The 111,752-nt window shown below is 63.6% G+C and carries 121 protein-coding genes, 1 tRNA gene and 1 riboswitch (1 of these 123 running past the window's edge); of the genes, 113 read left to right on the top strand and 9 right to left on the bottom strand.

Translation table 11 applies throughout. From position 1 onward, the window contains the following. The 38 genes from rpoB to dsbD form a co-directional block, all read left to right on the top strand. Positions 1-947 carry the 3' end of a DNA-directed RNA polymerase subunit beta gene (gene rpoB / locus DIE08_RS24815; RefSeq protein ID WP_059599774.1) on the top strand. The gene continues 3,160 nt to the left of window position 1, outside the view, so the window shows 947 of its 4,107 coding nt (coding positions 3,161-4,107); its start codon lies off the left edge, out of view; its stop codon occupies positions 945-947. A gap of 21 nt (positions 948-968) precedes the next feature. After that, positions 969-5,210 carry a DNA-directed RNA polymerase subunit beta' gene (rpoC, locus tag DIE08_RS24810; RefSeq protein ID WP_059599775.1) on the top strand — a complete coding sequence of 1,414 codons (4,242 nt, stop codon included), beginning with the start codon at positions 969-971 and terminating at the stop codon, positions 5,208-5,210. 243 nt (positions 5,211-5,453) lie between these two features. After that, entirely contained in the window at positions 5,454-7,301 is a 1,848-nt protein-coding gene (gene recQ, locus DIE08_RS24805; protein WP_059599776.1) for a DNA helicase RecQ, read from the top strand. A 227-nt stretch (positions 7,302-7,528) separates the two neighbouring features. Beyond that, positions 7,529-7,909, top strand: coding sequence for a 30S ribosomal protein S12 (gene rpsL / locus DIE08_RS24795; protein ID WP_006400662.1), 381 nt, complete (start codon positions 7,529-7,531; stop codon positions 7,907-7,909). 172 nt (positions 7,910-8,081) lie between these two features. Continuing rightward, on the top strand, positions 8,082-8,552 hold the full coding sequence (rpsG, locus tag DIE08_RS24790; protein WP_006477195.1) for a 30S ribosomal protein S7: 471 nt from the start codon (positions 8,082-8,084) through the stop codon (positions 8,550-8,552). Positions 8,553-8,675: 123 nt separating this feature from the next. Continuing rightward, positions 8,676-10,778 carry an elongation factor G gene (fusA, locus tag DIE08_RS24785; protein WP_059535572.1) on the top strand — a complete coding sequence of 701 codons (2,103 nt, stop codon included), beginning with the start codon at positions 8,676-8,678 and terminating at the stop codon, positions 10,776-10,778. 42 nt (positions 10,779-10,820) lie between these two features. After that, positions 10,821-12,011: an elongation factor Tu gene (tuf, locus tag DIE08_RS24780; RefSeq protein WP_006482910.1), complete on the top strand. Its 1,191-nt coding sequence runs from the start codon at positions 10,821-10,823 to the stop codon at positions 12,009-12,011. A 286-nt stretch (positions 12,012-12,297) separates the two neighbouring features. Beyond that, positions 12,298-12,609, top strand: coding sequence for a 30S ribosomal protein S10 (gene rpsJ / locus DIE08_RS24775; protein ID WP_004199280.1), 312 nt, complete (start codon positions 12,298-12,300; stop codon positions 12,607-12,609). A 178-nt stretch (positions 12,610-12,787) separates the two neighbouring features. Continuing rightward, a complete protein-coding gene (rplC, locus tag DIE08_RS24770) occupies positions 12,788-13,438 on the top strand; it encodes a 50S ribosomal protein L3 (protein ID WP_006752926.1) in 651 nt (216 codons plus the stop codon). After that, positions 13,438-14,058 carry a 50S ribosomal protein L4 gene (gene rplD, locus DIE08_RS24765; RefSeq protein WP_006477192.1) on the top strand — a complete coding sequence of 207 codons (621 nt, stop codon included), beginning with the start codon at positions 13,438-13,440 and terminating at the stop codon, positions 14,056-14,058. Before rplC ends, rplD begins: the two co-directional genes overlap by 1 nt. After that, the gene (rplW, locus tag DIE08_RS24760; protein WP_004199275.1) at positions 14,055-14,369 is read left to right on the top strand and encodes a 50S ribosomal protein L23; all 315 of its coding nucleotides are present in this window, start codon (positions 14,055-14,057) and stop codon (positions 14,367-14,369) included. Before rplD ends, rplW begins: the two co-directional genes overlap by 4 nt. A gap of 2 nt (positions 14,370-14,371) precedes the next feature. Beyond that, positions 14,372-15,199, top strand: a complete 828-nt coding sequence (rplB, locus tag DIE08_RS24755; RefSeq protein WP_034209733.1) for a 50S ribosomal protein L2 — start codon at positions 14,372-14,374, stop codon at positions 15,197-15,199. Between the two features lie 10 nt (positions 15,200-15,209). Next, complete coding sequence (gene rpsS, locus DIE08_RS24750; RefSeq protein WP_004199273.1) at positions 15,210-15,485, top strand: 30S ribosomal protein S19; 276 nt, start codon at positions 15,210-15,212, stop codon at positions 15,483-15,485. Between the two features lie 12 nt (positions 15,486-15,497). Further along, on the top strand, positions 15,498-15,827 hold the full coding sequence (gene rplV / locus DIE08_RS24745; RefSeq protein WP_004199272.1) for a 50S ribosomal protein L22: 330 nt from the start codon (positions 15,498-15,500) through the stop codon (positions 15,825-15,827). Between the two features lie 11 nt (positions 15,828-15,838). Further along, positions 15,839-16,639, top strand: coding sequence for a 30S ribosomal protein S3 (rpsC, locus tag DIE08_RS24740; protein ID WP_006482899.1), 801 nt, complete (start codon positions 15,839-15,841; stop codon positions 16,637-16,639). A gap of 2 nt (positions 16,640-16,641) precedes the next feature. After that, the gene (rplP, locus tag DIE08_RS24735; RefSeq protein ID WP_059468475.1) at positions 16,642-17,058 is read left to right on the top strand and encodes a 50S ribosomal protein L16; all 417 of its coding nucleotides are present in this window, start codon (positions 16,642-16,644) and stop codon (positions 17,056-17,058) included. Positions 17,059-17,067: 9 nt separating this feature from the next. Continuing rightward, on the top strand, positions 17,068-17,262 hold the full coding sequence (gene rpmC, locus DIE08_RS24730; protein ID WP_006400652.1) for a 50S ribosomal protein L29: 195 nt from the start codon (positions 17,068-17,070) through the stop codon (positions 17,260-17,262). Then, the gene (rpsQ, locus tag DIE08_RS24725; RefSeq protein ID WP_006752928.1) at positions 17,259-17,531 is read left to right on the top strand and encodes a 30S ribosomal protein S17; all 273 of its coding nucleotides are present in this window, start codon (positions 17,259-17,261) and stop codon (positions 17,529-17,531) included. The genes rpmC and rpsQ overlap by 4 nt, the downstream gene beginning before the upstream one ends. Positions 17,532-17,840: 309 nt before the next feature. Then, positions 17,841-18,209 carry a 50S ribosomal protein L14 gene (gene rplN, locus DIE08_RS24720; protein ID WP_006752929.1) on the top strand — a complete coding sequence of 123 codons (369 nt, stop codon included), beginning with the start codon at positions 17,841-17,843 and terminating at the stop codon, positions 18,207-18,209. Between the two features lie 9 nt (positions 18,210-18,218). Beyond that, positions 18,219-18,527, top strand: a complete 309-nt coding sequence (gene rplX / locus DIE08_RS24715; RefSeq protein ID WP_006477187.1) for a 50S ribosomal protein L24 — start codon at positions 18,219-18,221, stop codon at positions 18,525-18,527. A gap of 16 nt (positions 18,528-18,543) precedes the next feature. After that, the gene (gene rplE / locus DIE08_RS24710; RefSeq protein ID WP_006482882.1) at positions 18,544-19,083 is read left to right on the top strand and encodes a 50S ribosomal protein L5; all 540 of its coding nucleotides are present in this window, start codon (positions 18,544-18,546) and stop codon (positions 19,081-19,083) included. Between the two features lie 7 nt (positions 19,084-19,090). Further along, on the top strand, positions 19,091-19,396 hold the full coding sequence (rpsN, locus tag DIE08_RS24705; protein WP_006482884.1) for a 30S ribosomal protein S14: 306 nt from the start codon (positions 19,091-19,093) through the stop codon (positions 19,394-19,396). 14 nt (positions 19,397-19,410) lie between these two features. Then, a complete protein-coding gene (gene rpsH / locus DIE08_RS24700) occupies positions 19,411-19,806 on the top strand; it encodes a 30S ribosomal protein S8 (protein ID WP_006477185.1) in 396 nt (131 codons plus the stop codon). Positions 19,807-19,824: 18 nt separating this feature from the next. Further along, entirely contained in the window at positions 19,825-20,355 is a 531-nt protein-coding gene (gene rplF, locus DIE08_RS24695; RefSeq protein ID WP_006758786.1) for a 50S ribosomal protein L6, read from the top strand. Between the two features lie 12 nt (positions 20,356-20,367). Beyond that, positions 20,368-20,733 carry a 50S ribosomal protein L18 gene (gene rplR / locus DIE08_RS24690; protein WP_006477183.1) on the top strand — a complete coding sequence of 122 codons (366 nt, stop codon included), beginning with the start codon at positions 20,368-20,370 and terminating at the stop codon, positions 20,731-20,733. A 14-nt stretch (positions 20,734-20,747) separates the two neighbouring features. After that, positions 20,748-21,266 (top strand): 30S ribosomal protein S5, encoded by a 519-nt coding sequence (rpsE, locus tag DIE08_RS24685; protein ID WP_006752931.1) that lies wholly within the window; start codon positions 20,748-20,750, stop codon positions 21,264-21,266. Between the two features lie 15 nt (positions 21,267-21,281). Further along, the gene (gene rpmD, locus DIE08_RS24680) at positions 21,282-21,464 is read left to right on the top strand and encodes a 50S ribosomal protein L30 (RefSeq protein ID WP_006400644.1); all 183 of its coding nucleotides are present in this window, start codon (positions 21,282-21,284) and stop codon (positions 21,462-21,464) included. Positions 21,465-21,490: 26 nt separating this feature from the next. Then, the gene (rplO, locus tag DIE08_RS24675) at positions 21,491-21,925 is read left to right on the top strand and encodes a 50S ribosomal protein L15 (RefSeq protein ID WP_006477180.1); all 435 of its coding nucleotides are present in this window, start codon (positions 21,491-21,493) and stop codon (positions 21,923-21,925) included. Between the two features lie 42 nt (positions 21,926-21,967). Further along, on the top strand, positions 21,968-23,317 hold the full coding sequence (gene secY, locus DIE08_RS24670; RefSeq protein ID WP_006400642.1) for a preprotein translocase subunit SecY: 1,350 nt from the start codon (positions 21,968-21,970) through the stop codon (positions 23,315-23,317). A 9-nt stretch (positions 23,318-23,326) separates the two neighbouring features. Next, entirely contained in the window at positions 23,327-23,545 is a 219-nt protein-coding gene (gene infA, locus DIE08_RS24665; protein WP_004521905.1) for a translation initiation factor IF-1, read from the top strand. Between the two features lie 20 nt (positions 23,546-23,565). Further along, positions 23,566-23,682 carry a 50S ribosomal protein L36 gene (gene rpmJ / locus DIE08_RS24660; RefSeq protein ID WP_004199844.1) on the top strand — a complete coding sequence of 39 codons (117 nt, stop codon included), beginning with the start codon at positions 23,566-23,568 and terminating at the stop codon, positions 23,680-23,682. Positions 23,683-23,720: 38 nt separating this feature from the next. Beyond that, positions 23,721-24,086 carry a 30S ribosomal protein S13 gene (gene rpsM / locus DIE08_RS24655; protein ID WP_039323572.1) on the top strand — a complete coding sequence of 122 codons (366 nt, stop codon included), beginning with the start codon at positions 23,721-23,723 and terminating at the stop codon, positions 24,084-24,086. A 28-nt stretch (positions 24,087-24,114) separates the two neighbouring features. Then, positions 24,115-24,516, top strand: a complete 402-nt coding sequence (rpsK, locus tag DIE08_RS24650; protein ID WP_004197937.1) for a 30S ribosomal protein S11 — start codon at positions 24,115-24,117, stop codon at positions 24,514-24,516. Between the two features lie 155 nt (positions 24,517-24,671). Then, positions 24,672-25,295 carry a 30S ribosomal protein S4 gene (rpsD, locus tag DIE08_RS24645; RefSeq protein WP_012362893.1) on the top strand — a complete coding sequence of 208 codons (624 nt, stop codon included), beginning with the start codon at positions 24,672-24,674 and terminating at the stop codon, positions 25,293-25,295. Between the two features lie 124 nt (positions 25,296-25,419). Further along, positions 25,420-26,397, top strand: coding sequence for a DNA-directed RNA polymerase subunit alpha (locus DIE08_RS24640; RefSeq protein WP_006477176.1), 978 nt, complete (start codon positions 25,420-25,422; stop codon positions 26,395-26,397). A gap of 136 nt (positions 26,398-26,533) precedes the next feature. Further along, entirely contained in the window at positions 26,534-26,929 is a 396-nt protein-coding gene (gene rplQ, locus DIE08_RS24635; protein WP_006477175.1) for a 50S ribosomal protein L17, read from the top strand. 208 nt (positions 26,930-27,137) lie between these two features. Continuing rightward, entirely contained in the window at positions 27,138-27,461 is a 324-nt protein-coding gene (gene cutA, locus DIE08_RS24630; protein ID WP_124904049.1) for a divalent-cation tolerance protein CutA, read from the top strand. Next, entirely contained in the window at positions 27,454-29,289 is a 1,836-nt protein-coding gene (gene dsbD, locus DIE08_RS24625; protein WP_124904047.1) for a protein-disulfide reductase DsbD, read from the top strand. Before cutA ends, dsbD begins: the two co-directional genes overlap by 8 nt. Before the next feature lie 116 nt (positions 29,290-29,405). On the opposite strand, the gene hemB is transcribed toward dsbD, so the two are convergent. Then, the gene (gene hemB / locus DIE08_RS24620) at positions 29,406-30,404 is read right to left on the bottom strand and encodes a porphobilinogen synthase (RefSeq protein WP_059599779.1); all 999 of its coding nucleotides are present in this window, start codon (positions 30,402-30,404) and stop codon (positions 29,406-29,408) included. 253 nt (positions 30,405-30,657) lie between these two features. Continuing rightward, the gene (yihA, locus tag DIE08_RS24615; RefSeq protein ID WP_059599780.1) at positions 30,658-31,317 is read right to left on the bottom strand and encodes a ribosome biogenesis GTP-binding protein YihA/YsxC; all 660 of its coding nucleotides are present in this window, start codon (positions 31,315-31,317) and stop codon (positions 30,658-30,660) included. 218 nt (positions 31,318-31,535) lie between these two features. Between yihA and DIE08_RS24610 the strand changes: the two genes are divergently transcribed. The 5 genes from DIE08_RS24610 to msrQ all read left to right on the top strand — a co-directional run bounded on the left by DIE08_RS24610 (position 31,536) and on the right by msrQ (position 37,666). After that, positions 31,536-32,189, top strand: coding sequence for a cytochrome c (locus tag DIE08_RS24610; RefSeq protein WP_059468469.1), 654 nt, complete (start codon positions 31,536-31,538; stop codon positions 32,187-32,189). 201 nt (positions 32,190-32,390) lie between these two features. After that, positions 32,391-34,607 (top strand): cytochrome c biogenesis protein ResB, encoded by a 2,217-nt coding sequence (locus DIE08_RS24600; protein ID WP_124904045.1) that lies wholly within the window; start codon positions 32,391-32,393, stop codon positions 34,605-34,607. 4 nt (positions 34,608-34,611) lie between these two features. After that, positions 34,612-35,802, top strand: coding sequence for a c-type cytochrome biogenesis protein CcsB (gene ccsB, locus DIE08_RS24595; protein WP_124628074.1), 1,191 nt, complete (start codon positions 34,612-34,614; stop codon positions 35,800-35,802). 158 nt (positions 35,803-35,960) lie between these two features. After that, positions 35,961-36,956, top strand: a complete 996-nt coding sequence (gene msrP / locus DIE08_RS24590; RefSeq protein ID WP_124904043.1) for a protein-methionine-sulfoxide reductase catalytic subunit MsrP — start codon at positions 35,961-35,963, stop codon at positions 36,954-36,956. A gap of 20 nt (positions 36,957-36,976) precedes the next feature. Continuing rightward, positions 36,977-37,666, top strand: coding sequence for a protein-methionine-sulfoxide reductase heme-binding subunit MsrQ (msrQ, locus tag DIE08_RS24585; RefSeq protein WP_124904053.1), 690 nt, complete (start codon positions 36,977-36,979; stop codon positions 37,664-37,666). Positions 37,667-37,750: 84 nt separating this feature from the next. Here the strand turns inward: msrQ and lptM are convergent, their stop codons facing one another. Next, on the bottom strand, positions 37,751-38,032 hold the full coding sequence (gene lptM / locus DIE08_RS24580) for an LPS translocon maturation chaperone LptM (protein ID WP_124628070.1): 282 nt from the start codon (positions 38,030-38,032) through the stop codon (positions 37,751-37,753). A 36-nt stretch (positions 38,033-38,068) separates the two neighbouring features. Between lptM and cyaY the strand changes: the two genes are divergently transcribed. Next, a complete protein-coding gene (gene cyaY / locus DIE08_RS24575) occupies positions 38,069-38,395 on the top strand; it encodes an iron donor protein CyaY (protein ID WP_059599785.1) in 327 nt (108 codons plus the stop codon). Between the two features lie 82 nt (positions 38,396-38,477). Here the strand turns inward: cyaY and DIE08_RS24570 are convergent, their stop codons facing one another. Beyond that, positions 38,478-40,865 (bottom strand): penicillin-binding protein 1A, encoded by a 2,388-nt coding sequence (locus tag DIE08_RS24570; RefSeq protein ID WP_108064679.1) that lies wholly within the window; start codon positions 40,863-40,865, stop codon positions 38,478-38,480. Between the two features lie 228 nt (positions 40,866-41,093). Here DIE08_RS24570 and DIE08_RS24565 point away from each other — a divergent pair, with 228 nt between their 5' ends. The 12 genes from DIE08_RS24565 (at position 41,094) to ugpQ (ending at position 53,239) form a co-directional block, all read left to right on the top strand. Next, the gene (locus tag DIE08_RS24565; protein WP_124904041.1) at positions 41,094-42,017 is read left to right on the top strand and encodes a competence protein ComA; all 924 of its coding nucleotides are present in this window, start codon (positions 41,094-41,096) and stop codon (positions 42,015-42,017) included. Beyond that, on the top strand, positions 42,014-42,649 hold the full coding sequence (locus DIE08_RS24560; RefSeq protein ID WP_185715890.1) for a fimbrial protein: 636 nt from the start codon (positions 42,014-42,016) through the stop codon (positions 42,647-42,649). Before DIE08_RS24565 ends, DIE08_RS24560 begins: the two co-directional genes overlap by 4 nt. Further along, entirely contained in the window at positions 42,646-43,515 is an 870-nt protein-coding gene (locus DIE08_RS24555) for a pilus assembly protein (RefSeq protein WP_124904039.1), read from the top strand. The genes DIE08_RS24560 and DIE08_RS24555 overlap by 4 nt, the downstream gene beginning before the upstream one ends. After that, the gene (locus DIE08_RS24550) at positions 43,512-45,155 is read left to right on the top strand and encodes a type IV pilus secretin PilQ (RefSeq protein WP_124904037.1); all 1,644 of its coding nucleotides are present in this window, start codon (positions 43,512-43,514) and stop codon (positions 45,153-45,155) included. Before DIE08_RS24555 ends, DIE08_RS24550 begins: the two co-directional genes overlap by 4 nt. A 40-nt stretch (positions 45,156-45,195) precedes the next feature. Then, a complete protein-coding gene (locus DIE08_RS24545) occupies positions 45,196-45,750 on the top strand; it encodes a shikimate kinase (protein WP_082728862.1) in 555 nt (184 codons plus the stop codon). Further along, a complete protein-coding gene (gene aroB / locus DIE08_RS24540) occupies positions 45,747-46,826 on the top strand; it encodes a 3-dehydroquinate synthase (RefSeq protein WP_124904035.1) in 1,080 nt (359 codons plus the stop codon). Before DIE08_RS24545 ends, aroB begins: the two co-directional genes overlap by 4 nt. A gap of 41 nt (positions 46,827-46,867) precedes the next feature. Continuing rightward, positions 46,868-48,076 carry a deoxyguanosinetriphosphate triphosphohydrolase gene (locus DIE08_RS24535; protein WP_059599792.1) on the top strand — a complete coding sequence of 403 codons (1,209 nt, stop codon included), beginning with the start codon at positions 46,868-46,870 and terminating at the stop codon, positions 48,074-48,076. Positions 48,077-48,166: 90 nt separating this feature from the next. Continuing rightward, a complete protein-coding gene (gene ugpB / locus DIE08_RS24530) occupies positions 48,167-49,501 on the top strand; it encodes a sn-glycerol-3-phosphate ABC transporter substrate-binding protein UgpB (protein WP_124904033.1) in 1,335 nt (444 codons plus the stop codon). 100 nt (positions 49,502-49,601) lie between these two features. Further along, positions 49,602-50,486, top strand: coding sequence for a sn-glycerol-3-phosphate ABC transporter permease UgpA (gene ugpA / locus DIE08_RS24525; protein WP_124628056.1), 885 nt, complete (start codon positions 49,602-49,604; stop codon positions 50,484-50,486). Continuing rightward, positions 50,483-51,328 carry a sn-glycerol-3-phosphate ABC transporter permease UgpE gene (gene ugpE, locus DIE08_RS24520; RefSeq protein ID WP_059599794.1) on the top strand — a complete coding sequence of 282 codons (846 nt, stop codon included), beginning with the start codon at positions 50,483-50,485 and terminating at the stop codon, positions 51,326-51,328. Before ugpA ends, ugpE begins: the two co-directional genes overlap by 4 nt. Before the next feature lie 32 nt (positions 51,329-51,360). Next, complete coding sequence (locus DIE08_RS24515) at positions 51,361-52,446, top strand: sn-glycerol-3-phosphate import ATP-binding protein UgpC (RefSeq protein WP_124904031.1); 1,086 nt, start codon at positions 51,361-51,363, stop codon at positions 52,444-52,446. Between the two features lie 28 nt (positions 52,447-52,474). Further along, entirely contained in the window at positions 52,475-53,239 is a 765-nt protein-coding gene (ugpQ, locus tag DIE08_RS24510; protein ID WP_124904029.1) for a glycerophosphodiester phosphodiesterase, read from the top strand. A 164-nt stretch (positions 53,240-53,403) separates the two neighbouring features. Here the strand turns inward: ugpQ and DIE08_RS24505 are convergent, their stop codons facing one another. Next, positions 53,404-54,135, bottom strand: a complete 732-nt coding sequence (locus DIE08_RS24505) for an OmpW family protein (protein ID WP_124628047.1) — start codon at positions 54,133-54,135, stop codon at positions 53,404-53,406. Between the two features lie 192 nt (positions 54,136-54,327). On the opposite strand from DIE08_RS24505, the gene DIE08_RS24500 reads away from it, so the two are divergent. The 6 genes from DIE08_RS24500 to thpR all read left to right on the top strand — a co-directional run bounded on the left by DIE08_RS24500 (position 54,328) and on the right by thpR (position 64,990). Continuing rightward, positions 54,328-55,041, top strand: coding sequence for a transposase (locus DIE08_RS24500; RefSeq protein ID WP_027783329.1), 714 nt, complete (start codon positions 54,328-54,330; stop codon positions 55,039-55,041). Between the two features lie 288 nt (positions 55,042-55,329). Beyond that, positions 55,330-60,033 carry a glutamate synthase-related protein gene (locus tag DIE08_RS24490; protein ID WP_124904027.1) on the top strand — a complete coding sequence of 1,568 codons (4,704 nt, stop codon included), beginning with the start codon at positions 55,330-55,332 and terminating at the stop codon, positions 60,031-60,033. Between the two features lie 85 nt (positions 60,034-60,118). Next, the gene (locus DIE08_RS24485; RefSeq protein WP_124628042.1) at positions 60,119-61,585 is read left to right on the top strand and encodes a glutamate synthase subunit beta; all 1,467 of its coding nucleotides are present in this window, start codon (positions 60,119-60,121) and stop codon (positions 61,583-61,585) included. A 282-nt stretch (positions 61,586-61,867) separates the two neighbouring features. After that, positions 61,868-62,362, top strand: a complete 495-nt coding sequence (locus tag DIE08_RS24480; RefSeq protein ID WP_124904025.1) for an RICIN domain-containing protein — start codon at positions 61,868-61,870, stop codon at positions 62,360-62,362. A gap of 592 nt (positions 62,363-62,954) precedes the next feature. Then, positions 62,955-64,445 carry a sodium:alanine symporter family protein gene (locus DIE08_RS24475; RefSeq protein WP_124904023.1) on the top strand — a complete coding sequence of 497 codons (1,491 nt, stop codon included), beginning with the start codon at positions 62,955-62,957 and terminating at the stop codon, positions 64,443-64,445. Then, the gene (gene thpR, locus DIE08_RS24470; RefSeq protein WP_124904021.1) at positions 64,442-64,990 is read left to right on the top strand and encodes an RNA 2',3'-cyclic phosphodiesterase; all 549 of its coding nucleotides are present in this window, start codon (positions 64,442-64,444) and stop codon (positions 64,988-64,990) included. The genes DIE08_RS24475 and thpR overlap by 4 nt, the downstream gene beginning before the upstream one ends. Before the next feature lie 70 nt (positions 64,991-65,060). Here thpR and DIE08_RS24465 read toward each other — a convergent pair whose 3' ends face one another. Continuing rightward, entirely contained in the window at positions 65,061-66,830 is a 1,770-nt protein-coding gene (locus DIE08_RS24465) for an ABC transporter ATP-binding protein/permease (protein ID WP_124904019.1), read from the bottom strand. A 268-nt stretch (positions 66,831-67,098) separates the two neighbouring features. Beyond that, positions 67,099-67,222, top strand: a riboswitch (TPP riboswitch). Between the two features lie 234 nt (positions 67,223-67,456). Between DIE08_RS24465 and DIE08_RS24460 the strand changes: the two genes are divergently transcribed. The 29 genes from DIE08_RS24460 (at position 67,457) to tatC (ending at position 88,969) form a co-directional block, all read left to right on the top strand. After that, positions 67,457-68,593 (top strand): FAD-dependent oxidoreductase, encoded by a 1,137-nt coding sequence (locus DIE08_RS24460; RefSeq protein WP_124904017.1) that lies wholly within the window; start codon positions 67,457-67,459, stop codon positions 68,591-68,593. A 32-nt stretch (positions 68,594-68,625) separates the two neighbouring features. Further along, positions 68,626-68,823: a sulfur carrier protein ThiS gene (gene thiS / locus DIE08_RS24455; protein ID WP_014898319.1), complete on the top strand. Its 198-nt coding sequence runs from the start codon at positions 68,626-68,628 to the stop codon at positions 68,821-68,823. A gap of 39 nt (positions 68,824-68,862) precedes the next feature. Beyond that, complete coding sequence (locus tag DIE08_RS24450; protein WP_059599805.1) at positions 68,863-69,678, top strand: thiazole synthase; 816 nt, start codon at positions 68,863-68,865, stop codon at positions 69,676-69,678. Then, a complete protein-coding gene (gene thiE / locus DIE08_RS24445; protein ID WP_124904015.1) occupies positions 69,675-70,799 on the top strand; it encodes a thiamine phosphate synthase in 1,125 nt (374 codons plus the stop codon). The genes DIE08_RS24450 and thiE overlap by 4 nt, the downstream gene beginning before the upstream one ends. Positions 70,800-70,883: 84 nt before the next feature. Then, complete coding sequence (locus DIE08_RS24440) at positions 70,884-71,705, top strand: ABC transporter ATP-binding protein (RefSeq protein ID WP_059535623.1); 822 nt, start codon at positions 70,884-70,886, stop codon at positions 71,703-71,705. Next, positions 71,702-72,469: a lipid asymmetry maintenance ABC transporter permease subunit MlaE gene (gene mlaE / locus DIE08_RS24435; protein WP_059599807.1), complete on the top strand. Its 768-nt coding sequence runs from the start codon at positions 71,702-71,704 to the stop codon at positions 72,467-72,469. Before DIE08_RS24440 ends, mlaE begins: the two co-directional genes overlap by 4 nt. A 24-nt stretch (positions 72,470-72,493) precedes the next feature. Next, a complete protein-coding gene (mlaD, locus tag DIE08_RS24430; RefSeq protein WP_059599808.1) occupies positions 72,494-73,054 on the top strand; it encodes an outer membrane lipid asymmetry maintenance protein MlaD in 561 nt (186 codons plus the stop codon). A gap of 31 nt (positions 73,055-73,085) precedes the next feature. After that, positions 73,086-74,051, top strand: coding sequence for a VacJ family lipoprotein (locus DIE08_RS24425; RefSeq protein ID WP_124628087.1), 966 nt, complete (start codon positions 73,086-73,088; stop codon positions 74,049-74,051). Positions 74,052-74,161: 110 nt separating this feature from the next. Then, positions 74,162-74,791: a phospholipid-binding protein MlaC gene (locus tag DIE08_RS24420; RefSeq protein ID WP_124628028.1), complete on the top strand. Its 630-nt coding sequence runs from the start codon at positions 74,162-74,164 to the stop codon at positions 74,789-74,791. Beyond that, positions 74,788-75,063, top strand: a complete 276-nt coding sequence (locus tag DIE08_RS24415) for a lipid asymmetry maintenance protein MlaB (protein ID WP_124904013.1) — start codon at positions 74,788-74,790, stop codon at positions 75,061-75,063. The genes DIE08_RS24420 and DIE08_RS24415 overlap by 4 nt, the downstream gene beginning before the upstream one ends. A 192-nt stretch (positions 75,064-75,255) precedes the next feature. Continuing rightward, entirely contained in the window at positions 75,256-76,182 is a 927-nt protein-coding gene (locus tag DIE08_RS24410; RefSeq protein WP_059599810.1) for an ABC transporter ATP-binding protein, read from the top strand. Then, positions 76,179-77,018: an ABC transporter permease gene (locus DIE08_RS24405; RefSeq protein ID WP_226118283.1), complete on the top strand. Its 840-nt coding sequence runs from the start codon at positions 76,179-76,181 to the stop codon at positions 77,016-77,018. The genes DIE08_RS24410 and DIE08_RS24405 overlap by 4 nt, the downstream gene beginning before the upstream one ends. 50 nt (positions 77,019-77,068) lie before the next feature. Further along, complete coding sequence (locus DIE08_RS24400; protein ID WP_124904011.1) at positions 77,069-77,308, top strand: BolA family protein; 240 nt, start codon at positions 77,069-77,071, stop codon at positions 77,306-77,308. Between the two features lie 13 nt (positions 77,309-77,321). After that, positions 77,322-78,671: a UDP-N-acetylglucosamine 1-carboxyvinyltransferase gene (murA, locus tag DIE08_RS24395; RefSeq protein ID WP_124904009.1), complete on the top strand. Its 1,350-nt coding sequence runs from the start codon at positions 77,322-77,324 to the stop codon at positions 78,669-78,671. Then, positions 78,668-79,321, top strand: coding sequence for an ATP phosphoribosyltransferase (hisG, locus tag DIE08_RS24390; RefSeq protein WP_059599813.1), 654 nt, complete (start codon positions 78,668-78,670; stop codon positions 79,319-79,321). The genes murA and hisG overlap by 4 nt, the downstream gene beginning before the upstream one ends. A gap of 24 nt (positions 79,322-79,345) precedes the next feature. Further along, on the top strand, positions 79,346-80,662 hold the full coding sequence (hisD, locus tag DIE08_RS24385) for a histidinol dehydrogenase (protein WP_059599814.1): 1,317 nt from the start codon (positions 79,346-79,348) through the stop codon (positions 80,660-80,662). 119 nt (positions 80,663-80,781) lie between these two features. Next, positions 80,782-81,855, top strand: a complete 1,074-nt coding sequence (gene hisC, locus DIE08_RS24380) for a histidinol-phosphate transaminase (protein ID WP_059686481.1) — start codon at positions 80,782-80,784, stop codon at positions 81,853-81,855. Between the two features lie 65 nt (positions 81,856-81,920). Further along, on the top strand, positions 81,921-82,508 hold the full coding sequence (hisB, locus tag DIE08_RS24375) for an imidazoleglycerol-phosphate dehydratase HisB (RefSeq protein WP_124904007.1): 588 nt from the start codon (positions 81,921-81,923) through the stop codon (positions 82,506-82,508). Between the two features lie 62 nt (positions 82,509-82,570). Further along, complete coding sequence (locus DIE08_RS24370) at positions 82,571-83,191, top strand: YchE family NAAT transporter (protein WP_124904005.1); 621 nt, start codon at positions 82,571-82,573, stop codon at positions 83,189-83,191. Continuing rightward, positions 83,188-83,829: an imidazole glycerol phosphate synthase subunit HisH gene (gene hisH / locus DIE08_RS24365; RefSeq protein ID WP_059599818.1), complete on the top strand. Its 642-nt coding sequence runs from the start codon at positions 83,188-83,190 to the stop codon at positions 83,827-83,829. The genes DIE08_RS24370 and hisH overlap by 4 nt, the downstream gene beginning before the upstream one ends. A 163-nt stretch (positions 83,830-83,992) precedes the next feature. Beyond that, entirely contained in the window at positions 83,993-84,748 is a 756-nt protein-coding gene (gene hisA / locus DIE08_RS24360; RefSeq protein WP_039366646.1) for a 1-(5-phosphoribosyl)-5-[(5-phosphoribosylamino)methylideneamino]imidazole-4-carboxamide isomerase, read from the top strand. 105 nt (positions 84,749-84,853) lie between these two features. Further along, positions 84,854-85,627, top strand: a complete 774-nt coding sequence (hisF, locus tag DIE08_RS24355) for an imidazole glycerol phosphate synthase subunit HisF (protein WP_059599819.1) — start codon at positions 84,854-84,856, stop codon at positions 85,625-85,627. Further along, positions 85,627-86,043 carry a phosphoribosyl-AMP cyclohydrolase gene (hisI, locus tag DIE08_RS24350; RefSeq protein WP_044845954.1) on the top strand — a complete coding sequence of 139 codons (417 nt, stop codon included), beginning with the start codon at positions 85,627-85,629 and terminating at the stop codon, positions 86,041-86,043. The genes hisF and hisI overlap by 1 nt, the downstream gene beginning before the upstream one ends. Further along, positions 86,040-86,405, top strand: a complete 366-nt coding sequence (locus DIE08_RS24345) for a phosphoribosyl-ATP diphosphatase (protein ID WP_044845953.1) — start codon at positions 86,040-86,042, stop codon at positions 86,403-86,405. The genes hisI and DIE08_RS24345 overlap by 4 nt, the downstream gene beginning before the upstream one ends. 71 nt (positions 86,406-86,476) lie before the next feature. Then, entirely contained in the window at positions 86,477-86,869 is a 393-nt protein-coding gene (locus tag DIE08_RS24340; RefSeq protein ID WP_059599820.1) for a hypothetical protein, read from the top strand. 29 nt (positions 86,870-86,898) lie between these two features. Then, positions 86,899-87,264 carry a histidine triad nucleotide-binding protein gene (locus DIE08_RS24335; protein ID WP_044845951.1) on the top strand — a complete coding sequence of 122 codons (366 nt, stop codon included), beginning with the start codon at positions 86,899-86,901 and terminating at the stop codon, positions 87,262-87,264. A gap of 93 nt (positions 87,265-87,357) precedes the next feature. Continuing rightward, positions 87,358-87,588, top strand: a complete 231-nt coding sequence (tatA, locus tag DIE08_RS24330) for a Sec-independent protein translocase subunit TatA (protein WP_034183658.1) — start codon at positions 87,358-87,360, stop codon at positions 87,586-87,588. Positions 87,589-87,614: 26 nt separating this feature from the next. Then, positions 87,615-88,145: a Sec-independent protein translocase protein TatB gene (gene tatB / locus DIE08_RS24325; protein ID WP_059599822.1), complete on the top strand. Its 531-nt coding sequence runs from the start codon at positions 87,615-87,617 to the stop codon at positions 88,143-88,145. A gap of 41 nt (positions 88,146-88,186) precedes the next feature. Continuing rightward, positions 88,187-88,969, top strand: a complete 783-nt coding sequence (tatC, locus tag DIE08_RS24320) for a twin-arginine translocase subunit TatC (protein WP_124628022.1) — start codon at positions 88,187-88,189, stop codon at positions 88,967-88,969. 228 nt (positions 88,970-89,197) lie between these two features. Here tatC and DIE08_RS24315 read toward each other — a convergent pair whose 3' ends face one another. Then, positions 89,198-90,403: a Do family serine endopeptidase gene (locus tag DIE08_RS24315; protein WP_059535654.1), complete on the bottom strand. Its 1,206-nt coding sequence runs from the start codon at positions 90,401-90,403 to the stop codon at positions 89,198-89,200. A gap of 21 nt (positions 90,404-90,424) precedes the next feature. Here DIE08_RS24315 and DIE08_RS24310 point away from each other — a divergent pair, with 21 nt between their 5' ends. From DIE08_RS24310 to DIE08_RS24240, 15 genes are all read left to right on the top strand, one after another. Next, positions 90,425-91,171: a Nif3-like dinuclear metal center hexameric protein gene (locus DIE08_RS24310; protein WP_059599825.1), complete on the top strand. Its 747-nt coding sequence runs from the start codon at positions 90,425-90,427 to the stop codon at positions 91,169-91,171. A 218-nt stretch (positions 91,172-91,389) separates the two neighbouring features. Then, entirely contained in the window at positions 91,390-92,010 is a 621-nt protein-coding gene (petA, locus tag DIE08_RS24305; RefSeq protein ID WP_059599826.1) for a ubiquinol-cytochrome c reductase iron-sulfur subunit, read from the top strand. Further along, positions 92,007-93,389, top strand: a complete 1,383-nt coding sequence (locus tag DIE08_RS24300; RefSeq protein ID WP_108064681.1) for a cytochrome bc complex cytochrome b subunit — start codon at positions 92,007-92,009, stop codon at positions 93,387-93,389. Before petA ends, DIE08_RS24300 begins: the two co-directional genes overlap by 4 nt. A gap of 21 nt (positions 93,390-93,410) precedes the next feature. Next, a complete protein-coding gene (locus tag DIE08_RS24295) occupies positions 93,411-94,169 on the top strand; it encodes a cytochrome c1 (RefSeq protein ID WP_124628020.1) in 759 nt (252 codons plus the stop codon). A gap of 94 nt (positions 94,170-94,263) precedes the next feature. Beyond that, a complete protein-coding gene (locus DIE08_RS24290; RefSeq protein WP_006400565.1) occupies positions 94,264-94,875 on the top strand; it encodes a glutathione S-transferase N-terminal domain-containing protein in 612 nt (203 codons plus the stop codon). Between the two features lie 71 nt (positions 94,876-94,946). Then, complete coding sequence (locus DIE08_RS24285) at positions 94,947-95,465, top strand: ClpXP protease specificity-enhancing factor (protein ID WP_124628018.1); 519 nt, start codon at positions 94,947-94,949, stop codon at positions 95,463-95,465. A 19-nt stretch (positions 95,466-95,484) separates the two neighbouring features. Then, positions 95,485-95,560, top strand: a tRNA-Thr gene (locus DIE08_RS24280). Next, positions 95,530-96,684: a hypothetical protein gene (locus DIE08_RS24275; protein WP_124904003.1), complete on the top strand. Its 1,155-nt coding sequence runs from the start codon at positions 95,530-95,532 to the stop codon at positions 96,682-96,684. The genes DIE08_RS24280 and DIE08_RS24275 overlap by 31 nt, the downstream gene beginning before the upstream one ends. A 7-nt stretch (positions 96,685-96,691) precedes the next feature. Then, positions 96,692-97,735 (top strand): site-specific integrase, encoded by a 1,044-nt coding sequence (locus DIE08_RS24270; RefSeq protein ID WP_124904001.1) that lies wholly within the window; start codon positions 96,692-96,694, stop codon positions 97,733-97,735. Positions 97,736-98,254: 519 nt separating this feature from the next. Continuing rightward, positions 98,255-98,986: a DNA-binding protein gene (locus DIE08_RS24260; RefSeq protein WP_122944245.1), complete on the top strand. Its 732-nt coding sequence runs from the start codon at positions 98,255-98,257 to the stop codon at positions 98,984-98,986. 5 nt (positions 98,987-98,991) lie between these two features. Then, positions 98,992-99,153, top strand: a complete 162-nt coding sequence (locus tag DIE08_RS35730) for a hypothetical protein (RefSeq protein ID WP_154302346.1) — start codon at positions 98,992-98,994, stop codon at positions 99,151-99,153. A 139-nt stretch (positions 99,154-99,292) separates the two neighbouring features. After that, positions 99,293-99,532 (top strand): EexN family lipoprotein, encoded by a 240-nt coding sequence (locus DIE08_RS24255; protein ID WP_124903999.1) that lies wholly within the window; start codon positions 99,293-99,295, stop codon positions 99,530-99,532. A 10-nt stretch (positions 99,533-99,542) separates the two neighbouring features. Further along, the gene (locus DIE08_RS24250; protein ID WP_124903997.1) at positions 99,543-100,688 is read left to right on the top strand and encodes a type IV secretion system protein; all 1,146 of its coding nucleotides are present in this window, start codon (positions 99,543-99,545) and stop codon (positions 100,686-100,688) included. Then, positions 100,685-101,140, top strand: a complete 456-nt coding sequence (locus DIE08_RS24245) for a hypothetical protein (RefSeq protein WP_124903995.1) — start codon at positions 100,685-100,687, stop codon at positions 101,138-101,140. The genes DIE08_RS24250 and DIE08_RS24245 overlap by 4 nt, the downstream gene beginning before the upstream one ends. A 118-nt stretch (positions 101,141-101,258) precedes the next feature. Next, entirely contained in the window at positions 101,259-101,438 is a 180-nt protein-coding gene (locus tag DIE08_RS24240) for a hypothetical protein (RefSeq protein ID WP_124903993.1), read from the top strand. 44 nt (positions 101,439-101,482) lie between these two features. On the opposite strand, the gene DIE08_RS24235 is transcribed toward DIE08_RS24240, so the two are convergent. Beyond that, entirely contained in the window at positions 101,483-102,184 is a 702-nt protein-coding gene (locus tag DIE08_RS24235; protein ID WP_122944249.1) for a hypothetical protein, read from the bottom strand. A 208-nt stretch (positions 102,185-102,392) separates the two neighbouring features. Between DIE08_RS24235 and DIE08_RS24230 the strand changes: the two genes are divergently transcribed. The 6 genes from DIE08_RS24230 to DIE08_RS24205 all read left to right on the top strand — a co-directional run bounded on the left by DIE08_RS24230 (position 102,393) and on the right by DIE08_RS24205 (position 110,176). Further along, entirely contained in the window at positions 102,393-102,923 is a 531-nt protein-coding gene (locus tag DIE08_RS24230) for a PAAR domain-containing protein (protein ID WP_124715511.1), read from the top strand. Next, a complete protein-coding gene (locus tag DIE08_RS24225) occupies positions 102,920-103,651 on the top strand; it encodes a VRR-NUC domain-containing protein (RefSeq protein ID WP_124715512.1) in 732 nt (243 codons plus the stop codon). The genes DIE08_RS24230 and DIE08_RS24225 overlap by 4 nt, the downstream gene beginning before the upstream one ends. An 11-nt stretch (positions 103,652-103,662) precedes the next feature. Beyond that, positions 103,663-104,781, top strand: a complete 1,119-nt coding sequence (locus DIE08_RS24220; RefSeq protein ID WP_185715889.1) for a DUF3396 domain-containing protein — start codon at positions 103,663-103,665, stop codon at positions 104,779-104,781. Positions 104,782-106,299: 1,518 nt separating this feature from the next. Then, positions 106,300-106,548, top strand: coding sequence for a hypothetical protein (locus tag DIE08_RS24215; RefSeq protein ID WP_124903989.1), 249 nt, complete (start codon positions 106,300-106,302; stop codon positions 106,546-106,548). A 289-nt stretch (positions 106,549-106,837) separates the two neighbouring features. Then, complete coding sequence (locus DIE08_RS24210; protein ID WP_200091111.1) at positions 106,838-107,818, top strand: AAA family ATPase; 981 nt, start codon at positions 106,838-106,840, stop codon at positions 107,816-107,818. A 144-nt stretch (positions 107,819-107,962) separates the two neighbouring features. Further along, the gene (locus DIE08_RS24205) at positions 107,963-110,176 is read left to right on the top strand and encodes a S8 family peptidase (RefSeq protein ID WP_221622508.1); all 2,214 of its coding nucleotides are present in this window, start codon (positions 107,963-107,965) and stop codon (positions 110,174-110,176) included. A 225-nt stretch (positions 110,177-110,401) separates the two neighbouring features. Here the strand turns inward: DIE08_RS24205 and DIE08_RS24200 are convergent, their stop codons facing one another. Beyond that, complete coding sequence (locus DIE08_RS24200; protein ID WP_260436559.1) at positions 110,402-111,490, bottom strand: helix-turn-helix domain-containing protein; 1,089 nt, start codon at positions 111,488-111,490, stop codon at positions 110,402-110,404. 71 nt (positions 111,491-111,561) lie between these two features. On the opposite strand from DIE08_RS24200, the gene DIE08_RS24195 reads away from it, so the two are divergent. Further along, positions 111,562-111,752 (top strand): transposase (locus DIE08_RS24195; RefSeq protein WP_148096083.1); only part of this gene is annotated, 191 nt, incomplete at its 3' end.

Raw genomic sequence — 111,752 nt, 5'->3', positions numbered from 1 at the left:
AGCTCACGCAAGGCGACGAACTGCCGCCGGGCGTGCTGAAGATGGTCAAGGTGTACCTCGCGGTGAAGCGCCGCCTGCAGCCTGGCGACAAGATGGCAGGCCGCCACGGTAACAAGGGTGTCGTGTCGAAGATCGTCCCGATCGAAGACATGCCGTACATGGCCGACGGCCGTCCGGCAGACGTCGTGCTGAACCCGCTCGGCGTGCCGTCGCGGATGAACGTGGGTCAGGTTCTGGAAGTGCACCTCGGCTGGGCCGCGAAGGGCCTCGGCTGGCGTATCGGCGAAATGCTGCAGCGTCAGGCGAAGATCGAGGAACTGCGCGTGTTCCTGACGAAGATCTACAACGAGTCGGGCCGCCAGGAAGATCTGGAAAGCTTCACCGACGACGAGATCCTCGAACTCGCGAAGAACCTGCGCGAAGGTGTGCCGTTCGCAACGCCGGTGTTCGACGGTGCGACCGAGGAAGAAATGGGCAAGATGCTCGACCTCGCGTTCCCGGACGACATCGCGGAACAGCTCGGCATGAACCCGTCGAAGAACCAGGTCCGCCTGTACGACGGCCGCACGGGTGAAATGTTCGAACGTCGCGTGACGCTCGGCTACATGCACTACCTGAAGCTGCACCACTTGGTCGACGACAAGATGCACGCGCGTTCGACGGGCCCGTACTCGCTCGTCACGCAGCAGCCGCTGGGCGGTAAGGCGCAGTTCGGTGGCCAGCGTTTCGGTGAAATGGAAGTGTGGGCACTCGAAGCGTACGGCGCGTCCTACGTGCTGCAGGAAATGCTGACGGTGAAGTCGGACGACGTGACCGGCCGGACGAAGGTGTACGAAAACCTCGTCAAGGGCGATCACGTGATCGATGCAGGCATGCCGGAATCCTTCAACGTGCTCGTGAAGGAAATCCGCTCGCTCGGTATCGATATCGATCTCGACCGCAATTAATCGGACTACGGAGAGAAAGCAATGAAAGCTCTGCTCGATCTATTCAAGCAAGTCCAACAGGAAGAAGTTTTCGACGCGATCAAGATCGGTCTGGCCTCGCCCGACAAGATCCGTTCGTGGTCGTTCGGTGAAGTGAAGAAGCCGGAGACCATCAACTACCGTACGTTCAAGCCGGAACGCGATGGTCTCTTCTGCGCGAAGATCTTCGGGCCGATCAAGGACTACGAGTGCCTGTGCGGCAAGTACAAGCGTCTGAAGCACCGCGGCGTGATCTGCGAGAAGTGCGGCGTCGAAGTGACGCTGGCGAAGGTGCGTCGCGAACGCATGGGCCACATCGAACTGGCCTCGCCGGTCGCGCACATCTGGTTCCTGAAGTCGCTGCCGTCGCGTCTGGGCATGGTGCTCGACATGACGCTGCGCGACATCGAACGCGTGCTGTACTTCGAAGCGTATGTGGTGATCGAACCGGGCATGACGCCGCTGAAGGCGCGGCAGATCATGACCGAAGAGGATTACTACAACAAGGTCGAGGAATACGGCGACGAATTCCGTGCCGAGATGGGCGCGGAAGGCGTGCGTGAACTGCTGCGCGCGATCAATATCGACGAGCAGGTCGAGACGCTGCGCACCGAGCTGAAGAACACCGGCTCGGAAGCGAAGATCAAGAAGTACGCGAAGCGCCTGAAGGTCCTCGAGGCATTCCAGCGCTCGGGCATCAAGCCCGAGTGGATGATCCTCGAAGTGCTGCCGGTGCTGCCGCCGGAACTGCGTCCGCTCGTGCCGCTGGACGGCGGCCGTTTCGCGACGTCGGACCTGAACGACCTGTATCGCCGCGTGATCAACCGTAACAACCGGTTGAAGCGTCTGCTCGAGCTGAAGGCCCCTGAAATCATCGTCCGCAACGAAAAGCGGATGCTGCAGGAAGCCGTCGACTCGCTGCTCGACAACGGTCGTCGCGGCAAGGCGATGACGGGCGCGAACAAGCGTCCGCTGAAGTCGCTCGCCGACATGATCAAGGGCAAGGGCGGTCGTTTCCGTCAGAACCTGCTGGGCAAGCGCGTCGACTACTCGGGCCGTTCGGTCATCGTGGTCGGCCCGACGCTGAAGCTGCACCAGTGCGGTCTGCCGAAGCTGATGGCGCTCGAGCTGTTCAAGCCGTTCATCTTCAACAAGCTGGAAGTGATGGGCGTCGCGACGACCATCAAGGCGGCGAAGAAGGAAGTCGAGAACCAGACGCCGGTGGTGTGGGACATCCTCGAAGAGGTGATCCGCGAGCACCCGGTGATGCTGAACCGTGCGCCGACGCTGCACCGTCTCGGTATCCAGGCGTTCGAGCCCGTGCTGATCGAAGGCAAGGCGATCCAGCTGCACCCGCTCGTCTGCGCGGCGTTCAACGCCGACTTCGACGGTGACCAGATGGCCGTTCACGTGCCGCTGTCGCTCGAAGCGCAGATGGAAGCGCGCACGCTGATGCTGGCGTCGAACAACGTGCTGTTCCCGGCCAACGGCGATCCGTCGATCGTGCCGTCGCAGGATATCGTGCTGGGTCTGTACTACGCGACCCGCGAAGCGATCAACGGCAAGGGCGAAGGCCTGTCGTTCACCGGCGTGTCGGAAGTGATCCGCGCGTACGAGAACAAGGAAGTCGAGCTGGCATCGCGCGTCAACGTGCGGATCACCGAAATGGTCCACAACGAAGACAAGTCGGAAGGCGCACCGGCATTCGTGCCGAAGATCACGCTGTACGCGACGACCGTCGGTCGCGCGATCCTGTCGGAGATCCTGCCGCACGGCCTGCCGTTCTCGGTGCTGAACAAGCCGCTGAAGAAGAAGGAAATCTCGCGCCTGATCAACACGGCGTTCCGCAAGTGCGGTCTGCGCGCGACGGTGGTGTTCGCCGATCAGCTGATGCAGTCGGGTTTCCGTCTCGCGACGCGCGCCGGCATTTCGATCTGCGTGGACGACATGCTCGTGCCGCCGCAGAAGGAAACGATCGTCGGCGACGCCGCGAAGAAGGTGAAGGAGTACGACCGCCAGTACATGTCGGGTCTCGTCACCGCCCAGGAACGCTACAACAACGTGGTCGACATCTGGTCGGCGACGTCGGAAGCGGTCGGCAAGGCGATGATGGAGCAGCTGTCGACGGAGCCGGTGATCGACCGCGACGGCAACGAGACGCGCCAGGAGTCGTTCAACTCGATCTACATGATGGCCGACTCGGGCGCCCGGGGTTCGGCGGTGCAGATTCGTCAGCTGGCCGGTATGCGTGGCCTGATGGCGAAGCCGGACGGCTCGATTATCGAGACGCCGATTACCGCGAACTTCCGCGAAGGCCTGAACGTGTTGCAGTACTTCATCTCGACCCACGGTGCACGTAAGGGTCTGGCTGATACGGCACTGAAGACGGCAAACTCGGGTTACCTGACCCGTCGTCTCGTCGACGTCACGCAGGATCTGGTGGTGGTCGAGGACGATTGCGGCACGTCGAACGGCGTGGCGATGAAGGCGCTGGTCGAAGGCGGTGAAGTCGTCGAGGCACTGCGCGACCGTATCCTCGGCCGCGTCGCGGTCGCGGACGTCGTGAACCCGGAAACGCAGGAAACGCTGTACGAATCGGGCACGCTGCTCGACGAAACGGCGGTCGAGGAAATCGAACGCCTCGGCATCGACGAAGTGCGCGTGCGCACGCCGCTGACCTGCGAAACGCGTTACGGTCTGTGCGCAGCCTGCTACGGCCGTGACCTCGGCCGCGGCTCGCTCGTGAACGTCGGCGAAGCAGTCGGCGTGATCGCGGCACAGTCGATCGGTGAACCGGGCACGCAGCTGACGATGCGTACGTTCCACATCGGTGGTGCGGCATCGCGTGCGGCAGTGGCGTCGTCGGTCGAAGCGAAGAGCAACGGTATCGTGCGTTTCACGGCGACGATGCGTTACGTCACCAACGCGAAGGGCGAACAGATCGTCATCTCGCGTTCGGGCGAGGCGCTGATCACCGACGATATCGGCCGCGAGCGCGAACGTCACAAGATCCCGTACGGCGCGACGCTGCTGCAGCTCGACGGTGCGGCGATCAAGGCCGGCACGCAGCTGGCGACGTGGGATCCGATGACGCGTCCGATCATCACCGAGTACGGTGGTACGGTGAAGTTCGAGAACGTCGAGGAAGGCGTAACCGTCGCGAAGCAGATCGACGACGTGACCGGCCTGTCGACGCTGGTCGTGATCGACGTGAAGCGTCGCGGTTCGCAAGCTTCGAAGAGCGTGCGTCCGCAGGTGAAGCTGCTCGACGCGAACGGCGAAGAAGTGAAGATCCCGGGCACGGAACACGCAGTGCAGATCGGCTTCCAGGTCGGTGCACTGATCACCGTGAAGGACGGCCAGCAAGTGCAGGTGGGTGAAGTGCTTGCACGTATCCCGACCGAAGCGCAGAAGACGCGTGACATTACCGGCGGTCTGCCGCGGGTGGCGGAACTGTTCGAAGCGCGTTCGCCGAAGGATGCCGGCATTCTCGCGGAAGTCACCGGCACGACGTCGTTCGGCAAGGACACGAAGGGCAAGCAGCGTCTCGTCATCACGGACCTCGAAGGCAATCAGCACGAGTTCCTGATCGCGAAGGAAAAGCAGGTGCTGGTCCACGATGCTCAGGTCGTCAACAAGGGCGAAATGATCGTGGACGGCCCGGCCGATCCGCACGACATCCTGCGTCTGCAGGGTATCGAGGCGCTGTCGCGCTACATCGTCGACGAAGTGCAGGACGTGTATCGTCTGCAGGGCGTGAAGATCAACGACAAGCACATCGAGGTGATCGTTCGCCAGATGCTGCGTCGTGTGCAGATCACCGACAACGGTGATACGCGCTTCATCCCGGGCGAACAGGTCGAGCGTTCCGACATGCTGGACGAGAACGATCGCATGATCGCCGAGGGCAAGCGTCCGGCGTCGTACGACAACGTGCTCCTCGGTATCACGAAGGCGTCGCTGTCGACCGACTCGTTCATCTCCGCGGCATCGTTCCAGGAAACGACCCGCGTGCTGACCGAAGCGGCGATCATGGGCAAGCGCGACGATCTGCGCGGCCTGAAGGAAAACGTGATCGTCGGCCGTCTGATCCCGGCCGGTACGGGTCTCGCGTTCCACAAGGCACGCAAGGCGAAGGAGATGTCCGATCGCGAGCGTTTCGATCAGATCGCAGCGGAAGAGGCATTCGACTTCGGCACGCCGAGCGCGCCTGCGGAAGAGCCGCAACACCCGGCAGCCGAATAAGCGCGGGGCGGCGCGAGCCGCCTCACGTTGCGTATTCGCTGTCATCGAAACCGCCCGGTTCGCCGGGCGGTTTTTTTTATACGTCGTTCACGTGCATGACGGGCTTGCCGCACGCTTGCGCAGGCCCGTCATGCGCGTGCACGAACCCTGCCGATCGGCCAACGTTGCACGATTCGCCGCGCGTCGCGCGAGCGGGTTGTTAAAATCGCGGTCATCGTTCCGCCGTCCTCGTTCTCATCATTCATGTCCCGCGCCCTCGAAATCCTCGACGAAGTCTTTGGTTATTCCGCATTTCGCGGCCAGCAGGGCGAGATCGTCGAACACGTCGCCGGCGGCGGCGATTGCCTCGTGCTGATGCCGACTGGCGGCGGCAAATCGCTGTGCTACCAGATTCCGGCGCTGCTGCGCCGCGAGGCCGGGCAGGGCGCCGGCATCGTCGTGTCGCCGCTGATCGCGCTGATGCAGGACCAGGTCGCGGCGTTGAGCGAAGTCGGCGTGCGCGCGGCCTACCTGAACTCGACGCTGTCGGGCGCCGAGGCCGCGGCCACGGAGCGTGCGCTGCGCGAAGGCGAAATCGACCTGTTGTACGTCGCGCCGGAGCGCCTGATGACGGGGCGCTTCCTCGACCTGCTCGAGCGCGCGAAGATCGGCTTGTTCGCGATCGACGAAGCGCACTGCGTGTCGCAATGGGGGCACGATTTCCGTCCGGAATACATTCAGTTGTCGGTGCTGCACGAGCGGTTCCCGTCGGTGCCGCGTATCGCGCTGACCGCGACGGCCGATGCGATCACGCGCGACGAGATCATCCATCGTCTCGCGCTCGACGACGCCCGCGTGTTCGTGTCGAGCTTCGACCGCCCGAACATCCGCTACCGGATCGTCGAAAAGGACAACGCGCGTTCGCAGTTGCTCGATTTCATCCGCGCCGAACACACGAATGCCGACGGCACGACCGACGCCGGTGTCGTCTACTGCCTGTCGCGCCGCAAGGTCGAGGAAACGGCCGAATGGCTCAAGGCGCAGGGCGTGCGCGCGCTACCGTATCACGCGGGGATGGAGTTCGAGGTGCGGCAGAAGCACCAGGAAATGTTCCAGCGGGAGGAAGGCATCGTGATGTGCGCGACCATCGCGTTCGGCATGGGCATCGACAAGCCGGACGTGCGCTTCGTCGCCCACCTCGATTTGCCGAAGAGTGTCGAAGGCTACTACCAGGAAACCGGCCGTGCGGGCCGCGACGGGATGCCGGCAAACGCGTGGATGGCGTATGGGCTCGGCGACGTCGTCCAGCAGCGCAAGATGATCGACGAGTCCGATGCGGACGACGCGCACAAGCGCGTACAGACGTCGAAGCTCGATGCGCTGCTCGGACTGTGCGAGACGATCTCGTGCCGGCGCGTGCGGCTTCTGAACTACTTCGGCGAGGCGAGCCACCCGTGCGGCAACTGCGACACGTGCCTCGAACCGCCCGATTCGTGGGACGCGACGCGCGAGGCGCAGATGGCGCTGTCGTGCGTATTCCGCGCGCAGCGCGCGAGCGGCTTCAATTTCGGCTCGAGCCATCTGATCGAGATTCTGCGTGGCGGCCGCACCGAGAAGGTGCTGCAGCGCGGCCACGACCAGCTCAGTACGTTCGGGATCGGCGCGTCGCTGTCCGAGCCCGAGTGGCGCGCGATTTTCCGGCAGCTCGTGGCGTATGGCTATCTGGCGGTCGACCATGGCGGCTTCGGCGCGCTGATGCTGACCGAGGCCGCGAAGCCGGTGCTGAAGAACGAGGAGAAGGTCACGCTGCGCCGCTACGTGAAGCCGCAGCGCACGCGCCAGTCGTCGAGCCGCAGCGGCACGCGGGTCGACCCGACGGCCGGCATGGGCACGCGCGAGCGCGCACGCTGGGATGCGCTGCGCGCGTGGCGCGCGGAAACCGCGAAGTCCGACGGCGTGCCGGCCTACGTGATCTTCCACGACGCGACGCTGGCCGAAATTGCGCGCAATGCGCCGGAGACGATCGACGACCTGCGCCATATCCCCGGCATGGGTGTGCGCAAGCTGGAACGCTTCGGCGACGAAATCATCGACGTCGTCGAATCGGCATGACACAGGTGTTCCGACCCTTCCGGTAAACCGCCCGCGCGGTTGGCAAATCACGCAAGCCGTTGACTTCGTTGGCATTTCCGGCATATGATGCTGGGTTCCGGTATTCGGTGGGTCGAGCCGCGTTCGAAAGTTCGTGTCCGTATCGCCAGTTCGGAAATCAACTGTGCGTCGATTCTCGCTTTGCCCGAAATCGATGTGCAGATTTTGTTCAATTTCAGGAATAAACAATGCCAACCATCAACCAACTGGTTCGCAAAGGCCGTCAGTCGGAAACGACGAAGAGCAAGAGCCCGGCCCTGCAGGACTGCCCCCAGCGTCGCGGCGTGTGCACCCGTGTGTACACGACGACGCCGAAGAAGCCTAACTCGGCACTCCGTAAGGTCGCCAAGGTTCGTCTGACGAACGGCTTCGAAGTGATTTCGTACATCGGCGGTGAAGGCCACAACCTGCAGGAACACTCGGTTGTGCTGATCCGCGGCGGCCGTGTGAAGGACTTGCCGGGTGTGCGTTACCACATGGTTCGCGGCTCGCTGGATACCCAGGGCGTCAAGGACCGTAAGCAAGCGCGCTCGAAGTACGGCGCGAAGCGTGCAAAGGCTGCCAAGTAAGCAGTTTTTGATCAGGGATCGCCGCAGGGCGGTCAAGGCGGGAGTGCCGGATTGCCGGTGCTGTCGAGTAAGTGGTCACCCGGCCAAGCTGGTTAGTCGTGAAGATGTGATCGGGTTTGTTGGTGGCCGTGGGGCTGAATGCAGCTCCAACTGAACAGGTAAAGGAAGAATCATGCCGCGTCGTCGCGAAGTCCCCAAGCGGGAAGTGTTGCCGGATCCGAAGTTCGGCAACGTTGATGTAGCCAAGTTCATGAACATGCTGATGCTGTCCGGCAAGAAGTCGGTCGCAGAGCGCATCGTTTATGGCGCATTCGAACAAATCCAGACCAAGGGTGGCAAGGACCCGCTGGAAGTGTTCACCGTTGCGCTCAACAACGTGAAGCCGGTGGTCGAAGTGAAGAGCCGTCGCGTTGGTGGTGCCAACTATCAAGTTCCGGTCGAAGTGCGCCCGTCGCGTCGTATGGCATTGGCGATGCGCTGGCTGCGTGAGGCTGCGAAGAAGCGCAGCGAGAAGTCGATGGCCCTGCGCCTGGCAGGTGAACTCTCCGAAGCGGCCGAAGGCCGTGGCGGCGCGATGAAGAAGCGCGATGAAGTTCACCGCATGGCAGAAGCCAACCGCGCGTTCTCGCATTTCCGTTTCTAAGCGCCTGGCTGGGCTGTTAGCGGAAATAAATTCCGGGCGGGTGCGCTTTTCAGGCGCCTCGCCCGTTTGTGTTGAAGCATGATGCAGCAGGGCTGCATCGTGTCATCCCAGTAGAGGATCAAAGTGGCTCGCAAGACTCCTATCGAGCGCTACCGCAATATCGGTATTAGCGCTCACATCGACGCCGGCAAGACGACGACGACCGAGCGCATTCTGTTTTACACCGGTGTGAACCACAAGATCGGTGAAGTTCACGACGGCGCAGCCACGATGGACTGGATGGAGCAGGAACAGGAGCGTGGCATCACGATCACGTCCGCTGCTACCACGGCCTTCTGGAAGGGCATGGGCGGCAACTATCCGGAACACCGCATCAACATCATCGACACCCCGGGGCACGTCGACTTCACGATCGAAGTGGAGCGCTCGATGCGCGTGCTCGACGGCGCGTGCATGGTGTACTGCGCAGTGGGCGGCGTGCAGCCGCAGTCGGAAACGGTGTGGCGCCAGGCTAACAAGTACAAGGTGCCCCGTCTCGCGTTCGTCAACAAGATGGACCGTACCGGCGCGAACTTCTTCAAGGTCTACGACCAGCTCCGCCTGCGCCTGAAGGCGAATCCGGTTCCGGTCGTGGTGCCGATCGGCTCGGAAGAAAACTTCAAGGGCGTGGTCGACCTGATCAAGATGAAGGCGATCATTTGGGACGAAGCGTCGCAAGGCACGAAGTTCGACTACGTCGACATCCCGGCCGAGCTCGCCGAGACCTGCAAGGAATGGCGCGAAAAGATGGTCGAAGTGGCTGCTGAAGCCAGCGAAGACCTGATGAACAAGTACCTGGAAGAAGGCGATCTGCCGGAAGCCGACATCGTCAAGGCTCTGCGCGACCGTACGATCGCGTGCGAAATCCAGCCGATGCTGTGTGGTACCGCGTTCAAGAACAAGGGCGTGCAGCGTATGCTCGACGCCGTGATCGACTTCCTGCCGTCGCCGGTCGACATCCCGCCGGTCAAGGGCGAGCTCGAAAACGGCGAAGAAGCGGAGCGCAAGGCGTCGGACGACGAGAAGTTCTCGTCGCTCGCGTTCAAGATCATGACCGACCCGTTCGTCGGCCAGCTGATCTTCTTCCGTGTGTACTCGGGCGTCGTCAACTCGGGCGACACGCTGCTGAACTCGACCAAGGGCAAGAAGGAACGCCTCGGCCGTATTCTGCAGATGCACGCGAACCAGCGTGAAGAAATCAAGGAAGTCCGCGCAGGCGACATCGCTGCTGCGGTCGGCCTGAAGGAAGCGACCACGGGCGACACGCTGTGCGACCCGGCGAACCCGATCGTTCTCGAGCGCATGGTGTTCCCGGAGCCGGTGATTTCGCAGGCTGTCGAGCCGAAGACCAAGGCTGACCAGGAAAAGATGGGCCTCGCGCTGAACCGTCTGGCGCAGGAAGACCCGTCGTTCCGCGTGCAGACCGACGAAGAGTCGGGCCAGACCATCATTTCGGGCATGGGCGAGCTCCACCTCGAAATTCTGGTTGACCGGATGAAGCGTGAATTCGGCGTGGAAGCGACCGTCGGCAAGCCGCAGGTTGCATACCGCGAAACGATCCGTTCGACGGCGAAGGACGTCGACGGCAAGTTCGTCAAACAGTCGGGTGGTCGCGGCCAGTACGGTCACGCGGTCATCACGCTCGAGCCGAACGAACAAGGCAAGGGCTACGAGTTCTTCGACGAGATCAAGGGTGGTGTGATTCCGCGTGAATACATCCCGGCGGTCGACAAGGGTATCCAGGACACGCTGAAGTCGGGCGTGCTGGCTGGCTTCCCGGTCGTCGACGTGAAGGTTCACCTGACGTTCGGTTCGTACCACGACGTTGACTCGAACGAAAACGCGTTCCGCATGGCCGGTTCGATGGCGTTCAAGGAAGCGATGCGCAAGGCGAACCCGGTCGTCCTCGAGCCGATGATGGCTGTCGAAGTCGAGACGCCGGAAGACTACATGGGCAACGTGATGGGCGACCTGTCGGGCCGTCGCGGCATCGTCCAGGGCATGGAAGACATGGTTGGCGGCGGCAAGATCGTTCGCGCCGAAGTGCCGCTGTCGGAAATGTTCGGTTACTCGACGTCGCTGCGTTCGCTGACGCAAGGTCGTGCAACGTACACGATGGAGTTCAAGCACTACGCTGAAGCTCCGCGCAACGTTGCTGAAGCGATCATCAGCGCGAAGTCGAAGTAAATCTGTAGCTACCAACCGATTATTTTTTGAAAGAAGAGAATCATGGCAAAAGAAAAGTTTGAGCGGACCAAGCCGCACGTCAACGTTGGTACGATTGGTCACGTTGACCACGGCAAGACGACGCTGACGGCAGCGATCACGACGGTTCTGACGAAGAAGTTCGGCGGCGAAGCGAAGGCGTACGACCAGATCGACGCGGCACCGGAAGAAAAGGCGCGCGGCATCACGATCAACACGGCACACGTCGAGTACGAAACGGCAAACCGCCACTACGCACACGTCGACTGCCCGGGCCACGCTGACTATGTGAAGAACATGATCACGGGTGCGGCGCAGATGGACGGCGCGATCCTGGTTTGCTCGGCAGCAGACGGCCCGATGCCGCAAACGCGTGAGCACATCCTGCTGGCGCGTCAGGTTGGCGTTCCGTACATCATCGTGTTCCTGAACAAGTGCGACATGGTGGACGACGCTGAACTGCTCGAGCTGGTCGAGATGGAAGTTCGCGAACTCCTGTCGAAGTACGACTTCCCGGGCGACGACACGCCGATCGTGAAGGGTTCGGCGAAGCTGGCGCTGGAAGGCGACACGGGCGAGCTGGGCGAAGTGGCGATCATGAGCCTGGCAGACGCACTGGACACGTACATCCCGACGCCGGAGCGTGCAGTTGACGGCGCGTTCCTGATGCCGGTGGAAGACGTGTTCTCGATCTCGGGCCGTGGTACGGTGGTGACGGGTCGTGTCGAGCGCGGCATCGTGAAGGTCGGCGAGGAAATCGAAATCGTCGGTATCAAGCCGACGGTGAAGACGACCTGCACGGGCGTTGAAATGTTCCGCAAGCTGCTGGACCAAGGTCAGGCAGGCGACAACGTGGGTATCCTGCTGCGCGGCACGAAGCGTGAAGACGTGGAGCGTGGCCAGGTTCTGGCGAAGCCGGGTTCGATCACGCCGCACACGCACTTCACGGCTGAAGTGTACGTGCTGAGCAAGGACGAAGGCGGCCGTCACACGCCGTTCTTCAACAACTACCGTCCGCAGTTCTACTTCCGTACGACGGACGTGACGGGCTCGATCGAGCTGCCGAAGGACAAGGAAATGGTGATGCCGGGCGACAACGTGTCGATCACGGTGAAGCTGATCGCTCCGATCGCGATGGAAGAAGGTCTGCGCTTCGCAATCCGCGAAGGTGGCCGTACCGTCGGCGCCGGCGTCGTCGCCAAGATCATCGAGTAACATCGACGATCCGCGGATCCCTCCGGGGTCCGCGATTCCACGGTAGGCAGTCGTACCGTCGAAACCGGGTGTCCAGTTTGATCTGGCACCCGGTTTTGTCTTTGTGGCGTGCGCGTTGCGGTATTGACAAACGCACACCACCACTCCGATTTTTCGTGTAGAATCGCGGGCTTAGCAGTGGAAGTGCCGTTCGGAAGCTGGCGCCTCGCTCCCCGCAGGCAACAGGTTTCGCGTTCTTTTAGTGTCCGGCGATGCAACATCGCCTCGCTCTTTTCAAGGAATCGTCATGCAGCAACAGAAAATCCGCATTCGCCTGAAGGCCTTCGACTATCGTCTGATCGATCAATCGGCTGCCGAAATCGTCGATACCGCGAAGCGGACTGGCGCAATCGTCCGTGGCCCGGTGCCGCTGCCGACGCGCATTCAGCGTTTTGACATCCTGCGCTCGCCGCACGTCAACAAGACGTCGCGCGATCAGCTCGAAATCCGTACCCACCAGCGCCTGATGGACATCGTCGATCCGACCGACAAGACGGTTGACGCGCTGATGAAGCTCGATCTGCCGGCTGGCGTCGACGTGGAAATCAAGCTGCAGTAAGGCTTTCGGCGCCATCCAGATTGCTGGGTGGTGCTAAGTCTTTGTATTGCTTGCGGAAATCGAGAAGTCGGGCTATACTGCTTGGCTTTTCGCGTATTCGCGTAAAAAAGTTGGGCCTTGCGTGCCCGGCATTTTGTAAATCAGCCCCGACCAATCGCAGTCGGGAATGGAGAAAATGATGAGCCTTGGACTCGTAGGTCGCAAGGTTGGCATGACCCGTATCTTCACGGCTGAAGGGGATTCGATTCCCGTCACCGTGCTGGACGTGTCGGACAACCGCGTGACGCAGATCAAGACTGTTGAAACCGACGGCTACACGGCCGTGCAGGTTGCATTCGGCTCCCGCCGCGCATCGCGCGTGACGAAGCCGCTGGCAGGTCATCTCGCCAAAGCCGGTGTCGAAGCCGGTGAAATCCTCAAGGAATTCCGCATTGACGCGGCCAAGGCAGCAGAGCTGTCGAATGGCGCCGTGGTCGGTGCTGATCTTTTCGAAGTGGGCCAGAAGGTCGACGTGCAAGGCGTGTCGATCGGTAAGGGCTACGCTGGTACGATCAAGCGTTACAACTTCTCCTCCGGCCGTGCCACCCACGGTAACTCGCGCTCGCACAACGTGCCGGGCTCGATCGGTATGGCGCAGGATCCGGGTCGCGTTTTCCCGGGTAAGCGCATGACGGGTCACCTCGGTGACGTTACGGTGACGGTGCAGAACCTCGAAATCGCTCGTATCGACGCAGAGCGCAAGCTGCTGCTCGTCAAGGGCGCGATTCCGGGCGCGAAGGGCGGCAAGGTTTTCGTGACGCCGGCCGTCAAGACCAAGGGGGCGAAATAATGGAACTCAAGCTCCTGAACGAAAATGGTCAGGAAGGTGCAGTGGTCAACGCGTCGGACGTCGTGTTCGGTCGTGACTACAACGAAGCGCTGATCCACCAGGTCGTCGTCGCGTACCAGGCGAATGCTCGCCAAGGTAACCGCGCACAGAAGGACCGTGAGCAAGTCAAGCACACCACCAAGAAGCCGTGGCGTCAGAAGGGTACGGGCCGCGCTCGTGCCGGTATGTCGTCGAGCCCGCTGTGGCGTGGCGGTGGTCGCATCTTCCCGAACTCGCCGGAAGAAAACTTCTCGCACAAGGTCAACAAGAAGATGCATCGCGCAGGTCTCTGCTCGATCTTCTCGCAGCTGGCCCGTGAAGGTCGTCTGTCGGTCGTCGAGGACATCATCCTCGAAGCGCCGAAGACCAAGCTGCTGGCTGACAAATTCAAGACCATGGGTCTCGACTCCGTGCTGATCATTACGGACACGGTCGACGAGAACCTGTACCTGGCTTCGCGCAACCTGCCGCACGTGGCGATTGTCGAGCCGCGCTACGCAGACCCGCTGTCGCTGATCTACTTCAAGAAAGTGCTGGTCACGAAGGCTGCGGTCGCCCAGATCGAGGAGTTGCTGTCATGAGCGAGATTCGCAAGAACGATCATCGTTTGATGCAGGTCCTGCTCGCACCGGTGATCTCGGAAAAGGCGACGCTGGTTGCCGACAAGAACGAGCAAGTCGTGTTCGAAGTCGCACCGGATGCCACGAAGCAGGAAGTGAAGGCGGCTGTCGAGCTGCTGTTCAAGGTTGAAGTTGATTCGGTCAACGTGCTGGTTCAGAAGGGCAAGCAAAAGCGCTTCGGCCGTTCGATGGGCCGTCGCAAGGACGTGAAGAAGGCGTACGTTTGCCTGAAGCCCGGCCAGGAAATCAACTTTGAAGCGGAGGCCAAGTAATCATGGCAATCGTGAAAGTTAAACCGACTTCGCCGGGTCGCCGCGCGATGGTCAAGGTGGTCAACAAGAATCTGCACCAGGGCAAGCCGTACGCGGCACTGCTCGACTCGCAGAGCTCGACCGCCGGCCGTAACAACAACGGCCGCATCACCACGCGTCATAAGGGTGGTGGTCACAAGCAGCATTACCGTATCGTCGATTTCCGTCGCACGAAGGACGGCATCCCGGCAAAGGTCGAGCGTCTCGAATACGACCCGAACCGTAGCGCGAACATCGCGCTGGTGCTCTACGCAGACGGCGAGCGTCGCTACATCATCGCCCCGAAGGGCCTGACCGTCGGCCAACAGCTGATGTCGGGTTCGGAAGCGCCGATCCGTGCAGGTAACACGCTGCCGATCCGCAACATTCCGGTCGGTACGACGATCCACTGCATCGAGATGCTGCCGGGCAAGGGCGCGCAAATGGCGCGTTCGGCTGGCACGTCGGCCATGCTGCTGGCACGTGAAGGCGTCTACGCGCAGGTTCGTCTGCGTTCGGGCGAAATCCGCCGCGTGCACATCGAGTGCCGTGCAACGATCGGTGAAGTCGGCAACGAAGAGCATAGCCTGCGCCAAATCGGCAAGGCTGGCGCGAACCGCTGGCGCGGTATCCGCCCGACGGTGCGTGGCGTTGCGATGAACCCGGTTGATCACCCGCACGGTGGTGGTGAGGGCAAGACGGCTGCAGGTCGCGACCCGGTGAGCCCGTGGGGTACGCCGGCTAAGGGTTACCGCACCCGCAGCAACAAGCGCACGACGACGATGATCGTCCAGCGCCGTCACAAGCGTTAAGGAGTAGGCAATGGCACGTTCTGTAAAAAAAGGTCCGTTCTGCGACGCCCATTTGCTGAAGAAAGTTGAGGCGGCTGCAGCTTCGCGCGACAAAAAGCCGATCAAGACCTGGTCGCGTCGCTCGACGATTCTGCCGGATTTCATCGGCCTGACGATCGCTGTTCACAACGGCCGTCAACACGTTCCGGTGTACATCTCGGAAAACATGGTCGGCCACAAGCTTGGCGAGTTCGCACTGACCCGTACGTTCAAGGGTCACGCGGCCGACAAGAAGGCCAAGAAATAAGGGGCAATCAAGATGGAAGTGAAAGCAATTCATCGCGGTGCCCGCATCTCGGCGCAAAAAACGCGCCTTGTGGCTGACCAGATCCGCGGTTTGCCGGTCGACAAGGCGCTGAACGTTCTGACGTTCTCGCCGAAGAAGGCGGCTGGCATCGTGAAGAAGGTTGTGCTGTCGGCAATCGCGAATGCGGAGCACAACGAAGGCGCTGATATCGACGAGCTCAAGATCAAGAGCATCTACGTCGACAAGGCTGCATCGCTCAAGCGTTTCACCGCGCGCGCAAAGGGCCGCGGTAACCGCATCGAGAAGCAATCCTGTCACATCACTGTGACGGTCGGGAATTAAGGAGCCATACGATGGGACAGAAAATTCATCCGACTGGCTTCCGCCTGGCTGTCAGCCGCAATTGGGCTTCGCGTTGGTACGCGAACAACAACAATTTCGCGGCGATGCTGCAGGAAGACATCGGTGTTCGTGAATACCTGAAGAAGAAGCTGAAGAACGCTTCGGTCGGTCGGGTCGTCATCGAGCGTCCGGCAAAGAACGCGCGCATCACGATTTACAGCTCGCGTCCGGGCGTCGTCATCGGCAAGAAGGGCGAGGATATCGAACAGCTGAAGACGGAACTGCAACGCCGCATGGGCGTGCCGGTTCACGTCAACATCGAAGAAATCCGCAAGCCGGAAACCGATGCGCAACTGATCGCTGACTCGATCACGCAACAGCTCGAGCGCCGGATCATGTTCCGTCGCGCGATGAAGCGTGCGATGCAGAACGCGATGCGTCTGGGTGCCCAGGGCATCAAGATCATGAGCGCAGGCCGTCTGAACGGTATCGAAATCGCTCGTACGGAGTGGTATCGCGAAGGTCGCGTGCCCCTTCACACGCTGCGTGCCGATATCGACTACGCAACCTCGGAAGCGAAGACGACCTACGGGATCATCGGCGTCAAGGTTTGGGTGTACAAGGGCGACACGCTCGGCCGCAATGACGCGCCGGTGGTCGAAGAAGTAGCCGAAGACAAGCGTCCGCGTCGCAATGCGCGTCCGGGCGACCGTCGTCCGCGCCGTGACGGCGAAGGCGGCGCTCCGGGTGCTCGTCGTGGCGCACCGCGCCGTGGCGCCGGCAAGCCCGAAGACGGCAAGACTGGAGAATAACGATGCTGCAACCGAAACGCAGAAAGTATCGTAAAGAGCAGAAGGGTCGTAACACTGGCAAGGCGACGCGCGGCAACGCAGTGTCGTTCGGTGAATTCGGCCTGAAGGCGATCGGTCGCGGTCGTTTGACCGCACGTCAAATTGAAGCGGCGCGTCGTGCAATGACGCGTCACATCAAGCGTGGCGGCCGCATCTGGATCCGAATCTTCCCGGACAAGCCGATTTCGCAAAAGCCGGCAGAAGTGCGTATGGGTAACGGTAAGGGTAACCCGGAGTACTACGTCGCCGAAATCCAGCCGGGCAAGATGCTCTATGAAATGGACGGCGTAACCGAAGAACTGGCACGCGAAGCGTTCCGTCTGGCTGCAGCGAAGCTGCCGCTGAAGACGACGTTCATCGTGCGCCAGCTCGGCGCCTAAGGAGAAAACATGAAGGCTTCCGAACTTCTCCAGAAAGACCAGGCCGCGCTCAACAAGGAGCTGGCGGACCTGCTGAAGGCGCAATTCGGCCTGCGCATGCAACTCGCGACCCAGCAGCTCACGAACACGAGCCAGCTGAAGAAGGTTCGTCGCGACATCGCACGTGTGCGGACCGTCATGACTCAGAAGGCGAACCAGAAATGAACGATAGCGTGAAAACCTCGCTGAAGCGGACGCTGGTCGGTCGGGTCGTCAGCAACAAGATGGACAAGACCGTCACCGTGCTGATCGAGCACCGCGTCAAGCACCCGATCTACGGCAAGTACGTCGTGCGCTCGAAGAAGTACCACGCGCATGATGAAGCGAACACCTGCAACGAAGGCGATCTCGTCGAAATCCAGGAAACTCGTCCTGTTTCGAAGACGAAGGCCTGGACGGTGTCGCGCCTCGTCGAAGCAGCTCGCGTCATCTAAGCGGGCAGAGCAGTTGGCAGTAACAGGCACTTCGCCAAGAAGTGCTTGAAATCGCAAAGTTTTTGCTTGCGTGACCGGGATTATTTGTTATAATCCCGGTCTTCCCTCTTTATGGGAGCCCCGTCGCGGGCGAAGTTGGTGGGGGAAGCGGACTGGCGCCAGCCTGTCCGAAAGATTCACCGAATTGCGATGGCGGGTTTCGTTTGCCGTCGCTGCTGTTCCAACCCAAGCAGCCGATTGGCTGACGGGACCAAGACTGACCGAATGCATCATGGTGGTGCATTCGGATTAAGTTGGGAAAGACAAACCATGATCCAGACCGAATCTCGGCTCGAAGTAGCCGACAACACGGGTGCGCGTGAAGTCATGTGCATCAAGGTGCTCGGCGGCTCGAAGCGTCGTTATGCCGGCATTGGCGACATCATCAAGGTGACCGTCAAAGAAGCAACGCCGCGCGGGCGCGTGAAGAAAGGCGAAATCTACAACGCCGTGGTGGTCCGCACCGCCAAGGGTGTTCGCCGTCAAGACGGCTCGCTGATCAAGTTCGACGGCAACGCCGCTGTGCTTTTGAATAACAAGCTTGAGCCGATCGGCACCCGTATCTTCGGGCCGGTGACGCGTGAGCTGCGTAGCGAACGATTCATGAAGATCGTTTCGCTGGCGCCGGAAGTGCTGTAAGGAGTCGCGATGAACAAGATTCGCAAAGGTGACGAAGTTATCGTCGTCACTGGCAAAGACAAGGGCAAGCGCGGCGTCGTGCTGGCTGTCGGTGCAGAACATGTGACGGTTGAGGGTATCAACCTCGTCAAGAAGCATGTGAAGCCGAACCCGATGAAGGGTACGACGGGTGGCGTGGAAGCGAAGACGATGCCCCTGCATATTTCGAACGTCGCACTGGTCGACGCGAATGGCAAGGCGTCGCGTGTTGGCATCAAGGTCGAGGAAGGCAAGAAGGTTCGCTTCCTGAAGACGACCGGTGCCGTACTGAGCGCCTGACGCAGCGGAGTAAAAAATGGCTCGTTTTCAAGAGTTTTACAAAGAAAAGGTTGTGCCCGGCCTGATCGAGAAGTTCGGTTACAAGTCGGTCATGGAAGTGCCGCGCATCACCAAGATCACGCTGAACATGGGTCTTGGCGAAGCGATCGCTGACAAGAAGATCATCGAGAACGCCGTTGGCGACCTCACGAAGATCGCTGGTCAGAAGCCGGTCGTCACGAAGGCACGCAAGGCAATCGCAGGCTTCAAGATCCGCCAGGGCTACCCGATCGGCGCGATGGTGACGCTGCGTGGTCGTGCGATGTACGAATTCCTCGACCGTTTCGTGACCGTTGCCCTGCCCCGCGTGCGTGACTTCCGCGGTGTGTCGGGCCGTGCTTTCGATGGCCGCGGCAACTACAACATCGGTGTGAAAGAGCAGATCATTTTCCCCGAAATCGACTACGACAAGATCGACGCACTGCGTGGGCTGAACATCAGCATCACGACGACTGCGAAGACCGACGACGAAGCAAAGGCTCTGCTCGCCAGCTTCAAGTTCCCGTTCAGAAACTGAGGTTACCGTGGCTAAACTGGCACTGATCGAACGTGAAAAGAAGCGCGCCCGCCTGGTCGCGAAGTTCGCAGCAAAGCGCGAAGCGCTGAAGGCGATCGTCGAAGACCAAAGCAAGTCGGAAGAAGAGCGCTACGAAGCACGCCTTGAGCTGCAGCAACTGCCCCGCAACGCAAACCCGACCCGCCAGCGTAACCGCTGCGCGATCACGGGCCGTCCGCGTGGCACGTTCCGTAAATTCGGCCTCGCGCGTAACAAGATTCGTGAAATCGCATTCCGTGGCGAGATTCCTGGCCTGACCAAGGCGAGCTGGTAATAGGAGAAACGTAAATGAGCATGAGTGATCCTATCGCCGATATGCTGACTCGCATCCGCAACGCGCAGATGGTCGAGAAGGTATCGGTCGCGATGCCCTCGTCGAAGGTCAAGGTTGCAATCGCGCAAGTCCTGAAGGACGAAGGTTATATCGACGATTTCGCCGTCAAGGCGGAAGGTGCGAAGTCCGAACTGAATATCGCGCTGAAGTACTACGCAGGTCGCCCGGTCATCGAACGCCTCGAGCGCGTGTCGAAGCCTGGTCTGCGCGTGTACCGCGGCCGTAACGACATTCCGCAGGTCATGAATGGCCTGGGCGTGGCAATCGTGTCGACGCCGAAGGGCGTGATGACCGACCGCAAGGCGCGCGCTACCGGCGTCGGCGGCGAAGTCATCTGCTACGTCGCTTAAAGCCGAGGAGAGAGAAACATGTCTCGAGTAGGTAAGAGCCCGATCGCGCTGCAAGGCGCGGAAGTCAAGCTGGCCGACGGTGCAATCACCGTCAAGGGCCCGCTGGGCACCATCACGCAAGCGATCAATCCGCTCGTGAACGTGGCGAACAACGACGGCACGCTGAATCTGTCGCCGGTCGACGAAAGCCGCGAAGCAAATGCACTGTCGGGCACGATGCGCGCGATCATCGCGAATGCCGTGCACGGCGTGACCAAGGGTTTCGAGCGCAAGCTGACGCTGGTTGGCGTCGGTTATCGTGCGCAGGCGCAAGGCGACAAGCTGAACCTGTCGCTGGGTTTCTCGCACCCGGTGGTGCACCAGATGCCGGAAGGCGTCAAGGCTGAAACCCCGACGCAAACCGAAATCGTGATCAAGGGGATCAACAAGCAACAAGTCGGTCAAGTGGCTGCGGAAGTCCGCGGTTACCGTCCGCCGGAGCCCTACAAGGGCAAGGGCGTGCGCTATTCCGACGAGGTTGTGATCCTCAAAGAAACGAAGAAGAAGTAAGGGTGCGCAATCATGGATAAGACTCAATCTCGCCTGCGCCGCGCTCGCCAGACGCGTATCAAGATCGCTGAGCTGCAGGTCGCGCGTCTCGCCGTGCATCGCACGAACACGCACATCTACGCTCAAGTGTTCTCGCCCTGCGGCACCAAGGTGCTCGCCAGCGCGTCGACGCTCGAAGCAGAAGTGCGCGCCGAACTGGCCGACAAGTCGGGCAAGGGTGGCAACGTTAATGCTGCGACGCTGATCGGCAAGCGTATTGCCGAGAAGGCAAAGGCCGCCGGCATCGAATCCGTCGCCTTCGACCGCTCGGGCTTCCGCTACCACGGCCGCGTCAAGGCGCTGGCTGAGGCAGCTCGCGAAGCTGGGCTCAAGTTCTAAGGAAGGAATTCGTCATGGCAAAGATGCAAGCGAAAGTTCAGGCTGACGAGCGCGACGACGGCCTTCGCGAAAAGATGATTTCGGTCAACCGCGTGACCAAGGTCGTGAAGGGTGGCCGTATTCTCGGCTTCGCCGCACTGACCGTGGTTGGCGACGGCGATGGCCGTATCGGTATGGGCAAGGGCAAGGCGAAGGAAGTGCCGGTCGCTGTCCAGAAGGCAATGGAACAAGCTCGCCGCAACATGTTCAAGGTGCCGCTCAAGAACGGCACGCTGCAGCACGAAGTGCACGGCAAGCATGGCGCATCCGCTGTCCTCCTCGCTCCGGCGAAGGCAGGTACGGGCGTGATCGCCGGCGGCCCGATGCGCGCAGTGTTCGACGTGATGGGCGTTCAGAACGTCGTGGCGAAGAGCCACGGTTCGACGAACCCGTACAACCTCGTTCGCGCCACGCTGGACGGTCTGCGCAAGCAGTCGACCCCGGCAGACATCGCGGCGAAGCGCGGCAAGTCCGTCGAAGATATTTTGGGCTAAGCCCGGGTGGTCACCATGTCTGAAAAAACTGTCAAGGTTCAGCTCGTTAAGAGCCTGATCGGGACCCGCGAATCGCACCGCGCGACCGTGCGTGGCCTGGGCCTGCGCCGACTCAACTCGGTTAGCGAGCTGCAGGACACGCCGGCGGTCCGCGGCATGATCAACAAGGTCTCGTACCTCGTTAAGGTCATCGCGTAAGCGGCCCTACGGATCAAGGAGTTGATATGGAATTGAATAACCTGAAGCCGGCCGCTGGCGCCAAGCACGCCAAGCGTCGCGTCGGTCGCGGCATCGGTTCGGGCCTCGGCAAGACGGCTGGCCGTGGTCACAAGGGTCAGAAATCGCGTTCGGGCGGCTTCCACAAAGTCGGTTTCGAAGGCGGTCAGATGCCGCTGCAACGTCGTCTGCCGAAGCGCGGCTTCACCTCGCTGACGAAGGAATTCGTCGGTGAAGTGCGCCTCTCCGACCTCGAGAAGCTGCCGGTCGATGAAATCGATCTGCTCGCACTGAAGCAAGCCGGCCTGGTCGGCGAGCTGACGAAGAGCGCAAAGATCATCGCGACGGGCGAACTGAAGCGCAAGATCGTCGTGAAGGGTCTCGGTGCCACCAAGGGTGCGCGCGCTGCGATCGAAGCGGCTGGCGGTTCGTTCGCCGAGTGACACGCGTAGCGCGTCGTTACTTGCATTCATCGGAGAAGGTACTTGGCTAACAGCCCGAGTCTTGCAAAACCCGGTCGAAGCACGGCGAAATTCGGCGATCTGCGTCGGCGAGCGATGTTCCTGCTCCTGGCGCTGATCGTCTATCGCATCGGCGCGCACATCCCCGTGCCGGGCATCGATCCGGATCAACTGGCGAAGCTGTTCCAGAGCCAGGCGGGCGGCATCCTGGGCATGTTCAACATGTTCTCGGGTGGCGCGCTTTCCCGCTTCACGATCTTTGCGCTGGGGATCATGCCGTACATTTCGGCGTCGATCATCATGCAGTTGCTGGCGATCGTTTCGCCGCAGCTCGAGGCGCTGAAGAAGGAAGGGCAGGCAGGGCAACGGAAGATCACGCAGTACACGCGGTATTTCACCGTGGTGCTCGCGACCTTCCAGGCGTTCGGGATCGCGGCTGCGCTGGAAAACCAGCCAGGCCTCGTGATCGACCCCGGCATGCTGTTCCGGCTGACGACGGTCGTGACGCTGGTTACCGGCACGATGTTCCTGATGTGGCTGGGTGAGCAGATCACCGAGCGTGGTCTTGGTAACGGCATCTCGATCATCATCTTCGGCGGGATCGCAGCAGGGTTCCCGAATGCCGTCGGTGGGTTGTTCGAGCTGGTGCGCACGGGTTCGATGAGCATCATTTCGGCGATCATCATCGTCGTTCTGATTGCCGCGGTGACTTACCTGGTCGTGTTCATCGAACGCGGTCAGCGCAAGATCCTCGTGAACTACGCGAAGCGCCAGGTCGGCAACAAGATCTACGGTGGCCAGTCGTCGCACTTGCCGCTGAAGCTGAACATGTCGGGCGTGATTCCGCCGATCTTCGCATCGTCGATCATCCTGTTCCCGGCCACGATTCTCGGCTGGTTCAGCACGGGTCAGCCGTCGGGAAGCTGGATCTCCAACACGTTGCATAACGTCGCGGAGGCGCTGAAGCCGGGCCAGCCGGTCTATGTGCTGCTGTACACGCTGGCGATCGTGTTTTTCTGCTTCTTCTACACCGCATTGGTGTTCAACAGCAGGGAAACCGCGGACAACCTGAAGAAGAGCGGCGCGTTTGTTCCGGGCATTCGTCCGGGCGATCAGACCGCACGATATATCGACCGTATCCTCACGCGTCTGACGCTGGCGGGTGCGATCTACATCGTCTTCGTGTGTCTGCTGCCGGAATTCCTGGTGCTGCGCTGGAACGTGCCGTTTTATTTTGGTGGAACGTCGCTGCTGATCATTGTCGTCGTCACGATGGACTTCATGGCGCAGGTGCAGTCGTACGTTATGTCGCAACAGTATGAGTCGCTGCTCAAGAAGGCAAACTTCAAGGGCGGCAACATCCCAATGCGTTAATTAAGGACTATGGCCAAAGACGATGTAATCCAGATGCAGGGTGAGGTGATCGAAAACCTCCCGAATGCGACCTTCCGTGTGAAGCTGGAAAACGGCCATGTCGTGTTGGGGCATATCTCCGGGAAGATGCGGATGCACTACATCCGCATCCTGCCAGGCGACAAGGTGACGGTTGAATTGACGCCTTACGATCTGTCTCGTGCGCGGATCGTGTTCCGGGCGAAGTGATTTGAAAAAAGGGTATTATCATGAAAGTGATGGCATCGGTTAAGCGCATTTGCCGCAATTGCAAGATCATCAAGCGCAAAGGCGTCGTTCGCGTGATCTGCAGCTCGGATCCGCGCCACAAGCAGCGCCAAGGCTGACCGCGCGTTTGTTTGCGCTTTTTGTTTGAGGAAAAACAATGGCTCGTATCGCAGGGGTTAACATCCCGAATCACCAGCATACCGAGATCGGCCTGACGGCAATCTTCGGTATCGGCCGCACGCGCTCGCGCAGCATCTGCACGGCAGCTGGCGTGGAATTCTCGAAGAAGGTCAAGGACCTGACCGACGCAGACCTCGAAAAGCTGCGTGAAGAAGTGGGCAAGTTCATCGTCGAAGGCGATCTGCGCCGTGAAGTGACGATGAACATCAAGCGCCTGATGGACCTCGGTTGCTACCGTGGTGTTCGTCATCGCAAGGGCCTGCCGATGCGCGGTCAGCGTACGCGTACGAACGCACGTACCCGCAAGGGTCCGCGTCGTGCAGCGCAAGCGCTGAAGAAGTAAGCGGAACTGACAGTTACAGGAAAACGTAATGGCTAAGGCTTCGAACACCGCGGCGCAACGCGTTCGCAAGAAGGTTAAGAAGAACGTCGCTGAAGGCGTGGTTCACGTTCACGCGTCGTTCAACAACACGATCATCACGATCACCGATCGCCAGGGCAATGCACTGGCATGGGCGACGTCGGGCGGCCAGGGCTTCAAGGGCTCGCGCAAGTCGACGCCGTTCGCTGCTCAGGTTGCTGCTGAGTCGGCCGGTCGCGTGGCGATGGAATATGGCGTGAAGAATCTGGAAGTGCGGATCAAGGGCCCGGGCCCGGGTCGTGAGTCGGCAGTGCGTGCACTGCATGGCCTCGGCATCAAGATCACCGCGATTTCGGACGTCACCCCGATTCCGCACAACGGCTGCCGTCCGCCGAAGCGCCGTCGTATCTAAGAATGTGCTGGCACGTTCGTGCTGGCACATTTGCCTGTCGCCGCGTAGCGTCGACGGGCGTTGCTTTTTTGATTGACTAAGCCCACCGTTCGCCCCAAAGGGCGCGAACTAGCGCGGATTTCGATCCGCGTGACTGATTGATAAAGGAATGCAAAGTGGCACGTTATATCGGCCCCAAGGCCAAGCTGTCCCGCCGTGAAGGCACCGACCTGTTCCTGAAGAGCGCGCGCCGCTCGCTCGCCGACAAGTGCAAGCTCGACAGCAAGCCGGGTCAGCACGGCCGTACCTCGGGCGCACGTACGTCCGACTATGGTACGCAGCTGCGTGAAAAGCAAAAGGTCAAGCGCATTTACGGCGTCCTGGAGCGTCAGTTCCGCCGTTACTTCGCTGAAGCCGACCGTCGCAAGGGCAACACGGGTGAAAACCTGCTGCAACTGCTCGAGTCGCGTCTCGACAACGTCGTGTATCGCATGGGCTTCGGCTCGACCCGCGCTGAGGCGCGTCAGCTGGTGAGCCACAAGTCGATCACCGTGAACGGCGTCGTCGCGAACGTGCCGTCGCAGCAAGTGAAGGCGGGTGACGTCGTCGCGATCCGCGAAAAGGCGAAGAAGCAGGCGCGTATCGTCGAAGCGCTGTCGCTGGCCGAGCAAGGCGGCATGCCGAGCTGGGTTGCAGTCGATGCGAAGAAGTTCGAAGGCACGTTCAAGCAAATGCCGGAACGCGCTGACATCGCAGGCGACATCAACGAAAGCCTGATCGTCGAATTGTATTCGCGTTAATCCGATTGACGGCCGAGGTACCCCGATTGCGTTATGCAAGGGGGGGCCTCGGCTGTTTATTTTCTGGTTGTTACCGGTCAGCCTTATCGGTGTAACGAGCCGAGGGTATTGAAAAGGAAAGCCCATGCAAACCAGTTTGCTGAAACCCAAGATCATCGCCGTGGAATCGCTGGGCGAGAACCACGCGAGGGTGGTCATGGAACCGTTCGAACGCGGTTACGGCCACACCTTGGGCAATGCGCTTCGCCGCGTGCTGCTGTCGTCGATGGTTGGCTACGCGCCGACCGAAGTGACGATCGCAGGCGTGGTGCACGAGTACTCGACGCTTGATGGCGTGCAAGAAGACGTCGTCAACCTGCTGCTGAACCTGAAGGGCGTGGTGTTCAAGCTGCATAACCGTGACGAAGTGACGGTTACGCTGCGCAAGGAAGGCGAAGGCGTCGTCACGGCCGGCGATATCGAGCTGGCTCACGATTGCGAAGTCATCAACCCGAATCACGTGATCGCGCATCTGTCGAAGGGCGGCAAGCTCGACGTTCAGATCAAGATCGAGAAGGGTCGCGGTTATGTGCCGGGCAACGTCCGTCGCTACGGCGAAGACACGGCCAAGATCATCGGCCGCATCGTCCTCGACGCATCGTTCTCGCCGGTTCGCCGCGTGAGCTACGCGGTCGAAAGCGCACGTGTCGAGCAGCGTACCGACCTCGACAAGCTCGTCATGAACATCGAGACGAGCGGCGTGATCACGCCGGAAGAAGCGATCCGTCAATCGGCCCGCATCCTGGTCGACCAGCTGTCCGTGTTCGCGGCGCTGGAAGGCACGGAAACGGCCGCCGAGGCACCGTCGCGCGCACCGCAGATCGATCCGATCCTGCTGCGTCCGGTGGACGATCTCGAGCTGACGGTTCGTTCGGCGAACTGCCTGAAGGCCGAGAACATCTACTACATCGGCGACCTGATCCAGCGCACGGAAAACGAGCTGCTGAAGACGCCGAACCTCGGTCGCAAGTCGCTCAACGAGATCAAGGAAGTGCTCGCTTCGCGCGGTCTCACGCTGGGCATGAAGCTCGAGAACTGGCCGCCGGCTGGTCTCGACAAGTAAGCCCGGTTGTTGCTGTAGTTGGCAAAGATGCGGATTTTCCTTTAAAATCCGCATCTTGCTTTTTTCGTTACCGGCCCGTGCACCCCAGCGGTGCGATAGAAGAGCTGGATCAAAACTTTGAATCAAGGAAACTGAAATGCGCCATCGTCATGGTCTGCGGAAACTGAACCGCACGAGCAGCCACCGTCTGGCTATGCTCCGTAACATGTCCAACTCGCTGATCGAGCACGAAGTCATCAAGACGACGCTGCCGAAGGCGAAGGAACTCCGTAAAGTCGTCGAGCCGCTGATCACGCTCGGCAAGAAGCCGTCGCTGGCAAACCGTCGCCTGGCGTTCAACCGCCTGCGCGATCGTGACTCGGTGGCGAAGCTGTTCGACGTGCTCGGTCCGCGTTTCGCGAACCGTCCGGGCGGCTACCTGCGCGTGCTGAAGTTCGGCTTCCGCGTCGGCGACAACGCACCGATGGCACTGGTCGAGCTGCTCGATCGTCCGGAAGTCGACGAAACGGAAAACGTGCAAGAAGCCGAGTAAGCTTCCAGTACGCAGCAGTATCTGAAAAGGGCCGAGCGATTGCTTGGCCCTTTTTGTTTTTTGTAGTGCCGCGGGCTGCGAAAGATTGTCGCAGCCCGCGGCCGGCAGCGTCGCGCGGGCTGCGCTACGATACGGAACTGTCGTCACGAGCCCTCGATGGGCGAATCGTGGCGGCGCAAGCCGGTAAAAACCAGCCAGGAGGGCGCGTATGGTGGTGTTGATGCTCACGACGGTGCCGGATGCGGCGACGGCTGCGGCGCTCGCCGACGGCGCGCTCGATGCGCGGCTTGCCGCGTGCGTGTCGGAACTCGGTGCGATCAAGTCGCGCTACCACTGGCAGGGCAAGGTCGAGACGGCCGACGAGATCCAGTTGCTGTTCAAGACGAGCCCCATGCGCTCGCTCGAACTGGAGCGATTTATTCTCGCGCATCATCCTTACGAGACGCCGGAAGTCGTCTCGTGGCAGGCGACGGCTTCGGCCGCGTACGGCCAGTGGGTGACCAGCGAAACTCAACGTCTATTTCATGTTTAACGGTATGGCGCTTTCCGTGCGCGTGCGCGCGCTGCGGGTCCTCGCAGTCCTGTTGTCGTTCATGTTCATGCTGGCCGGCGTGTCGGTCGCGCGCGCGGCCGACGATTTTCTCGATCCGTCGGTCGCGTTCAAGTTCAGCGCGAGCGAGTCGCCGGGGCAGGTGGACGTCCGCTTCAAGGTCGCCCATGGCTATTACCTGTACCGCGAGCGGTTCGCGTTCGCTGTGAAGGGCGGGCAGGTGACGCTCGGCGATCCGCAGTTCCCGGCCGGTCACGTGAAGTTCGACCAGACGTTCCAAAAAGAAGTCGAGACCTATCGCGACGAGGTCGTGATTCACGTGCCGGTCAAGCAGGCGGCGGGACCGTTCGAGCTCGCGGTGACGTCGCAGGGATGCGCCGACGAAGGGATCTGCTATCCGCCCGCGGAGCACGTCGTGAAGGTCGACGGTGCGGCGCTGGGCGCGGCCGTGCCGGCCGACGGCGCACCGGCCTCGGGCAACTGGTTCGACAAGGTCACGAGCGCGGATTTCGCGCAGTCGCTGCTCGAGGGGCACGGCTTCTTCACGATCGTCGCGCTGTATTTCGTCGCGGGCGTCGTGCTGAGTCTCCTGCCCTGTTCGTATCCGATGATTCCGATCGTGTCCGCGATCATCATCGGCCAAGGCACGCGGGCGACGCATGCGCGCGGCTTTGCGCTGTCGCTGACGTACGTGGTCGGCATGGCGCTCGTCTATACGGTGCTGGGCATCGCTGCGGCGCTGGTCGGCCAGAGCCTTGGCGCGTGGTTGCAGAACCCGTGGGTGCTCGGCGCGTTCGGCGTGCTGCTCACGGCATTCGCAGTGTCGCTGATTTCCGGCAAGGACATCGCGTTGCCCGAGCGCTGGCAGAACGGCGCGGCCGAAGCTTCGCGCGCGCGGCAGGGCGGTCACTTCGTCGCGGTCGCGGCGATGGGCGCGTTGTCGGCGCTGGTCGTCGGCGCATGCATGACGGCGCCGCTGTTCGCAGTGCTCGCGTTCATCGCGCACACCGGCAATGCGTGGCTCGGCGGTGCTGCGCTGTTCGCAATGGGACTGGGGCTCGGCGTGCCGCTGCTCGTCGTTGGCGTCGGTGCCGGCACGGTGCTGCCGCGCGCGGGCGCATGGATGGATGGCGTGAAGGTGTTCTTCGGCATCGTGCTGCTCGCGGCCGCGCTGTGGATCGTGTGGCCGGTGCTCGCGGGCGGGCTGAAGATGGTGCTCGCTGCGTTGTGGCTGCTCGTCGCGGCTGCGGCGCTCGGCCTGTTCACGCCGCATGCCGGCGCCGCGTCGATCTGGCGCCGACTCGGTCGTGGCCTCGGTGCGGCGCTCGCGATCTGGGCCGCGACGCTGCTCGTCGGGCTCGCGGCGGGCTCCAACGACCCCGTGAAGCCGCTGGCCGTACTCGCGACGCGCACGGTTGCGTCCGGCGATGCGTCGGCAGCCGGACAGGCGGGCCCCGCGTTCGCGTCGGTGCGCTCCAGCGGCGAACTCGACGCGCTGCTGAAGACGTCGGGCCGGCCCGTGATGCTCGACTTCTACGCCGACTGGTGCGTGAGCTGCAAGGAAATGGAGCATCTGACGTTCACCGATTCGCGCGTGCAGGCGCGGCTCGCGCAGCTTCACCTGGTGCGCGCGGATGTCACCTCGAACAATCCGGACGACCAGGCGCTCCTTAAGCGCTTCAACCTGTTCGGGCCGCCGGGCATCATCTTCTTCGATCGCAACGGCAACGAAATCGGCCGCGTGGTCGGCTATCAGGCGGCCGAGACGTTCCTGCGCAGCCTCGATCGCGCAGCGGTGCCGACGGTGTAAGGCGCGCGCGTCCGCCGCACATGGGCGCCCGCTGCGCCCACCGGACCGCAAACGCAGAACGGCGGGACACCGATGAAGTGTCCCGCCGTTTTTCCTGATACTCGCCGTCGTGCGGCTCAGCGCTGCGCTTTCAGCAGACGGGCAGCATCGAGCGCGAAGTACGTGAGGACACCGTCGGCGCCCGCGCGCTTGAATGCGAGCAGCGATTCGAGCACGACCTTGTCGTGGTCGAGCCAGCCATTCATCGCGGCGGCCTTCAGCATCGCGTATTCGCCGCTCACCTGGTACACGTAGGTCGGGAAGCGGAACTCGTCCTTCACGCGGCGCACGATGTCGAGATACGGCATCCCGGGCTTGACCATCACCATGTCGGCGCCTTCGTCGATGTCGAGGCGCACTTCGCGCAGCGCTTCGTCGCTGTTCGCCGGATCCATCTGGTAGGTCATCTTGTTGCCCTTGCCCAGATTGGACGCCGAGCCTACCGCATCACGGAACGGGCCGTAGAACGCCGACGCGAACTTGGCCGAATAGGCCATGATGCGCGTATGGATATGGCCGTCGCTTTCCAGCATCTCGCGGACCGCGCCGATGCGGCCGTCCATCATGTCCGACGGCGCGACGATGTCGACGCCGGCTTCTGCCTGCGCGCGTGCCTGGTCGACCAGGATTTCGATCGTGTCGTCGTTGATCACGTAGCCGTTCTCGTCGAGCACGCCGTCCTGGCCGTGGCTCGTGTACGGATCGAGCGCGACGTCGGTCAGCACGCCGAGTTCGGGGAAACGCTTCTTCAGCTCGCGCACAGCGCGCGGGATCAGGCCTTCCGGATTGGCCGCTTCGCGTCCGTCGGGCGTTTTCAGCGACGGCTCGATGGCCGGGAACAGCGACAGCACGGGCACGCCAAGTTCGACGCACTGCTCGGCGACGTGCATCAGCAGATCGACCGATACGCGCTCGACGCCGGGCATCGACGGGACGGCCTGGCGTTCATTGGTGCCTTCGACGACGAAAACCGGGTAGATCAGGTCGTCGGTGGTCAGGCGGTTTTCGCGCATCAGGCGCCGGGAGAAGTCGTCGCGGCGCATCCGGCGCGGACGATGAAGCGGATGGAAGCTCATGGCGATTTGGCAGAAATCAGGGCAAGAAGGACCTTACGGAACCCTTAGGTCATTTTCGAGATCGTTGGTATATGATAGCGATCGAGCGGCACGCGTCGCGTGCCACTCCCCGCTTCTCCTCCCTGAGCGGGTGCCTGTCGTTATTCGATTAGGCTGTTTGACCCGCCGTTCAACGGCGGGTTTTTTTATGAGCCGGCCGAATCCGCAGGTGCCGTCAGGTGCGCCCGGCCGATCCCGGCCGCGCGTTGCCCGCTCATTGTCCTACAGGCTCGCTTTTTTCGTCGGCGACGGACGGCCGCACCCAGCTCTCGATCAGTTCATGAGCCTCGTCGAGCCCCGTGCGCTTCAGCGCCGAGAACAGCTGGACGGTCAGCTTGCCCTTCACGCCCTGGTCGCGATACGCGTCGAGTCCCTTCTGCGTGTTACGCAGCGCGTTGATGCTTTCCTGGCGCGTCAATTTGTCGCACTTCGTCAGCAGCGTGTGGATCGGCTTGCCGGTCGGCGCAAACCACTCGAGCATCCGGCGATCGAGGTCGGTCAGCGGGCGCCGCGAATCCATCATCAGGATCAGGCCGCACAGCTGCGAACGCGTTGCGAGATAGGACGACAGAAGCATTTCCCAGTGGGCCTTCGCGGCCCCCGGCACTTCCGCGTAACCGTAGCCGGGCAGGTCGACGAGGTTCGCGACGGGCTCGGCGGCCGGGCCGACGGAGAAGTAGTTGATGTGCTGGGTGCGGCCGGGCGTCTTCGACGCGAACGCGAGCCGCTTCTGGTTGCACAGCACGTTGATCGCCGTCGATTTGCCGGCATTCGAGCGGCCGGCGAACGCGATTTCCGGCTGTACCGTCGGCGGCAGGTCGCGCAGATGGTTGACGGTCGTGTAGAAGCGGGCTTGGTGGAGCAAAAAGGCCATGGGGGAAACCGGAGGGACGGGGCGGCGCGAGCCGCTTGGTGGAGGCGGGGTAGCCCCGATAGGCGCGGGAGCTTTCAGCGCGATATTGTACAATACGCCGGTTTTGCCGAAGGGTTGCGGGCGCCTGCCTCGCGCTTTTATGCAGCTTCTGCGGTAGACTGGTCGACGTCGTTTTTTGCAGAACCTCAAATTCCCACAAGACGAAACAGGGTGTGCGAATGAATCGACTGTGCAAGTCTCTGATGGTGCTTCAGGTTGCAGCAGGGTTCGTAGGTTTCGTAGCGGAGGCAAACGCGGCGGATGCGGCAAAGCCGGATCTGGACCGCGGCAAGGCGATTGCCGGGCAAGTCTGCGCGTCGTGTCACGGCGCCGACGGCAACAGCGCATCGGGCAGTTTCCCGAAGCTCGCCGGCCAGCATCCCGAATATCTGGTCAAGCAGTTGAACGACTTCAAGGCCCAGCCGGGCGCGAAGGGGCCGGCGCGGACCAATCCGGTGATGGTCGGGTTCGCGAGCGCGTTGAGCGCGGACGACATGCGCAACGTCGCCGCGTATTACGGATCGCAGACGACGAAGCTCGGCACCGCACGCGACGCGGCGACCGTGCCGATCGGCCAGAAGATCTATCGCGGCGGCATCGCGGAAAAGGGTGTGCCCGCCTGCGCGAGCTGCCACGGGCCGACGGGACAGGGGATTCCGGTCCAGTACCCGCGTCTGTCGGGGCAGTGGGCCGATTACACGGTTGCGCAGTTGACCGCATTCCAGCAGGGTGTCGGCGCGCGCAACAACAACGAGGCGATGCATCAGATCGCATCGCGTCTGTCGGACAACGAGATCAAGGCCGTCGCGGATTACATCGCGGGCCTGCGTTGAACGGACGGTCGCGAATGGAATGACCGGGCGCCCGAAGGGCGGCCGGCGTCAGAACAAGAAAAGGGTGGGGCGCCGCACCGTTGCGGTTGCCTCGCCCTTTTTTGTCAGCACTCGCCGGGCCGTCCCAAGAGTGCTGACCGCCCCCTTGGGGGCAGCGAACATAGTGAGCGTGGGGGCTGTTTCCCCTTAGTCGGAGTTTGAATGAGCGTTACCACGTCGGGGTTGCAGTCGAAGTCGGGTCAAAGTGCGTCCAGGCGCGCAGTCGAGCTGCTGAGCTCGATGCGCTTCGCGATCGCACTGTTGGTGGTGCTGTCGATCGCGAGCATCGTCGGCACGGTCCTGACCCAGGATGACCCATATCCGAACTACGTGAACCAGTTCGGGCCATTCTGGGCGGACATCTTCCGCTCGCTGGGCCTGTACAACGTGTACAGCGCGTGGTGGTTCATGCTGATCCTGATCTTCCTCGTCGTGTCGATCTCGCTGTGCGTGATCCGCAACGCGCCGAAGATGCTCGCCGACGCGAAGAGCTGGAAGGACAAGGTCCGCGAAGGCAGCCTGCGCGCCTTCCACCACAAGGCCGAATACTCGGCGTCCGGTACGCGCGCGACCGTCGCGGCCACGCTCGCCACGTTCGTCACCAAGGCCGGCTACAAGCACGTCGTGCGTGAAACCGACGGCGCGACGCTGATCTCCGCGAAACGCGGCGCGCTGACGAAGTGGGGCTACATCTCCGCGCACCTTGCGATCGTCGTGATCTGTATCGGCGGCCTGCTGGACAGCAACCTGCCGATCAAATTCCAGATGTGGCTGTTCGGCAAGAGCCCGGTCAACACGAGTGCGACGATCAGCGAGATTTCGCCCGACCACCGGCTGTCCGCGTCGAACCCGACGTTCCGCGGCTACGCGTGGGTGCCGGAAGGCCAGTTCGTGTCGACCGCGATCCTGAACCAGCCGAGCGGCTCGCTGATCCAGGACCTGCCGTTCTCGATCCAGCTCAACAAGTTCATCGTCGACTACTACACGACCGGGATGCCGAAGCTGTTCGCGAGCGACATCGTCGTGATCGATCGCGAGACGGGCCAGAAGATCCCGGCGCGCGTCGAGGTCAACAAGCCGTTCACGTACAAGGGCGTGTCGATCTACCAGTCGAGCTTCCAGGACGGCGGCTCGCAGATGGAGATGACGGCCTACCCGATGACGGGCGGCAACGCGAAGACCTTCGCGGTGAAGGGCACGATCGGCAGTACGGCGCCGCTGCAGATGCCGGGCAGCGACGGCGACACGATCGAATTCTCCGACTTTCGCGCGATCAACGTCGAGAACATGGCGGACGCGAACGGCAAGCCGGACGTGCGCGGCGTCGCGAAGACGGAGTCGCTCAAGGAAGCGTTCGACGAGCGGCTCGGTTCGGGCGCGAAGACGTCGAAGCCGATGCAGCTCCACAACATCGGCCCGTCGGTCCAGTACAAGATTCGCGGCAAGGACGGTCAGGCGCGCGAATTCAACAACTACATGCTGCCCGTCGACATGGGCGGCACGCGCGTGTTCCTCGCCGGCGTGCGCGCGAGCCCGAACGATCCGTTCCGGTACATGCGGATTCCGGCCGATAGCCAGGATTCGATCGGCGAATGGATGCGCCTGCGCGCCGCGCTCGAGGATCCGGCTGTGCGTGCCGACGCCGCCGCACGTTTCGCGCAGCGTTCGCTGCCGACGACCGAAGCGTCGCTGCGCGGCCGCCTGCAGGACAGTGCGTTCAAGGTGCTGACCCTCTTTGCCGCGAGCGACGACAGCGTCGGCCGCGGCGCCGACGGTCAGCCGGTCGGCGGCTTCCAGGCTGTGGCGACGTTCATCGACCGCTCGGTGCCGAAGGCCGAGCAGGAAAAGGCGGCCAGCCTGCTGCTGCGCATGCTCGAGGGTTCGATGTGGGAAGTCTGGCAGATCGCGCGCGAGCATGCCGGCGAGCCGGCCGCCCAGCAGGGCGCCGACACGATCCGCTTCGTGCAGAACGCGATCAATGCGCTATCCGACAGCTTCTTGTACGGATCGCCGGTCTATTTGCAGCTCGACTCCTTCAAGCAGGTGCAAGCTTCGGTATTTCAGCTGACGCGCGCACCCGGCAAGAATCTGGTGTATCTTGGCAGCCTGCTGTTGGTCGCCGGCATCTTCTCGATGTTCTACGTGCGCGAGCGGCGCCTCTGGTTCTGGCTCAAGGATGCCGGTTCGGGTGTCGATGTGGTGATGGCGATGTCCACGGCCCGCAAGACCTTCGATTTCGAGAAAGAATTCGTGCAGACGCGCGACGCGGCCGGCGCCGCTTTGCGCGCGACGCCACGCGACGCCGCACCCGCCGGTGCGGCAGCGACTGTCCGTCCGCCTGCCGGCGGCGGTTCCGATTCCGAGAATTCCACCCGGTAACATCATGGATCTCACTCAAGTCTCCTCTTCCCGTTCGGGGCCGGTTCAGGCCTCGAATCCGGCGCCGTTGTTCGACGACCGTCCGTTCCTCGCCCGCCTGTCGATCATCGACTGGCTGTTCGCCCTGGCTCTCGTGGTCGGCGCAGGCTATGCGTTCGTGCATTACAACGAACACATGAATTACTACGACAAGGCGGTGATGATCGGCACGGTGCCGGCGCTTGTCGTGCTCGGCTGGCGCTGGAAGCCCGCGCGGCTGATGATGGCGTCGATCGCGGTGCTGTCGCTGCTGTCGATCCAGATCTACCAGGGCGATCTCGCGCGTGCCGATTCGGCGTTCTTCCTCAAATACTTCCTGTCGAGCCAGTCCGCGATCCTGTGGATGAGCGCGCTGTTCGTGCTCGCGACGATCTTCTACTGGATCGGCCTGCTCGCGCGCTCGGAGTCGGGTTCCGCGATCGGCCAGAAACTGACGTGGGTCGCGGTGCTGATGGGTTTCACCGGCCTGATGGTGCGCTGGTATGAGTCCTACCTGATCGGTGCCGACGTCGGGCATATCCCGGTGTCGAATCTGTATGAAGTCTTCGTGCTGTTCAGCCTGATCACCGCACTGCTCTACCTGTATTACGAAGGCCACTACGGCACGCGCTCGCTCGGCGCGTTCGTGCTGCTGGTCATCAGCGCGGCCGTCGGCTTCCTGATGTGGTACTCGGTCGCGCGCGACGCGCAGCAGATCCAGCCGCTCGTGCCGGCGCTGCAGAGCTGGTGGATGAAGATTCACGTCCCGGCGAACTTCATCGGCTACGGCAGCTTCGCGCTGTCGGCGATGGTGTCGGTCGCGTATCTGATGAAGGAGCGCGGCGTGCTCGCCGATCGTCTGCCGACGCTCGAGGTGCTGGACGACGTGATGTACAAGTCGATCGCGGTCGGTTTCGCGTTCTTCACGATCGCGACGATCCTCGGCGCGCTGTGGGCCGCCGAAGCATGGGGCGGCTACTGGAGCTGGGACCCGAAGGAAACCTGGGCGCTGATCGTATGGCTCAACTACGCGGCCTGGCTGCACATGCGCCTGATGAAGGGCCTGCGCGGCGCGGTCGCCGCCTGGTGGGCGCTCACGGGCCTGCTCGTGACGACGTTCGCGTTCCTCGGCGTCAACATGTTCCTGTCCGGGCTGCATAGCTACGGCAAGCTGTAAGATTTCCGACGTTGGTCCGACAAAAGACCGCCGGCGCACTGCGTGCCCGGCGGTTTTCTTTTGTAACGGGCGGACGGTCCGGGCGTCGAACGGCGCAGGACGGCTCGGGTCGAACACCCATGAAGCGTGCGCGCCGCGCATGCAGGAGGAGCAGCACGATGTGGATCAAACACCCTTTGCGCACCGTACTGACCGGCGGTGATATCGCGCCGAGCGAGATTACGCCGCGCGCGGTGTTCGAGAACCGGCGGCGTGTCTTGCAGGCCGCCGGCCTGGCGGCGGCGGGCGGATTGCTCGGCGGCAGCGGCGCGGCGTTCGCGGCCTATGCGTCGCCGGACGCGCGGGCCGCGAAGCTCGCGGCGAAAACCAATCCGAGGTTCGTCGCGGCCGACAAGGTGACGCCGTTCAAGGACATCACGTCCTACAACAACTTCTACGAATTCGGCACCGACAAGAGCGACCCGGCCCAGAACGCGGGCACGCTGCGGCCGCGCCCGTGGCGCGTGAGCGTCGAGGGCGAGGTGCTGCACCCGAAGGTGTTCGATCTCGATGAACTGCTGAAGCTCGCGCCGCTCGAGGAGCGCGTGTACCGGCTGCGTTGCGTCGAAGGATGGTCGATGGTGATTCCGTGGATCGGCGTGCCGCTGTCCGAGCTGATCAAGCGCGTGCAGCCGACCGGCAACGCGAAATATGTGCAGTTCATCACGCTGGCCGATCCGTCGCAGATGCCGGGGCTGTCGACGCCGGTACTCGATTGGCCGTACTCGGAAGGGCTGCGGATGGATGAGGCGATGAATCCGCTGACGCTGCTGACGATGGGCGTGTACGGCCAGGTGCTGCCGAACCAGAACGGCGCGCCGGTGCGGATCGTCGTGCCGTGGAAGTACGGCTTCAAGAGCGCGAAGTCGCTGGTGAAGATCCGCTTCGTCGACAAGCAGCCGAAGACGAGCTGGAACGCGTATGCGTCGAATGAATACGGTTTCTATTCGAACGTGAACCCGAACGTCGATCACCCGCGCTGGAGCCAGGCGACCGAGCGCCGGATCGGCGAGGACGGCTTCTTCACGCCGAAGCGCAAGACCCTGATGTTCAACGGCTACGGCGATCTCGTCGCGTCGATGTATCAGGGCATGGATCTGAAAAAGAACTTCTGAGCGCGCCGGTGAGAAACGACATCCCTCCTTCGACGCTGACGCCCGCGCGCGCGTCCGGCATGCGCACGGTTGCAGCCGGTGGCGCAGGGGCCGGCACGGCGCGTACCGCCTCGCCGCGCTGGCTTGCGCCCGCCAAGGTGCTGGTTTTCGCGGCCGGCCTCTATCCGCTCGCGCGCGTGGTGCTGTTCGGGCTGACCGACCGGCTCGGCGCGAACCCGATCGAGTTCATCACGCGTTCGACGGGCCTCTGGACGCTGGTGATGCTCTGCGTCACGCTCGCCGTCACGCCGCTTCGGCGCGTGACAGGTGTTCCCGCGTTGCTGCGCTTTCGTCGGATGATCGGCCTGTTCGCGTTCTTTTACGCGATGCTGCATTTCACGACATATCTGTGGTTCGACAAGTGGTTCGACGTGCTTGCGATCCTGAAGGACGTCGGCAAGCGTCCGTTCATCACGGTCGGCTTCGCCGCGTTCGTGCTGCTGATTCCGCTGGCCGCGACGTCGCCGCGCGCGATGGTGCGCCGGCTCGGCCGTCACTGGGCGACGCTGCATCGCGCAATCTATGCGATTGCGCTGTTCGGTGTGCTGCATTTCTGGTGGATGCGGGCCGGCAAGCACAATCTCGCACAGCCGAAGCTCTACGCGACGATCGTAGCGGCGCTGCTCGGCTGGCGGCTGCTTGAATGGGGCTGGCGGCGCATCCGTGCATGACGTGCGCGCCTGGAAAAACAAAAGGCGATGACGGGACGTCATCGCCTTTGTTGCGAACGGAGCCGCGCGAGTGGCGGTGTGCGATTACTGCGCGACAGCCGGACCGGATGCGGGCGTCGCGGCCCTCGACGCATCGCTCGACAGCTCCGGCGACAGCGTGAGTGGCGTGCCGGAAGAATCGGGAATGCTCTCGGACGACGCGTTTTCATCGGTCGGCATGACGTCCGACGGCGGCGTGTCCTGCTGCTGGATGGGCTTCGCCGGCAACGGCGGCACGGTGGGCAGATAGAGCGGGCCGCGTTGACCGCAGCCGGCAAGTATCGCCAAAGCCGCTACAATCGCGCTCATCCGGAAAACGACTCGCATGATCGTCCCTGAACAATTTAACCGATAGAGTTTAGCATGTCCGATACTGAATACCTGGCCCGTGCCGAGGCCGTGCTGGCGGCCGTCGAGCGTACCGTGGATGCCGCGAACGATGGCGATCACGACATCGATCTGGAGCGCAACGGCAGCGTGCTGACGCTGACGTTCGAGAACGGCTCGAAGATCATCATCAATCTCCAGCCGCCGATGAAGGAACTGTGGATCGCCGCGAAGGCGGGCGGATTCCATTACCGTTTCGTGGACGGCGAATGGCGCGACACGCGCACGGGCGCCGAGTTCTTCGCGGCGCTCACCGACTACGCGACGCAGCAGGCCGGTCTGCCGATCACGTTCGGCGCGTAACGTCCGGCACCCGATACGCCGGATCGAAGCACAAGAAAAAAGCGCCCTGCGGGGCGCTTTTTTCATGCTCGGGCCATGCGGGTCAATGGCCGCGGAACAGGTTCATGATGTCCTGCTTCTCCTGCTCGTCGACGTGCGGTACGGGTTCGTCGGTGTTCTGCACCGCCGGCGCCTGCGGCACGCCGACCGTCGATACGAAGCCGTGCCCCGGCGTGAACTCGGTGAAGTACAACTCGCTGCCGAGCGCCTGGACGTCGTCCGGCATCGTCGGCTTGAACTCCGGCACGCCCTTCAGCGCCGCGCCCATGTAGTCGATCCAGACCGGCAGCGACAGGCCGCCGCCGGTTTCGCGATCGCCGAGGCTGCGCGGGTTGTCGTAGCCGATCCACGCGATCGCCGCGAGCGTGTGCTGGTAGCCGGCGAACCATGCGTCGTGCGAATCGTTCGTCGTACCGGTCTTGCCGGCGAGGTCGGTGCGCTTCAGCACGTTGGTGCGCGCGCCGGTGCCGCGCTGCGCGACGCTCTGCAGCAGACTGTTCATCACGTACGCGTTGCGCGCGTCGATTGCGCGCGGCGCGTTCTGCTCGGCGATGAGCGGCTGCGCGCGAGCGACGATCGCGCCATTCGGATCGGTCACTTCGGCGATCAGGTACGGATTCACGCGGAAGCCGCCGTTCGCGAACACCGAGTACGCGCCGGCCATCTGCAGCGGCGTCACCTGGCCCGCGCCGAGCGCCATCGGCAGATAGGCCGGATGGCGGTCGGCGTCGAAGCCGAAGCGCGTGATGTATTGCTGCGCGTACTTCGTGCCGATGTGGTTCAGGATCCGGATCGACACGAGGTTGCGCGAGCGCTGCAGCGCAGTGCGCATCGACATCGGGCCTTCGAAGCCGCCGCCGTAGTTTTTCGGCTCCCACGGCTGGCCGCCGGTTTCCGCGGCGCTGAAATACAGCGGGCCGTCGTTGATCACCGTGGCCGGTCCGAGGCCCTTGTCGAGCGACGCCGAGTAGATGAACGGCTTGAACGACGAACCCGGTTGCCGCCACGCCTGCGTGACGTGGTTGAACTTGTTCTTGTTGTAGTCGAAGCCGCCGACGAGCGAGCGGATCGCGCCGTCCTGCGGGACGATCGAAATGAACGCGCCTTCGACCTGCGGCAACTGCGTGATCGCCCACTTGCCTGCGTCGTTCCTCGAGACCCGGACGATCGCGCCCGGACGGATGCGGCGGTTCGGCTGCGCGCTGGCTGACAGCGCGCCCGACGCGAAGCGCAGGTTGTCGCCTTCGATCGTCGCGCTGCTGCCGTCGATGAAGGCGACGGTGATCTGCCGCGGGGTTGCGGCGGTGACGACCGCCGCGACCAGTTCGCCGTTGTCGGGGTGCTCGAGCAGCGCGTCGTCGATCGCCTGCTCGCGGTCATCGGCGCCGGCCGGCAGCTCGATGAAGCCTTCCGGCCCGCGATAGCCGTGGCGGCGCTCGTAATCCATGATGCCCTTGCGCAGCGCCGTGTACGCGACCTGCTGGTCGGCGGAGTCGATCGTCGTGACGACGTTGAAGCCGCGCGTATAGGTTTCCTCGCGGTACTGCGCGTACATCATCTGCCGGACCATTTCCGCGACGTACTCGGCGTGCACGCTGAACTCGCGGCCCGCGCCCTTGACGACGAGCGGCTGCGCGACGGCTTCGTCGTACTGCTCGCGCGTGATGAAGTTCAGCTCGAGCATCCGCTGCAGGATGTATTCCTGGCGCACCTTCGCGCGCTTCGGATTGACGACCGGGTTATACGCGGACGGCGCCTTCGGCAGCCCCGCGAGCATTGCCGCTTCCGCGAGCGTGATGTCCTTCAGGTCCTTGCCGAAGTAGACCCGCGCCGCGCTCGCGAAGCCATACGCACGCTGACCGAGATAGATCTGATTCATGTAGACCTCGAGAATCTGATCCTTCGTCAGCGCGCGCTCGATCCGGTACGCGAGCAGCATCTCGTAGATCTTGCGCGTGTAGGTCTTTTCGCTCGACAGGAAGAAGTTGCGCGCGACCTGCATCGTGATCGTGCTCGCGCCCTGCGACGCATGGCCGTTCGTCAGCGCGACGAAACCGGCCCGGGCGATGCCGGTGAGGTCGACGCCGCCGTGATCGTAGAAGCGCGCGTCCTCGATCGCGAGGATCGCCTTCTTGAGCGAGTCGGGCACGTCCTTGAAATGGACGATGTCGCGGCGTTCCTCGCCGAATTCGCCGATCAGCACGTGATCCGACGTATAGATCCGCAACGGTACCTTCGGACGATAGTCGGTCAGCGCTTCGAGCGACGGCATGTTCGGCCACGCGACGACGAGCGCGTAGCCGAGCACGAGGCCGCCGGCCACGACGAGGGCCACGCACATCGCGGCGACGCCGATCAGGACTTTCAGCCACCAGGATCGCTTCTTCGGCTCGGGCGCGGGAGGCGGGGACGTAGGAGACGTGGATTGCATAGGCATACCGGAAAACAGTCCCGCGATTATAGCTGCCCGGTAAGACGGTCCTGGCGCGGGGGGGGGGCGTCGGCCGGAACGCGGCGGATCGCGGTGCCGCCAGTATGGCGTCCGCGCGGCCGCTTGTGTCACGACTGGCCGTCCGGCCGACTGTCGGGCGCGCGCGGCGCTTTGCAGAATCAGGCATCGGAAACGCGGCGTGGGCCGCAACGATCGCGGGAGGCTGGAATGGCAGGACGATGGGCGGCGCGGTTCGCGCCGGGCAGGCACCGTTCGACGGGCATCGACGTCGGGGCGGACGAGGTGAGGGTGGCCGTGCTGAGCCGGCGCGGCCGGGCTGCGGATGTTCGGGTCGAAGGACTCGAGCGGGAGCCGGTCGGACTGGCAGGTGGGCCGGAGGACGCGCGCTGGGCTGCGGTGGCACGTGCGTTGGCGGCGGCCGTGTCGCGGCTGTCGGCGGCGGGTGTGTGCTGCGACGCACGCGGCGTGATGGCGCTGCGCGATGACGAGATGCAGACCGCGACGCTTGATCTGGCCGGACGCGACGACATCGCGGACGCCGCCCGGCAGGCGGCCGAACGGATCTCGGGGCTGGCACCCGACAACCTCGCGTTCGACTGGCGGCAGGACGACGATGCGTGCCCGGGCGAGATTGCGGTCGCCGTGGCGCCGCAGGCGTTGCTCGAGCGGCGGATCGACGTGGCCGCGCAGGCTGGCATCGATCTGACGGCCGTCGACGGCGAGTCAGCTGCCGCACTGCGCGCGTTGCGCTATGCCGCGCAGTTCGAGCCTGACGCACACGGCCCGTATGCCGCATTCTGGTTTAGCGACACGGGTGTGCGCGGCTGGCGGATTGACGGCGCGATCGCCGCGCCGGTGCTCGCGCTGTCCGGCGACGTGCAGGCGGCGTTGCCTGACGCATTGCGCCAGTGCGTATTCGAGCCGGTGCGCTGCGTGCTCGTGGCCGGCGACGAGCGCTGCATCGGCCGCTGCGGCACGTCGGCCGCCGATATCGGCGATGCGCTCGGGGTGGCCGTGGTGCCGTTCGACTGCTCCGGATGGGACGGGCTGCCGCGCGAGCCCGCCGGCGCGCCGGGCGGTCCGGCGTTTGCCCTCGCGATCGGGCTGGCGCTGCGCGGGGTGTGGGAATGATGGTCGATATGGGGTTCGGGCGGGCTGCCGCCAGCCACGCCGCGCTCGGCGGCTTCAATTTGCTGCCGTACCGTGAGCGGCTGGCGCAGGCGCTGCGGCGGCGCCGCGCCACGCAATGCGGGGCAGCGATCGTGCTCGGCGCACTCGGGGCCTGTGTCTGGACAGGGGCGGCGACAGCATGGCGATGGCGCGTGGATGCCGAGCGCACGCGAGTGGAGGCGCGGTTGCGGCAATTGCAGCCGCAGGTCGATGCCGCACGGCGCACCGCCGGCGCGGCAGCCGATCTCGCGCAACGCGATGCGCGGGCAGTCGTCCTGGCCGGGCCTTACCGGCGCGTTGCCGGACTGCTCGCGACGCTGGCGCTGGTGCGCGACGACACCGTTCGGCTCGACGCATTGCGTACGACATCGTCCGGTGCCGAGCTCGACGCGCGCGCGACGAGTTACCGGACGGCCGCGCGGTGGCTCGCACGGATCGCGGCCGAGCAGCGCGACTGGCGATTCGACATCGGTGCGTTGACACCGGCGTCGGCCACGCCGGGCCCGGGTTCGGCCGCGCCGTTCCGTTTTTCCGTCCAGGTGCGCTGGCACGACGCGCCGCCGCGACAGAAGGCAACGGGAGGCGGAGCATGACGGCCATCGTGCATCGGTCCATGCCTGACGGTGTCGAGTGGTTCGGCCGCATGACGCGGATGTCGCCGGCCGCGTTGCACGCCGTGGGTTGCGCGCTGGCATTCGCGGTCGTGATGGTGGGTGGCATTCATCTGATGAGTGCCGTCGATGGAAGCGGACTCGCACGCAGTCGCGCGTTACTGGCAACGGCGCAGATACGGGCCGCCGACGCACAACGGCTGCTCGCGGCCGCCGCGCCGCGGCGCGATATGGGCACGCTTGCCGGTCGCGCCGCCAACTCGCCGCCTGCGCCAGGGTGGCCCGCGCTGATGCTGGAGCTGGCTGACCTGGTCCGAGGAAGCGGACTGCGGGTTGTGTCGATCGAACCGCGGCGCACTGACGATGCAGCGCCGGATGGCCGGCGTACGGTACGGATTGTCGCGGACGGCGGTTTTCCGGCACTGCTGCGCCTGATGAGCGCGTTGGCGAGTTTCCCCGCGCTGGTGGTGCCGTCGGGGCTGCATATCGAGAGGAAACCGCCCGCGTCGCGGGTGGACATGACGATCGACGTGTTTCCGGCGCTGTCGGGGGCCCGCGTTCCGGACGGCGCGGAGGCGGTGCTTGCCGGTGCGCCGAGCGACGATCCATTCGGCGACGCCGGTTCGCCGACGGTAGCCGACGATACGACGCCGCGCCTGGCCGGCACCATTCGCGACGGACGCACCGGGCTTGCGCTGTTCGACGCCGGCGATGGCGCATTCGCGACCGTCGCGCCGGGCGAGGCGTTCGGGGTGTCGCGTGTGGTGAGCGTCGGTGCCGGTGCCGTGACGGTCGCGACGGCCGATGGCGCACGCCGGTTCGTCGTGGACGACGGAGACCGCTCATGACGAAGTACGGATGGTGCGTGATCGCATTCTGGGCTGGATCGAGCGTGGCCACCGTGGATGCGGCGCTACCGCCTTTGCCGCCGGCCGGCTGGCCGATCGGATCGATACGGGCGTACGCCGAGGAGACGCCGCTGCCGCAGGGCGCGCCTGATGGCGCGGACGGCGTGGGCGGTGACGCGCCCGCGCACGATGGTCCGCAGCCGTTCGACCAAGCGGCGCGCGCGGTACTTCGGGCGGACACTGCGGCACCGGTGCCCCAGCTGGAAGGGCCGCCGATTCCATTGCCTCCGCCGATGCGCATGAGCGACGCCGCGGCGCGGCACCCCGGCGATGCGGACGACGCGCGTCGAATCTCGCTGAATCTGCAGGGCGCCGGGCTCGCGGCCGCATTCGACGCGCTCGCGCGATTCACCGGGCTGAACATCATCGTCGGCGAGCAGGTGCGCGGTACCGTGACATTACGTCTGAACAATGTCCGCTGGCGCGATGCGTTCGATACGTTGCTCGACACGCACGGGCTGGCGATGTCCCGGCGCGGCAACGTGATCTGGGTCACTCCGGCGGCCGAACTCGCCGCGCGGGAGCGCGAGCGCTTCGAAACGCACGCACGTGCGGCCGAGCTGGAGCCGCTCGCGAGCCGAACCTTCGCGCTGCATTACCCACGTGCGCAGGACGTGCAGCGGTTGCTGGCGGGGGCGACCGGCCAGCGCCTGCTGTCGAAACGCGGCGCCGCGGCGGCCGATCCGCGCATGAACTTGTTGTTCGTCACCGACCTGGCGCCGCGCATCGAGCAGATCGCGGGCCTGATCGACGCGATCGACCGGCCGTCGCGGCAGGTCCGGATCGAGGCGCGCATCGTCGAGGGCGAACAGGGGTTCTCGCGCAATCTCGGGGCTCGCGTCGCGCTGCGCGCCCAAGGGCGGGCCCCCGTAGCCGAGGGGGCGGCGCCCGCGACGGACACGCGCAACGCGCTCGACCTGGCCGCGCGACCGCTCGGCGGCTTCGAGGCGGCGACGGCCGGCTTCACGTTGTTCGCAGCGCCGCTCAGCCGCGTGCTCGACGTCGAATTGAGCGCGCTCGAGGCGCAGGGCCGGGGCCAGATCGTTTCCAGCCCGCGCGTGGTGACGGCCGATCGCGTGAAGGCGATCGTCGAACAGGGCTCGGAGCTGCCCTACCAGGCGAAAGTCGGCAACGGCGTGAGCGGCGTGCAGTTCCGCCGAGCGACGCTGAAGCTCGAGGTCGAGCCGCAGATCACGCCCGACGGGCGCGTCGTGCTCGACCTGGACGTGACGAAGGACAGCATCGGCGAGCCGACGGCCGCCGGCCCGGCGATTCATACGAAGCACGTCCAGACGCGTGTCGAGGTCGAGGACGGCGGAACGGTCGCCATCGGCGGGATTTACGAGCAGTTGAACCGGGACGATGTGACGCGGGTGCCGCTCTTGGGCAAAATACCGGTTCTGGGCGCGCTTTTCCGGCACCGTGCGCGGCGCGACCAGCGTAACGAATTGGTCGTCTTCATCACGCCGACGGTCGTCGGCGCGCGTTGCGAAACGGCCGGCGCGGGCGACGCGGATGCGGGAAAAGCGGGGCCGGAAGCCGGCGGTGCAGGCTCGACAAGGCAGCCGCTTTGCCAGTAAGCTGCGCCACACACCAGCAAGATTCAAGCAGAGGAAGCCGTTGCAAGCGCGGGACCCACACGCAAACGTATTTTTCGTCGGCCTTATGGGAGCGGGTAAGACCACCGTGGGCCGTGCGGTCGCGCGCCGGCTCGACAGGACGTTCTTCGACTCCGACCACGAAATCGAGGCCCGCACGGGTGCGCGCATTCCGGTGATCTTCGAGATGGAGGGCGAGGCCGGGTTTCGCGACCGCGAATCGCAGGTGATCGCCGATCTGACGCAGCGCGAGAACATCGTGCTCGCGACGGGCGGCGGCGCGGTGCTGCGCCCTGAAAATCGCGATTGCCTGAAAGGCAGCGGCATCGTCATCTATTTGCGCGCCAATCCGCACGATCTGTGGCTGCGCACGCGCAAGGACAAGAACCGCCCGCTGTTGCAGACCGACGATCCGAAGGCGCGTCTCGAAGCGCTCTACGAAGTACGCGACCCGCTTTACCGCGAATGCGCGGACTTCATCATCGAGACCGGCCGTCCGTCGGTCAACGGCCTCGTCAACATGGTGCTGATGCAACTCGAACTGGCAGGCGTCGTCGCCAAGCCGCTACAAGCATGATTACCGTCAACGTCGATCTGGGCGACCGCGCCTACCCGATTCACATTGGTGCCGGCCTGATCGGCCGCACCGAGCTGTTCGCTCCTCACATCACCGGTTCGTCGATCACGATCGTCACGAACACGACGGTCGATCCGCTCTACGGCGATGCGCTGCGCGCGGCGCTCGCGCCGCTCGGCAAGCGCGTCTCGACGGTCGTGCTGCCGGACGGCGAGGCCTACAAGAACTGGGAAACGCTGAACCTGATCTTCGACGGCCTGCTGACCGAGCGCGCCGACCGCAAGACGACACTCGTCGCACTCGGCGGCGGCGTGATCGGCGACATGACCGGTTTCGCCGCCGCGTGCTACATGCGCGGCGTGCCGTTCATCCAGGTGCCGACGACGCTGCTGTCGCAGGTCGATTCGTCGGTCGGCGGCAAGACGGGCATCAACCACCCGCTCGGCAAGAACATGATCGGCGCGTTCTACCAGCCGCAGGCCGTGATCGCCGATATCGGCGCGCTGACCACGCTGCCCGATCGCGAACTGGCGGCCGGCGTGGCCGAGGTCATCAAGACGGGCGCGATCGCCGATGCGGCATTCTTCGACTGGATCGAGGCGAACGTCGATGCGCTTAACCGCCGCGAGCCGGCCGCCCTCGCGCATGCGGTGAAGCGCTCGTGCGAGATCAAGGCGAGCGTGGTCGCGGCCGATGAACGCGAAGGCGGGCTGCGCGCGATCCTGAATTTCGGCCATACGTTCGGCCATGCGATCGAGGCCGGGCTCGGCTACGGCGAGTGGCTGCACGGCGAAGCGGTCGGCTGCGGGATGGTGATGGCGGGCGACCTGTCGGTGCGGCTCGGCCTCCTCGACGAAGCGTCGCGGCAGCGGCTCGATGCGGTGATCGCCGCCGCGCACCTGCCGGTCCGCGGGCCGGCACTCGGCGATGCGCGCTACATGGAGCTGATGCGCGTCGACAAAAAAGCCGAAGCCGGCGCGATCAAGTTCATCCTGCTGAAGCGATTCGGCGATACGCTGATCACCCAGGCGCCCGACGAAGTCGTGTTCGCCACCCTGGCGCAGACGACCCGGTAACGGCGCCCCGGATGCCCCGGCGCCCCTGACATGGAGGAGACGTGAGCGAGACATCCAGCAGCAAACCGTCCAAAGCCGGCCGCGCATCCGTCGCGGCGCCGGCCGAGCCGCCGACGCTGGCGGCGCTGGAAGCCCATCTCGCTCCGTATGCCGCCCACGCGTCGCAGTCGCGCGGCCGCCGCCATCAGGAAACACCGCCGGCGGCGCGAACCGAATTCCAGCGCGACCGCGACCGTATCGTTCATTCGACCGCGTTCCGCCGGCTCGAATACAAGACGCAGGTCTTCGTCAACCACGAAGGCGACCTCTTCCGCACCCGTCTCACGCACAGCCTCGAAGTCGCGCAGATCGCGCGTTCGGTCGCGCGCAACCTGCGGCTCAACGAGGATCTCGTCGAAGCGATCTCGCTCGCGCACGATCTCGGTCACACGCCGTTCGGCCACGCCGGGCAGGACGCGCTGAACGCGTGCATGCGCGAGCACGGCGGCTTCGAGCACAACCTGCAGAGCCTGGCCGTGGTCGATGAACTCGAGGAGCATTACGGCGCGTTCAACGGCCTGAACCTGTGCTTCGAGACGCGCGAAGGCATCCTCAAGCACTGCTCGCGCGAGAATGCGCGCAAGCTCGGCGCGCTCGGCGAGCGCTTCCTGCAAGGGCGCCAGCCGTCGCTGGAAGCGCAGCTCGCGAACATCGCGGACGAAATCGCGTACAACAACCACGACGTCGACGACGGCCTGCGCTCCGGCCTGATCACGATCGAGCAGCTCGCCGAAGTCGAGCTGTGGCAGCGCCACTACGACGCCGCGCTCACCGAATTCCCGCATCTGGAAGGCCGCCGCCTCGTCCACGAGACGGTGCGCCGCATCATCAACACGCTGATCGTCGACCTGATCGACGAGACCACGCGCAATCTCGCGCGTGTCGCGCCCGCGTCGCTCGACGACGTGCGCGCCGCGCCGCAGCTCGTCGCGCACAGCGAGGCGATCGCCGCGCAGGCGGCGGCCCTCAAGCGCTTCCTGTTCAAGAACCTGTATCGCCACTACAAGGTGATGCGCATGGCGAACAAGGCGCAGCGCGTCGTCACCGGGCTGTTCGACGCGTTCATCGACGATCCGCGCCTGCTGCCGCCGCCGTACCAGTCGGACGACGAAGCGCAGCAGCCGCGCCTCGTCGCGCACTACATCGCCGGCATGACCGACCGCTTCGCGCTGAAGGAATATCAGCGCCTGTTCGTCATCAACGACAACTGACTGTCACAAACGATCACTAGACTTCGCCGGTTCAATGGCGACGGGAATGTTGCACACGCTGTTGGTAACGTTTTCATAGGAGAGAGGTCGATGAAGAAGAAGCCTGCGGGGACCGTGGTTCGCTCGATCGCGCTGGGCGGCGCGCTCATGTTCGGTATGCAGCATGCGGCGTTCGCCGTGACGGAGATCCAGTTCTGGCATGCGATGGAGTCGGCGCTCGGCGAGCGCGTGAACGAGCTCGCCGCGCAGTTCAATGCATCGCAGGGCGACTACAAGATCGTGCCGGTCTTCAAGGGCACCTACGATCAGGCGCTCGCGGCGGGCATCGCCGCCTATCGCAGCGGCAACGCGCCGGCGATCCTCCAGGTCTATGAAGTCGGCACCGCGACGATGATGCAGGCGAAGAAGGCCGTCGTGCCCGTCTACGACGTGTTCAAGCAGGCCGGCGTGCCGCTCGACGAAAAGGCGTTCGTGCCGACCATCGCGAGCTACTACAGCGACGCGAAGACGGGCCATCTCGTGTCGATGCCGTTCAACAGCTCGACGCCGGTGCTGTACTACAACAAGGATGCGTTCAAGAAGGCCGGGCTCGATCCGAACCAGCCGCCGAAGACGTGGGCCGACGTGCAGGCCGACGCGGAGAAGCTGCGCAAGTCCGGGATGGCGTGTGGCTTCACGACCGGCTGGCAAGGCTGGATCCAGCTCGAAAACTACAGCGCGTGGCATGCGCTGCCGTTCGCGAGCCGCAACAACGGCTTCGACGGCACCGACGCGGCGCTCGAATTCAACAAGCCGCAGCAGATCGCGCACATCTCGTTCCTGCAGCAGATGCAGAAGGACGGCACGTTCACGTATGCGGGCCGCAAGGACGAAGCGTCCGCGAAGTTCTACAGCGGCGACTGCGGGATCCTGACGACGTCGTCGGGCGCGCTCGCGAACGTGCAGAAGTTCGCGAAGTTCAGCTACGGCACCGGCATGATGCCGTACGACGCGAACGTGAAGGGTGCGCCGCAGAACGCGATCATCGGCGGCGCGAGCCTGTGGGTGCTGGCCGGCAAGGATCCGGCGACCTACAAGGGCGTCGCGAAATTCCTCGCGTTCCTGGCCTCGCCGCCGATCGCCGCCAAGTGGCACCAGGAAACGGGCTACCTGCCGGTCACGACGGCTGCGTACGACCTCACGCGCCAGCAGGGCTTCTATGCGAAGAACCCGAGCGCGGAAACCGCGATCAAGCAGATGATGAACAAGCCGCCGCTGCCTTACACGAAGGGACTGCGCCTCGGCAACATGCCGCAGATCCGCACGGTCGTCGACGAGGAACTGGAGCAGGTCTGGGCGCAGAAGAAGTCGCCGAAGGACGCGCTCGACTCGGCGGCCTCGCGCGGCGACGAACTGCTGCGCCGCTTCGAGAAGTCGGGCGGCTGATCCCGCATCGCGTGCGTGTCGCCGGTCGCCGCGTCGCATATGCGACGCGCGCGGCCGGCGGCGCGGTTCCTTTCCCGTTTCGCCTGACCGGATGCCCGCGATGCAATCCCGTTCCCGTTTCGGCGCGAGCCTGCTGCCGTACCTGCTGATCGCGCCGCAACTCGCGATCACCGCCGTATTCTTTCTGTGGCCGGCCGGCGTCGCGCTGTGGCAGTCCACGCAGATGCAGGACGCGTTCGGCACGTCGAGCGAATTCGTCGGCTTCGCGAACTTCGCGCGCCTGTTCGCCGATCCGCTGTACCTCGACTCGTTCCGCACGACGCTGGTGTTCAGCTCGCTCGTCACTGTCAGCGGGCTCGTCGTGTCGCTGTTGCTCGCCGCCTGCGCCGACCGCGTGATCCGCGGCGCGCGCGTGTACCGCACGCTGCTGATCTGGCCGTACGCGGTCGCGCCGACGATCGCGGCCGTGCTGTGGGCGTTCCTGTTCAACCCGAGCATCGGGCTTGTCACCTATGCGCTCGCGAAGGGCGGCATCGTGTGGAATCACGCGCTGAACGGCGGCCAGGCGATGTTCCTCGTCGTGCTCGCGTCGGTGTGGAAGCAGGTGAGCTACAACTTCCTGTTCTTCTACGCGGGGTTGCAGGCGATCCCGCGCTCGCTGATCGAGGCGGCGGCGATCGACGGTGCCGGGCCGGTGCGGCGCTTCTTCCACATCGTGCTGCCGCTGCTGTCGCCCACGAGCTTCTTCCTGCTGGTTGTGAACCTCGTCTATGCGTTCTTCGACACGTTCCCGGTGATCGACGCGGCCACCGCGGGCGGCCCCGCGCAAAGCACCAAGACGCTGATCTACAAGATCTTCACGGAGGGCTTCCAGGGCCTCGACATCGGCAGCTCGGGCGCGCAGTCGGTCGTGCTGATGATCATCGTCGTCGGCCTGACGGTGATCCAGTTCCGTTTCGTCGAACGCAGGGTGCAATACGCATGATCGAAAATCGCAAGGGCTTCGACCTGTTCTGCCACGCGGTGCTGATCGCGGGCGTCGTGCTGATCGTGTTCCCGGTGTACGTCGCGTTCTGCGCGGCGACCATGAACGCGCAGGAAGTGTTCACGATCCCGCTGTCGCTGGTGCCGAGCACGCACCTGCTGGAGAACATCGCCTACATCTGGGGGCACGGCAGCGGCGGCACGACGGCGCCGTTCGGCCGGCTGCTCGTCAACAGCTTCGTGATGGCGCTCGGCATCGCGGTCGGCAAGATCGCGGTGTCGATCCTGTCCGCGTATGCGATCGTCTATTTCCGCTTCCCCTTCCGCAACACGGCGTTCTGGCTGATCTTCATCACGCTGATGCTGCCGGTCGAGGTGCGGATATTCCCGACCGTGCAGGTCGTGTCGACGCTGAACCTGACGAACACCTACGCCGGGCTCTCGCTGCCGCTGATCGCATCGGCGACCGCGACGTTCCTGTTCCGCCAGTTTTTCATGACGCTGCCCGACGAACTGATGGACGCCGCGCGCATCGACGGTGCGGGGCCGCTGCGCTTTTTCCGGGACGTCGTGCTGCCGCTGTCGAAGACGAGCATCGCGGCGCTGTTCGTGATCACGTTCATCTACGGCTGGAACCAGTATCTGTGGCCGATCCTGATCACGACCGAGGCGTCGCTGTCGACGGCGGTGGTGGGCATCAAGACGATGATCGCGAGCGGTGACGCCGCGACCGAATGGCAATACGTAATGGCGGCGACGCTGCTGGCGATGATTCCGCCGCTCGTCGTCGTGCTGGCGATGCAGCGCTGGTTCGTGCGCGGCCTCGTCGATTCCGAGAAATGAACCACGGACGGCAACCGGGAGAAGGACCAAGTATGGCTGCGCTGAGCTTGAAGGGCGTCAGGAAATCCTACGACGGCAAGCAGCACGTGCTGCACGGCATCGACGTGGAGATCGCCGACGGCGAATTCATCGTGCTGGTCGGCCCGTCGGGCTGCGGCAAGTCGACGCTGCTGCGGATGATCGCGGGGCTCGAGACGGTGACGGACGGCGAGATCGCGATCGGCGATCGCGTCGTCAATGCGCTGGAGCCGAAGGATCGCGACATCGCGATGGTGTTCCAGAACTATGCGCTGTATCCGCACATGACGGTCGCGCAGAACATGGGCTACGGGCTGAAGATCCGCGGCATCGAGCGCGCGACGATCGACTCGCGGGTGGCCGCGGCCGCGAAGATCCTCGAACTCGAACCGCTGCTCGCGCGGCGGCCGCGCGAACTGTCGGGCGGCCAGCGGCAGCGCGTCGCGATGGGGCGTGCGATCGTGCGCGAGCCGTCGGTGTTCCTGTTCGACGAGCCGCTGTCGAACCTCGACGCGAAGCTGCGCGTGCAGATGCGGCTCGAGATCCAGCGGCTGCATGCGCGGCTCGCGACGACGAGCGTGTACGTGACGCACGACCAGATCGAGGCGATGACGCTCGCGCAGCGCGTGATCGTGATGAACCGTGGTTATGCGGAGCAGATCGGCGCGCCGGTCGACGTGTACGAGAAGCCGGCGACGGTGTTCGTCGCGGGGTTCATCGGCTCGCCGGCAATGAACCTGATGCACGGCCGGCTGTCGGAGGATGGCGCGACGTTTACGGTCGCGGGCGGCGGTCCGGCGCTGCCGGTCGCCGGCGCGCCCGGCATCGGCACCACGATCGCCACCGGGCGCGACTGGGTGCTCGGCGTGCGGCCGGAGCACATGACGCCGCAGCCGGGCGTCGCGCAGGCATCGCTGCCGGTCGACTCGTGCGAGCTGCTCGGCGCGGACAACCTCGCGCACGGCCGCTGGGGCAACCACGACGTCGCGGTGCGGCTGCCGCACGCGGATCGTCCCGCGCGCGGCACGGCGCTGGGCGCCGCGCTGCCCGCGCACCGGCTGCATTTCTTCGATCCCGAGACCGGCAAGCGTGCCGGCTGACCCTGACGGACCTGCTGCGAGGCGCACGATGACTTCCCGTACCGACTGGCCCTATCCGCGCGTCGTCGCCCATCGCGGCGGCGGCACGCTCGCGCCGGAGAACACGCTCGCCGCGTTCGACGAAGGCGCGCGGCGCGGTCACCGGATGGTCGAGTTCGACGCGAAGCTGTCCGCCGACGACGTGAGCTTCCTGCTGCACGACGACACGGTCGACCGCACGTCGAACGGCAGCGGGCCGGCGGCGGGCATGCGCTATGCGGCGCTGGCCGCGCTTGATGCCGGCGCCTGGTTCGACGCGCGTTTCGCGGGCGAGCGGATGCCGACGCTCGAGGCGGCGGCGGCGCGCTGCATCGCGCACGGGATGGCGGCGAACGTCGAGATCAAGCCGTGCCCGGGCCGCGAGCGCGACACGGGGCAGCGGGTGGCGGCTGATGCGGCCGCGTACTGGCACGGCGCGGCCGTACCGCCGCTGCTGTCGTCGTTCTCGTTCGACGCGCTGCAACAGGCGCGCGCGAGCGCCCCGGCGCTGCCGCGCGGGATGCTGTACGAGGCGGTGCCGGACGACTGGCACGCGCAGGTCGTCGGCGCGCTCGGCTGCGTATCGTTGCATGCAAACCACAAGGAACTCGACGAACCGCTCGTGCGCGCGATCAAGGCGGCCGGGCTGCGCATCCTGGTCTACACGGTCAACGACCTCGCCCGGGCGCGCGAACTCGTGCGCTGGGGCGTCGATGCGGTCTGCACGGACCGGATCGACCTGATCGGCCCCGATGCACTGGACGACATTGCGTAGCGACCCGTCCCGCGCGATGGTGGATGCGGGAAGACCCTGAGACAAAAAAACGACGCCCCGGCGGGATTTCCGCCGGGGCGTTTTGCATCGAGGAGACGTTACGTCACGAAAAATCCGCTACAAATTGCAGCAGGATTAACCATTCCCCAAATATTCGACTACGCTTAGAAGCGGTAGCCGACGTTCAGGTACGTGACGATCGGGTTCAGCGAGATGTGGGCCTTCGACGTTTCCGTCAGGGTGCCGACCGGCGTCCGGCGAGCCGTCGTGAAGGTCGCGGTCACGCTGACGGGGATGTACGAGAGCGACAGGCCCGCGAACCAGTGTTTCGTGAAGTTGTACGTGAAGCCGGCGTTGAAGACGGGCGCCCACTGGTTGCTGGTCGTGGCGCTGGTCGGGCCGCCGAGCACGCCGTTCTCGAAGCTGCTGTTCGTGATCTTCGCGCCGGTGAACCAGATGTACGTTGCGCCGATGCCGACATACGGGCGGAACTTCGCGTTGGCGTCGTTGAAGTGGTAGCGAAGCAATACGGCGGGGCTCCACTGGTACGCACGGCCGAGTACGCCGAATCTTTCGAACTGACCCTTGCCGGTGATGTCGAACTTCGGCGGTATCCCCATAACGAGCTCGGTGGAGATATGGTCGGTGACGAAGTACCCCGTTGCGAGCCCAAGCGTATCGGCGTCGCTGATGCCGGCGCCGGTGTTGGGAATCGATTGGTTGATGGGCGTGCCGCCAACGCCGTAGACGAACAGCGGGTCGCTGCTGTCCTGCGGCGCAAGGTGGAACCAACCGGTGCTGACGTAGAAATCACCTGCGGATTGTGCTTGTGCCGTACCGCCCGCAAACGTGAATGCGAGCGCTGCAGCCCCCGTAATGGCCAGTTTTCGTTTCATTGTGTCTCCTCCGATCTAAGGCGTGCTCATTATGACGACTGCGTTTAAAACCAAACAAGCTCGTAAGTTAGAGTTTTCACCCTAAGATTAGTACGACCGTACGTTTCCGCGCCCGCCGGGACAGGCATTCTACGCAGGTGCGCAATTTCGGACCTCCGGGTATTTCCTAACGCGTTCAAACGGACATTCAGCATGGCACGGTTAGCACGACTCTACGTTCCCGACCAGCCGCAGCACGTGATACTGCGCGGCCTGGATCAGCAACCTGCGTTCGTCGACGACCAGGACTACGAACTCTTCATCGATTGCCTGAAGGCCGCGGCACGCGATCATCACCTCTCGGTGCATGCCTACGTGCTGCTTCCGCGCCAGGTGCAGCTCCTCGTGACGCCCAGCGACGAGGCGAGCCTGCCGAAGGCGATGCAGGCGGTCGGCCGCCGCTACGTCGCGCATTTCAACCGACGTTATTCGCGTCGCGGCACCTTGTGGGAAGGCCGCTATCGCGCGACGGTGATCGAAGGCGAACGCTATTTCCTCCTCGCGAGCCGCGTGGTCGAGATGAGCCCGGTGCGCTCGCAGCTGGTCGCGACGCCCGAGGCCTATCGGTGGTCGAGCTACCGGCATCACGTCGGGCTCACCGTCGACAGCCTGATCACCGACCATCCGCTCTACTGGGCGCTCGGCAACACGCCGTTCGACCGTCAGCGCGCGTACAAGGAGCTGTGCGAGCAGCCGCTCGACGAGCGGCAGGCCGATCAGCTGCAGCAGGCGACGCTGAAGGGCTGGGTGCTCGGCGGCGAGAACTACCGCGAATGGGCGGCGCGTACCGCGAACCGCCGCGTATCGCCGCTGCCGCGCGGACGCCCCAGAAAGGTGCGTGAAAACACCCCGCCGATCCAGCAGTAACGCGGGAAAGGCGGATCACGAGGCGGCGCCGCGGGCGCCGCTTCTTTTTGCACCAATACGATACGGCCCCAATAAAACTGCACCAGATCTGAACATGCGTTTAATTGGGGTTCGATCAAGCGGTTTTTGTTGCTATTCCTTTGATTCGTCGCGTATATTCCGAATTCCGGTGGCCCGGGTGAAGCTCGCCCAACCACTGTCGGCCGTGCCGTCTCCCGTCGGGAGCGGGATCGACGGCAACACAAAATGGTTCAACGGCCCTCGAGGCCCCTTTACGACGGTGTCCCCATGAACGACCACCAGCAGCCGCTCGCCGCGGTGCCCGCCGCACAAGGTCTGTACGACCCGCAAAACGAACACGACGCCTGCGGCGTCGGCTTCGTCGCTCACATCAAGGGCAAGAAGAGCCACGAGATCATTCAGCAGGGTCTGAAGATCCTCGAGAACCTCGATCACCGCGGCGCGGTCGGTGCCGATCCGCTGATGGGCGACGGCGCCGGCATCCTGATCCAGATTCCGGACGCGTTCTATCGCGAGGAAATGTCGAAGCAGGGCGTGACGCTGCCGCCGGCCGGTGAATATGGGGTCGGGATGATCTTCCTGCCGAAGGAGAACGCGTCGCGTCTCGCATGCGAGCAGGAGCTCGAGCGGACGGTGCGGGCTGAGGGTCAGGTCGTGCTCGGATGGCGCGACGTGCCGGTCGACCACGCGATGCCGATCTCGCCGACGGTCAAGGCGAGCGAGCCGCTGATCCGCCAGATCTTCATCGGCCGCGGCAAGGACATCATGGTGACGGACGCGCTCGAGCGGAAGCTCTACGTGATCCGCAAGACCGCGAGCCACCGTATCCAGGCGCTGAAGCTCAAGCACGGCAAGGAATACTTCGTGCCGTCGATGTCGGCGCGCACGGTCGTCTACAAGGGGCTGCTGCTGGCGGGCCAGGTCGGCGTGTACTACCGCGACCTGCAGGACTCGCGCGTCGTGTCGGCGCTCGCGCTCGTGCACCAGCGCTTCTCGACCAACACGTTCCCGGCGTGGGAGCTGGCTCACCCGTACCGGATGATCGCGCACAACGGCGAGATCAACACCGTGAAGGGCAACGTGAACTGGCTGAACGCGCGTACCGGCGCGATCGCGTCGCACGTGCTCGGCGACGACCTGCCGAAGCTCTGGCCGCTGATCTATCCGGGCCAGTCGGATACGGCTTCGTTCGACAACTGTCTCGAACTGCTCGTGATGGCGGGCTATCCGCTCGTGCACGCGGTGATGATGATGATCCCGGAAGCGTGGGAACAGCACACGCTGATGGACGAGAACCGCCGCGCGTTCTACGAATACCACGCCGCGATGATGGAGCCGTGGGACGGTCCCGCCGCGATCGCGTTCACGGACGGCCGCCAGATCGGCGCGACGCTCGACCGCAACGGCCTGCGCCCGGCGCGTTACATCGTCACGGACGACGACCTCGTCATCATGGCGTCGGAAGCCGGCACGCTGCAGATCCCCGAATCGAAGATCGTCAAGAAGTGGCGCCTGCAGCCGGGCAAGATGTTCCTGATCGACATGGAACACGGCCGCATCATCGACGACAAGGAACTGAAAGACAACCTCGCGAACGCTAAGCCGTACAAGAGCTGGATCGACGCCGTGCGCATCAAGCTCGACGAGATCGAGCCGAAGGCCGAGGACGTCGCGGCCGGCCGCACGCAGGGCGCCGCGCTGCTCGACCGCCAGCAGGCGTTCGGCTATACGCAGGAAGACCTCAAGTTCCTGATGGCGCCGATGGCGCAGCAGGGTGAAGAGGCCGTCGGCTCGATGGGCAACGACTCGCCGCTCGCGGTGATGTCGAACAAGAACAAGACGCTCTATCACTACTTCAAGCAGCTCTTCGCGCAGGTCACGAACCCGCCGATCGACCCGATCCGCGAGAACATGGTCATGTCGCTCGTGTCGTTCATCGGCCCGAAGCCGAACCTGCTCGACACGAACAACATCAACCCGCCGATGCGTCTCGAAGTGTCGCAGCCGGTGCTCGACTTCAAGGACATCGCGAAGATCCGCGCGATCGACCAGTACACGGGCGGCAAGTTCAGCGCATACGAGCTGAACATCTGCTATCCGGTGGCCTGGGGCAAGGAAGGCATCGAGGCGCGCCTCGCGTCGCTGTGCGCGGAAGCCGTCGACGCGGTGAAGTCGGGCTACAACATGCTGATCGTGTCGGACCGCAAGACGGACGCCGAGCATGTCGCGATTCCGGCGCTGCTCGCCACGTCGGCGATCCACACGCACCTCGTCCAGCAAGGGCTGCGCACGAGCACGGGCCTCGTCGTCGAGACGGGCTCGGCACGTGAGACGCACCACTTCGCGCTGCTCGCGGGCTACGGCGCGGAAGCCGTGCACCCGTATCTCGCGATGGAAACGCTCGCGAAGATGGCCGAAGGCCTGCCGGGCGACCTGTCGCCGGAGAAGGCCGTCTACAACTTCACGAAGGCGGTCGGCAAGGGCCTGCAGAAGGTGATGTCGAAGATGGGCATCTCGACGTACATGTCGTACACGGGCGCGCAGATCTTCGAAGCGCTCGGCCTGTCGAGCGACCTCGTCGAGAAGTACTTCAAGGGCACGGCATCGAAGGTCGGCGGCATCGGCCTGTTCGAAGTCGCGGAAGAAGCGATCCGCCTGCACCGCGACGCGTTCGGCGACAACCCGGTGCTGCGCGACATGCTCGACGCGGGCGGCGAGTACGCGTACCGCGTGCGCGGCGAAGACCACATGTGGACGCCGGATTCGATCGCGAAGCTCCAGCACGCGACGCGCAGCAACTCGTACCAGACGTACAAGGAATACGCGCACCTGATCAACGACCAGACCAAGCGTCACATGACGTTCCGCGGCCTGTTCGAGTTCAAGGTCGAGCCGACCAAGGCGATCCCGATCGAAAACGTCGAGCCGGCGAAGGACATCGTCAAGCGCTTTGCGACGGGCGCGATGTCGCTCGGTTCGATCAGCACCGAAGCGCATGCGACGCTGGCGATCGCGATGAACCGGATCGGCGGCAAGTCGAACACCGGCGAAGGCGGCGAGGACGAGAAGCGCTATCGCAACGAACTGCGCGGCATTCCGATCAAGTCGGGCGAGACGCTGAAGTCGGTCATCGGCGACGAGATCGTCAGCGACATTCCGCTGAAGGACGGCGATTCGCTGCGCTCGAAGATCAAGCAGGTCGCGTCGGGCCGCTTCGGCGTCACCGCCGAGTACCTCGCGTCGGCCGACCAGATCCAGATCAAGATGGCGCAGGGCGCGAAGCCGGGCGAAGGCGGCCAGCTGCCGGGCCACAAGGTGTCCGAATACATCGGCAAGCTGCGTTACTCGGTGCCGGGTGTCGGCCTGATCTCGCCGCCGCCGCACCACGACATCTACTCGATCGAGGATCTGGCGCAGCTGATCCACGACCTGAAGAACGTGAACCCGAGCTCGAGCATCTCGGTGAAGCTGGTGTCGGAAGTGGGCGTCGGCACGGTCGCGGCCGGTGTCGCGAAGGCGAAGGCCGATCACGTCGTGATCGCCGGCCATGACGGCGGCACGGGCGCATCGCCGCTGTCGTCGGTCAAGCACGCCGGCACGCCGTGGGAACTCGGCCTCGCCGAAACGCAGCAGACGCTGGTGCTGAACCGCCTGCGCGGCCGCATCCGCGTGCAGGCCGACGGCCAGATGAAGACGGGCCGCGACGTCGTGATCGGCGCGCTGCTCGGCGCTGACGAATTCGGCTTCGCGACGGCGCCGCTCGTCGTCGAAGGCTGCATCATGATGCGCAAGTGCCACCTGAACACGTGCCCGGTCGGCGTCGCGACGCAGGATCCGGTGCTGCGCGCGAAGTTCAAGGGCCAGCCCGAGCACGTCGTGAACTACTTCTTCTTCGTCGCCGAGGAAGTGCGCGAGATCATGGCGCAGCTCGGCATCGCGAAGTTCGACGACCTGATCGGTCGCGCCGACCTGCTCGATACGCGCAAGGGCATCGAGCACTGGAAGGCGAAGGGCCTCGACTTCTCGCGCGTGTTCTACCAGCCGGAAGAGTGCGAGGACGTCGCGCCGCGTCACGTCGACGTGCAGGATCACGGCCTCGAGCGCGCGCTCGACCACGTGCTGATCGAGAAGGCGAAGGCCGCGATCGAGAACGGCGAGCATGTGTCGTTCATCCAGCCGGTGCGCAACGTGAACCGCACGGTCGGCGCGATGCTGTCGGGCGTGATCGCGAAGAAGCACGGCCATGACGGCCTGGCCGACGACGCGGTGCACATCCAGCTGAAGGGCACGGCCGGCCAGAGCTTCGGCGCGTTCCTCGCGAAGGGCGTGACGCTCGACCTCGTCGGCGACGGCAACGACTACGTCGGCAAGGGCCTGTCGGGCGGCCGGATCATCATCCGACCGACCAACGACTTCCGCGGCAAGTCCGAGGAAAACATCATCTGCGGCAATACGGTGATGTACGGCGCGATCGAAGGCGAAGCCTTCTTCCGCGGCGTGGCGGGCGAGCGCTTCTGCGTGCGCAACTCGGGCGCGACGGCGGTCGTCGAAGGCACGGGCGACCACGGCTGCGAATACATGACGGGCGGCACGGTCGTCGTGCTCGGCGAGACGGGGCGCAACTTCGCGGCCGGCATGTCGGGCGGCCTCGCGTACATCTACGATCCGGAAGGCACGTTCGCGGCGAAGTGCAACAAGTCGATGGTCGCGCTCGAGCCGGTGCTGCAGCAGGCCGAGCAGGAGCGCACGGTCGACCGCGCGCTCTGGCATGCGGGCACGACGGACGAAGCGCTGCTCAAGGGGCTCGTCGAGCGTCATTTCCAGTTCACGGGTTCGCCGCGCGCGAAGTCGCTGCTGGAAAACTGGGACGCGGCGCGCCGCCAGTTCGTGAAGGTGTTCCCGCACGAATACAAGCGCGCGCTGGGCGAGATCGGTGCGAAGAAGGCGGCGAAGGAAGTGCTGGCCGCCTGAGCGACGAACGACATAGCGAATGCCGCGCGCGCATGATTGCCGCGCGCGGCTCCCCCACCCGATACACCGAACAGAAGAGCACCTTATGGGCAAGGCAACCGGTTTTCTGGAGTTCGAACGCCGCCACGAGGCGTACGAAGCACCGCTCACGCGCGTGAAGCACTACAAGGAATTCGTCGCGGCACTGACCGACGCGGACGCGAAGGTCCAGGGCGCGCGCTGCATGGACTGCGGCATCCCGTTCTGCAACAACGGCTGCCCTGTCAACAACATCATCCCGGACTTCAACGATCTCGTTTACCGCCAGGACTGGCAGCAGGCGATCGAAGTCCTGCACTCGACCAACAACTTCCCGGAATTCACGGGCCGCATCTGCCCGGCGCCGTGCGAAGCGGCGTGCACGCTCGGGATCAACAACGACCCGGTCGGCATCAAGTCGATCGAGCACGCGATCATCGACAAGGCCTGGGCGGAAGGTTGGGTGAAGCCGCTGCCGGCCGAGCACAAGACGGGCAAGAAGGTCGCGGTCGTCGGTTCCGGCCCCGCGGGCCTCGCGGCCGCGCAGCAACTCGCGCGCGCCGGCCACGACGTGACGGTGTTCGAGAAGAACGACCGGATCGGCGGCCTGCTGCGTTACGGGATTCCCGACTTCAAGCTCGAGAAGTGGCTGATCGACCGCCGCATGCGCCAGATGGAAGCGGAAGGCGTGACGTTCCGCACCAGCGTGTTCATCGGCAAGGATCCGCTGCCCGAATCGATCGGCAGCCTCGCGAAGGAAACCATCTCGCCGGACACGCTGAAGGAAGAGTTCGACGCGGTCGTGATCGCGGGCGGTTCGGAAACGCCGCGTGACCTGCCGGTGCCGGGCCGCGAGCTGGCCGGCGTGCATTTCGCGATGGACTTCCTGCCGCAGCAGAACCGTGTGAACGCGGGCGACAAGCTCACCGACCAGCTGCTCGCGAAGGGCAAGCACGTGATCGTGATCGGCGGCGGCGATACCGGTTCGGACTGCGTCGGCACGTCGAACCGTCACGGCGCGAAGCAGGTCACGCAGTTCGAGCTGCTGCCGCAGCCGCCGGAAGAGGAAAACAAGCCGCTCGTGTGGCCGTACTGGCCGATCAAGCTGCGCACGTCGTCGTCGCACGAGGAAGGCTGCGAGCGTGACTGGGCGGTCGCGACGAAGCGTCTCGAAGGCAAGAACGGCAAGGTCGAGAAGCTGATCGCGGTGCGCGTCGAGTGGAAGGACGGCAAGATGCAGGAAGTGCCGGGCTCCGAGTTCGAGATGAAGGCCGACCTGGTGCTGCTCGCGATGGGCTTCACGCAGCCGGCAGCGCCCGTGCTCGACGCGTTCGGCGTTGCGAAGGACGCACGCGGCAACGCGCGTGCGGCGACCGAAGGCGATCGCTCGTACTACACGTCGGTCGACAAGGTGTTCGCAGCTGGCGACATGCGCCGCGGCCAGTCGCTCGTCGTCTGGGCGATCCGCGAAGGCCGCCAGTGCGCGCGCTCGGTCGACGCGTACCTGATGGGGCATTCGGAACTGCCGCGCTAAGCTGAAGCGCGCGAGCGGGTTTCGAAGAAAACCGGGCGTCCGAAAGGACGCCCGGTTTTTTTATGGGGCGCGAGCCTGAGACGACTGGGTTGGCGAGGGTTTTCCGTGAGCAGGCAACAATTTATTCGGCATCAATTAAATCGACCATTCATAAAAACAAAAATATCGATATTTATCTCGAAATAGACGTTGAATCGGGGTCTGCTGCCACCTATAGTGATTTTTGTCCGATTAATTCGGGCATATTGAACGGTCTGGTTTTCACACCCTTTGGAGAAAATCATGGCGTATATATCGATGTCGTTTCAGTTTACGCATGATCCGACGCGCGCCCTCGGTGTTGCCCAGAACAATACCGACGGCAGCGTGATCGGCCCGAATGCCCCGGTGCAACTTCGCTACTTCACCGACCCGAATGTGCAGACCCTGTGGGACTATGATCCCACCGTTGGTTTCATCATTCTGGATTTCAGCGATTTGAACGGCGGAGGCAAGCTGGCGGTCGATTTCGCGGACGGCAAGGTCGCCGCCGAAACCCCGCTGGTCCTGCGCCCGTTCACGGGAGCGCCTTCGCAGCGGTGGAGCATCTCCATTCGCCCCGGTTACATCACGTCACTCGCCAACACCGGCCTCGTGATCGACGATCATTACGATAGTCGGCAGGCCAACAACCTCGTCTGGGCATTCCCGTACAACGGCACCCAAGCACAACAATGGACGCCGGTTCATGCCTTCCAGGCAGTCGCCGAAAGAGCGCCGCAATCGCTACGAGCATAAGAATTGTTTGCGGGCGCCGCGGGCAGAGGATCCCCGCGGCGACCCGCGCCGACCGACTCAGACGCATGCGCGTCGTCGACGGGTGAATTATTTTACGGCAATCAACCGGTATCGCAATAAACTGCATCGGATTCACCCGGGTTATTTCTATTTTCGGGATTGGGCGTTTCTAGGGGGTAGTCGTGATTAATGGGTGGGGAAAACTGCTTAAAGCATAGTTTCGTTTTTTATCGCCATTTCTGTTTGGCGATTCACTATTGCGACTGTTTTCGGGTGTCAAAGATCGCGACTCGCCCGCTATGGTATTCCCGCTCGGGATCGCTGCTCGCCGAGCCTGGCGCACCGTGTGACAAAGAGCAAGGATCCGGGGCATCACCCAAGCCCCGGGCATGCACTCGCCGCGCCGCCCGCCCCGTCGCATCCCCCCGCACCTCCCCGAAGCGTCGCCTAACCTGATCACATCGGACGTTGATTTTCCGCGATCCCGAATACTTTCATTTTGTAATGTTCCTTGGAAACTGTCATATCATCGCCCGCTGGCCGCGTTCGCGTGGCCGCCGCATTTGACTGACCCCATTTACAAGGACTCTGAATGGAAGCATTCGTACAAGGGCTGATCGACGCCGTCAACGGTGTGCTGTGGAACTACGTGCTGATCGCGCTGCTGCTCGGCGTGGGCGCGTGGTTCACGCTGCGGTTCCGGATGATCCAGCTGAAGGCGCTGTTCCTCAGCATCAAACTGGTCGGCAGCAAGGGCGAGCCGGGCAGCATCTCGTCATTCCAGGCGTTCGCGACCGGCCTCGCGAGCCGCGTGGGCACCGGCAACATCGCCGGTGTGGCGGTCGCGCTGACGGTCGGCGGGCCGGGCGCGATCTTCTGGATGTGGATGACGGCGCTCGTCGGGATGTCGTCGGCGTTCGTCGAGGCGACGCTCGCGCAGATCTTCAAGGTGTCGCACGCGGACGGCAGCTATCGCGGCGGCCCCGCGTACTACATCCAGACGGGCCTGCGCTCGCGCGGCTTCGGCGTGCTGTTCTCGCTGTCGCTGATCCTCGCGTTCGGCTTCGTGTTCAACGCGGTGCAGGCCAATGCGATCGCCGACGCGTTCCATACGTCGTTCGGCTGGAGCCGCGAAACGGTCGGCCTCGGCCTCGTGCTGCTCACCGCGCCGCTCATCTTCGGCGGGATTCGCCGCATCGCGTCGGTCGCGCAGGTGATCGTGCCGGTGATGGCGATCGGCTACCTCGCTCTGGCGGTCTACGCGGTCGCGACGCACGTCGCGCTGGTGCCGGGCGTGATCGCGCTGATCGTGAAGAGCGCGTTCGGGCTCGAGCAGGCAGCGGGCGGCCTGACCGGCTATGCAGTCAGCCAGGCGGTCGCGATGGGTGTGAAGCGCGGATTGTTCTCGAATGAGGCCGGCATGGGCAGCGCACCGAACGCGGCCGCAACCGCGAGCGTGCGGCATCCGGTCGTGCAGGGGTTGATCCAGATGCTCGGCGTGTTCGTCGACACGATCGTGATCTGCAGCGCGACCGCGTTCGTGATCCTGCTGTCGGGCCAGTACGAACTCGGCACCGGCATGGAGGGCGCGGCGCTCACGCAGCGCGCGATCGCGAGCCACGTCGGCGACTGGGGCGGCATCTACATGGCCGTCGCGATCTTCTTCTTCGCGTACTCGTCGGTGATCGGCAATTACGCATACGCGGAAGGCAACGTCGACTTCATCACGAAGCGGCGCGGCGTGCTGCCGCTGTTCCGCGTCGCGGTGCTCGGGATGGTGATGTTCGGCAGCGTCGGGCAACTGCCGCTCGTGTGGGCGATGGCCGATACGAGCATGGGGCTGATGGCGATCATCAACCTGGTCGCGATCCTCGCGCTCGGCAAGTATGCGCATGCCGCGTGGCGCGACTATCGCCGCCAGCGCGCGGAAGGCGTTGCCGACCCGGTGTTCACGCGCAACACGATTCCCGAGCTTGCAAGCGTGCTGCCCGCCGACGTGTGGGGCGAGCACGGTCCGCTGCCGCAGCGTCCGGCTTCGGAGGGCGCGGTGGTCGAAGCGCGCGTGGCGGTGCGCGAGTCATGAACGGCGACCGGCTCCGTGCATTCGTCGCGCTGGTGCCCGATGCGGCATCGCGCGATGCACTGCACGCGTTGCCGGTCACCCGCGGCGCGCGGCGCACGATGCCGGCTCAATTGCACGTGACGCTCTCGTTCATCGGTGCAATCGAACGGGAGCGGTGCAATGCGCTGGCTGCGCGCCTGCCGGCACTCGCGGCCGGGCATGCGCTGCCGTTGCAACTGGTCGAGCGAATCGCGTGGTGGCCGAGCCTGCCGCGCGCGAGGCTGATCGTCGCGGAGCTGGCGCCCGATCCCGCCTGTGCGGCGCTGAATGCCGACGTGTCCGCGCTGCTGCACGAACTGGGCGTGCCGGCCGACGGCCGGCCGTTCAGGCCGCACGTCACACTCGCGCGGTTGCCGCGCGACGCGGACGGGCAGCCTGCGCACGGCGGTGCGACCGGGCGGCCGGTTGCGCTGCGTTTCGTCGCGCTGACGCTATTTGAAAGCAGGCTGTCGCACGACGGTGTGTCGCATGTGCCGATCGTGTCGGCGCCGGTCGCGCCGGCGTAGCGGGAAAGCTGGAAGGCGGGGAGGACGAGGAAGTGAAGGCCGGCGCGGTATGCGCCGGCCTTTTTTGCGGTTAAGCGGCGACCTTGTCGCTCTCGTTCACGCGTTCGACGTTGATCGTGCCGACGTGGAACGCGGCCAGCGCCTCGCGGTGCGCGATGCTGACGATCGCGGCCTTCGGCAGCCGTTCGGCGAACAGGTGATAGAGCCGCGCTTCATTGTCGGCGTCGAGCGCGCTCGTCGCTTCGTCGAGGAACAGGAAGTCCGGCTTGTGCAGCAGCACGCGCGCGCCGGCCAGACGCTGCTGTTCGCCCGGCGACAGCACGCGCGTCCAGTGGGCAGTCTCGTCGAGGCGCCCGACGTAGTCTTCCAGGTGGCACGCACGCAGCGCGTCGCGGCACGCGTCGTCGGTGAACGCGTCGGGCGCGGCCGGATAGGTGAGCGCGGCCTTCAGCGTGCCGATCGGCAAGTAGCTGGTTTGCGGCACGAACATCATCCGCGCGCCGACCGGCGCATCGATCGCGCCGTCGCCGAACGGCCAGAGGCCCGCCAGCGCGCGCATGAACGTGCTCTTGCCGGAACCCGACTTGCCGACGACGAGCCAGCGCGAGCCGGGTTCGATCGTCAGGTTGCCGATGTTCGCGAGCGCGTTGCCGTTCGGCAGCGCGAGTTTCAGCGACGACGTCGACAGCTTCGCGGCATCGACGTAATGCAGGTTGATGCCGCCGTGCTCGGTCGCGGGCGACATGCTTTCCTTCAGGTGCGACGTGCCCATCACGCGCTTGAACTCACGCAGACGGTTGACGGTGGCGCGCCATTCGACGAGGGTCGAGTAACTGTTGATGAACCAGGAGAACGAATCGCTGACGGTGCCGAACGCCGACGAGATCTGCATCAACACGCCGAACGAGAACGCGCCCGCGAAATAGCGCGGCGCCGCGACGACGAGCGGGAAGATGATCGCGATCTGCCCGTAGAAGCTCAGCACGAACGTAAGGCGCTTCGTGTACTTCATCACGCGCCACCAGTTGTCGCGAATGCGCGTGAACAGGTTCTGCGCATTGACGGTCTCGGTTTTCTCGCCGTCGTAGAACGCGATCTGCTCGGCGTTCTCGCGCACGCGGATCAGCCCGAAGCGGAAGTCGGCCTCGACGCGCTGCTGCTGGTAGTTGATCGACACGAGCGGGTGGCCGACCTTCTGGATGATCAGCGAGCCGACCACCGCGTACAGCGCGGCCGCCCACACCATGTAGCCGGGGATCGTGATCGGCGTCGCGCCGAGCGAGAACGTCAGCGCGCCCGCGAGCGACCACAGGATGGTGATGAACGACACGAGCGTGACGACCGTCGACAGCAGGTCGAGCGACAGCGCGAGCGTCGTCGTCGCGAACGACTGTAGGTCGTCGGTGATCCGCTGGTCGGGGTTGTCGGCGAGGCGGTCGCGTTCGATCCGGTAGAACGCACGATCGCCGAGCCACTGGCCGAGAAAGCGGTCGGTGAGCCACTGGCGCCAGCGGAACCCGAGCATCTGGCGCAGGTAGCGGCCGTACACCGCGAGGATGATGAAGCCGAATGCGAGCGCGGAGAACTGCATCAGCAGGTTCGGGAAGTCGTGGACGTCCTTCGACTGCAGCGCGTTGTAGAACTGCGCGTTCCACTTGTTCAGCTTGACGTTGATCCAGACCACGCAAAGGTTGATTGCGATGATCGTGACCAGCAGCCCCCACGCGATTTTCCATTCGGACGACACCCAGTAGGGCTTGATGAGGCTCCACGCGGATACCGGGCGCTCGTCCTGCGGCGCGTCGGAGACGGAGCGGACGGGATCGATCGATTGGGTCATGTGCTTCCTGATGAGTAGCCGGCGCGCGGGCCGGGCGGAGCCGGACGCGCGCCGCGATACGGCATGCCGGGACGAGGTGCCGACTGACGGCGGGCGTCCGGATGGTGGCCCGCACGTCTTAAACGGCACTTAAGGCCGGCGGTGACGCGGCAACCGGCCGCTCGCGCGGCCGGCCTGCGGGCATTGTGCCAGAGCGGCGCGGCGCGACGGCGAATTTGCCGCAAGGGGACAGTTTGCGGCGCTTTCCGCTTTTATGGTCTAATGGCCGACGACGAAACAGGGGTGCTTCGAGCGCGGCCGACGGACAGTTCCGGGCGACGCGGCGAGGCTGAGAAAGACCCTTCGCACCCGATCCGGGTAATACCGGCGAGGGAAGTTTCTGATCCCGCCGGGCCGCGCTGGCTGCCATCCCACATGGTCAGCGCCCGAGTCCCGCCCGGCCGGCCTTTGCTGCCGGTTTCGTCCTTTTGGGTACGCGCGTCGCGCGTTACGGAAGGAATGATGACCGCTCAATCTTCAGTCTTTTGTGCTGTTCCCGATCCGCTGTCGCGTGCGTCCGCACGGGACGGTGCATGCGCGTCGACGTTCGTTGCACGCGATAGCGCTGTTCGCGGGGAGGGCGCGCGATGAACCTCCACGCTTCCCGGCCCGATTTCGCGGTACTCGGCGGCGGCCTCGTCGGCCGTCTGATCGCGTGGCGGCTTGCGGGCGACGGGCATCGCGTCGCGTTGTACGAGCGCGGCGGCCCGGACGGCGAGCAGTCGGCCGCGTGGATCGCGGCCGCGATGCTCGCGCCGCTCGCCGAGGCGGCCAGCGCCGAGCTGCTGATCACCGAGCTCGGCGCGGCATCGCTCACGCGCTGGCCGCAATGGCTCGCGGAACTGCCCGAACCGGTGTTCTTCCAGCAGCACGGCACGCTCGTCGTCTGGCATCAAGCGGATCGCGCCGAGGCGCCGCTGTTCGAGCGGCGCGTGCGCGCGAACGCGCCGGCCGAACTGTTCGACGGTGGCTTCGTCGCGCTGGCCGGCGCGCAGGTCGACGCGGCCGAGCCCGCGCTCGCGGGGCGCTTCGCGCGCGGCCTGATGCTGCCGCGCGAAGGGCAGCTCGACAACCGGCAGGCGCTGCGCGCACTCGCGGCGGGCCTCGCGCAACGCGGCGTCGAGTTGCACTGGCACGCGACGATCGACGACGCGAACCGGCCCGATGCGCATTTCACGATCGATTGCCGCGGGCTCGGCGCGAAATCCGCGCTTCCCGCGCTGCGGGGCATCCGCGGCGAAGTCGCGCGCGTGTGCGCACCAGGCATCGGGCTCACGCGGCCCGTGCGGCTGCTGCATCCGCGCTATCCGCTGTACATCGCGCCGAAACAGGACGACCTGTACGTGATCGGCGCGACCGAAGTGGAGGGCGAGGACATGTCGCCCGTCAGCGTGCGCTCGGCGCTCGAACTGCTGAGCGCGGCGTTTTCCGTGCACCCGGCGTTCGGCGAGGCGCGCATCCTCGAACTGAACGCGCAATGCCGCCCGACGCTGCCCGATCACCGCCCGGCGGTGATCTGGGACGGCGCGACGACGCTGGCCGTCAACGGCCTGTACCGGCACGGCTTCATGATCGCGCCGGAAGTCGCGCATGCGGCGGTTGCGTTCGCGCAAGCCGCGCTCGGCGGCGCGTTCGCCGATGCCGACGCGTTCGCCGCGTGGCGCGATGCCGCGCGCTGGCCGACGCTCCTCCATCACCGCGACGACGCGCGCCAGCCGGCCTGATGCGCGCCGCCGACCGAATTCGACCAAGACTCATGGATATCCAGATCAACCAACAGACGCTGACCCTGCCCGACGGCGCAACGGTGGCCGACGCGCTCGCCGCGTACGGCGCGCGTCCGCCGTACGCGGTTGCGCTGAACGGCAATTTCGTCGCGCGCACGCAGCATGCGGCGCGCGCGCTCGCGACGGGCGACAAGCTCGACGTCGTGCACCCCGTCGCGGGCGGCTGAGCGCCGCCGGTTCGCCCTCTGCTCTTCCAGGAAAACGACATGACGTCCCTCACTTCCGCCGACGCGCTGACGCTGTACGGCGAAACCTTCGCAAGCCGCGTGTTGCTCGGCACGTCGCGCTACCCGTCGCTGCAGTCGCTGTCCGATTCGATCGCCGCGTCGCGCCCCGGGATGGTGACGGTCGCGCTGCGCCGCCAGATGACCGGCGGCACCGCAGAGGCCGGCTTTTTCGATCTGCTCAAGCGTCACTCGGTGCCGCTGCTGCCGAACACGGCCGGCTGCCAGACCGTCGCCGAGGCGGTGACGACCGCGCACATGGCGCGCGAGGTTTTCGATACCGACTGGATCAAGCTCGAGCTGATCGGCGACGACTACACGCTGCAGCCCGACCCGATCGGGCTGATCGAGGCGGCCGCGCAACTGGTCAAGGACGGCTTCAAGGTGTTGCCGTACTGCACCGAGGATCTCGTGATCGGCCGGCGTCTGCTTGACGTCGGCTGCGAGGCCCTGATGCCGTGGGGCGCGCCGATCGGCACCGGCAAGGGCGTCGTGAATCCGTACGGGCTGCGCGTGCTGCGCGAGCGGCTGCCGGACGTGCCGCTGATCGTCGACGCCGGGCTCGGCGTGCCGTCGCACGCGTGCCAGGTGATGGAGTGGGGTTTCGACGGCGTGCTGCTGAACACGGCCGTGTCGCAGGCCACGCATCCGGAAATCATGGCGCGTGCGTTCGCGCAAGGCGTCGAGGCCGGCCGTGCGGCCTATCTCGCCGGGCCGATGGATGCGCGCGAGACCGCGCACGCGAGCACGCCGGTCGTCGGCATGCCGTTCTGGCACCAGGACGGGGGCGGCGCATGAGTGCGCGCTTCGCCGATGCCTTCTGGCCGCCGGCCGACGAACTGGCCGAAGCGGCCGAGCGGATTCGCGCCCGCCTGGGCGACTGGCCGACCGGCACGACGGCGTGGCGGCTGTGCGTCGCGGCGCCCGACGTGCCGGCCGCCGGCGACGTGCTGATCGTGTCGGCCGGCGATCGTGCCGCGCAGGCACGCGCGTCGGCCGCATCGCGCCCCGCGTCGTCGGACGCGGTCGCGATCGAGTTCGGCGAGCACGGCGCGGTGCTGCACGCCGCAGGCGTGCGCTACGCGCTGGAAGCCGCGCATCCGCTCGCCGACGACTGGATCGCGGCGCTCGCGGCGTTCCTCGATTGCGGTTTCGCGCCGATCGACGCGCTCGTGCTCGCGCTGGCGTGGCGCGACGGCGACGAAACGCGCGGGACCGATGCGTGGCCGATCGATGCCGCGCGGTTCCCGCGCGTCGCCGGCCTGGCCGCGGCACCCGAGCCCGCATTCCCGCCGTGCCCGAAGCAACTCGGCCTCTATCCGGTCGTCCCCGACGCCGAATGGGTCGAACGCGTGCTCGAGTGCGGCGCGCGAACCGTGCAGCTGCGCGTGAAAGGCGCGAACCCGGATGCGTTGCGCCGGGAAGTCGCGCGTGCGGTCGCGGCAGGGCGCCGCTATCCCGATGCACGCGTGTTCATCAACGATCACTGGCAGATCGCGACAGAAGAGGGCGCGTACGGCGTACATCTGGGTCAGGAGGACCTCGAAACGGCCGATCTGGCCGCGATCGCGCGCGCGGGCCTGCGGCTCGGACTGTCGAGCCATGGTTATTACGAGATGTTGCGCGCGTTGCACGAGCGCCCGAGCTATCTGGCGCTCGGCCCCGTGTACACGACCGCGACCAAGGCCGTCGCGGCGCCGCCACAGGGCCTCGCGCGGATTGCCCGCTATGCGCGCTTCGCGGGCGCGCGCGCGCCGCTCGTCGCGATCGGCGGCGTCGGGCTCGACGCGTTGCCGGACGTGCTGGCGACGGGCGTCGGCAGCGTCGCGGTGGTCAGTGCGGTCACGGGCGCAGACGATTATCGGGCGGCGGTTGTTGCGTTGCAGCAATGTTTTGCCCGACAATTTGACAATCATTGACCGCAGGGCCCGGAACGGCGTCACGACATCATTCCAATGCAGGCCCTATAATTCGGCGTTCTGCGTAAAAGGACTGTCAGCTCCGTGAGCCCCACTCCTACCGAGACACTGCTGGAACTTCGCGACGTCGACTTTGGCTATGGCGACCGCCTCGTCCTGTCGAACCTGAACATGCGCTTCGGGCGCGGCCAGGTCGTCGCCGTCATGGGCGGGTCGGGTTGCGGCAAGACGACCGTGCTGCGCCTGATCGGCGGACTGGTGCGCGCACGCCGCGGCCAGGTGCTGTTCGACGGCGCCGACGTCGGCGCGCAGACGCGCGACGGCCTGTACGCGCTGCGCCGCAAGATGGGCATGCTGTTCCAGTTCGGCGCCCTGTTCACCGACATGTCGGTGTTCGAGAACGTCGCGTTCGCGTTGCGCGAACACACCGACCTGCCCGAAGACCTGATCCGCGACCTGGTGCTGATGAAGCTCAACGCGGTCGGTCTGCGCGGCGCGCGTGACCTGATGCCGTCCGAGGTGTCCGGCGGGATGGCGCGTCGCATCGCGCTCGCGCGCGCGATCGCGCTCGACCCGCAGCTCATCATGTACGACGAACCGTTCGCGGGCCTCGATCCGATCTCGCTCGGCATCACGGCGAACCTGATCCGCACGCTGAACGAGGCACTCGGCGCGACGTCGATCCTCGTCACGCACGACGTGCCGGAATCGTTCGCGATCGCCGACTACGTGTATTTTCTGGCCAATGGTGGCGTGCTCGCGCAGGGGACACCCGACGAGCTGCGCGCGTCGACCGACCCGAGCGTGCGCCAGTTCATCGACGGCGCGCCGGACGGCCCGTTCAAATTTCATTACACGAGCCCCCCGCTGGCTGCGGATTTCGGGCTCGGCGGAGGGCGCGCATGATCAGCGCGATCGGACGTTACGTCATCGGCGGCCTCGAGCGCGCGGGCTACGGCACGCGGCTGTTCGTGCGCCTCGTGCTGGAATTCTTCCCGTTGCTGCGCCGGCCGCGGCTGGTCACCAAGCAGATCCACTTTCTCGGCAACTATTCGTTCGTGATCATTGCCGTGTCGGGCCTGTTCGTCGGCTTCGTGCTCGGCTTGCAGGGCTATTACACGCTGAATCGCTACGGGTCCGAGCAGGCGCTCGGCCTGCTGGTCGCGCTGTCGCTGGTGCGCGAGCTCGGCCCGGTCGTGACCGCGCTGCTGTTCGCGGGCCGCGCCGGCACGTCGCTCACCGCCGAGATCGGCCTGATGAAGGCCGGCGAGCAGCTCACGGCGCTCGAGATGATGGCAGTCGATCCGATCAAGACGGTGATCGCGCCGCGCATGTGGGCCGGCATCATCGCGATGCCGCTGCTCGCCGCGATCTTCAACGCGGTCGGCGTGCTCGGCGGTTATTTCGTCGGTGTCGTGCTGATCGGCGTCGATCCGGGCGCGTTCTGGTCGCAGATGCAGGGCGGGGTCGAGGTGTGGGCCGACGTCGGCAACGGCGTGATCAAGAGCATCGTGTTCGGGTTCGCCGTGACCTTCATTGCACTGTTTCAGGGGTATGAAGCGAAGCCCACGCCCGAGGGCGTGTCGCGCGCGACGACCAAGACGGTCGTGTTCGCGTCGCTCGCCGTACTCGGCCTCGATTTCCTGCTGACCGCGCTGATGTTCAGCTAAGCCTCAGCCAAGCCAAATTTTGGGATGACGATGAAAAAGACTGCTCTCGACTTCTGGGTCGGCCTGTTCGTGGTGGTGGGCTTCCTTGCGGTGCTATTCCTGGCGCTCAAGGTCGGCAACATGAGCTCGCTGTCGTTTCAGCCGACCTACTCGGTGAGGATGAAATTCGACAACATCGGCGGACTGAAGCCGCGCGCCGCCGTGAAGAGCGCGGGCGTCGTGGTCGGCCGCGTGAAGTCGGTCGGCTTCGACACCAACACCTACCAGGCGCTGGTAACGATCGATATCGACGGTCAGTATCCGTTCCCGAAGGATTCGTCGGCGAAGATCCTGACGTCGGGCCTGCTCGGCGAGCAGTACATCGGCCTCGATCCGGGCGGCGACACCGAAATGCTGAAGGCGGGCGATACGATCACGATGACGCAGTCGGCAATCGTGCTCGAGAACCTGATCGGCCAGTTCCTGTACAGCAAGGCAGCCGACGCGGGCGGCGCGAAGCCGGCATCCGGGGCCTCGGCCGCGCCGGCGGCACCCGCGCCGGTCGCGGTGCCGGCCTCCGCGGTGTCTGGCTCGGCTGCCCAATAACCACACGAGAGAAAGACAAGAGGGAATGACCATGCAGACGATCCGCATCAGGCACGCCGCGCTCGCGGTGGCGGCAGTCGCCGCGTTGAGCGGTTGCGCGACCGTGCAGACGCCGACCAAGGGCGATCCGCTCGAAGGCTTCAACCGGTCGATGTACAAGTTCAACGACACGGTCGACACGTACGCGCTGAAACCGGTCGCGAAGGGCTACCAGTACGTGGTGCCGCAGCCGGTGCGCGACAGCGTGACGAACTTCTTCTCGAACATCGGCGACGTCTACATCGCCGCGAACAACATCGTGCAGTTGCGAATCGCGGACGGCGTCGGCGACATCATGCGCGTCGTGATCAACACGGTGTTCGGCGTCGGCGGCCTGTTCGACGTCGCGACGATTGCGAAACTGCCGAAGCACACGGCCGATTTCGGGATCACGATGGGCCGCTACGGCATGCCGTCGGGCCCGTATCTCGTGCTGCCGCTGCTCGGCCCGAGCACGCTGCGCGACACGGCAGGCCTCGGCGTCGACTACGTGGGCAATCCGCTCACCTACGTGAAGCCGGACGGCCTGAGCTGGGGCCTGTTCGGCGTGAACCTCGTCAACACGCGTGCGAACCTGCTCGGCGCGGGCGACGTGCTGGATGCCGCGGCGCTCGACAAGTATTCGTTCGTGCGCAACGCCTACCTGCAGCGCCGCCAGATGCTGATCGACAACGCGCGCGGCGAGGCCTCGACGGCGTCGAGCAACGATGCGCTGCCGAAGTACGACTTGCCGGACGACGGCGCGGCACCGGCGGCAGCCGGCGCGGCCGGAACGGCGGGCGCGGCTGCAGTCGGCGGCGCGACGGCACCGGCCGGCGCATCGGGCGCGGCCGTTGCCGTACCGGCGTCGGGCAGTGCCGAAGCACCGAACCCGGCCAGCGCGACGAACGTGCCGGCAATGCAGATGACGCCGCCCGCACCGGGCGGGATTCGTTTCCCGAGCATCAAGCTGCACTGACCAACTTACATTCGTTACAGCCGGAAACGATTCAGTCGGTAGCGCACGCGAACTTGCGCGTAAGCTACCGGCTCCAACCTTCGCATCGACTCTTCATGCAGGTCACTATGATGAAAAAACTGTTCCTGATCCCCGTTTTCGCGGCGCTGTTCTCGTTCGGCAGCGCAGCTCACGCGCAAGTCGACCAGTCGAACCCGCAGGCGCTGATCAAGACGGCGACGCAGCAGGTGCTCGACGAAGTCAAGCAGCAGACGATCAAGCAGGGCGACACCAACCGCATCATTACGATCGTCAACAAGGACATCCTGCCGTACACGGATTTCCGCCGTACCACGCAGCTCGCGATGGGCCGCAACTGGCGCACGGCATCGGCCGAACAGCAGCAGCAGATTCAGGAGCAGTTCAAGCTGCTGCTGATCCGCACGTATTCGGGCGCGCTCGCGCAGTTGAAGCCGGACCAGCAGATCCAGTACCCGCCGTTCCGCGCCGATCCGGCCGACACCGACGTGGTGGTGAAGACGGTCGCGATGAACAACGGTCAGCCGGTCCAGATCGACTATCGCTTGTACAAGTCGGCGAATGGCTGGAAGGTCTATGACCTGAACGTGCTCGGCGCGTGGCTGATCCAGACCTACCAGCAGCAGTTCAACGAGAAGATCCAGCAAAGCGGCGTGGACGGCCTGATCCAGTTCCTGACGCAGCGCAACCAGCAACTTGCCTCCGGCAAGCAGGCGTCGTGAGCGGCTTCGAAGCAGGCTCTTCGCTGACCGTCGCGAGCGCGAAGTCCGCGCTCGCGGACGGTCTTGCGCGCATCGGCGCCGGCGCGACCGCCGTCGATTGCACGGCGCTGACGCAGTTCGACTCGTCCGCGCTCGCCGTGCTGCTCGCATGGCAACGTGCCGCCGAAGCGCGCGGCGCGACCCTCGACATCCTCAATCTCCCGCAGAAGCTCGCCAGCCTCGCGCGCGCCTATGGCGTCGACGCCCTCATCGACGGCACCGGGCGACATTGACCCTGCCCGACCGAAGCCTGCCGCGCCAGCCGGCGCGCGCACGCTTCAGGCCGCGCGCCTCCTGCGCCGGCCCCACCAGCCGGTTTGCCCTATAATCAAGCGTTTTGCGGGGCAGCCAATCGGCGTCCGGCCCCCATTTTCTTTCGCAGCAAGCACAGAATAGGCGTCGCGGCCCTTGCGCCGCGCACAGTCATGTCAGCCATAGAAATCCGTCACGTCAAGAAGCGCTACAAATCGCTTCAGGCGCTCAAGGGCGTCAGCCTGTCGGTCGAGGAAGGCGAGTTTTTCGGTCTGCTCGGCCCGAACGGCGCAGGCAAGACCACGCTCATCAGTATCCTCGCCGGGCTTACCCGGGCCGATGAAGGCAGTATCTCGGTGCGCGGCCACGACGTCGTCAAGGACTTCCGCGATGCGCGCCGCGCGCTCGGCGTCGTGCCGCAGGAACTCGTGTTCGACCCGTTCTTCACCGTCCGCGAGACGCTGCGGATCCAGTCCGGCTATTTCGGGCTGCGCCGCAACGACGACTGGATCGACGAAGTGATGGCCAATCTCGACCTCACCGAGAAGGCCGACGCGAACATGCGCGCGCTGTCGGGCGGGATGAAGCGCCGCGTGCTGGTCGCGCAGGCGCTCGTGCACCGGCCGCCCGTGATCGTGCTCGACGAACCGACCGCCGGCGTCGACGTCGAATTGCGCCAGACGCTGTGGAAGTTCATCTCGCGCCTGAACCGCGAGGGCCACACGATCGTGCTGACCACCCATTACCTCGAGGAAGCCGAGTCGCTGTGCGACCGCATCGCGATGCTGCGCCGTGGCGAAGTCGTCGCGCTCGATCGCACCGACGCGCTGCTGCGCCGCTTCGCCGGGCTGCAGCTGTACCTGCGCCTGGGGACTGGCGCGCTGCCGTCCGAGCTGCGCGGGCTGGAGTCCGACCCGGCCGCCCGCGCGCCGGGCGAGCACCTGCTGCGCCTGACGAGCTACGACGATGTCGAGCGGATCCTCGCGCAATGCCGCGCGGCGGGCTGCACGTTCGACGAGATCGAGGTCCGCAAGGCCGACCTCGAGGATGTGTTCGTCCAGGTGATGAACGGGGCCGAGGTGATCGAGGGTCTGGCATGAATCAACAATCCCCACGCGAACTTCGTTCGCTGCCCCCCGAGGGGGCGCCCGCCACTATCGGGGCGGCCCGGCGAGTGCCGGGAAGCGGCTTTCAAACGCTGTTCTACAAGGAACTGCTGCGCTTCTGGAAGGTGTCGTTCCAGACGGTGTGCGCGCCGATCGTGACGGCGCTGCTGTATCTGACGATCTTCGGCCACGCGCTGTCGGGCCGCGTCGAGGTGTATCCGGGCGTCGAGTACGTGAGCTTTCTCGTGCCGGGCCTCGTGATGATGAGCGTGCTGCAGAACGCGTTCGCGAACAGCTCGTCGTCGCTGATCCAGTCGAAGATCACCGGCAACCTCGTGTTCATGCTGCTGCCGCCGCTGTCGTACCGCGACATCTTCGGCGCGTACGTACTCGCGTCGGTCGTGCGCGGGCTCGCGGTCGGCGCGGGCGTATTCGTCGTGACGATCTGGTTTGTCCCGATGCATTTCGCGGCGCCGTTGTTCATCATCGCGTTCGCGCTGCTCGGCTCGGCGATCCTCGGCACGCTCGGGCTGATCGCCGGGATCTGGGCCGAGAAGTTCGACCAGCTCGCCGCGTTCCAGAACTTCCTGATCATGCCGCTGACGTTCCTGTCCGGCGTGTTCTATTCGACGCACTCGCTGCCGCCCGTGTGGCGCGAGATCTCGCGTCTCAACCCGTTTTTCTACATGATCGACGGCTTCCGTTACGGGTTCTTCGGCGCGTCCGACATCAACCCGCTCGCGAGCCTCGCGATCGTCACCGGTTTCTTCGTGCTGCTCGCGATGTTCGCGATGCGGCTGCTCGCGACCGGCTACAAACTGCGTCATTGATATCGACGGTGGCGGCCGCCACGGGCGGCGCGCGCCGACAGGAGCCTCTCATGTTGCCGACTCCCGAACAGGTCAAGCAATACATTGCCGGCGGTCTCGCCTGCACCCATCTGGAAGTCGAAGGCGACGGCCAGCATTTCTTCGCGACGATCGTGTCGGCGGCCTTCGAAGGCAAGCGGCCGATCCAGCGGCACCCGCTCGTTTATGCGGCGCTCGGCGATCGCATGAAGCAGGAAATTCACGCGCTCAGCATGAAGACGCTGACGCCCGCCGAATGGCAGAACGCATAACCGGAACCACTGAGTGCAAGTCACCGTCAACGAGTGCGACGCCGTCCAGAGCGTCGCCACGGCACACCCGGCCGCCAACGGGGAATCGCAGGGACATGGGATGGACAAGCTGGTGATCGAAGGCGGTCGCCGGTTGTCGGGCGAGATCGTCGTGTCGGGCGCGAAGAACGCCGCGCTGCCGATCCTGTGCGCGGGGCTGCTCAGCGCCGAGCCGGTCGAACTCGACAACGTGCCGAACCTGAAGGACGTGCGCACCACGCTGAAGGTGCTGAACCAGATGGGCGTGAAGAGCGAGACCGACGGCTGCCGCGTGCAGCTCGATGCGTCGCGCGTCGACAACCTCGTGGCGCCGTACGAACTCGTGAAGACGATGCGCGCGTCGATTCTCGTGCTCGGGCCGCTGCTCGCGCGCTTCGGCGAGGCGAAGGTGTCGCTGCCGGGCGGCTGCGCGATCGGCGCGCGTCCGGTCGACCAGCACATCAAGGGCCTGCAGGCGATGGGCGCCGAGATCAGCATCGAGCACGGCTTCATCGAGGCGCGCGCGAAGCGCCTGAAGGGCGCGCGCATCGTGACCGACATGATCACGGTGACGGGGACGGAAAACCTGCTGATGGCCGCGACGCTCGCGGACGGCGAGACGGTGATCGAGAACGCTGCCCGCGAGCCGGAAGTGAGCGATCTCGCGCACCTGCTGGTCGCGATGGGCGCGAAAATCGGCGGCATCGGCACCGACCGCCTCGTGATCCAGGGTGTCGAGCGGCTGCATGGCGCACGCCATTCGGTGATTCCCGATCGCATCGAGGCCGGCACGTTCCTGTGCGCGGTCGCGGCGGCGGGCGGCGACGTGATGCTGACGGGCGTGCGCCCGCACATCCTCGACGCGGTGATCGACAAGCTGCGCGAGGCCGGCGTGTCGATCGAGGAAGGCGACAGCTGGCTGCGCGTGAAGATGGACCGCCGCCCGTCGGCGGTGACGATCCGCACGTCGGAATACCCGGCGTTCCCGACCGACATGCAGGCGCAGTTCATGGCCCTCAATTCGGTCGCGACGGGCACCGCGCAGGTTGTCGAGACCATTTTCGAGAATCGCTTCATGCACGTGCAGGAGCTGAACCGGCTCGGCGCGAACATCACGATCGACGGCAACACGGCGCTCGTGACCGGCGTCGACAAGCTGTCCGGCGCGAACGTGATGGCGACCGACCTGCGCGCCTCGGCGAGCCTCGTGATCGCCGGGCTGCGGGCCGAAGGCGAAACGCTCGTCGACCGCATCTATCACCTGGACCGCGGCTACGACCGCATGGAAACCAAACTGACCGCCGTCGGCGCGAACGTGCGCCGCCTCTCCGGGAGCCAAGCATGACCGCGCCGCTGACCCTCGCCCTGTCGAAGGGCCGGATTTTCGAGGAAACCCTGCCGCTGCTGGCGGCCGCCGGCGTGCAGGTGGCCGAGGATCCGGAAACGTCGCGCAAGCTGATCCTGCCGACGACCGATCCGAACCTGCGCGTGATCATCGTGCGCGCGAGCGACGTGCCGACCTACGTCGAATATGGCGCGGCCGATTTCGGCGTGGCCGGCAAGGACGTGCTGGTCGAGCACGGCGGCTCGGGTCTGTACCAGCCGATCGACCTGAACATCGCGCGCTGCCGGATGTCGGTGGCCGTGCCGGCCGGTTTCGACTATGCGAACGCGGTGCGCCAGGGCGCGCGCCTGCGGGTCGCGACCAAATACGTCGAAACGGCACGTGAACACTTCGCCGCGAAAGGCGTGCACGTCGACCTGATCAAGCTCTACGGCTCGATGGAGCTGGCGCCGCTGGTCGGGCTGGCCGACGCGATCGTCGACCTCGTCAGTTCGGGCGGCACGCTGAAGGCGAACAATCTGGTCGAGGTCGAGGAGATCATGGCGATCTCGTCGCGCCTCGTCGTGAACCAGGCTGCGCTGAAGTTGAAGCGCACGGCGCTCAAGCCGATTCTCGACGCGTTCGAACGCGCGTCGCAGAATGGCAATTGAGCGCATCACCGTAACGGAATTCCCATGGCCATCACCATTCGCAAACTCGATTCGACGAGCGAGGGCTTCGACGCCGCGCTGCGTGCGGTGCTCGCGTTCGAGGCGAGCGAGGACGAAGCGATCGAGCAGTCGGTCGCGAAGATTCTCGCCGACGTGAAGTCGCGCGGCGACGCCGCGGTGCTCGAGTACACGAACCGCTTCGACCGGCTGGACGCGAGCAGCGTCGCCGCGCTCGAACTGCCGCAGGACGCGCTGCAGACGGCGCTCGACGGCCTCGCGCCGAAGGCGCGCGCGGCGCTGGAAGCCGCTGCCGCGCGCGTGCGTGCGTATCACGAGAAACAGAAGATCGAGTGCGGCACCCATAGCTGGCAGTACACGGAAAGCGACGGCACGGTGCTCGGCCAGAAGGTCACGCCGCTCGACCGCGTCGGCCTGTACGTGCCGGGCGGCAAGGCCGCCTATCCGTCGTCGGTGCTGATGAACGCGATTCCCGCGCGCGTCGCGGGCGTCGGCGAGATCGTGATGGTCGTGCCGACCCCGGACGGCGTGAAGAACGACCTCGTGCTCGCCGCGGCGCTGCTCGGCGGCGTCGATCGCGTGTTCACGATCGGCGGCGCGCAGGCGGTCGGCGCGCTCGCGTACGGCACGGCCACGGTGCCGCCGGTCGACAAGATCTGCGGGCCGGGCAATGCATACGTCGCGTCGGCGAAGCGCCGCGTGTTCGGCACGGTCGGCATCGACATGATCGCCGGCCCGTCGGAAATCCTCGTGCTGTGCGACGGCACGACCGATCCGAGCTGGGTCGCGATGGACCTGTTCTCGCAGGCCGAACACGACGAGCTCGCGCAGTCGATCCTGCTGTGCCCGGACGCCGCGTTCCTCGAGCGCGTCGAGAAGGCGATCGACGAGTTGTTGCCGACGATGCCGCGCCGCGACGTGATCCGCGCGTCGCTGGAAGGCCGCGGCGCGCTGATCAAGGTGCGCGATATGGCCGAAGCGTGCCGGATCGCGAATGACATCGCGCCGGAGCACCTCGAGATTTCCGCGCTGGAGCCGCAGCAATGGGGCCAGCAAATCCGCCACGCCGGCGCGATCTTCCTCGGCCGCTACACGAGCGAAAGCCTCGGCGACTACTGCGCGGGCCCGAACCACGTGCTGCCGACGTCGCGCACCGCGCGCTTCTCGTCGCCGCTCGGCGTGTACGACTTCATCAAGCGTTCGAGCCTGATCGAAGTCAGCGCCGAAGGTGCGCAGACGCTGGGCGAGATCGCCTCCGAGCTCGCATACGGCGAAGGGCTGCAGGCGCACGCGCGTAGCGCCGAGCTCCGGATGAAGGGGTGACGCGCGCCGGAGCCGATGCCGACGCAGCGGTTCCGGTCGACGAGGAGACCCAGCGCAGGGCGGCAGCCGCCGCCTTGCCGACCATTTGACGTCGGCGCGACGCACGCCGGCTTGAGACCATGACGACGCCACAAGACATCATCCGCCGCGACGTGCTCGCGATGACGAGCTACCCGGTGCCCGACGCGAGCGGCTTCGTGAAGCTCGACGCGATGGAGAACCCGTATTCGCTGCCGGCGCCGCTTGCGGCGGCGCTCGGCGAACGCCTCGCGCAGGTCGCGCTGAACCGCTACCCGGCGCCGCGCCCGGGCGCGCTGCTCGACAAGCTGCGCCGTGCGATGGGCGTGCCGGCCGCATGCGACGTGCTGCTCGGCAACGGCTCGGACGAAATCATCAGCATGATGTCGGTGGCATGCGCGAAGCCGGGCGCGAAGGTGCTCGCACCGGTGCCGGGCTTCGTGATGTACGAGTTGTCGGCGAAGTTCGCACAGCTCGAATTCGTCGGCGTGCCGCTCAAGGCCGACCTGACGCTCGACGCCGACGCGATGATCGCGGCGATCGCCGAGCATCGGCCCGCGCTCGTCTACCTCGCTTACCCGAACAACCCGACCGGCACGCTGTACGACGAAGCCGACGTCGAGCGAATCATCGCGGCCGCGCGGCACAGCCTGATCGTGATCGACGAGGCGTACCAGCCGTTCGCGGAGCGCTCGTGGCTGCCGCGTGCCGCCGAGTTCGACAACGTCGTCGTGATGCGCACGGTGTCGAAGCTCGGCCTCGCGGGGATCCGCCTCGGCTATCTCGCCGGCCTGCCGGCGTGGCTGACCGAGTTCGACAAGGTGCGCCCGCCGTACAACATCAACGTGCTGACCCAGGCGACCGCCGATTTCCTGCTCGACCACCTCGACGTGCTCGACGCGCAGGCGGCCGAACTGCGTGCGGAACGCACGCGCCTCGCGCAGGCCGTGGCCGCGCTGCCGGGTGCGACGGTGTTCCCGAGCGCCGGTAATTTCCTGCTGGTGCGCGTGCCGGACGCGGCCGCCGTGTTCGATGCGCTGCTCACGGAGCGGGTGCTGGTCAAAAACGTGAGTAAAATGCATCCGTTGCTGTCCGAATGCGTGCGGCTGACCGTCGGTTCTCCCGACGAAAACGCGCGCCTGCTGGCTGCTTTGAAACTCGCGCTGCCCGGTTGAGCCCAGGGCACGGCGGCGCGCGACGATCAATCCCCATTTACATCAGACTCATTCAAGGAATTGCCATGCGTGTGGCGGAAGTCGTTCGCAATACCAGCGAAACGCAGATCCGTGTGAAGCTCGATCTCGACGGGGCGGGCCGGCAGAAGCTGGCCACCGGCGTGCCGTTTCTCGACCATATGCTCGACCAGATCGCGCGACATGGTCTGATCGATCTCGAGGTCGAAGCGCATGGCGATACCCATATCGACGACCACCACACGGTCGAGGACGTCGGCATCACGCTCGGTCAGGCGGTCGCGAAGGCGATCGGCGACAAGAAGGGCATCCGCCGCTACGGCCATTCGTACGTGCCGCTCGACGAGGCGCTGTCGCGCGTCGTGATCGACTTCTCGGGCCGGCCGGGTCTTGAATTCCACGTGCCGTTCACGCGTGCGCGGATCGGCACGTTCGACGTCGACCTGTCCATCGAATTCTTCCGCGGGTTCGTGAACCACGCGGGCGTCACGCTGCACATCGACAACCTGCGCGGAATCAACGCGCACCACCAGCTCGAAACGGTGTTCAAGGCCTTCGGCCGGGCGCTGCGTGGCGCGGTGGAGCTCGACGAGCGTGCGGCGGGGCAGATTCCGTCGACGAAGGGCAGCCTCTAACTTCCGAACGGACAGGACGCCAACGACAACCTCACGGCTTCGGCGCGGCGCGCCGGCTTGCGATGGATCTGCTCAAATCGTTCATTTCGCTGCTGGCGCTGATCAACCCGATCGGCGCGCTGCCGTTTTTCCTGAGCCTGACGGCGCAGCAGTCGGACATCGAGCGGCGCCGCACGATCCGGATCGCGTCGGTGTCGGTGTTCTGCGTGATGACGGTGACGACGCTGCTCGGGCAGCAGATCATCGACTTCTTCGGTATTTCGGTCGGCTCCCTTGAAGTGGGCGGCGGGATCATCATGTTGCTGATGGCGATCAACATGCTGAACGCGCAGATCGGCAACACGCGATCGACGCCGGAGGAGCGCCACGAGGCCGAGCTGAAGGACAACATCGCGGTCGTGCCGCTGGCGATTCCGCTGCTCACGGGCCCCGGCTCGATCAGCACGGCGATCGTCTATGCGGCGAACTCGCATCACTGGTATGAGCGAGCCGGGCTCGTCGCGATCGGCGCGGTCCTGGCTCTGCTGTGTTTCTTCGCGATGCGGCTTGCCGAGCCGATCGCGAACTGGATCGGCCGCACCGGCATCAACATTGCCACGCGGCTGATGGGTCTGATGCTGTCGGCGCTGGCGGTGGAATTCATCGTCAATGGACTGAGGGCGCTACTGCCTGCACTGAGATGAAAACTTCGATTGCGATTGTGGATTATGGGATGGGCAACCTGCGCTCGGTCGCGCAGGCGCTCAAGAAGGCCGAACCGGCCGCCGACGTGGCGATCGTCGATACGCCGGCCGCGATTCGCGCGGCCGACCGCGTCGTGCTGCCCGGCCAGGGCGCGATGCCCGACTGCATGCGCTGCCTCGGCGAGTCGGGGCTGCAGGAGGCCGTGATCGAGGCGTCGCGCACGAAGCCGCTGCTCGGCGTGTGCGTCGGCGAGCAGATGCTGTTCGACTGGAGCGCGGAAGGCGACACGAAGGGCCTCGGCCTGTTGCCGGGCAAGGTCGTGCGTTTCGAGCTCGAAGGCCGCCTGCAGGACGACGGCTCGCGCTTCAAGGTGCCGCAGATGGGCTGGAATCGCGTGCACCAGTCGCAGCCGCACCCGCTGTGGGATGGCGTGCCCGACGACGCATATTTCTACTTCGTGCACAGTTATTACGTGAGCCCGGACAACCCGGCGCACACGGTCGGCGAAACGGTATACGGCGCGCCGTTTACGTCCGCGGTCGCGCGGGACAACCTCTTCGCGACCCAATTCCACCCCGAGAAAAGCGCGGAGGTCGGGTTGCGTCTGTATCGCAACTTCGTACACTGGAAGCCGTAAACGTGGTGTGCGAGCCACAGTCGACCGGGCCGAACGGCCCGTCGCGCGGGGCTTGCCCGCTTAAGCGCCGAAAGAGTTGTACTAAACTAGCGAGACGGCGCGGCACCGGTTTGGCCGGTACGCGCCGGATTCTTTTCATTTTCCACGACGACACCCGATTGCTATGTTGCTGATTCCGGCCATCGATCTCAAAGACGGTCAGTGTGTGCGCCTCAAACAGGGCGATATGGACCAGGCCACGATTTTCTCCGAGGACCCGGCGGCGATGGCCCGCAAGTGGGTCGATCTCGGCGCCCGGCGGCTCCATCTCGTCGACCTGAACGGCGCATTCGCCGGCAAGCCGAAGAATCTCGAAGCGATCGAAGCGATCCTCGACGAAGTCGGCGACGAAATCCCCGTACAGCTCGGCGGCGGCATCCGCAGCCTCGAGACGATCGAGAAGTATCTCGACGCCGGCCTGTCCTACGTGATCATCGGCACTGCCGCCGTGAAGAACCCCGGCTTCCTGCAGGACGCGTGCACCGCGTTCTCCGGCAACATCATCGTCGGGCTGGACGCGAAGGACGGCAAGGTCGCGACCGACGGCTGGAGCAAGCTGACCGGCCACGAAGTGATCGATCTCGCGCGCAAGTTCGAGGACTACGGCGTCGAATCGATCGTCTACACGGACATCGGCCGCGACGGGATGCTGCAGGGCATCAACATCGAGGCGACCGTGAAGCTCGCGCAGGCGGTCGGCATTCCGGTGATCGCCAGCGGCGGCCTGTCGAACCTCACGGACATAGAGAACCTCTGCGAAGTGGAAGAGCATGGCGTCGAAGGCGTGATCTGCGGCCGTGCGATCTACTCCGGCGATCTCGATTTCGCGGCCGCGCAAAAGCGCGCGGACGAACTGAACGGCGAACTCGACAACGCGTAACCGCGGTTGTTCCGTTTGCCGGAGCTGCCCGCGGGCGGCTCCACCGGAAGCCTCGCGCGAGGCTTCCGTAACCGGCCGTCCCAGCGCGGCATTTGGCGCAACATCATGGCTCTAGCTAAACGCATCATCCCCTGCCTGGACGTGACTGCCGGGCGTGTCGTCAAGGGCGTCAATTTCGTCGAACTGCGCGATGCCGGCGACCCCGTCGAAATCGCGCGCCGCTACGACGAACAAGGCGCCGACGAACTGACCTTCCTCGACATCACCGCGACGTCCGACCAGCGCGACCTGATTCTGCCGATCATCGAAGCCGTCGCGTCGCAGGTCTTCATTCCGCTGACCGTCGGCGGCGGCGTGCGCGCCGTCGAGGACGTGCGGCGCCTGTTGAACGCCGGCGCGGACAAGGTCAGCATGAATTCGTCGGCGGTCGCGAACCCGCAGCTCGTGCGCGACGCGGCCGACAAGTATGGCTCGCAGTGCATCGTCGTCGCGATCGACGCGAAGCGCGTGTCGGCCGACGGCGAGGCGCCGCGCTGGGAAGTGTTCACGCACGGCGGCCGCAAGGGCACGGGCCTCGACGCGATCGAATGGGCGCGCAAGATGGCCGAGCTCGGCGCGGGTGAGATCCTGCTCACGAGCATGGACCGCGACGGCACGAAGTCCGGTTTCGACCTCGCGCTCACGCGCGGCGTGTCGGACGCGGTGCCGGTGCCGGTGATCGCATCGGGCGGCGTGGGCTCGCTGCAGGACCTCGCGGACGGCATCAAGGACGGCCGCGCCGACGCAGTGCTGGCCGCGAGCATCTTCCACTACGGCGAGCACACGGTTGGCGAGGCGAAGCGCTTCATGGCCGACCAGGGCATTCCGGTGAGGCTGTGATGAATACGGAAACGAAATCCCTGCCCGCGTGGCTCGACAAGGTCCGCTGGGACGACAACGGCCTCGTGCCGGTGATCGCGCAGGAAGCCTCGACGAACGACGTGCTGATGTTCGCGTGGATGAACCGCGAGGCACTGGCGAAGACGATCGAGACGCAGCGCGCGGTCTACTATTCGCGTTCGCGCAAGCGCCTGTGGTTCAAGGGCGAGGAGTCGGGCCACGTGCAGCACGTGCACGAGGTGCGGCTCGACTGCGACGAGGACGTCGTGCTGCTGAAGGTCGAGCAGGTGTCGGGCATCGCATGCCACACCGGCCGGCATTCGTGCTTCTTCCAGAAATTCGAAGGCACCGTGGACAGCGGCGACTGGGTCGCGGTCGATCCGGTGCTGAAAGACCCCGAACACATCTACAAATGACGCAATCGACCGAAGACACGCTGCTGCGCCTCGCGGCCGTGATCGATAGCCGCAAGGGCGGCGACCCCGAACAATCGTACGTATCGCGCCTGTTTCACAAGGGCGACGACGCGGTGCTGAAGAAGATCGGCGAAGAGGCGACCGAAGTCGTGCTGGCCGCGAAGGACGTGCGTCAGGGCGGCGCGCCGACGGCGCTGGTCGGCGAGGTGGCCGACCTGTGGTTCCATTGCCTGGTGATGCTGTCGCATTTCGACCTGAGCCCGGCCGATGTGATCGCCGAACTCGAGCGCCGCGAAGGTCTGTCGGGCATCGAGGAAAAGGCGCTGCGCAAGCGTCGCGAGCGCGAGGAAAACGGCGGGTGACGACGCGCGGCCTGCCGCGCCGACGACAGTGCGGTAAGCTGTAAGAATTGTCATCTAACGGGGGTAGCATCATGACCGATACGCCGAGCCAGTTTCCGACACCGTCGGTGCCGGGCGCAGCGGACGCCGAGCGACTGGCAGGTCTGCGCACGCTGACGCACGTGCTGTACGGCCTCTACGCGATTCATTGGCTGACGGGTGGCGTCACCGGGATCATCGCGATCATCATCAACTACGTGAAGCGCGGCGACGTGGCCGGCACGCCGTACGCCGACCATTTCGAGTGGCAGATCCGCACGTTCTGGCGCGCGCTGATCGCCTACGTGATCGGCTTCGCGCTGATGTTCGTGGTGGTGGGATTCGTGATCATGTTTGTCACGTGGATTTGGACGCTGTACCGTATCATCAAAGGTTGGCTGTACCTGAACGACAACAAGACGCTCGATCCGCAGGCCTGGTTCTGACCGGCGCACGGGCGTTTCGCAGGAGCAACATGAGTCACGATCCGAATTGCCTGTTCTGCAAGATCGCGGCGGGCGAGATCCCGAGCACGAAGGTGCACGAGGACGACGAATTCGTCGCGTTCCGCGACATCCGCCCGGCGGCCGAGACGCACGTGCTCGTCATTCCGCGCCGGCATGTGCCGACGCTGTCGGCGGCGAGCGAGGCCGATGCGCCGATGCTCGGCCGGCTGATGCTGCTGGTCGCCCGTCTGGCCGACCAGCTCGGCGTTGCATACACGGGGGGCGAAACCGGTTTTCGCACGGTGATCAACACGGGCCCCGGCGGCGGGCAGGAGGTCTACCACCTGCACGCGCACATCCTGGCCGGCCCGCGCCCGTGGCTGCGGATGGGTTGACGTGGCGGGGCGTTTCCCCGCATCGATAGTCGAAGCCGGCGTGCCGCCGGCGATTTGCGCCGCGACGCGGCGTGGTTGAGGAGAGGTTTCATCATGGGTGGATTGAGCATTTGGCACTGGCTGATCGTGCTGCTGATCGTCGCGCTGGTTTTCGGTACGAAGAAGCTGCGCAACATCGGCAACGACCTCGGCAGCGCCGTGAAGGGTTTCAAGGACGGCATGAAGGAAGGCGAGACACCGGCGGATGCGCAGCAACTGCCGCGTTCGGGTTCGGTCGACGTCAACGCGAAGGAAACGACGCGTTCCGACTCGAACAAGGCGTAACGCCGGCACGCTGACAGGCATTCGCGATGCTGGATCTCGGTCTTTCGAAGATGGCGCTGATCGGCGTCGTCGCGCTCGTGGTGCTCGGCCCCGAGCGCCTGCCGCGCGTCGCGCGTACGGCCGGCGCATTGTTCGGCCGCGCGCAGCGGTACATCAACGACGTGAAGGCCGAGGTCTCGCGCGAAATCGAACTCGACGCGCTGCGGACGATGAAGACCGATTTCGAGTCGGCCGCGCGCAATGTCGAGACGACGATTCACGACAACCTGCGCGAGCACGAGAAGGAACTGAACGACACGTGGAACTCCGCGGTCGGCGGTCTTAACGAAGGCTCGGTCGATGCCGGCACGTACGGCTCCGACACGCCCGCGGCGCCGTCGTGGCGGGGCAGCATGGCCGCGCTCGCGCCGAAGCGTCGCAACTGGCGTGTGAAACAGGCGGCGACGCCTGTCTGGTACAAGCGCGCGACGACCCGCCGCACGCACGTGCAGTCGGGCGCCGCACGTGTCGCGCGCCATCAGCCGGCCAGCCTGCGCCGGCCGACGCGCTTCTTCTGAGCCGAGCGCATGCTCGCTCGTCAATCCTACCGAGGGCCGGTGTGAGCGACCCCCAGCAGAATCCGGGCGACGCCCCGGAAGAAACCTTCATTTCCCATCTCGTCGAGCTTCGCGATCGCATCATCCGCGCGGGGCTGGCTGTGATCGTCGTGTTCCTCGGGCTCGTGTACTGGGCGCCCGACATTTTCCGGCTGCTCGCGCGGCCGCTGATGGAGAACCTGCCGAAGGGCGGCAGGATGATCGTGACCGACGTCACCGGCTCGTTCTTCGTGCCGATGAAGGTCACGATGCTCGTCGCGCTCGTGATCGCGCTGCCGATCGTGCTGTACCAGATCTGGGCGTTCGTCGCGCCGGGGCTGTATCAGCACGAGAAGAAGCTCGTCGTGCCGCTCGTCGGCAGCAGCTACGTCCTGTTCCTGTGCGGGATGGCGTTCGCATACTTCCTCGTGTTCCCGACGATCTTCCGTGTGATGGCGCACTACAACGCGCCGCTCGGCGCGGAGATGTCGACCGACATCGACAACTACCTGAGCTTCGTGCTCGGGATGTTCATCGCGTTCGGGGTCACGTTCGAGGTGCCGATCGTCGTCGTGCTGCTCGTCCGGATGGGCGTGCTGACGCTGAAGAAGCTGAAGGAGATGCGGCCGTACGTGATCGTCGGCGCGTTCGTCGTCGCGGCGGTCGTCACGCCGCCGGACGTGTTCTCGCAGCTGATGCTCGCGCTGCCGCTCGTCGTGCTGTTCGAAATCGGGCTGCTGGCCGCGCGATTCTTCGTGCCGAAGCCGACGGAAGAACCCGAGGCCGAGAACGGCGCCGCGAGTTGATGAAACGCGGCGCGCGGCGCCCGGCATGAGGGGCGCTGTCGATGCGGCACTTCGACGACGTTGAATCCGGGCGCGCGACCGGGCGGTGCAGGCGGTGGGTGAACGCAGCTCCGTCACCGTGACGAAGGATCTTCGAAGCAAAACAAAAGGGCAGCCGATCAGGCTGCCCTTTTGCATTTCCATCCCTGGCCGGCAAGCGGCACCCGCCGATACGCCGCCCGCCGGATGTCACTCGCTGTCGCTGTCCTGTTCGTCGAGCGTCTGCTTCGGCGGCGGCGGGCGCTTGCCGATCACCACGCTCACGTCGAACTCTTTGCCCTTGCGCACGACGTGCACCTTGGTCGGCGTGCCCGGCTTGATCTGCGCGACGGTGTTCAGCAACTTCGTCGTGTCGGTGATGTCGTCGCCGTTCACGCTCACGAGGATGTCGCCTGGCTTGATGCCGGCCTTGTCGGCCGGACCGCCCTGCAGCACGCCCGCGACGATCGCACCCGACTTCTGCTGGAGCCCGAACGACTCGGCGATTTCCGGCGTGACGTCCTGCGGCTCGACACCGATCCAGCCGCGCGTGACCGAGCCCGTCGTGATGATGCTTTCGAGCACGGTGCGCGCGGTCGACACGGGGATCGCGAAGCCGATGCCGAGCGAGCCGCCCGAGCGCGAGTAGATCGCCGTGTTGATGCCGAGCAGGTTGCCGTTCACGTCGACCAGCGCGCCGCCCGAGTTGCCGGGGTTGATCGGCGCGTCCGTCTGGATGAAGTTTTCGAACGTGTTGATGCCGAGATGGTTGCGGCCGAGCGCGCTGATGATCCCCATCGTGACCGTCTGGCCGACGCCGAACGGGTTGCCGATCGCGAGCACGACGTCGCCGACCCGCGACTGGTCGGAACGGCCGAGCGTGATCGTCGGCAGGTTCGTCATGTTGATCTTCAGCACGGCGAGATCGGTTTCGGGGTCGCTGCCGATCACCTTCGCGGTGCCCGTGCGGCCGTCGGCGAGCGCGACTTCGATCTGGTCGGCGCCGTCCACGACGTGCTGGTTCGTTAGAATGTAACCTTCAGGGCTCACGATAACGCCGGAGCCGAGGTTGGCGGCAGGTTCGTCCTGCTGCTTGCGGGCGTTGCGGTCGCCGAAGAAGTAGCGGAACAGCGGATCCTTCGCGCGCGGGTCGGGCGGCAGCGAGCCGTCCTTGCTGGAGAAGACGTTGACGACGGCGGGCATCGCCTTTTGCGCGGCCTCCGCGTATGACGTGGTCGCCGGTGCACCGCCGATGCCCGGCGCGACTTCCCGCAGCGCGACGATCGGCGTGGCGAGCTGCTTGCCGAGCTGTCCTTGCCGTTGCAGCCATTGCGGCTTGAGCGTCACGACGATGAACATCAGCGCGAGCAGTACGGTCACCGCCTGCGCGAAGAACAGCCAGAAGCGTCTAAGCATCTGAATGGATTAGAGGTTTATATGGATCGGATCGAACTTGAATTGTACTTGAACAATACCCTTGAAACCGCGCGCTTCAAGGACTATTGCCCGAATGGCCTCCAGGTCGAGGGGCGTCGCAAGATCGAGAAGATCGCCACCGGCGTGACGGCGTCGCTCGCGTTCCTCGAAGCCGCGCTCGAATGGGGGGCGGATGCGGTGCTCGTCCATCACGGCTATTTCTGGCGCAACGAGGCGCCGCAGATCACCGGTCGCAAGTACCGGCGCCTGAAGCTGCTGCTCGCGAACGACCTGAACCTGTTCGCGTTCCACCTGCCGCTCGACGCGCATCCCGAGTTCGGCAACAACGCTCAGCTCGGCGAGAAGCTCGGGCTGATCGGCGAACAGCGTTTCGGCGACGGCGACCTCGGCTGGATGGCCACGCTGCCGATGCCCGTCACGCTCGAGCACTTCGTCGCGAAGGTCGAGCGCACGCTCGGCCGCACGCCGCTCGTGCTCGGCGATCCGGAGATGCAGCTGCGCCGCATCGCGTGGTGCACGGGTGCCGCGCAGAGCTATTTCGATGCCGCGATCGACGCGGGCGCCGACGTGTTCCTGACCGGCGAAGTGTCGGAACCCGTCACGCACGCGTCGGCCGAGAGCGGCGTCGCGTTCGTTGCGGCAGGGCACCATGCGACCGAACGCTACGGAATCCAGGCGCTTGGCGCCCACTTGTCCGAAGAATTCGATATCGAACACCTTTTTATCGATATTCATAATCCGGTCTGAGCGACGGATTTGCGGCGGCGCATCGAAATTTCACAATGTAGCATCCGCTTAAAAGTGAAATGATTTAATCGCTCCGATAGTGGGGGGAAACCCTTAACTATCAACCACTTCGAAGGGATTTTCATCTCCGGGCCTTGTAAATGGCGACTCCATTCGCGCAAACTAGCGGCGGAATGAAAAGTCGTGACGGAAAATCCAACTCAGAAGTGGGGCGTGTGATGCGAGACAAGGAAGAGAAACGCGTCGACAGCGGCCGCCGTACCTGGCTGATTGCGACATCCGTAGCAGGTGGCGTGGGAGGCGTAGCCACCGTCATACCTTTCGCGGCGTCGCTTGCGCCGTCCGCGAAAGCGAAAGCGGCCGGAGCCCCGGTCGAGGTCGACATCAGCGGCCTGAAGCCCGGCGAGATGGTCACCGTGCCGTGGCGCGGCAAGCCGGTCTGGATCCTGAACCGCACCGACGACATGCTCGCCGACGTCGTCAAGGCCGACAAGGAAGTGGCCGATCCGACCTCGAAATCCCCGTATTCGATGCCGTTGCCCGCGTATTGCGCGAACGAATATCGCGCGCGGGCCGATCGCAAGAACATTCTCGTCGTGATGGCCGTGTGTACGCACCTCGGCTGCACGCCCAGTCAACGCTTCACGCCGGGTCCGCAGCCGAACCTGCCGGACGACTGGCCGGGCGGTTTCCTGTGCCCGTGCCACGGTTCGACCTACGACCTCGCCGGCCGCGTGTTCAAGAACAAGCCGGCGCCTCAGAATCTCGATATCCCGCCCTACATGTTCACGTCGGCGACGACCCTCGTGATCGGCAAGGACGAGAAAGGAGAAGCGTGATGGCCGACAACAAGGAAGTCTCCACGACAGGTCTCACCGGCTGGATCGACCAGCGCTTCCCGCTCACGTCCACCTGGAAGAAGCACGTTTCCGAGTACTACGCGCCGAAGAACTTCAACTTCTGGTACTTCTTCGGCTCCCTCGCGCTGCTCGTGCTCGTCAACCAGATCGTCACGGGCATCTTCCTGACGATGAACTACAAGCCCGACTCGATGCTCGCATTCGCGTCGGTCGAGTACATCATGCGCGAGGTGCCGTGGGGCTGGCTGATCCGCTACATGCACTCGACCGGTGCATCGATGTTCTTCGTCGTCGTGTACCTGCACATGTTCCGCGGGCTGATGTACGGGTCGTACCGCAAGCCGCGCGAGCTCGTGTGGATCTTCGGTTGTGCGATCTTCCTGTGCCTGATGGCCGAGGCGTTCTTCGGCTATCTGCTGCCGTGGGGCCAGATGTCGTTCTGGGGCGCGCAGGTGATCGTGAACCTGTTCTCGGCGATCCCGTTCGTCGGCCCGGACCTGTCGTTGTGGATCCGCGGCGACTATGTCGTGTCCGACGTCACGCTGAACCGCTTCTTCGCGTTCCACGTGATCGCGATTCCGCTCGTGCTGGTCGGCCTCGTGATCGCGCACCTCGTCGCGTTGCACGAAGTGGGGTCAAATAACCCGGACGGCATCGAGATCAAGGCGAAGAAGGACGCGAACGGCATTCCGCTCGACGGCATCCCGTTCCATCCGTACTACTCGGTGCACGATTTCTTCGGTGTCTGCGTGTTCCTGATGGTGTTCGCGCTGATCGTGTTCTTCTCGCCGGAGATGGGCGGGTACTTCCTCGAGTCGAACAACTTCGTCCCGGCGAACCCGCTGCAGACGCCACCGGAGATCGCGCCGGTCTGGTACTTCACAGCGTTCTACGCGATGCTGCGCGCCACCACCGACCCGTTCAAGATCGTGCTGATGATCGTGATCGCGCTGCTCGGCGTGCTCGCGCTGATCCGCGCGCGCGGCAAGTGGAAGGTCGGCCTGCCCGTGTTGGCCGCGGCGATCGTCGTGTTCATGTTCCTGACGGAATCGAAGTTCTGGGGCGTCGTCGTGATGGGTTCCGCGGTGATCACGCTGTTCTTCCTGCCGTGGCTCGACCGTAGCCCGGTGAAGTCGATCCGCTACCGGCCGTTGTTCCACAAAGTGTTCCTCGGGATCTTCGTCGCGGCGTTCCTGACCCTCGCGTTCCTCGGCACACGGCCGCCATCGCCGGCCGCGACGCTGATCGCGCAGGGCTGCGCGCTGATCTACTTTGCGTTCTTCCTCGGCATGCCCGTCTGGACACCGCTTGGCACGTTCAAGCAGCCGCCGGAACGGGTGCGCTTCAAGCCCCATTAACGAGAGCGAGGAGAGAACGACATGAAGAAACTGCTTTCGACGCTCGCACTGATCGGGGCAACGGCCGTGGCGCTGCTGGCGGCGCCGGCCGTGCGCGCGGAAGGTAATTTTCCGCTCGACCGGGCGCCCGATAACACGGAAAATCTCGTTTCGCTTCAGCACGGCGCGCAATTGTTTGTAAACTATTGCCTGAACTGCCACAGCGCGAACCTGATGCGCTACAACCGTCTGACGGATCTGGGCATATCCCAGAAGGAGATCGAAACGAATCTCCTGTTCACGACCGACAAGGTCGGGAACACGATGTCCGTCGCGATGCGGCCCGAAGACGCGAAGAACTGGCTCGGCACCTCGCCGCCCGACCTGTCGGTCGAGGAGCGGGCGCGCGGCCGTGACTGGCTCTACACGTACCTGCGGAGTTTCTACCGCGACGATACGCGGCCGAGCGGCTGGAACAACGCGGTGTTCGAGAACGTCGGCATGCCCCATGTATTGTGGCAACTGCAGGGGCAGCGCACTGCCAAATTCGAAGACAAGACGGACGAGGAGACGGGCGAGAAGGTCCACAAGCTCGTCGGCTTCCAGCAGGTCACGCCGGGGACGTTGTCGTCGCCGGACTATGATGCTGCGGTGGCCGACCTGGTGGCCTATATGACATGGATGTCCGAGCCGGCCCAGCAGACCCGCAAGCGCCTCGGCGTGTGGGTGCTGGTCTTTCTCGGTGTCCTGACTTTCCTGGCCTGGCGGCTCAATGCCGCGTACTGGAAAGATATCAAGTAAACACGCCTGACCGGCGTGGGGCCGGCGCAAGGCGGAACCCGTGAAAGGGGTTGCGCCGCGTGCCGGCCCTCGGCTTTTTTGAGGAAACGCAAATATGATGGTTCTGTATTCCGGCACAACTTGCCCGTTCTCCCAGCGTTGCCGGCTGGTGCTGTTCGAGAAGGGCATGGATTTCGAGATCCGTGACGTCGACCTGTTCAACAAGCCGGAAGACATCTCGGTGATGAACCCGTACGGTCAGGTGCCGATTCTGGTCGAGCGCGACCTGATTCTGTACGAATCGAACATCATCAACGAATACATCGACGAGCGCTTCCCGCACCCGCAACTGATGCCGGCCGACCCGGTGCAGCGCGCACGTGCACGCCTGTTCCTGCTCAACTTCGAGAAGGAGCTGTTCGTTCACGTCAGCACGCTCGAGAACGAAAAGGGCAAGGCAGCGGAGAAGAACCACGAGAAGGCACGCCTCGCGATCCGCGATCGCCTGACGCAGCTCGCGCCGATCTTCGTGAAGAACAAGTACATGCTCGGCGAGGAGTTCTCGATGCTCGACGTCGCGATCGCGCCGCTCTTGTGGCGTCTGGATCACTACGGCATTGAGCTGTCGAAGAACGCTGCGCCGCTGATGAAGTACGCCGAGCGGATCTTCAGCCGTCCGGCCTATATCGAAGCACTGACGCCGTCCGAAAAGGTCATGCGTCGTTGATGGTGCAATGAGTGCATGACGGAGCGGGCGGCGCGGCGTGCCGCGTGCCCGCTCCGGGTTCGAGGATTGTGATGCAAGAGATTTCAACGAAACCTTATCTGCTGCGCGCGTTGTACGAGTGGTGCACTGATAACGGTTACACGCCGCATATCGCGGTGAGGGTCGACAACTCGACGCGCGTGCCGCGTCAGTTCGTGCGTGACGGCGAGATCGTGCTCAACATCAGCTTCGAGGCGACGAGCCAGCTGCAGATGGGTAACGAGTGGATCGAGTTCACCGCCCGGTTCTCCGGGAAGGCGCACAAGATCGAGATTCCGGTGGCCAACGTGCTCGCGATCTATGCGCGGGAGAATGGGCAGGGGATGGCGTTCCAGGTCGATGCGGTCGCGGGCGAGGGCGCGGATTCGGGCGCGTTCGAAGACGATGCCGCGCAGGCGGAAGATGCGCCGCGTGACGAGTCGCCTGCCGTGTTGACGCCTGTCGTCGATGACGGGGCGAACGAGGAGCCGTCCGAAGGCGCCGACGAACCGCCGAAAACCGACGGCGACGGCTCGAAAGGCGGCAGACCTCGCCTCAAGATCGTGAAATGAGGTAGAATCTCGCGCTTACGCCGGCTTAGCTCATCTGGTAGAGCAGTTGATTTGTAATCATCAGGTGGCGGGTTCGAGTCCTGCAGCCGGCACCAATAAAATCAAGGGGTTACGTGAGTTTCACGTAACCCCTTGTGCTTTCTGGGCGTTGAAAAGTACAGTTTCGGTACACTGCTGGGATCTGGGGCGGCTGAATATCGTGCCGTTGACCATCGCAGGGCTATCGAACTGGGACTGTTTTGTGACGACAAATAATTCCGAAGAGGAAGGGCGTTCGCCGCACAATGTTGCTGCACGCATGGGTGCCTACCTCGCTGAGCACATATTCGAAGGGGGCGCCTTAGTATTCACGATGGCCGCTGCGCTGAACTATGCGGTCGGGCGGTCGTATCTTGACGGCTGGGCGGAGACGGCTGGCGTCCCTAGCATGATGTTTCAGCCGGATTTGTACGACACAATGCTGGCCGGAGTGAGGCTCCAGAGTGTCTGGCGCACGGTGGCCGTTGTTATTGTGGTATCGGTTCTCTATCTGTGGCTGAATGTCGTTGGCCCGGATTGGTGGACTGGCCGGCATTCGGTCGCCACGCGTCGCCGTCAGCGGCAGGATGGATGTGACCAACTGGGACTGCGCCGACGATATGCTTGGGCTGCGAGGTGGGCGAGCAAGGGGGTGCCCGCAGAGCACTACGATGCCATCACCGAGCGTTCGAGGTGGCGAGTTCTTGGCCGCAGAGGCGTATGTCGTATGGCAAGGACCGCGCGTCGTAAGCGTAGCGCGAAACCGCCACGGCTGATTACCCTTGCCGTGATTCTCACCGGGTCGGTTACGCTGATTGCGGCAGGCGTCTACACCCTCTTTCTGACCACGTTGCTTGATCCGGCAAAGACGGACGGGGCTCGGGCCTTCGCCAAGGTCTATACGGCAGTTACCGGGCATATCCCATACCAATATCCAGCGACGGTGGTTTCCAAGAGCGCACTCCAGAACTGGGCCTGCGAAGGCCGTTCAGCTCTTTCACAATACCGGTCAGTACTGCTAGTGGATCCAGAGGTTTCCGGCGCGCGGAAAGAGGTTTTATACCTGCTGCAGGGTTTTGGAAGCACTTTTGTGCTGCTGGGTGAGAAAGGCTCCGTGATTAGGTCATTTGGAGATGCTCCATTTAACTTGCCTGAGTCACCGGCCCGCCCGTTGTCAGCGTTGGCCAAAGCTTGCAAATAGGATCGAGATGGCGACGATTGTCAAGACGACCTCCGGGACTTGGAAAGCTGTCATCCGCAAGATCGGCTGGCCTACCGCGGCCAAAACTTTTCGTACTAAGCGTGACGCCGAGGATTGGGCGCGTCGGACCGAAGATGAGATGGTTCGAGGTGTCTATCTGTCGCGTGCTCCCTCCGAAAAACTCACGGTGTCGGCCGCGCTGAAGCGGTATATGGAAGAGGTGTCGGTTACCAAGAAGGCAACCACGCAGCGCAGCGAGAGCTTTTCTGCGAAGCACCTCGAGGCGTTTTTCGGGAAGTATTCGATGGCGGCCGTCAGTGCCGAGCTCGTTGCCAAGTATCGCGATGAACGCCTCGCGGCCGGCAAATCAAACAACACGGTTCGCCTCGAGCTTGCGATGCTCGGGCATCTCTTCCGGATGGCGATTCAGGAGTGGGGAATTGGCCTGACTTTCAATCCCGTCGCCAACGTTCGCAAGCCGAGTCCCGGTGCCGGCCGGGACCGGCGATTGAGTCGTGATGAACAGCAACGTCTCTTCGCGGCCGCTGACGCCCATAGCAACCCGATGCTCGGCTGGATCGTGCGACTTGCCGTCGAAACCGGCATGCGATCGTCCGAGATCACGGGCTTGTGTCGCTCGCAAGTAGATTTGGATCGGCGAGTCGTGACCCTCAGGGATACAAAGAACGGTTCCAGTCGTGTGGTGCCGCTGACGCGTGAGGCAGCCGAAGTCCTCCGCGCGGCCCTGGACAATCCGATACGGCCCATTGACACCGATCTCGTGTTCTTCGGCGAGCCAGGGCGAGACGGAAAGCGTAAGCCGTATGTGTTCCAGAAGCTCTGGACCGGCATCGTTCGCGACCTCGGGATGGTCGATCTGCATTTCCACGATCTGCGACATGAGGCAGTCAGTCGGCTTGTTGAGGCGGGGTTGAGTGATCAGGAGGTGGCCTCGATCAGCGGCCATAAGTCGATGCAAATGCTCAAGCGTTACACGCATCTGCGAGCTGAGGATCTGGTGCAGAGGCTCGATAGTCTTCGGCGCGCTTGATTAATAGCGCCTAGGTGATTTGATTCGTCCCACTCCTAAAGTCATGATCGACTCGATCGAGTACGTGTACACGCGCTCTTTTAAAATATTGAGTGCGTGTACACGTCGTCGTTACAAACAGAAACACAATTTATCGGGGGTATTAGCACTGAATCAATTTTGTCGTTTAACACATTGATTCTCATTGTGTTTTTGCGGTGCGTATAAAGTGCGCGACTATAATTCGCGACATTGATGTGGTCTTGTGAGGCGTTCGGTGAATCCGTAATCTTCCGTTGAAGACAAAAACATGGAGTTATTCAAGTGACTTCGACGGAAGAAAACATCATCGAGCGTTACGGAGCATTGCTGACTCTTCCACAAGTGGCGGAACTATTGCATCGGAGTCCTGAGGGGCTTCGAGTAACGCTCACACGAGACAACGATGTGTCTCGAAAACTTCTGCCGGCACGGATCAAGATCGGTCGGCGTGTCTTGTTTAAGACGGCTGCTGTTGCACACCTCTTTGCGGAATAAGGTATGCAAGGGCGCATTGACACGACCTTTATCACTGTCCAGCAAGACCTATACAGATCGGGCCTTGCTCGGAAACTTGGGTCGGACGCGTTGAACGTGTTGAACGCAATTAAGTCGCATGCCGACTTCAACACCGGGAGAGGCCGTCCAGGTGTTCGCCGCCTCATGGAGGTCACGGGTTTGGCATCTGCCACTGTGCAAAAGGCCTTGGCGCGCCTCGAGGCAGCAAATTTGCTGAAGAAAGTGGGGAAGTTCAGGCAGACGAATATCTACGTTGCGCGCGAACGCTTCGATGTGGTGTCAGAAAAAGGAACGTGTTCGATCGTCGTCGACTATGTACCCAAGAGTCTTTCCAAGTGGCTCGCACGGATCAAGGCGGCGCTGGAAACCGGCGAGTACGATCCGGACGCATTTGCCCGTGCCGAAGTCATTCCCAGCGCGGGACTTGCGTGGGACTCGAAGACCGGGGAGTTGCGTGCGGCCGTCCGTGTTGCCGTTACTCCTCAGGCAGCCGGGCCACCATCTGACAAGCCGCTCTCGCCGCTAGCCGCGCGCGTTGCGGAGATAGGGGCGAACGCAATGCGAGGCTCAGACGACGCAGCAAGCGGCCCGCCAAGGTGCGCCAACACCAAGACGGGCCTGACCACAACCCACCTTCCAAGAGGTGAATCATGGCTAGAACTGAGTGTACCTGCAACTCTCAGCAACACGAAGCGGCCAACGTCGCTCGTCTGAGAGGCTTGCTGCACAACATCTCCAGAACACAGGAAGCATTCCAGCTTCTCATCAACTTGAGCAGTTTCGTCGATCCGAGCGATCAAGAGGCGTATTTCACGATGCTTGATCTGCTGTCCCATTCGCTGAAAGACGGCGTGAAGACCTGCATGGTTAATCTGCGCTAGAAGCAGGTCAGTGAAAAAATATCAAGCCAGAGAATATTTAAGTAGGAATACTAACGTTAAAACATCATGAAGTTATAAAGTTACGACGTCACAACGCTAAAACATCACGACGTTAAAACGTTACACGGAGGATGTGAATATGAAGAAATGCATCTACGTCCTGGTTGCCTGCGTTTTGGCCGCCTGTGGGCAGGAATATCACACCAAGGCTTGGTATATCGAGCATGACGCGGAGCGAGCCAGCAGATTCAAGGTATGCGAGAACGATCCCGCCCAATACCTGCGGCAAGGTTCAGACTGCCTGAACGCGAAAGAAGCAAACGCGATGGTTGCTTTCTACGGCAAGGAAGCGGCGCTTAAAGCGGCCCGTGAGCAATAAGGAGCGAACCATGGCCTTCGATGCGGTAACGCAGATATTCGACTACATGGATGCTGTGACGCTCCAGATCGTCGCCGAAAACGTTAGCCGGATGATTGCATGGGTCACGCCGCTCGCGGCGCTTGGCCTGACCATTATGCTCGTCATAGATGGCGTGGCGACGATGCTGCGGCCGAGCGGCGTACCGCTCACGCACCTCATGGAGAAGTTCCTCAAGTATTACGCGATTGTGGGGATCGCCGGCGCCGGTGGCCTGTATGAAACAACGCTGGCCAGTACAGCCATCCACTTGCCCGATGAACTGGCGTCCAAGCTGCTGGTACACGGGAGCCTGGGTTCGAGTAACAGCGCCATAGCAAGCCTGATCGATGGCGCGATCGACCACAGTCTGACCGTCATGCGCACGGTCTTCGCGAATTCGAGCCTACTGACGAGCACCGGGATTGGGGCTTTCATTCTGGGCATTGTGCTCGTGCTTTCCACTCTACTGATCTGCGGCGTGGGCGCTGTCTCGATTCTGATTGCGAAGTTCCTGCTCGCGCTTTCAGTTTGCTTCGGCCCATTCTTCATCTTCATGTTGCTGGCCCCGCCGCTCGCCAATCTCTTTGGGAACTGGCTCGGTTCGGTCTTGAACTACGTCATCCTCATAGCGATAACGGCGATGAGCTTCGGTGTTTTCATGCACTTCTACGACAGCGCCATCTCGGCCGCGGCCAAACCGAACCCGGACGCGGCCATCATTGGCCCGATCATCACGGCCGGCCTTGTCACCGTTATGGCACTCGGTTTGTTGAAGGTCTTGCCCGATCTCGCAGCGCGATGGACGAGTGGCGTCAAGACGAATTTTGATCGCTTCCTGCCGCAGCCAAGCTCGTCTCCTGCGGCCTCCGGCGGAGGTGGGGGAAGCTCGTCCGGAGGTAACACGGGTGGCAGTGCAGGGGCGGGCAGCGGCTCGAATTCCGGGGCCGGGAGTGCCGGCGGCAACTCGTCGAGTGGTAGCGGATACAGCTACGCTCGAGGATCGCAAGGCAGTGCAGGCACGGGTAGCGGCTCGAATTCCGGGGCGGGCAGCGCCGGGGGCGGCTCGTCTAATGGAGGCGGATACAGCTACGCTCAAGGATCGCAAGGCTCACAAGACAGGGGGACGCAACGATGATCGAGGTATCGAATGACGCACTTCGAACGGTTGTGATCGCAGGCATGGCTGTTGTAGCCGCGACGGTAATTTTTAGATTCGTGCTCCCCTTCATCGGGAGCAGATTGCGCGGAGAAACCATCGCCGACCACGTCGCTCGGGTCGAAAGAGAGCAACGGGAGAAGCGGCTGTTCCAGTCCAATCTGAACGCGTCGCCGCAAGAAGCCTTGTCGATACGGCTGGTGAATTTTGCGATCGCTCTCGCTGTGATGTGGCTGCTGTCGCGCTTCCCAACTAGCTATCTTGTCGTGTACTTCGTCCTATACGTCGCCGTTGGAATGGGCTTTTGCTGGTGGGCCAAGGTGATCCCGGCTGAGAAATTCAACAGCCTGGACTGGAATAGCCGGCTCCAGCTTCGCCTCTTCTACGTCTGGCTGTGGCCGATAAACGTCGCCCGATCGCTCATGCGTTGACTGCACAACGCCGCTTCCGGGCGGCGATTAGTCTCTGATCGCGCGGTAGCGCAAGCTGTCTTCGGCACCCAATATTCCTCGATCTATCGTTCGTTCACGTACCGGAAGGACGTCTCCGATGACGACAAAAATCCTGTCCGATGCGTGCGAAGCTTCACCAGTTTCATGTATCACGCCCGCCTTTCCCGATCGATTTCTCGGTTGGCCCCGACTGCCTTTTAGCTCGTCTTTCACGATCTGGCAGCACCGCCGTGAACCAGAAAGCGAACGCGAGACCGACGATCAAGATGCCGCATGAGATTAAGTTTGAGACCGTTCCGTCGTTCATTTTCCCTCCAAATATCAAGCGCTTTGCGGCAACCGTGCGGCTATCCATTCGGCTAACGGCACCCCATCGCTAGCGAGACGAGGAACTGGCGTCAGTGACTCGGGAACCTTCAAATGCTGCACATCGTGTCCGGTTCTGGACCATTCCCCCCGCAGAAAGTCCGCGAGTTTATCCACCTGAGCCTTGATGGAATCGAAGCCGGGAGCCTTGTACATCAGGCGCAAAACCTTAGCGGCCGCGTCGTCCGGTCGGCGGGCTCGAACGGCGATGCGTATCTGATAACGCCACTGCCGCTTTGTTTCCTGCGACATGCACCACGTATAGTGAAATCCACCGCCTTTACTCTTCGATCGGGGGAGTTTGAGTAGTTCATAGCCTTCGACACGCAATCGGCTGCCCTTGCCAAACGCCTCTTTCAGCACTTCGAGTTTGTGTGCGGCGTGCTCGCCTTCCGTGACCAGTAGCCACCAGTGTAGGCCGTTCTGGTCGCCTAGATCAGCGAGAATGAACCGTGCATTACCTTGGTTTTTTGCACGTCGATATGCGAGCTGATTACGATTAAGGGCAATCAGATAGCGTTCGGAGAATTTTTCACAGAGAGCGTGTACACGCTCTGTTTTGACGACGCCGGATGTATAGCTGCTATAGCCCTGAATGACTGCATCCATGAGGCGCTGCATGAGCGCCGCACGGTCCGTGATTACGACCATGCTCATGTCCTCTCCGCAACTGATTCAGCAGCAAGTCCAAGCCTTACTGGATAAGGTTTTCCGGTTTTTTTAGCCTCTGTACATTCCGGGTTAATTATAAGAGATTCCGCGCGAGGCAATGCGCTAGAAATGACACGTCACCAATAGAGGCATGGTAGGAACAAGAAAAAGCGGATGTGCTACATTCGCCGAAGATTTCCTGTGAGGATTCTGCATGAGTTCTGCATTCATTCGTGAAGGCGACACGACCAGCCATGGTGGTCGAGTGCTCGCCTGCACCTCGACCAATATCGTTTTCGGTAAGCCGCTCGCGCTCGAGGGCGACATGGTGTCGTGTCCGAAGTGTGGCGGCGTCTATCCTATTGTTGGCGTCCGAGTGCGCAGCATGACATTCGGTGGCCGAGCCGTAGCGACAGAAGGCGACAAGACAGCCTGTGGCGCGACGCTGATCGCGTCACAAGGCATGGCGACGGTGGAGCCGACGTCTGGTGCAGGCGGGCCGGTCGGCGCGGGCAAAAGCGTTGTCTCGCAGACGATCGCGCAAGACGACGGCGCATATCGTGGGCGCTTCCAACTCGTCGACGACCAGTCGCGCGAACCCCTCGCGAATCACCCATACACCGTTACGTCTGCCGACGGCCAGACGATCCGAGGCACAACGGACGCGAGCGGCCATACCGACTGGCTGAGCAGCCACCAGGCATCGTCGCTGACCTTTGAACATGCCCCGGCGAGCGACCAATGACGAATTCGGCATCTGGCAACATGGGGGCCGGCCAGGGGAAAACCACGCAGGTCGGGATGACGAAGGGCAACTTATCCCCGGAAGACCGCGCGGTGCTCTGCGACGCTCTGTGTCGCTGCAAATCGATAGGCGTCTTCAGCCGTGATGCGAAGATCCTCCGCCAATCGTGCGTCGCGCAGCGACTGCGAGCAAAGAACGTCGCCTCGAAGGTACTGACCGGCGAAACGACAGCGTACCTGCCGGAAGTCTCGTACGACATGCGGAACGAGCCCCCAACACCGATCATGCGTGCATCGGACCCGTCGACCCCGCATCCGTGGCTTCCGGCGTGGATTCAGAAATACTGGCCGGGTGGTATGGATGCGTACAAGCAAGAGGACAAAACTTGGTTCCGACGGCCCGACGTCGTGATCGTGAACGATCCGTCCAAACCTCCTGTACAGTCGAACATCAGGAAGGTGGTGGAAATGAAATTCCCGCCCGACGAGTTTTCGAAGACACAGGAAGCCGCGTACATGGACATCGCCGGCGACGAATCGAAATACGCCGGCATCACGCCAGATGATTGTGGTTGCGGTGACGCCGATGAGCAATCTCAGCGATCGACCGCAAAGCAGACTCAAACGGACCTTGAGAGCATCCTCGGCGGAGGCTCCAATGCGCGCTCGGGCAGTCCGTTTCCGCCGTTCATTCCCCCGGCGCTGCCGCCGACTCCGTTTCCCTTGTAAGCATCATGCCAATGACGAAGGACGAACTGATCGCGTGGGCCAACGACCCGAACCGAGCGGGCACGCTTCCGTTCGGCGCATTCGAGCCGAAGCACCAGCGGGCGATCGTAGGCGCGGCCCTCGCCGTGCGTGCCGTTATCTACTTCAAGGGCGGCCACACGCCGGCCAAACGCAAGGCACTTAGCGCCTGCTTCCAGCGGTACAACGATGCGCTGCTGACTTATCAGCGCGCGGCCGAAAAGGCCGCCGGCCGTGACCCGTCCAAAGGCTCTCCGCTGCGATGGCTGTACCAAGATGGCAAGCAGCCGGTTGAGTTCGAAAAGGGGCCTTCGTTCGCCTCCTTGGCGACGAGCATCCCGGCTGATGCTCCGTTCGTACTGGCCCTCTCTAACGCGGAGGACAAACAGGAGGCCGGCACGATGGAATTTTCGACTTTCTGTCTCGAGGACTGGCAGGCGTCGATGAACCGAGGCATCGACGTTGCGACGTTCTCTGTCCCGCAAGCCTTCCTGACGCTCTGTCCGGACGTGTTCCAAGCGCACTTCGCGCAAGCGGTCGACGAGCTCGACGCGGTGCACGGGCACGCTGGGTATGCCGCGAACCTGTCGCTGTTGCAGCGTGGCCCGAACGAGGCGTCGGAATATTTTTGGGCGCGGAAATTCGGCCCCGGTCTGGACGTCGGCGACGCGATGCGTCGGAACCTCCGCCGGCTCACCGACCGCATCAAGACGGTGGACTGGTTGACGGCAATCAATGCTGACCTCGTGCGGGAATTGGGGGGGGGAGACAAACTGGGCCTGCCACCGGACTGGTTCCGCAAGCAGACCTACGACGACGGCGGCCTGATCATTCAGGCTGGCGTTGCGCCGCAGACGGGCATTGCCGGCGAGCCAGGCCATCCTCCTGAGCCTCCGCCCGCGTACGTGCTGCTGAACAACGCTCTACGCCCGATCATTGCTGATGCGCTCGGCACGTTACAGACTGGGACGGCGACTAGCACCGCTCCCCTGTTGAACACGCAGGTTGCGACCGAGGCTTGGCTTCGTCGGCTCGATGTCGAACCGGACCGTATCAACGAATATTGGGTCGAACTGCACAAGACGCCTAAACTCCCGGCAGTCGGGACGTAGCGGTGACTAGCATTGGCCATCTGCTAGATCGCTGATGCGCCTTTGGTGCGAGGTCCACCCGCGCCCGCCCGTGGATGGCTGCGCTGCCCACACCGCGAGGGTGTGGACAGTCCCGGCCCTCGCGGCCGGGATACCGCACCCGCCCACCGGCTCCCCGCGATGGAGCCCTTCGGGCCTGACGCGCCGCTGCGCGGCTTGCCCAAGTGAGATAACAAACCCTTGATCCAGCGCTACGGCGCGCTCGCCAAAAATCGGCGGTGTTAGTCGCTGAAGGTGTCGAGGTGGCTTGCTCGCCTTCAGGCGATGCGCGGATAGGCACCGCGGGCCGGATTTCAAGCCACAGGCCCATCCAACCCCAGGTCGCCCTATGCTTGTAGACAAATCTGCCTCGGTGGACCTTGGGCCGATCAGCCGGTGGCCCTCACGGGGGCCGGGTTGAGCGATCGGGACGGCTGTAAGACGACCCGAGCGCGATTTATCCCGGTCTTAGCCGGTGGCGGGGCTTGCCCCGTCAATGGCTTAGACCAAGGCTCCACGGGCCCGGGAGAGCAATTGAAGTGCAGGGGCGTCAAGGCGCGGAGTACCGTGGATTCCCGTTTTCGGGACGCTTGCGGGGCAAAAATTGGACCTCAAAAGACAACCGCTGTCGGTTGAAAGACAGAAAATATCTGATTTTTGTCTTGGCGCTGACCGGCTATGAGCCCTATTGGGATCACGCACGGTGCCCGGTGCGTTCATCGCTGATCCCTCTTAGCTCATGCGGATTGCTCGCCGGTTTCGGCACATTGCGAGCGCCAGGCTCGTTCGAGGAGGTATCAACAGCCCGGGCGGTATTGTTCTCAATCGTTAACTTCGTTCTGTATCACGAGGTGATACAGAACTAGGGGAGTATCAAGCGATGACACAGAACTAGCATGTATCAGCGCGTGATACAGCGCCTATTTTTTGAGCAGCGCTGCATTGGACTCAATCGAGTGGGGTGAGTCTAAGTTCGGCGGCAGCGGCAAGATAGGCTTGCGCCGGTTTTCGTCATATATGGACGATGTATGGCTCGTGGATCACAATGTTGTGACGAAAAAATCGAGAACTCGACAGGGCTCCGTAAATGGGAAAGAGATACGGCCGGCGTGCCAATGACGGTACCACTGAATATTACGATTCGAAAGATGAGTTGGTTGCCGCGGCGGATCGAGAAATGCTCGCCCGAATGGCGAACTTTTTCACGGTAATCGGCTTTCTGGCGGGTGGGGCGGCTGCCTACTATTTTCTGCATCGGGGCGGCGCTATGGAGTGGCCGAAGGCCGTGCGAGCCTTTGTCATAGTCGGCTCTGCGGTTGGTTCTGCGTTGTTGCTTCGAACGGTCGGCCGATATCTACTTATGCTCGCAGTTATGCTACTGCTGGCAGGTGTGCTAGTTTCGATTGGCCGGTGGCTCTGGCATATAGCGTAGTGGAAGGTGCATCAATAGCGAACAAATCGAGTCAGCCGATCCGAACAAATTGGGAAAGGGAGAGTGTCATGATTGCACCGGGAATCGTTACGTCGCCGATGCGAGTCCTAAGCGAGCAAGAGCAGAAGGATCTCCTGACTCTGCACGAAGCATGCAAGGCCGCACAGAAGTCGGAAGACCCTTACCCGTTCGACTGGTTGATTGGATTGCTTCGTGGGTCGAAGACGGTCTATACGGTCGATATTCGCATGGACTCGTCAACGATCACGCTGTATGCGCCGGACGACGAGCCACCGCCCCTTCCGGCAGGCGTCTGACGGAAAAGCGAGGGCATGGTCATGACGCGTCGCAGTGGTGGAGTACAGCTACTGCGTCATTGTTCCCCATTATGCGCCCGGTGGGCTATCTTCCTCGGCGCACACGGGTTCCGTGGCGTGGTTGCCTGCCCCTACGGACTTCCCCTATGCGGGTAGGCGAGATCGTTGCAGTGCGCGTCCAGTGCCATAGTGCCGCGTCTGCCGAGATATCGTTTGCTCGGGCCGGCGCGTATAATTCGCGTCCAGACACGGACAACTTGGGGATGCTGACATGGCGCGCGGCGAACTGATGAAAAAGTTGCTCGCGAGTTACGGTCGGGACGATGAGTTCCGCGCAGTTGCCGAGCAGATCATCGTTGAAGAAGAACAGAAAAACAATCGGGTGCTTGCGCGCGCGTTGCGTCGCACTCTAGACAATGCCGCCCAAGGTAGCGGTGAGCTTAAGGCACCCAAGGTGCTCGCTCCCCTTATTAAATTTCCGGATGCTGCCAGCGAATTCATCGAGAAGATCGAACCCAGTCGCACGCACAAAGACATCACGCTTGCGCCGGCTAACGTTCGGGTGTTTCTCGGATTGATGGAGGAGTTTCGCCGTTCCGACGAAATTCGTCGGAAGGGTTTGCCGATTCGGTCGAAGCTTTTGTTTTGCGGCCCACCGGGATGTGGGAAAACGCTTTGTGCGGAAGTTTTTGCAGGCGAACTCGGTTTGCCACTTTACGTGGTGAAATTGGATCAGCTGATTTCGTCATACTTGGGTGAAACTGCGTCCAATATAAGGAAGATATTCGACTTTGCTCGAAAGCATCCGTGCGTCTTGTTTCTCGATGAATTTGACGCGCTCGCCCGCTCGCGCGATGATACGTCGGAGCATAATGAGTTGCGTCGAGTTGTCAACAGTCTGCTGATTTTCATTGATCGCATTCAGCCTCGAGGTTTTCTCATTGCGGCGACGAATCTCAGCAAAACTCTCGATCAAGCAGTATGGCGTCGTTTTGATGAGGTAATCTGGTTTGACCGGCCGAACGATCGAATGATTCGCCGTTTTCTGCAGTCGCAGTTCAAGAATGTGCAGATCGGATTCGATCCGTTGCTGTTTGCATCAATGCTGTCGGGTTATTCGTATGCTGAGATAGAGCGGATATGCATCCAGGCGATCAAGGCCGCGCTTATCGGTCGTCGGAAAATTGTTGATGAGGGTGATTTTCGGGGCGCCCTGCGTGATGAGCAACGTCGTAAAGCTGGGCGGGAGAGAATGATTGAGGTGGTATAAGTTCGAAAATTAAAATCGATGCCTCATTTAGAACATTTACATCTTATTCGACTGCCGGAGCGATTCGAGCGCCGAAAAAATGGGGGTGGACCGCCTCCGCCAACGCGTGACCCTCGGGGTCACAGCGCCCGGCTGACTGCAGAATTGAATACTGTCGTTGCCGCTCAGCGCGCGCGCCGTCGCCCCGAGTTTGTCGATCCTGCGCTTATCTTGCGAGTGAGGATGGTCGGTGCACGACAAGAAAGCACATGGGAAGGACTTGGGCTTACCGTCTTATCGTCCGACTCTGACCGTACATTGGTCTTGTTTGCAGATCACGATGATTTGCGCGATTTCCGGCAGCGAATAGACGCTTATTCCCAAGGTGTTCCTCCAGGGCAGCGAAATCCAGCATACGCAGCTTTTATTGCAAACGTGGAATCGATCGGCGATGTTGAGCCTCGCGATAGGATTGGGTTAAAGCTACGAGAAAGGGGGGTTGTTTCTGAGGCTGATTTTCGTGACGATCAGGGGTACACCCTCGATTTAGAGTTGTGGGACGTTGGCCGTCGGGACCTCCGAGATCGCAAGCTTGACGAGATCGGTGCATACGTTACCAATCGTGGCGGAGAAGTTCACGATAGGTATGTCGGCCCGTCCATTTCAATGCTTCGAATTACCGTGAGTGGGGCGATCGTTCGCACGCTACTTGGGGTTGATGCAGTTGCTAGTATTGATCTGCCGCCGGAGCCTGACGGTCGTGCGGAGGCTGCTATCGCACTTGACCTTGGCCAGTTGCCCGAACTGCCCCCTCTTGATGACGATGCTCCCCTCATTGGGATCATTGATAGCGGCATCAACGATCACCCGCTCATCGCCGACATTCTAGTGGGTGCCATCGGAGTTCCGGCGAGTTTGGGGACTGCGGACGTTTGGGGGCACGGGACCGTCGTTGGGGGGATTGCGGTATTTGGAGACATAGTTGGGCAGTTAAATGCTGGAGCGCTAAATCGTGGCGCGCGACTGTGTTCCGCAAAGGTCGTAAACGATCAAGGCGCCTTTGATAACCGGCGTCTAGTGCCGTCCCAAATGCGTGAAGCAATCACTGCACTGCACGCCCAATACGGGTGTCGAATATTTGTGATTGCTTTGGGCGATAGGAAGCTGACTTACGATGGTAGGAAGGTCGGTGCTTGGGCAGCCACGCTCGACGAGTTGGTTCGCGAGTTGAACGTTGTGATTGTGGTATCTGCGGGCAACCGCGCTCCACGTGGTGGCAATGCTATAGAGCAGGCCGTTACAGAATATCCGGACTATTTGCTGGAACCCGCGAATCGATTCTGTGAGCCGGCTGGCGCTCAAAATGTATTATCAATTGGATCGATATCGCACAATACTGGCATTCCGCCGGAGTTGGCGGGCGATATCCGTGTTCGTCCGATAACGGGACCATTGGAGCCCTCGCCCTTTACTCGGGTGGGCCCCGGGATAGATGGTTCGGTCAAACCAGATTTTGTCGATTTTGGTGGAACGACAGTGTTCGATGCCGTCACGGTCCGGCTGCGTGGCGGGGAGGAATTACCCAGCGCCGGGATTGTTTCTCTCAATCATCGCCATGTCGAGCAGCTTTTTACCGCTCGATCTGGTACATCCTATGCTGCGCCATTGGTTGCGTTCAAGGCGAGCCAAGTTTTGGCGCTTTTGCCCCAAGCATCTGCCAATCTGGTGCGAGCCTTACTCGCAGGAGCGGCAACTGTCCCGCCAGAGGCTGTTGATCGACTTGGTGTTCTCGGCGCAGACGCTATTCGTAAGGTCTGCGGGCGTGGGCAAATTGATCTTGAGCGCGCTGCATATTCCGATGACGCGCGCGTTGTTCTGTATGCAGAGGATGAACTAGCGATCGACCATTTCGCGGTTTACGAGGTTCCTATACCAGTTGCCTTTCAGCAGACTAGGGGGCGGCGCACCGTCAAGATCAGCTTAGCGTTTGATCCGCCGGTTCGTCATACTCGTGTTGACTATGCGGGCATCGGGATGAGTTTTCGTTTGATCCGGGGTTGTACGGCAGAACAGGTCTTTGAGCATTACCGACGGCGCAATGTTGCTGTCGAGGGTGGTGTTCCGGAGATGGAAAATCGGTTTAACTGTGCATTGGAGCCTGGCCCTCGTGATCGAGAAACGGCGACCCTACAAACGGCGGCGGTCACGTTCCAACGCGACCTAACTCAGTACGGCGATCGCTACTATCTCGTCGTGCGGTGTGAAGGCGGGTGGGCTCAGGAACTTGTGCAGAGCCAGCGTTTTGCCGTAGTAGTTGAAGTGAGCCATGAGGAAGAGATTCGGCTGTATCAACAGATCAGAGTCCGACTGCCAGCGTAGCTTTATCGGACCGCTGAGATTGGATGGGGAGGCATTTATCTCGTTAGCGCACGCCGCGCAGCGACGCATCAGGCCCGAAAGGCTAGGTCGCATGGATCCAGTGGGTGAGGGCGGCGTCGTCAATGGGCGGGCGCGGGCGGTCAGACGGTGGATATGTGACGTGCTCGACAACCACAGAGACCGACTGCTCTACTTTGTCCGGAGCCCGGATTTTGGTGCTACCTCTCAGCTTCGCTGGGGAGCCCAGTTACCTGCGGTGTCGTAGTGTGGTGAGCCTTCGAAGCCTGCTGACTGCCAGATCAGGTCGAAGAGAGGCTTGAGTTCAACTCGGAGATCGCTCGTTCCTGGCAACTCCAGGTCTGGGATAACTAACACGTCGCGGTCGAATTTTCCGCGCTCAGGCTCCGCATACCCACGCTGGATGCCGAGCGTCACGTCCTTGGCGTTCAAGATCGACAGCATCGCGATAGCGTGACCGTCTAGCCCCCAATGCGTCAGTTCTTTGCGTGCCGCAGTGACGAACTGGGTGATGTAGTCTTCATAGGTGCCCCCGGGCAGCACGGCCCGATCAACTGGGCTGTTCGAACTAAGCACCCAGGTCGTTTCGATGAATCCGTTTCGAAACAATAGTGTGTACCCGTTCGTACCGTTCTCAAGCAGATTCCGCGTCCCTGCGGCGCCGTCCAAGTTAACCAACGATGCCACTGCACCTGACGGGGACGCCGCGACTGGGATTTGCCGGCGTAGACCCAAGTACTGCACCGGGTTGATGTCAACGACGCCAAGCGCCGCTTGAAGTGGCACGATATGCAGCACTAGGACGGTGCTCGCAGTGAGCTTGTAGGGCACCTCCCCCGTCAGAACCTTGCTCAGTCGGTCACTTCGGAAGTCGCGAATGCGCTGGGCTCGACTCTCAGTCCGGAAGAACAAAGTTCGAATCTCCGGCATGTCGAGCTGTCGGTTGCGCAGTCCATCTCGCACGAAGAAGTGCTGGTTTGTCTTAACCCGGTGAGGGCCTGCCCAACTCTCCGGGATTCGGATGACTATGACGTGCCCACGAATGCTACCGACGGTGACAGCCACTGCTTGGACTTGAGTTCCCGGCAACCGTGGCTCCGCTAGGTTGAGCAGGAAGTCCTGCAGACGACGGACCTCTTCGTCGACACTGGCAAGTACCTGCGGCGTTAGCGACGAGGCCTGCGCATCTGCGTCCTCATCCATGCCATATACGATATCGCCCCCGCCAGCGTTCGCGAATACCGTAACGTCAGCCATGAGGCGATGCTTCGCCTTTTCATCCCAAGAGGTCGGCAAGTCACGCTTGTGACCTGCTCCCCGCGTTTAGTACGGTGACGGTGTAGAGTCCGTTCCAGAGAGGAACGGCAATGAAAAAGCGATTCACCGAAGAGCAAATCATCGGCATCTTGAAGGAAGCCGAGGCTGGCCTGAAGCCGGCGGAGCTGTGCCGCAAGCACGGCATCTCGGAAGCGACCTACTACAACTGGAAAGCGAAGTTCGGCGGGATGACGGTCTCCGAAGCGCAGCGCCTGAAGGAACTGGAGCAGGAGAACAACAA

Origin of the sequence: Burkholderia sp. Bp9004 (assembly GCF_003858025.1) — a bacterium.
Lineage (GTDB): Bacteria > Pseudomonadota > Gammaproteobacteria > Burkholderiales > Burkholderiaceae > Burkholderia > Burkholderia diffusa.
This window is presented reverse-complemented; position numbering and strand designations above follow the sequence as displayed.

Coding starts and splice junctions, on each gene's coding strand:
- rplB (WP_034209733.1), top strand. CDS start 14,372: ATGGCAATCGTGAAAGTTAAACCGACTTCGCCGGGTCGCCGCGCGATG.
- DIE08_RS24425 (WP_124628087.1), top strand. CDS start 73,086: ATGCAGACGATCCGCATCAGGCACGCCGCGCTCGCGGTGGCGGCAGTC.
- yihA (WP_059599780.1), bottom strand. CDS start 31,317: ATGGCCTTTTTGCTCCACCAAGCCCGCTTCTACACGACCGTCAACCAT.
- rpmJ (WP_004199844.1), top strand. CDS start 23,566: ATGAAAGTGATGGCATCGGTTAAGCGCATTTGCCGCAATTGCAAGATC.
- DIE08_RS24565 (WP_124904041.1), top strand. CDS start 41,094: ATGGCAGGACGATGGGCGGCGCGGTTCGCGCCGGGCAGGCACCGTTCG.
- DIE08_RS24290 (WP_006400565.1), top strand. CDS start 94,264: ATGATGGTTCTGTATTCCGGCACAACTTGCCCGTTCTCCCAGCGTTGC.
- rpoC (WP_059599775.1), top strand. CDS start 969: ATGAAAGCTCTGCTCGATCTATTCAAGCAAGTCCAACAGGAAGAAGTT.
- rplN (WP_006752929.1), top strand. CDS start 17,841: ATGATCCAGACCGAATCTCGGCTCGAAGTAGCCGACAACACGGGTGCG.
- DIE08_RS24485 (WP_124628042.1), top strand. CDS start 60,119: ATGGGCAAGGCAACCGGTTTTCTGGAGTTCGAACGCCGCCACGAGGCG.
- rpmC (WP_006400652.1), top strand. CDS start 17,068: ATGAAGGCTTCCGAACTTCTCCAGAAAGACCAGGCCGCGCTCAACAAG.
- DIE08_RS24550 (WP_124904037.1), top strand. CDS start 43,512: ATGACGAAGTACGGATGGTGCGTGATCGCATTCTGGGCTGGATCGAGC.
- infA (WP_004521905.1), top strand. CDS start 23,327: ATGGCCAAAGACGATGTAATCCAGATGCAGGGTGAGGTGATCGAAAAC.
- mlaD (WP_059599808.1), top strand. CDS start 72,494: ATGACGATGAAAAAGACTGCTCTCGACTTCTGGGTCGGCCTGTTCGTG.
- lptM (WP_124628070.1), bottom strand. CDS start 38,032: ATGCGAGTCGTTTTCCGGATGAGCGCGATTGTAGCGGCTTTGGCGATA.
- DIE08_RS24270 (WP_124904001.1), top strand. CDS start 96,692: ATGGCGACGATTGTCAAGACGACCTCCGGGACTTGGAAAGCTGTCATC.
- rplC (WP_006752926.1), top strand. CDS start 12,788: ATGAGCCTTGGACTCGTAGGTCGCAAGGTTGGCATGACCCGTATCTTC.
- tatB (WP_059599822.1), top strand. CDS start 87,615: ATGCTGGATCTCGGTCTTTCGAAGATGGCGCTGATCGGCGTCGTCGCG.
- rplE (WP_006482882.1), top strand. CDS start 18,544: ATGGCTCGTTTTCAAGAGTTTTACAAAGAAAAGGTTGTGCCCGGCCTG.
- rplD (WP_006477192.1), top strand. CDS start 13,438: ATGGAACTCAAGCTCCTGAACGAAAATGGTCAGGAAGGTGCAGTGGTC.
- tatA (WP_034183658.1), top strand. CDS start 87,358: ATGGGTGGATTGAGCATTTGGCACTGGCTGATCGTGCTGCTGATCGTC.
- DIE08_RS24410 (WP_059599810.1), top strand. CDS start 75,256: ATGTCAGCCATAGAAATCCGTCACGTCAAGAAGCGCTACAAATCGCTT.
- tuf (WP_006482910.1), top strand. CDS start 10,821: ATGGCAAAAGAAAAGTTTGAGCGGACCAAGCCGCACGTCAACGTTGGT.
- DIE08_RS24235 (WP_122944249.1), bottom strand. CDS start 102,184: ATGAGCATGGTCGTAATCACGGACCGTGCGGCGCTCATGCAGCGCCTC.
- rpmD (WP_006400644.1), top strand. CDS start 21,282: ATGTCTGAAAAAACTGTCAAGGTTCAGCTCGTTAAGAGCCTGATCGGG.
- thiE (WP_124904015.1), top strand. CDS start 69,675: ATGAGTGCGCGCTTCGCCGATGCCTTCTGGCCGCCGGCCGACGAACTG.
- rpsM (WP_039323572.1), top strand. CDS start 23,721: ATGGCTCGTATCGCAGGGGTTAACATCCCGAATCACCAGCATACCGAG.
- rplF (WP_006758786.1), top strand. CDS start 19,825: ATGTCTCGAGTAGGTAAGAGCCCGATCGCGCTGCAAGGCGCGGAAGTC.
- mlaE (WP_059599807.1), top strand. CDS start 71,702: ATGATCAGCGCGATCGGACGTTACGTCATCGGCGGCCTCGAGCGCGCG.
- DIE08_RS24405 (WP_226118283.1), top strand. CDS start 76,179: ATGAATCAACAATCCCCACGCGAACTTCGTTCGCTGCCCCCCGAGGGG.
- rpsE (WP_006752931.1), top strand. CDS start 20,748: ATGGCAAAGATGCAAGCGAAAGTTCAGGCTGACGAGCGCGACGACGGC.
- DIE08_RS24250 (WP_124903997.1), top strand. CDS start 99,543: ATGGCCTTCGATGCGGTAACGCAGATATTCGACTACATGGATGCTGTG.
- DIE08_RS24400 (WP_124904011.1), top strand. CDS start 77,069: ATGTTGCCGACTCCCGAACAGGTCAAGCAATACATTGCCGGCGGTCTC.
- DIE08_RS24490 (WP_124904027.1), top strand. CDS start 55,330: ATGAACGACCACCAGCAGCCGCTCGCCGCGGTGCCCGCCGCACAAGGT.
- DIE08_RS24640 (WP_006477176.1), top strand. CDS start 25,420: ATGCAAACCAGTTTGCTGAAACCCAAGATCATCGCCGTGGAATCGCTG.
- rplR (WP_006477183.1), top strand. CDS start 20,368: ATGGATAAGACTCAATCTCGCCTGCGCCGCGCTCGCCAGACGCGTATC.
- DIE08_RS24555 (WP_124904039.1), top strand. CDS start 42,646: ATGACGGCCATCGTGCATCGGTCCATGCCTGACGGTGTCGAGTGGTTC.
- DIE08_RS24225 (WP_124715512.1), top strand. CDS start 102,920: ATGACGAATTCGGCATCTGGCAACATGGGGGCCGGCCAGGGGAAAACC.
- DIE08_RS24285 (WP_124628018.1), top strand. CDS start 94,947: ATGCAAGAGATTTCAACGAAACCTTATCTGCTGCGCGCGTTGTACGAG.
- thiS (WP_014898319.1), top strand. CDS start 68,626: ATGGATATCCAGATCAACCAACAGACGCTGACCCTGCCCGACGGCGCA.
- rplO (WP_006477180.1), top strand. CDS start 21,491: ATGGAATTGAATAACCTGAAGCCGGCCGCTGGCGCCAAGCACGCCAAG.
- ccsB (WP_124628074.1), top strand. CDS start 34,612: ATGGATCTCACTCAAGTCTCCTCTTCCCGTTCGGGGCCGGTTCAGGCC.
- DIE08_RS24450 (WP_059599805.1), top strand. CDS start 68,863: ATGACGTCCCTCACTTCCGCCGACGCGCTGACGCTGTACGGCGAAACC.
- cutA (WP_124904049.1), top strand. CDS start 27,138: ATGGTGGTGTTGATGCTCACGACGGTGCCGGATGCGGCGACGGCTGCG.
- DIE08_RS24500 (WP_027783329.1), top strand. CDS start 54,328: ATGGCACGGTTAGCACGACTCTACGTTCCCGACCAGCCGCAGCACGTG.
- petA (WP_059599826.1), top strand. CDS start 91,390: ATGCGAGACAAGGAAGAGAAACGCGTCGACAGCGGCCGCCGTACCTGG.
- rpsH (WP_006477185.1), top strand. CDS start 19,411: ATGAGCATGAGTGATCCTATCGCCGATATGCTGACTCGCATCCGCAAC.
- hisD (WP_059599814.1), top strand. CDS start 79,346: ATGGCCATCACCATTCGCAAACTCGATTCGACGAGCGAGGGCTTCGAC.
- DIE08_RS24315 (WP_059535654.1), bottom strand. CDS start 90,403: ATGCTTAGACGCTTCTGGCTGTTCTTCGCGCAGGCGGTGACCGTACTG.
- DIE08_RS24505 (WP_124628047.1), bottom strand. CDS start 54,135: ATGAAACGAAAACTGGCCATTACGGGGGCTGCAGCGCTCGCATTCACG.
- DIE08_RS24370 (WP_124904005.1), top strand. CDS start 82,571: ATGGATCTGCTCAAATCGTTCATTTCGCTGCTGGCGCTGATCAACCCG.
- rpsK (WP_004197937.1), top strand. CDS start 24,115: ATGGCTAAGGCTTCGAACACCGCGGCGCAACGCGTTCGCAAGAAGGTT.
- ugpE (WP_059599794.1), top strand. CDS start 50,483: ATGATCGAAAATCGCAAGGGCTTCGACCTGTTCTGCCACGCGGTGCTG.
- DIE08_RS24295 (WP_124628020.1), top strand. CDS start 93,411: ATGAAGAAACTGCTTTCGACGCTCGCACTGATCGGGGCAACGGCCGTG.
- ugpB (WP_124904033.1), top strand. CDS start 48,167: ATGAAGAAGAAGCCTGCGGGGACCGTGGTTCGCTCGATCGCGCTGGGC.
- rplQ (WP_006477175.1), top strand. CDS start 26,534: ATGCGCCATCGTCATGGTCTGCGGAAACTGAACCGCACGAGCAGCCAC.
- DIE08_RS24465 (WP_124904019.1), bottom strand. CDS start 66,830: ATGACCCAATCGATCGATCCCGTCCGCTCCGTCTCCGACGCGCCGCAG.
- msrP (WP_124904043.1), top strand. CDS start 35,961: ATGTGGATCAAACACCCTTTGCGCACCGTACTGACCGGCGGTGATATC.
- hisH (WP_059599818.1), top strand. CDS start 83,188: ATGAAAACTTCGATTGCGATTGTGGATTATGGGATGGGCAACCTGCGC.
- DIE08_RS24515 (WP_124904031.1), top strand. CDS start 51,361: ATGGCTGCGCTGAGCTTGAAGGGCGTCAGGAAATCCTACGACGGCAAG.
- DIE08_RS24210 (WP_200091111.1), top strand. CDS start 106,838: ATGAAAAAGTTGCTCGCGAGTTACGGTCGGGACGATGAGTTCCGCGCA.
- rpsQ (WP_006752928.1), top strand. CDS start 17,259: ATGAACGATAGCGTGAAAACCTCGCTGAAGCGGACGCTGGTCGGTCGG.
- thpR (WP_124904021.1), top strand. CDS start 64,442: ATGAACGGCGACCGGCTCCGTGCATTCGTCGCGCTGGTGCCCGATGCG.
- DIE08_RS24420 (WP_124628028.1), top strand. CDS start 74,162: ATGAAAAAACTGTTCCTGATCCCCGTTTTCGCGGCGCTGTTCTCGTTC.
- rplX (WP_006477187.1), top strand. CDS start 18,219: ATGAACAAGATTCGCAAAGGTGACGAAGTTATCGTCGTCACTGGCAAA.
- dsbD (WP_124904047.1), top strand. CDS start 27,454: ATGTTTAACGGTATGGCGCTTTCCGTGCGCGTGCGCGCGCTGCGGGTC.
- aroB (WP_124904035.1), top strand. CDS start 45,747: ATGATTACCGTCAACGTCGATCTGGGCGACCGCGCCTACCCGATTCAC.
- rpsS (WP_004199273.1), top strand. CDS start 15,210: ATGGCACGTTCTGTAAAAAAAGGTCCGTTCTGCGACGCCCATTTGCTG.
- DIE08_RS24475 (WP_124904023.1), top strand. CDS start 62,955: ATGGAAGCATTCGTACAAGGGCTGATCGACGCCGTCAACGGTGTGCTG.
- rplP (WP_059468475.1), top strand. CDS start 16,642: ATGCTGCAACCGAAACGCAGAAAGTATCGTAAAGAGCAGAAGGGTCGT.
- DIE08_RS24600 (WP_124904045.1), top strand. CDS start 32,391: ATGAGCGTTACCACGTCGGGGTTGCAGTCGAAGTCGGGTCAAAGTGCG.
- hisC (WP_059686481.1), top strand. CDS start 80,782: ATGACGACGCCACAAGACATCATCCGCCGCGACGTGCTCGCGATGACG.
- rpsG (WP_006477195.1), top strand. CDS start 8,082: ATGCCGCGTCGTCGCGAAGTCCCCAAGCGGGAAGTGTTGCCGGATCCG.
- DIE08_RS24340 (WP_059599820.1), top strand. CDS start 86,477: ATGACCGATACGCCGAGCCAGTTTCCGACACCGTCGGTGCCGGGCGCA.
- DIE08_RS24310 (WP_059599825.1), top strand. CDS start 90,425: ATGGATCGGATCGAACTTGAATTGTACTTGAACAATACCCTTGAAACC.
- DIE08_RS24220 (WP_185715889.1), top strand. CDS start 103,663: ATGACGAAGGACGAACTGATCGCGTGGGCCAACGACCCGAACCGAGCG.
- DIE08_RS24480 (WP_124904025.1), top strand. CDS start 61,868: ATGGCGTATATATCGATGTCGTTTCAGTTTACGCATGATCCGACGCGC.
- hisI (WP_044845954.1), top strand. CDS start 85,627: ATGAATACGGAAACGAAATCCCTGCCCGCGTGGCTCGACAAGGTCCGC.
- DIE08_RS24255 (WP_124903999.1), top strand. CDS start 99,293: ATGAAGAAATGCATCTACGTCCTGGTTGCCTGCGTTTTGGCCGCCTGT.
- hisB (WP_124904007.1), top strand. CDS start 81,921: ATGCGTGTGGCGGAAGTCGTTCGCAATACCAGCGAAACGCAGATCCGT.
- DIE08_RS24260 (WP_122944245.1), top strand. CDS start 98,255: ATGCAAGGGCGCATTGACACGACCTTTATCACTGTCCAGCAAGACCTA.
- DIE08_RS24245 (WP_124903995.1), top strand. CDS start 100,685: ATGATCGAGGTATCGAATGACGCACTTCGAACGGTTGTGATCGCAGGC.
- recQ (WP_059599776.1), top strand. CDS start 5,454: ATGTCCCGCGCCCTCGAAATCCTCGACGAAGTCTTTGGTTATTCCGCA.
- rplV (WP_004199272.1), top strand. CDS start 15,498: ATGGAAGTGAAAGCAATTCATCGCGGTGCCCGCATCTCGGCGCAAAAA.
- DIE08_RS24560 (WP_185715890.1), top strand. CDS start 42,014: ATGATGGTCGATATGGGGTTCGGGCGGGCTGCCGCCAGCCACGCCGCG.
- rpsC (WP_006482899.1), top strand. CDS start 15,839: ATGGGACAGAAAATTCATCCGACTGGCTTCCGCCTGGCTGTCAGCCGC.
- DIE08_RS24215 (WP_124903989.1), top strand. CDS start 106,300: ATGATTGCACCGGGAATCGTTACGTCGCCGATGCGAGTCCTAAGCGAG.
- hisA (WP_039366646.1), top strand. CDS start 83,993: ATGTTGCTGATTCCGGCCATCGATCTCAAAGACGGTCAGTGTGTGCGC.
- rpsL (WP_006400662.1), top strand. CDS start 7,529: ATGCCAACCATCAACCAACTGGTTCGCAAAGGCCGTCAGTCGGAAACG.
- DIE08_RS24610 (WP_059468469.1), top strand. CDS start 31,536: ATGAATCGACTGTGCAAGTCTCTGATGGTGCTTCAGGTTGCAGCAGGG.
- DIE08_RS24460 (WP_124904017.1), top strand. CDS start 67,457: ATGAACCTCCACGCTTCCCGGCCCGATTTCGCGGTACTCGGCGGCGGC.
- rplW (WP_004199275.1), top strand. CDS start 14,055: ATGAGCGAGATTCGCAAGAACGATCATCGTTTGATGCAGGTCCTGCTC.
- DIE08_RS24345 (WP_044845953.1), top strand. CDS start 86,040: ATGACGCAATCGACCGAAGACACGCTGCTGCGCCTCGCGGCCGTGATC.
- cyaY (WP_059599785.1), top strand. CDS start 38,069: ATGTCCGATACTGAATACCTGGCCCGTGCCGAGGCCGTGCTGGCGGCC.
- DIE08_RS24570 (WP_108064679.1), bottom strand. CDS start 40,865: ATGCAATCCACGTCTCCTACGTCCCCGCCTCCCGCGCCCGAGCCGAAG.
- DIE08_RS24240 (WP_124903993.1), top strand. CDS start 101,259: ATGACGACAAAAATCCTGTCCGATGCGTGCGAAGCTTCACCAGTTTCA.
- rpsJ (WP_004199280.1), top strand. CDS start 12,298: ATGCAGCAACAGAAAATCCGCATTCGCCTGAAGGCCTTCGACTATCGT.
- hisG (WP_059599813.1), top strand. CDS start 78,668: ATGACCGCGCCGCTGACCCTCGCCCTGTCGAAGGGCCGGATTTTCGAG.
- hisF (WP_059599819.1), top strand. CDS start 84,854: ATGGCTCTAGCTAAACGCATCATCCCCTGCCTGGACGTGACTGCCGGG.
- DIE08_RS24335 (WP_044845951.1), top strand. CDS start 86,899: ATGAGTCACGATCCGAATTGCCTGTTCTGCAAGATCGCGGCGGGCGAG.
- ugpA (WP_124628056.1), top strand. CDS start 49,602: ATGCAATCCCGTTCCCGTTTCGGCGCGAGCCTGCTGCCGTACCTGCTG.
- ugpQ (WP_124904029.1), top strand. CDS start 52,475: ATGACTTCCCGTACCGACTGGCCCTATCCGCGCGTCGTCGCCCATCGC.
- DIE08_RS24230 (WP_124715511.1), top strand. CDS start 102,393: ATGAGTTCTGCATTCATTCGTGAAGGCGACACGACCAGCCATGGTGGT.
- hemB (WP_059599779.1), bottom strand. CDS start 30,404: ATGAGCTTCCATCCGCTTCATCGTCCGCGCCGGATGCGCCGCGACGAC.